The organism is Arthrobacter sp. TJ-270 (assembly GCF_058269075.1).
Genome location: NZ_JBZCNB010000004.1, coordinates 230687 through 343569, shown reverse-complemented (window position 1 = coordinate 343569; position 112883 = coordinate 230687). Strand labels below are relative to the sequence as shown.

The window sequence follows — 112883 nt, the reverse complement described above, 5'->3', positions numbered from 1 at the left end:
ACGTGCCTGGATGATGGCGGCGTCGTCTGGCTCCTCACCCCCAAGTCCGGGCGGGACGGTTACGTACCTCCGTCGGAGATCCAGGAGGCAGCGCCGACTGCCGGTCTTCATGCCACTTCCTCAGCTGGCGTCTCCCGGGACTGGGCTGCAACGCGCCTCGTGGCCCGCCGCAAGCAGTAAATGTCTGTTCTGCCTGCGCTCGGCGAGCCCGCTCCCGGGTTTGAGCTTCGCAACCAGCACGGGGAACCAATCAGCCTGGGCGCGCTTCGCACCGCCGTCGTGCTGGTGTTCTATCCGTTCGCGTTCTCGAGGGTCTGCACCGATGAACTGAACGAACTGCAGGAGAATCTTGACGAGTTCCGCCGGCGGGATGTGCAGGTTCTGGCAATTTCGGTCGACCACAAGTACGCCCTCCGCACGTACTCGGAGGAGCGAGGATACGACTTCGATCTCCTGGCCGATTTTTGGCCTCATGGGGAGGTTGCTGAACGGTACGGCGTCCTGGACACGACCGACGGCTATGCTCGGCGGGCCACGTTCTTCATCGATTCCACGGGCCTCCTGAGATCGCGTATCGATGCTCCGTTGGCGCGGGGCAGGTCGTTCGAGGATTACCGGGCGGCTCTGCGTGACCTCCCTGAACCGACAGTTGCACCTTCGCAATGACGTCCTCGCCGCTGCCGCATGCCTCCTCACTTCCTGGATTCGGAATGACCGGATTCGCCAGGGCTGAAGCAGCTGCGGCCGGTGCCCTGTCGGAGGACCAGATCGGCTACCTTCGTTCCGCCGTCAGTCTTCTCGCCGGTAAGCGCTTGGCGGTCCTGACCGGGGCTGGGTTGAGCACCGACTCGGGTATCCCGGACTATCGAGGACCGGACTCCGTTCCTCGAAACCCAATGACCTACCAGCAGTTCACAGGTGATGAGGCCTTGCGACGGCGCTACTGGGCCCGTAATCATGTGGGCTGGTACCACCTGCGGCGCGCGGACCCGAACGACGGACACCGGGCGCTGGCTCGGATGGAGCAGCGCGGTCTCCTCACCGGGCTGATCACCCAGAACGTGGACAGGCTGCATACAACTGCCGGCAGCACCAATGTGGTGGATCTGCACGGAACGTATGACCGCGTAGTGTGCCTCAGCTGCCGCACCTCGTTCGGTCGCCAGGAGATTGCGCGCCTGCTCGAACGGTTGAACCCCGGTTACCTTGAGCGCATGGGTGATGCAGGCGATGTGGCGCCGGATGCAGACGCCGATGTTGACGACACCTCAGACTTCACCATTGCGCCCTGCCCGGTATGCGGCGGGATGTTGAAACCGGACTTTGTCTATTTCGGAGAAAACGTGCCCAAGGACCGGGTGGAGCGTGCCTATTCGATGGTGGACGACGCCGGTGCACTGCTGATTGCCGGATCGTCGCTGACAGTGATGAGCGGGCTTCGCTTCGTTCGGCACGCAGCGAAGCATGAAAGGCCCGTCGTCATCATCAACAGGGGAGCAACACGCGGCGACGACTTCGCGTCACTGAAGCTCGAACTGGGTGTCTCGGAATCGTTGGCATACCTTGCAGAGGCGCTGCCCAGCCCTCAAACGGACTGGACAGGAACCTCGATACCCTGATTGGCATTGGAGCACGTCGATCCGGTACAGTAATTGATCGTGGCAAAGGGCGGTAACTTCCGGTCCAGCCGCGTAAGGGTCTTTAGCTCAGCTGGTAGAGCGCCACGTTTACACCGTGGATGTCATCGGTTCGATCCCGGTAGGACCCACCACAGAAAACCCCGCTGTTTCAGCCTTAACGGGCCGGAACAGCGGGGTTTTCATGTATGTCGGCCGTCCCATTGGCCCGACGTAGTTCCTCCTCGAGCCGCGGCGCGAGTGCTTCGGCCATCGGCGCCGAGAGGTGGTGTGCGTCCCGGTAGGTGAGGATGTCACCGATGATCACCGGGCAATCCACATCCGGTTGGAAGACGGCTGGGATTCGGGCCGCTCGATCGGTTGCTGGATGTTCTGGTGGGCGGCACATCCTACCGAACATATCAATTTGGTAACGAAGGTTGCACCTTTGCCCGCGGATCTTCGAATGGATTGTTGCGACGGATTACCTCAGAGCTGGAGGGCCGTCTGGCTTCAAACGTGACGCCGGTAATAGGGTGGGAGGGCCAAGGCGCACAGGGGCGTCGCTAAGTGATGTGCCCCTGACCACGGGGCAAACCTGCAGATGGAGACTTGATGAGTGCACAAATCGGCGTGACCGGCCTTGCCGTCATGGGAGCGAACCTGGCCCGGAACCTCGCTCGGAACGGTTACACGGTGGCCCTTCACAACCGGTCGGTCGAGAAGACCGACGCCCTGCTTGAGAAGTACAGCGACGAGGGCGAGTTCATCCGGACGGAGTCGCTCAAGGAACTCGTTGACTCGCTGGAAAAGCCACGCCGGGTCCTGATCATGGTCAAGGCGGGCGCGCCCGTCGACTCCGTGATCGAACAGCTCGAGCCGCTGCTGGAGCCGGGTGACATCGTCATCGACGCAGGCAACTCGCACTATGAAGATACTCGTCGCCGGGAAGCGGCGCTGGCCGAGAAGAACCTCCACTTCGTGGGCGTAGGCGTCTCAGGCGGTGAGGAGGGAGCACTTCTTGGCCCCTCCATCATGCCGGGCGGTTCACGGGAATCCTATGACTCGTTGGGTCCCATGCTCGAGAAGATCTCCGCGAAGTACAACGGAGAGCCGTGCTGCCGCTGGGTCGGCACCGACGGTGCCGGACACTTCGTCAAGATGGTCCACAACGGGATCGAGTACGCCGATATGCAGGTCATCGGCGAGGCTTACGATGTTCTTCGTACGGCTGCGGGAATCGAGCCTGAAGAGCAGGCCAAGATCTTCACGGACTGGAATAGCGGGACCCTCTCGTCCTTCCTGATTGAAATCACTGCTGAAGTGCTCGGTCATACTGATTCCCGCACCGGGAAGCCGTTCGTCGACGTTGTCGTCGATTCAGCCGGCCAGAAGGGTACGGGTCGCTGGACTGTTGTTTCGGCGCTCGAGCTCGGCAGCCCGACCTCCGGCATCGCCGAATCCGTATTCGCGCGCGGACTCTCTTCCCAGCGGGACCAGCGAGAGCTCGCGCAGGGCATCCTCGAGGGCCACGAGGGCGCCGTCGAGCTACCCGAGGGCTTCGTCGAGGACGTCCGCCTGGCACTGTACGCATCGAAGCTGGTCAGCTACGCGCAGGGCATTGATATGCTCACCGCGGCAGCCAAGGAATACGGCTGGGACCTCAAGCTCGACGAAATCGCCTCTCTCTGGCGCGCCGGCTGCATCATCCGTGCCGAGCTGCTCGATGACATCATGAAGGCATACGCGGCAGACGAAAAGCCTGCCAACCTGCTTCTGGCACCGGCGTTTGCCGAGTCCATTGCCGGGGCGGTTCCCGCCTGGCGTCGTGTTGTGTCGACTGCAGTGCAGTTGGGTATCCCGGTCCCGGTGTTCTCTTCGTCGCTGGCCTACTACGACGGACTGCGCCGTAAACGCCTCCCTGCTGCCCTGACGCAGGGCCTCCGTGATCTCTTCGGGGCCCACACCTACAACCGCGTGGACGCTGAGGGAACCTTCCACACGCTCTGGGGCGAAGACCGCTCGGAAGTCGAAGCAGTGGACACCCACTAGGATCCAGGACACGGAAAGGCCCCGGCGGAAGAATCCGCCGGGGCCTTTCCGTTCGCGATTACGGTTCAGATATACAGGGCCGGATCGATGTACTCGGCCGGGTCCACTGCCGGCAGCGTCTCGCGTGCCGAGTCACGGTGCCGGAACGTCGCGGGGATACCCGTGACGATCGAGTCCGGAGGCGTGTCCTTCACGACGACGGCGTTGGCACCGACCGCGCTCCCGGCGCCGATGGTGATTGGACCCAGCACCTTGGCACCGGCCCCGATTGTGACGCGGTCGCCGATGGTCGGATGACGCTTGACCTTCTCCAGGGAGCGCCCGCCGAGCGTGACGCCCTGATACATCATGACGTCGTCGCCGATTTCCGCGGTGCCGCCGATGACCACTCCCATGCCATGGTCAATGAAGAACCGCCGGCCGATGGTGGCTCCAGGGTGGATCTCGATCCCGGTGAGGAACCGTGCCATCTGGGCAAGGACACGCGCCGGGAACCGGAGCACCGGAACCTGCCACATGCGGTGCGTCAGGCGGTGTACCCAGATCGCGTGCAGGCCTGAGTAGACAATGCCGTTCTCGACGTCGCCCCGGGCCGCCGGATCGTGCACCCGGGCGGCTTCGAGGTCTTCTCGCAGTCTCGCTAGGAAGCTCACAGATCACTCTCTGTTGAAGGAATGACTAACCCCGGATATCGTCGAAAAGCACCGTGGAGATGTAGCGCTCACCGAAGTCACACACAACAGCCACGATGAGCTTACCGGCGTTCTCCGGGCGCTTAGCCAGTTCCAGGGCAGCCCAGACGATGGCTCCCGAGGAAATGCCGCCGAGGATGCCTTCCTGGGTGCCGAGCGCACGCGCGACACGTACGGAATCCTCCACGCTCGCATCAATGACTTCGTCATAGATGGAGGTGTCGAGGATCTCGGGGACAAAGTTGGCGCCCAGTCCCTGGATCTTGTGTGGGCCCGGGGCGCCACCGTTGAGAATCGCGGAGTCTGCCGGTTCCACGGCGACGATCTGGACGTCCGGCTTGCGTTCCTTTAGTACCTGTCCGACGCCGGTTACGGTGCCGCCGGTTCCGACGCCGGCGACAAAGATGTCCACCTTGCCGTCGGTGTCATTCCACACTTCTTCGGCAGTCGTTGCGCGGTGGATTGCAGGATTCGCTTCGTTTGCGAACTGGCGCGCCCAGACAGCGTTGTCGCTGGAGGCGACGATTTCCTTGGCACGGTCGACGGCGCCGCGCATACCTTCCGAGCCGGGTGTCAGAACGATCTCCGCACCGTAGGCCCGCAGCATGACCCGGCGTTCGGTGGACATGGTCTCGGGCATCGTGAGGACAACCTTGTAGCCGCGGGCAGCGCCCACCATGGCCAGCGCGATACCGGTGTTGCCCGAGGTCCCCTCGACAATGGTGCCGCCGGGCTTCAGTGCGCCGGCCTTCTCAGCTGCATCGATGATCGCTACGCCGATGCGGTCCTTGACGCTGTTGGCGGGGTTGTAGAACTCGAGTTTGACCGCGACCTCCGCATCCAGTCCCTCGGTCAGGCGGTTCAGGCGCACCAGGGGAGTGCGGCCTACCAGCTGGGTGACGTCGTCGTAAATCGGTGCCATGGGATTCCTGTCTGGGGTTTACGTACGGATTGCAGCAAAACTGTGCCCAGCCTAGTCAGCGACCAGATGCAGAACTATGCGATGAGCCATTCAGCGTAATATTTCCGCGCCTTGGCAAGCTTCGGATTGATAATCACCTGGCAGTACCCCTGCTCGGGGTGCTTGGCATAGAAGTTCTGGTGGTATTCCTCCGCTACGTGGAACTTCGGAAGGCGTACAACCTCGGTCACAATCGGGTTTGCCCAGTCTCCCTGGTGCCGCTCGATGGCGCGCTCGAACAGTTCCTTCTGCTCGACGTCCTGATAGAACATCGACGAGCGGTACTGCGTGCCGACGTCGTAACCCTGACGGTTGAGTGTGGTGGGGTCGTGTGAGGCGAAGAAGATACCGAGGATCACTTCAACCGGAACAACCGTCTCGTCGAAGGTAACGGCGACAACTTCGGCGTGGCCGGTGATTCCCGCGCACACTGATTCGTAGTGCGGATCCGGCTCGTGTCCACCGGTATAACCGGAAACCACATCGGTAACGCCTCGGGTCTTTTGGTAGACGGCATCGAGGCACCAAAAGCAGCCCCCACCCAGAACGAAAGTCATCATGCCTCTTAACAATGCTTCGGCGCGCGTGATGATTCCCGATCACCGATACCGGGCCCCCGCGGAAGGGTGCCGTTGAACCCGGAAACAACGTGGAAAGCTGGTAGAACTAGGGCTATGGAAGCTGACGAAGAACATGCCTCTGGTCTTGACGAGGCGAGTGTATCGAGGCCCACAGTCGGGGACGTGCTGCTCGCGATCGAGGAGCTGTGGCCCGAATCACTTGCTGAGGACTGGGATGCGGTTGGCCTTGTGGTGGGCCGTCCGGACCGGAAAGTGTCTACGATCGTCTTCGCCGTGGACCCGTCGGAGGCCGTCATTGAAGACGCCGTGGGGCGGGGTGCGGATCTGATAGTCGCCCATCATCCGCTCATGCTGAAACCCGTGAATTCGGTGGCGGCGACCCATGCCAAAGGTGCTGCGGTGCACCGGCTCATCGAGGCGGGCTGCGCGCTGGTTACCGTGCATACCAACGGAGACAGTGCCGTCGGAGGCGTGTCCGATGTGCTCGCCGACGCGTTCGGGCTGTCCAACGTCGAGCCCCTTGCCGGGTCGGCGGACGGGCTGCCGGAGGAAGGAATCGGCCGCGTGGGGGAGCTGCCGGATGTGACCTCGCTGGGGGACTTCGCGGAACTCGTCTTCGGCCTGCTACCGGCGGTGGCCGGTGGAATGCGCGTCGCGGGCGACCGCCATGGGTTTGTCCGGCGTGTGGCGGTATGCGGCGGAGCGGGGGACAACCTGTTTGACCGGGTGCGAGCGAGCCAGGCGGACGTCTATGTCACCGCGGACCTTCGGCATCACCCTGCGCTGGAAGCGCGGGAAGCGGCCGTGAACGGCCGGCCCTATCTCATTGATGTCTCGCACTTCGGCAGCGAATGGCTGTGGCTGACCCCCGCCGCCAACGCGTTGTCCAACGTCCTGTCCGATCAGGGCTTCATCATTGATGTGCGGGTAAGTACGGTCAATTCCGATCCCTGGGATTTCGTGCTCACCCCCGGTGGAGACTAGTTCTTCACCCGCCTTTCCAACGTGTCCGGCCCCTAGCTTCGTGCCATAAGGTAGGGAGAACGGAATATGGCGACGGCGGAGGACTATCGGTGGCAAAAGCACCTCAGGCGGAACAGCTGCGGCTTCTTGATCTGCAGGCTTATGATTCAAAGCTCAACCAACTGCAGCGGCAGGCAGCTACCGTCAGGGCGAACCCCGAACTGGCGGCCCTCGCCGCGCAGGTGGCCAGCGCAGAATCCGAACAGGTCACAGCGGCCACGAGTCTCAGCGACGCAGAGCGGGACCTCACCCGCGCGGAAGATGACGTGCAGGCAGTTGTCACCAGGCTTGAACGCGACGAGCAGCGGCTGAACAGCGGAACCGGGTCATCGAAAGACCTGACGGCGCTGCAGAGCGAAGTCGCTTCGCTGACCCGCCGTCGGTCTGATCTCGAGGATATTGAACTTGAGGTGATGGAGCGGGTCGAAGCCGCCCGGACAGCACGTGATGAGGCCCGGGAGCGTGCTGAGTCCGTTCAGGGCCAGCTCCGCAAACTTGAGATGGCCCGCGACGAGGAGCTGGCCCGCATCGAAGCAGAACGCGCGGACGTCCAGGCAGCGCGCGATGAACTGTCAGCTTCCTTCGAACCTGCTCTGCTTGCGCTCTACGACAGGACACTGGCCAAGCGCGGGGTCGGCGCGGCGCGGTTGTTCCACGGCCGTTCCGAAGGGTCAGGTCTGCAGCTCAGTCCCGGCGACCTCGCCGACATCTCCCGCGCCGCTGACGACGACGTTGTGATCTGCCCCGACTCCGGATGCATCCTTGTGCGTTCCGCAGAGTGGGGAAGCTGAAAGGGTGCACGGTTCCGCTGTGACCCTTTTCGACGACGCGTTCCCTTCCGCTGCTGACGAAGGCACCGGTCGCCCCATCCACGATCTCCTCATCGTCGAAGCCGACGGCGGCTCGCGCGGCAACCCGGGGCACGCGGGCTACGGCGCGCTGGTTCGCGACCCGGAGACCGGCGTCATTCTGGTGGAGAAGGCCGGCTACGTTGGGATCGCCTCCAACAACGTCGCAGAGTATTCCGGACTTCTTGCCGGCCTTGAACTGGTGAATGAGATCGATCCGCAATGCCGGATTCTCGTCAAGATGGATTCCAAGCTCGTTGTCGAGCAAATGAGTGGGCGTTGGAAGATCAAGCACGCGGACATGCAGAAGCTGGCAGGGCAGGCCCGCCGCATCGTAGACCCCCGTCGCGTGCGGTACGAGTGGATTCCCCGCGAACGCAACAAGGACGCCGACAGGCTGTCCAATGAAGCCATGGACGCCGGAATGGCGGGCGTCGAATGGAAGCCCAAAAACGCAGTGGCAGAGAAGCCGGCTGCCCAGACCGGCGAGAAGGCCGCCGCCGTCGATCCTCCCCGCGTGCCAACCGGAACGCTCCATCACGTTGAAATCTGGGTCAAGGATCTAGCCGCCGCGCGCAATAGCATGGGCTGGCTGTTCGAACGGCTGGGCTTCGTATTGAAGGAGACCTGGAACGACGGTTCGAGTTGGGAAGGGAACGGTGTGTACCTCGTGCTGGAGTCAGGTCCGGATGTCCTGCCCGGACCGCACGAACGCCGTCGACAGGGAGTCAACCATTTCGCCTTCAACGCGGGCACGCGGGCTGAAGTTGACCTCCTCGCGCGTCGGGCGGCCAGCCACGGGTGGACCCTGCTGTTCAGCGATAGGCATCCCTTCGCCGGCGGGCAGGACCATTACGCGGCGTACCTTGAGAACGCTGAAGGGTTCGAGGTCGAGTTGGTCGCGCGCTCAGACGCCTAGCACCCACGCTGGGGACGGCGCCGGTCAGCTGTTCGTGAGGACGATATTCAGCTGCCCGGCCTTCCTTGCAGTGGCAGGCACAAGCTCGCAGGTCCACCGCTCCGATGCCGCGCGAAGCAGCTGCTCTGCGGTAGCAGGCTGCTTTCCCCGGCGGGTCAGCAGATGGTGGGCCAATTCGCCGCGGGTGTGTTTCGCAAAATGCGAGACCACGGTTCGGCGCCCATTCCGTTCCTGAAACACATTGACTGCTACCGACCGCTCCGGTGCCCCCGCCCACACCGTCGCGTAAGTGCTTGAACGGCAGTCGACGATGAGCGAGTCACCGGCCCGCTCGTTCAGAACGGCCGCCAGGTGCTTGCGCCAGAAGGGGGCCAGCTTTCCGGTGCCGGGAAGCTCGACGGACATGGATAGCCGGTAGGCCGGTACGGCGTCGGCGAAGCCCAGAGCGCCCCAGAGCGCCGAAATGACAACGACGGCGGCGTCTGCCTTGCGCTTCTGGGCGGGAGTCATACTCCGGTACCCGAGAGCGTCGTACAGGACGCCTGAGTAAACGGTATGCGCCGGCGCCGCGGGAGCTTGGCGTAACTCGATGTTTCGGCGCACTTCCTCCGCCAACGAGGCTCCGACTCCGAGGACGGCATGAGCGTCATCGTGTGCGCTCACCTTCGCGAGCGCGGCGAGTACTTCGGAACGGGCAGCAGTCAGCTCCCGAAATGCCAGGGAGTCGAGATCGAGCGGGTGCCCCTTTCCTGCAGCCGTTTTTCCTTCGGAGGGCGGTAGCAGAATAAGCACCTCAATACTCTACCTGTGCCCCGTCAGGGGCAGCCGCAGGCGACCCGGCACTTGTCTCGGCGCACACCCTGTCGAGCGACACGTAGAATCGTGGTGGATGGGTTGGCCAGGCGGCCGCGTGGGAAGCCACTTTTGAGCTTCTCCCGAGGAACGTCCGGGCTCCGAAGGGCAGGGTGGTGGGTAACGCCCACTCGGGGTAACCCGCAGGCAAGTGCCACAGAAAAGAGACCGCCCCGATGGTTCGTCCAGACGGGTAAGGGTGAAACGGCGGTGTAAGAGACCACCAGCGCACCGGGCGACCGGAGCGGCTAGGTAAACCCCACCCGGAGCAAGGCCAGACAGGGCACGATTGAGGGCTGCCCGCCCGAGTGCCCGGGTAGGCCGCTGGAGGGCGTCGGCAACGGCGTCCGTAGATGGATGGCCGCCACTGCAGCTCCTTGAGAGCTGCGGGACAGAACCCGGCGTATCGGCCAACCCATCCATTTCTCCCGGATTGAGTCATCGTGCGACATGGTCCGACGGCTTTGCCGTTTAGTCAAGGGTGCTGAGCCCTTTCGCGGCCGGTCATCCACAACGGGCTGATCGCGGATTACATTCCATTACGCTGAGGGAATGGCCGAGACGACTGCACCCAGCGCGTCCCTGGTGCGTCGGAATACGAACTTCAGAGCTCTGTAATTATCCGCCACGGCTGGAGTGTTCGGCACAGCCGTTGCCGCCGCTGCTCTCCCCATCATCGCGGCGGTGGAACTCGACGCCAGTGATTTCGCCGTGGCTGCGCTTTCGGGGATGGCTTTCCTGCCCTGGCAACGTCCGTGGGCGGGGCAGTTGGCGGTTTGGACGCCAAACGGCTTACTGAGTTGCTCGGGTCCGGTCCTGTGTGGCGATGGTCGATGGCGCCCGGAGTGTGGGCTACGCATCACTACTCGTCATGACACCCGGGCCGGGAATGATTTTTGGGCTCATCGGAATGTTCGTCATCGGGATCTCGATTGCGCTGAGCATTGTGGTCGGCACGAGTTTCCGTCAGCGTGTCTGCCCGCCGGCGATGATGGGCAGGCTGGGAGCGGCGACGAGGATGGTCAGTTGGGGCATGCTGGGCATAGCCAGCATCCTTGGCGGGATCCTCGCCGAGACGCGGGGCATCACCACTGCAGTCCTTGCAGCTGTCTTGCTGGCGGCCACAGCACCGCTCATTGCGCTTCTCGGACCATTGCGGTCGGTTCACCGCCTGGAAGATCTTGACCGCGAGCCGATGCCGGCTGCTTAGTGGCCGAAGGGATCCGGATCCACACCCGGCATCCAGGTCAGTCCCGGCTCGCCCCAGCCGTTGACCTTGACGGCCTTTTTCGCTTTGCGTGCGAATCGAGGATTGAGGCGGTCTACGTACAGGGTCCCGTTCAGGTGGTCGAACTCGTGCTGCATGCAGCGGGCGAACCAACCTGTCGCCTCGAATTCGACCGCATTGCCGTCACCGTCGTAACCGTTCACCTTCACCCATTCCGCGCGTTTGAGCGGAAAGGCCTCGCCGGGGAAGGAGAGGCATCCTTCTGATTCTTCCTCGTCCGGCTCAGCACCGGAGACCTTCGAAGTGACCAGCGTGGGATTCACCAGAACCCCACGCGGCGGCACGTCGTCGTCGTTCACCATTCCGTAGACGAAGATACGCAGGCCGACGCCGATCTGCGGGGCCGCGAGGCCCACGCCATTGGCCTCGTCCATCGTCTCGTACATGTCCGAAATGAGGGACCGCAGCTCATCATCGAACAGTTCGACGTCGACGGCCCGCCGGTGAAGGACGGGCTCGCCGGCAATGGTGATGGGGCGAACAGGCATGGGGAACTCTTCCTTGCTCCGGGGCTTAGCGGGCGATGTTGCGGCCGATGGTCTCGCGCATGATTTCGCTGGTGCCCCCGAAGATGCTCAGGAGACGGACAGCAAGGAATGCCTGCGCTATGGGGTATTCCAGAATGTAGCCATATCCTCCGTGCAGCTGCAGGCAACGATCCGTGATCAATTTCACCCTTTCGCTCGCCCACAGTTTCACCCGAGCCGCGCTGACGGCATCGAGCGCACCGTCATTGAAGGCGAGGACGGCCCGATCGACATATGTCTCGGTGACCTCCACCTCGGTCAGGATGTCCGCGAGCTCGAACCGGGTGTTCTGGAAGTCGATGACACGCTCGCCGAAGGCGTTGCGCTCCTTCGTGTACCGAACCGTCGCCTCATACATCGTCCGCGCGACGGCCGAGGAGGCGACGGCGATGGCCAGACGTCCCTGCGGCAGCTGCTCCGTGACATACCTCAAACCCTGTCCAACCTCGCCCACGAGGTTCGCCGCGGGGACGCGCACGTTGTCAAAGAAAAGCTCAGCCGTGTCGGAAGCCTTCAGCCCCATTTTGTCGAGCTGCCTGCCGGTTTCGTAGCCTTGACCCTTTTCCACCATGAACATGGAGAAGGATTCGCTGCCGCCCCTCCCGGTGGAGCCGTCAGTGCGGGCGAGAACCAGCGAGGCATCACCGCTTATGCCGTTACCGATGAACGTTTTTTGTCCGCTTACGAGCCAGTCGCCGCCGTCGCGTACTGCCTTGGTGCGGACGCCGCGCAGGTCACTCCCGGCACCGGGCTCTGTCCAGGCCACAGACGTGACCTTCTCACCGGTGACCATGCCGGGAAGCCAGTTCTGCTTCAGCTCGTCTGATCCGTAGGCAAGCAAATGGGGAAGGACCAGGTCGTCGTGCAGGTGGAAAGCCAACCCTGTTGCCAGATGGTTGGCGCGGGCGAACTCTTCGTCGAGGACTACACGGAAGCGGTAATCCGGCATCCCGGCTCCACCGAACTCTTCGGGCACAGCCAGGCCCAGCAGCCCCTGTTCTCCCGCGGCGCTCCACATGGTGCGCGGCATCATATGCTCGCGGTCCCACTGGGCATAGTTCGGGGCGACTTCGCGTGAGTTGAACTCCTGCGCCACTTCGCGGAAGAGTTCATGGTCCTCCTCGAACAGAGTGCGTTTCATGCAGCTTTCCCTTCTGATGAGGCTTCGTCCCACACGCGGGAACAGACCGAAGAAATACCAATGGCCGCCCCGAGGATCCAGGGCGGCCACCGAAGCCTGCGGCTACTGCCGGCGGGCCAATGGGGTGAGTAACGGGGTTTGAACCCGCGACCTCCTGGACCACAACCAGGCGCTCTGCCAACTGAGCTATACCCACCATGCGCCTCGAATAACCGGCCCGTGTGTCACTCGCTAGGAAGCGGGCTTACCGGGGCTGAACGAGGCAGCGCAGACAATTCTACACACATTTCTGCGCACTTTTTCCGCCCCCCCGACACACGGCTCGGCGGCCCGTGCTGCAGCTCAGGTTCCGGCGAGCAGATCCCGCGCTGCTGCCCTGCTGGTCTCGGAATCCGGTCCGGGGCCTGGGACAAAGATGGTGCTCCGGTAGTACTGCAATTCGCGGATGGAATCTTTGATGTCTCCAAGCGCGCGGTGGTTCCCGCTCTTCTCCGGCGCCTGGAAATAGGCGCGCGGATACCAGCGACGAGCCAGCTCCTTGATTGTTGACACATCCACCACGCGGTAGTGCAGGTGCTCCACCACGGCGGGCATGTCCCGGACAAGGAAGACCCTGTCGGTACCCACCGAATTTCCGCCCAGTTGAGCACGCCGTGGTTCCGGGACGTGCGCAGTGATGTACTCGAGCACGCGGGTTTGCGCCTCCTGCATCGTCGCTCCGTGCGGGAGCTCTTCGAGCAGGCCGGAGACGGTGTGCATGTTGCGAACGAAATCACCCATGGATTCGACCGCGCCCGGCGGCGGTGCAATGACGACGTCGACACCCTCGCCCAGGATGTTGAGTTCTGAATCAGTGACGATGACCGCCACCTCAATCAGGGCATCTGCGACAGGATCCAAACCCGTCATTTCACAGTCGATCCAGACGATGGGTTCACTTGTTATCGGCACCCGACAAATGTACCGGGTTATTCACTGGGAGGAGCCGGATCAGCTCCGGAGTGGCTCCATTGGAGGAGACCGCTCTGCGCGGATGTTGGCATCGGTGGGCGCGCCGTGCCGCAACGTGCGGCACGGCAGCCTGCGGCCGCTCAAATGGTAAAATCGATCGACCTCGATCCCCATTACCGCCCGTGTCAGACCGACGATCGGATCCCCCTGAAATGACGGCCCCTGCGCCTGCTTCTGTTGCAACCGCGCACATCGGGCGTCCCCGGATAGCAATCATCCAGGGCTTCGTCGGGTCCATGCTCATGCTTGTTGGATCCTTCGGGGTGGGCTGGCTCTCGCTTGCGTCCCGCGAACTCCGTCAGGTGCCGGTGATCATCTGGTTGCGGTTCGAACCTGTTGGGGCTGTGCTCTCCGTCCTCCTACTGGCACTTGGTGGGATGCTCCTCGTTCGATCATGGCTGAGACTCGGTCAGCGTCTGCAGGGATGGGGTCCCGGGTCGAGACGTACAATCCTGACCGCCACCGTGGCGTGGGCCGCGCCAATGTGCTTTGCACTCCCATTGTTCAGCCGGGATGTTTTTGCCTACATCGCTCAAGGCCAGGTCATGGTCGGCGGACTGAACCCGTACAAGGACGGCTATTCGCAGATCTCCAACTACCTGCAGATCGGTGCGGATGATCTGTGGGCGCAGAGTCCCACACCGTACGGGCCCATCTTCCTTTGGCTGGAAGAGGGTGTCGTGCGCCTCACCGGTGGTCAGCCGGACCTGTCAATCCTGCTTTTCCGGCTGCTCGCAATCGTTGGCGTCGTACTGTGCGTGTACTACGTGCCGCGGCTAGCCGAACTGCACAACGTCAACCCCAACCGGGCCCTTTGGCTGACGGTGGCGAACCCGCTGTTCCTCACCAATTTCGTGGCCAGCATCCATAACGACTCCCTCATGGTGGGTCTTGCCCTGGCCGCGCTTTACCTCGCTGCCAAAGGGCGGTACGTTGTGGCGATCGTCCTCGTGACACTATCGATCGGCATCAAGCCAATAACCTTGATCTTCCTGCCGTTCATCGGTTTGATGTGGGCCGGTCGCGGTGCGAGCTGGCCCCGCAAGATCCTGTATTGGGCGATCACGGCGGGGCTCTCGCTTGGCATCCTGTGGGTCCTCGGGATTATGAACGGGTTCGGGTTCGGCTGGGTCGGTGCTCTCAGCACGCCCGGAAGCGTGTGGGTGTGGTACGCGCCCGTCGGCTTCCTCGGGATGGTTGTTGCCCTCACCGGGGACGCCCTCGGATTCGATGGCTGGTCCTGGGCAGATGTCGTGCATACCATCGGCACCCTGATATCCCTCGCCCTCATCGCATGGTTCATTTTCAAGGGCGATCACGTCTACCTCATGCGCCGGCTGGCGCTGGCCCTTTCCGCCGTCGTGCTCCTGGCCCCGATGATCCAGTCCTGGTACGTCGTGTGGCTGATTCCGCTGTTCGCGGTGACCGGTATTCGGGACGACTGGCAGGTCAAGATCCTGTACTTCGCCGTATCCTTCTTCATGATCTATGCGATCTCGGATCAGTTGGACATCTTCCCCTACATCGAGCTGAGTCTGGACACTGCACGGCAACTTGCCGCCGTGGTGGGGGTGGCATTCGCAACTTATCTCGTTGTGCTCGACCCGCGGACCAAGACACTTTTCCGAGGGCAGCGGTCAAAGGATCAGGTTCCTCTTAGCCGATAGACCGCAGTCGCGCGAACATGCGAAGGGCGCTCAATGGGGCAATACTGGTGGGATGAGCGAACTGCAGGAACAGGTCATACGGGCAGCATTCGACATCTCGCACTGGGCACCTGAGTCGTATTCGGTTGACGGCGTTGACAGCGAACTGACGCGAGTGAGTGCAACGAAAGAGTTCGTCGGCGACATTGAGGGATCCTCAGTGGCTGAGCTGCTCATGGCAGGCAACAACCGCGGGGCCGGTTATGTGGCGTCGGAGGTTTTCAGCGGGAGCGTCCTTGGCCGACGAGGGAGCATGATCGTACAGCACTGGGGGCTCGCGGAAGGGACCGCAGCGGCCAGTTCGGGACACATCATCCCCGGATCCGGGACAGGGGAGCTGGAGGGGATTGCCGGTCGCGTGGAGTACTCGCAGGACGTTTCCGGTCAGCACTATCTTGAACTGCGAGTGACATTCCCCGGGTGATCGTGTGCCCCCGGCGCGACTCGAACGCGCAACCTACGGATTAGAAGGCCGTTGCTCTATCCATTGAGCTACGGGGGCTTGTGTGGGCGGAGCGCCCACACAAGTTTAGCGGTTCTTAGTCTGCGTTATCTCCTCCACAGCGGACAAATTTCACTGCGGATGCCCACATAGCCGCGGGCACCGATCAGGCCAATAACGCCCTGTCAGAGACTGGAGCCAGTCGACGCGCCGCGTCGGCCCTTGAACCTCTGAAGGGAAGAATGATGAGCAACTATGTGACGATTCGTGGCTTCGTCGGTACCGATGTCAAGTGTTCCGTGGCAAGCAGCGGATTGCCGATCACCAAGTTCAGGCTGGGCAGCTCCGCCAGATACTTCGACAAGAAGGCGAATGCCTGGGTGGATGGGGACACCAACTGGTATTCCGTTTCGATGTTCCGCCAGTTGGCCACGAACGCCGGGGTCAGCTTGCAGAAGGGCGATCGCGTCATCGTGACCGGCCGGCTTCGAGTCAGGACCTGGGTCAATGATGAAGGAAAGAGCGGCACCACGGTCGAGATCGACGCCGACTCCGCCGGCCACGACCTGTTGTTCGGGACGGCGAGTTTCAGACGTTCCAGAGCGGACCGGAACGACCCCTCGGTGCAGACGGGGACGGATGACCGATTCTCGGGCGTGGACTACGACACCGGTGAACTATCGGCAGGTTTCGGTGCACCGGGAACAGCTGGCGAGCCACAGGAAAACCGGTCCGACCCCGATGCTGACGCCGAGTCCGGGATGGATGAGGAGCTGGCTTCGGCGCCCTTCTAAGCCGGCTCGTACCGGCGCGCCGTGTCAGAATTGGGTCATGCGGGGATATCGGACACGGCCGGATACCGAAACCAGAGGGAAACGAACGGTTGTGGCGTTGTGCCTCTTCGCTGCAGGGTTTTCTGTCCTGACCAGCGGGTGCGGAGCCGCCGCGGTCGGGATTCCTGCCCAGGCTCCAAGGGTGCCGCCGGCAGCGCCAAGCCCTGATCCTGCATCGACTCCGCCGTCGGATGCTTCGACGGCAGACGTCATCACGTCCCGCATCGCCGACGCCCTGAACTCGCTGGCAGCCGAGACCTCCAAACCGGACGCAGAAGCACTGCGGGCTGCCTTCGAGTCAGCGGGCGTCGATGCGGACTCCGTTGAGGTGTCCATAGACATAACTCCGACCGGCCTCGAAGTGGACGCAATGACCGCGGCCGTGCCTGTCGGGGAGACTTGCGTCTTCGGGCACATCCGCGACGGCGCCGCGATAGCGACGCAACTTCCGGTGCTGGCCGACGGACGGTGCTTCGTCGGAGACCAGAGGTAGCCGGACGGGCAGCGCCTGTCCAGCTACGCCCGAATATGTTCTGGAGGTCTCAACGCACTAGCCTTGTCCTATGGCGGAATTTATCTACACGATGACCAAGGCCCGCAAGGCTGTTGGCGACAAAGTAATTCTCGACGACGTGACCATGTCCTTTTACCCAGGCGCCAAGATTGGCGTGGTGGGGCCCAATGGTGCGGGTAAGTCCACCATCCTCAAGATCATGGCAGGCCTGGATACACCCTCGAACGGTGAGGCACGGCTCAGCCCCGGTTACACCGTGGGCATCCTCCTTCAGGAACCGCCCCTGAACGAGGAAAAGACGGTGCTCGGCAACGTCCAGGAAGGCGTGGGCGAGATCTACGGCAAGATCCAGCGTTTCAACGAGATCTCCGAGGAAATGGCTAACCCGGACGCCGACTACGACAAGTTGTTGGACGAAATGGGCAAGCTGCAGGAAGCCATCGACACTGCAGATGCGTGGGACCTTGACTCCCAGCTCGAGCAGGCGATGGACGCTCTGCGTTGTCCGCCTCCGGAAACTGATGTTTCCATCCTCTCCGGCGGTGAGCGACGCCGGGTCGCGCTCTGCAAGTTGTTGCTCCAGAAGCCCGATCTATTGCTGCTCGACGAACCCACCAACCACCTCGACGCCGAGAGCGTGCTTTGGCTGGAACAGCATCTGTCCGCGTACCCGGGTGCCGTACTCGCAGTCACCCACGACCGGTACTTCCTCGATCACGTAGCCGAGTGGATCGCTGAAGTAGACCGCGGACATCTGTACCCCTACGAGGGCAACTACTCCACCTACCTTGAGAAGAAGCGCGCCCGCCTCGAGATCCAGGGCAAGAAGGACCAGAAGCTCTCCAAGCGGCTCTCGGAAGAGCTCGAATGGGTGCGTTCCAATGCCAAGGGCCGGCAGACCAAATCCAAGGCGCGCCTTGCCCGCTACGAGGAAATGGCATCCGAAGCGGAGCGGACCAGGAAGCTGGACTTCGAGGAGATCCAGATCCCGCCGGGCCCGCGTCTCGGCAGCCAGGTCATCGAGGCACACGATCTCCAGAAGGGCTACGACGACCGCATCCTCATCGACGACCTGTCCTTCTCGTTGCCCCGAAACGGCATCGTTGGAGTCATCGGGCCGAACGGCGTCGGCAAGACCACACTCTTCAAAACCATCGTCGGACTTGAACCGCTCGACGACGGGGAGCTGCGGATCGGCGAATCGGTCAAAATCTCCTACGTGGACCAGTCGCGTGGCGGTATCGACCCGAACAAGTCACTGTGGGAAGTGGTATCCGACGGCCTGGATTACATCCAGGTCGGTCAGGTCGAAATGCCATCCCGTGCGTACGTCTCCGCGTTCGGTTTCAAGGGCCCCGATCAGCAGAAGAAAGCAGGAGTGCTTTCAGGCGGTGAGCGCAACCGTCTGAATCTCGCGCTGACCCTCAAGCAGGGCGGCAACCTGCTGCTCCTCGATGAGCCCACCAACGACCTGGACGTGGAGACACTCTCCAGCCTCGAGAACGCGCTGCTCGAGTTCCCGGGTTGTGCAGTGGTGGTTTCCCACGACCGCTGGTTCCTCGACCGGGTAGCCACCCACATCCTTTCCTATGAAGGCACTGAGGAAGAACCGGCAAGCTGGTACTGGTTTGAGGGCAACTTCGAAGCGTATGAGGAAAACAAGATCGAGCGTCTCGGCCCAGAAGCAGCCAAGCCGCACCGTGTGACCCATCGGCGTCTTACCCGCGACTGAGTCTTCGCGATCCGGTAAGCCACTGATAAAGGGAGCGTGCATCAGCACGCTCCCTTTATCAGTTGCCGGCGACTTGGTCAGTTCTTCCAGCGACGCATCTTCTGGTCCATCAGTTTTTTCTGTACTGCGCCCTTGAAGCGGCTCCCGGCGTCGTCGGGCACGCGGATCATTCCCTCCTGGGCCACGGTTGCAACAAGGTCCCCGACCCGGTTGTAGATCTTACCCAGCGCCAGCCCCCGTGCCCCCGAGGCGCTCGGCGATGCCTGAACGTACAGCAGCCACTCGTCGACACTGACCGGACGATGCCACCACATGGCGTGGTCGAGGCTTGCCACGCTCATTCCCGGTTGTATCCAGGTGAGCCCGTGCGGACGCAGGATCGATTCGAGCAGGGTGTAATCACTCGCGTACGCCAGGGCGGCCTGATGCATCGCCGGATCTGCGGGCATAGAGCCGAACGTCTTCATCCAGACCGCGTTGACCGGCTCCCTGGAACCGGAGTTCTCGACATAGAGGGGAGAGTCGATATGGCGGATGTCGAAAGGGCGGTCATAAGCCCACGCCTGCGCGACCGGATGATCGAACCGGCCCAGCAGATCCGCCGTGGAGGGCAGCGACTCCGGATCGGGAAGGTCTGCCGGCATGGCTTCCTGATGGGTGATCCCTTCGTCCGGCTGCTGGAAGGACGCGATCATGGACAGGATGGGGACGCCGTTCTGGTAAGCATGAACCCTCCGCGCCGAGAATGAGCGCCCGTCACGCAGCCGCTGCACGCCGAAAGTGATAGGAAGATCGGCATCACCGGCCCTGAGGAAGTAGCCGTGCATCGAGTGCACGGAACGCACCGGTTCCACGGTTCGACTTGCGGCAATCAACGCCTGCGCGAGTACCTGCCCTCCGAAAACCCGCTTGCCCGGCTGTTTCACCGGCGTCGCGACGTAGATCTCCTCATCCGTCTGGGCTCCGGCGGCACTGTCCAGGTCGAGGAGGCTGACGAGGGCGGCGGTGGGATCCTGCACAGGTTGCGCGGACATGGTGATGATTGGCTCCTTGTATTGCGGGGGCGGTGTCCCCTGGACGGCTCCGTGCTCATCCGGCGAAGCGCCGTCAGGGGAACCATGACCGACATTAGACTGCGCGGCTTGCGGCCTCAACCGGCCGGTGCCTGCGCCGCACTATCCGACAGCAACCGCTGTAATGCCCTGGACATTACGCAAATGGAAGCGGCGGGTGGGCAGGTGAGAGTATTGCACCATGTCCCAATCCTCCACGATGGCCCGAGAACTGACCGTTGCCGAACGACAGGTGATGCTGGACCTGCGCACCTATGTCGGTCGCGCCCGCGCCGCCCAGGACGGCGCTGTGCGGCTTCAGGCGGTCGGGGAGGTCCTTGCTGCGTACGTATGCATCCTCGCGCCGCGGGTCCTCGGGGAGGCCACGCCCACCGTGCTTGGGCTGCGGACCATGCCGCTGCGCGAACCTGCGCGGCTCGACACAACGGTGGCGCTTGCCTCGGTGTCGGACCGCCTGGCACACATGGGGGAGAACGACGTCGTCCTGCCGGTTCCGCCCACGACTGTCACCGAGATCTGGGCAGGGGTCCTGCCGCCGCGGTCAGGCTGGCAGCCGCAGGGCACAATTCCATCGAACCAATTGCTCGCCGCGGCATCGGACGGGATCAGGGAAGTTGCTGAGTCCGTGCCGCAGTCGCCGGGAGCTATCGTCGTCAACAATGCCCGCGGAATCATCTGGGCCCGGCCGATTGAAGGATCCCCGGCGGACCTGCCGGCTGGCGCCGCGTTCGGAGCTTTCGCTCTCGGGTTCCTGGTACCGGGCGAGCAGGCCGGTGTTTACACAAATGGCCGCTGGACGCGGCTCAGCACCGGGAGCGGGCATGTCCTGGTCCGTCAGGCTGCTGTTCTCTGAGCGTCAACAGCCGCGGAACTGGTCAGGCAGAGTTGACCATGGAGTGCGCAGCCCGTTCAAGGTAGTCCCACAGCGTTGACTCATGCAGGGGTGAGAGCTCAAGGGAATCGACCGCGTCCCGCATATGCACCAGCCAGCGGTCACGAGCCGCCGGCGTCACCCGGAACGGCTGGTGGCGCATCCGCAGGCGGGGATGGCCGCGTGTCTCGCCGTACGTTCTCGGGCCTCCCCAGTACTGCTCCAGGAAGAGCAGGAGGCGCTCCTTGGCGGGACCCAGGTCCTCCTCCGGGTACATGGGGCGCAGTAGTTCATCCGATGCCACACCGTCGTAAAAGGCATCGACCAGGCGGACGAATGTTTCGTGTCCGCCAACGGCTTCGTAGAAGTTGTCCGTGTAGGAAGGCTGGTCGAACCGCGGACCCACCGGCGTCAAACGCGCGATGGGTTCACCGAATCGGGACGGGATGGGGATGGGGCCGGGTGTTTCACTGCTCATTGGCTTTTTTCCATTTTTTCGTCGTCTGTCGCGGGAGGCACGTAATTCCCCTGGGATCTGTTGCCTACCTTCATGATGTCACCGTTACGGATGTACCAGATTGCTCCGTTCTCATCCACCATGCGGGTTATCCGTAGTCCGACCGACTGCACGACCCCCACGGTGTCGCCCACTTCGATGACATCCCCGATGCCGTACTGATCCTCGATGGTGATGAAGAATCCGAGGAAAGCATCCCGGATTACTTCCCGCGCGCCGAAGCCAATGGCTATACCGACGATCCCCACGCTTGCGAGGATAGGGCCGATATTGACTCCGAGCTGCTCAATCGCGGTCATGAATGCGACGAGCGCGATCGTTACCGCCGTAGCACTGCGCAGGAGCGCCCCAATGGTTTCAGCCCGCTGTATACGGCGCTTGTGATCCAGCGTCCGCAACACCGGCTGCGCCCACCGAAAATGCGGTTTCTTGAACATGTCATACCCGTTCTGCACGCGCTGAACCATACGGTTGATCAGCACACGCAGGATCAGCCATAGCACGAGGGCGGCCAGCAGGATCAGCGTGGCAGCGATGATGTTGCCGCCGTAACCGAGCTGGTCAAGGAACTGCATGGGGACACCTTTCATTGGAGCCGCTCGCGTGCCGGGGGGTTCACGGTACGTCGGGGCAGCTCAAGATTACCGTCGCAGGCTGGGCGCAGACGCATTCTTGCCCTGGGCGGTTGCCTCTCCCGGAACCTGGATCAGGCTGTGGTCATAGCATGAGGAGGCTCGGCAAGCGGCCCTGCGTTACCGCCGACCGTCACAACGGGCTCGTGCAGGACGGGAAAGTTGACCGACCGGCCGATGAAGCAGGCCGCAGCAGCCTCGCTGTGGATTGACTGCGCCGTGCGCTTGGACTTCTTGTCCGTGATCGTGACACGCGGCCGGAGCGTAACGCTGGTGAACTGGCCGCTGCCGTCAGGGTTGAGCCGCATCGTGCCTTCGGCGGCGTCCTCGTAGGCGGTCACGGTGATGTTGTTTTTCACGGCCATGTGCAGATAGGACATCATGTGGCACTGCGAGAGTGCGGCGAGGAGGAGCTGCTCCGGGTTCCAGCGGTCGGGATTGCCATGAAAAGTCGGGTCCGCCGACCCTAGGATTACCGGCACGCCGGGTGAGGACACCTCGTGGTCCCGGGAGTAGGAGCGGTACGTGGCTGTACCTTCGCCGCGGTTTCCGGTCCACACCACACTGACACGATAGTGATGCTCAGAGAGGTTCATAGGCACAAAGTACACCCGTTGGCCCGGAAGCGCAGGTGTGCAGCTTCCGGGCCTGCGGGTGGGCTGCTATTTGTCTGCTGCCTGAGCCCGGAGGGCCCTGGCTACGCCGTCGCGGTTCTCCAGGGTGAGCCGGCGGAGGGAAGCCATGTCCGAATCAAGCGTGGCCAGGAAGTCATCGGTCGCGTCCAGGGTGGCCCGCGTTGTCAGGCGGGAGGGATAGAGCCCAACGATGATCTGCTGGGCGATCTCATGTGTGCGGTCCGCCCAGATTTCCTTGGCCGCGGCGAAGTACTTCGCCGCGAAGGGCTCCAGAAGGGCCGTGTCGTGGACGCGCGTGAATCCGGCAATCGCTGAGCGCTGGGCAGCGTTCGGCATATCCGAGCGTTCGACGACGGCCGCCCACGCCTCTTGCTTGGCCTCGGCCGTGGGAATTGCGGCCTTGGCCTGCGCGGCAGCCAGGGCGCCCGTGGCGGTAGCATCCCGTTCGAGCTCGGCATCGATGTCCTGCTGAGTCTTCCGGCCGCCGACCACGAGACTGGTCAATAGCTCCCAACGCAGGTCAGCATCGACTGTGAGTCCTTCCGGTGCATCGGAACCATCAAAAATCTTCTCGACGATGTCCAGCTGGGGACCCGTCTGCGCATGGACAGCAAATGCCTTCACGAACTGCAGCTGCGAGTCGGAGCCGGCGTCAGCGCCTTCCACCAACTCCCAAAGGCTGTCCGCTGCAGCTATCTCCATAGCCTGGCGATCTTCGGGATCTACGTAGAACGTCAACGTGGTCGCGAGTTGCCGCAGGAGTACCAGGACCACGGAGGAGTCGGACTCCGAGGCGATGTTCTGCAGAATCAGCTCAACGTAGTTGCGTGCAGGCGTTTCACCATCCCTGGCGGCATCCCATGCGGAAGCCCACACCAGGGTGCGCGGCAGGGAAGCACTGAAGTCCTTCAGATGACGGGTAGCGGTGCGCAGCGACCGGTCATCGAGGCGAATCTTGGCGTAGGCGAGGTCATCGTCATTGAGGAGCACCAGGTCAGGCCGCTGCATGCCGACCAGTTCCTCGACATCCGTGCGTTCGCCCGCAACATCAAGCTCCACCCGGTGGGAGCGCTCAAGCTGCCCATCCTCTGTCAGGTCGTAGAAACCGATCGCCAAGCGGTGTGAACGGATCGTCGGATACTCGGCAACAGCGGATTGGAGGACGGCGAACGAGGTGATGGCGCCGTCGTCGTCCCATTCGATCTCCGGGCGGAGGGTGTTCACGCCGGCTGTCTCCAGCCACTGAGCCGACCACTCCGTGAGGTCGCGGCCGCTCGCTCTTTCCAGCTCGACGAGAAGGTCGGAGAGCTCGGTGTTGGACCAGGCATGCTTGCCGAAGTATTCGCGTACGCCCTCCATGAACTTGTCCTGGCCTACCCAGGCCACCAACTGCTTGAGGACGGAAGCGCCCTTCGCGTAGGTGATCCCGTCGAAGTTGACCTGCACATCCTCCAGATCATTGATCGGCGCCACGATGGGGTGCGTGGAGGGGAGCTGGTCCTGACGGTACGCCCAGGCCTTCTCGAGGGATGCGAACGTGGTCCACGACTGCGTGAACTTCGTCGCTTCTGCAGAGGCAAGGGTGGACATGAATTCTGCGAAGGATTCATTCAACCAGAGGTCGTTCCACCAGCGCATGGTGACCAGGTCTCCGAACCACATGTGCGCCAGTTCGTGCAGGATGGTGATCGCCCGGCGCTCGACGGTTGCCTCTGTGACCCGCGAGCGGAAGACGTAGCTCTCCAGGAAGGTCACTGCGCCGGCGTTTTCCATCGCTCCGGCGTTGAACTCGGGGACGAACAGCTGATCGTACTTCTCGAACGGGTAGGGCGTGCCGAATTGGGCTTCGAAGAACTCGAAGCCCTGCCGGGTCAATTCGAATACGTTCTCAGCGTCGAGGTGCTGCATGAGCGATCTGCGGGCGAACACGCCCAACGGGATGGTGCGTCCATCCGAGCTTGTCAGCTCGCTGCGCACGGACTGGTACGGCCCCGCGATCAGCGCAGTGACGTAGGAGGAGAGCACCGGCGTTGGTTCGAATGCCCAGGTGGAGCTGGTGCTGCCGTCGTCCGCTGAGCTCGCAGCGACGGGCTGGGGAGTGGGGGAGTTGGAGATGACATCCCAGTGCGACGGCGCTGTCACGGTGAAGCGGAATGTCGCCTTCAGGTCCGGCTGCTCAAAGACGGCGAAGACGCGGCGGGAGTCCGGGACCTCGAACTGGGTGTATAGGTAGACCTCGTTGTCGACGGGATCGACAAAGCGGTGCAGCCCCTCGCCGGTATTCATGTAAAGCATGTCCGCATCGACAACCAGCTCGTTGGAGGCCGCAAGATTATCCAGACGGATCCGGATGCCGTCGGCGACGGACCCGACGTCCAGGTCCACACCGTTGAGTGTCACACGGTGGACGGAGTCGGTGACGGCGTCAATGAAGGTGGAAGAACCCTGCTCGGCGTCGAAGGACACCACGGTTGTCGATCGGAACACCGAGTCGCCGCGGGTCAGATCGAGGTTGATGGCGTAGCTGTGGACGCTGACTGTGGCCGCGCGTTGGCGTGCTTCGTCCCGCGTCAGGTTCATTCCTGGCAAGGTAGTGCCTCCGGGAGTTGGGAGTGGACGTACCGCGGTTACACGGTGTGACCCACCATACGCAGAACTGCGCACCTTCGGGAAACGAGCTCAACCTGTTCCCAAGGTCCTTTCCTTACCGTTGCAGCAGCACGACAGCCGTGCAACGTCCCGCCACCTGCGGCGGCATGCCATGCGGCTGTCCGGACTGCATAGGAGAGTGAACATGTCCCCGAGATGGAGCAGTGCGAGGGCTACCGCAATTGCGTCAGCTCTTGCGATCGGTGGTAGCGCCGTCGTTGCGACGCCGGCGCTCGCCGCACCGGGTGACGCGGCCGCGTCAGCGGTGAATATGGAGCTCTCGCTGGAGCTCCTGGGCGCGAACCTTCTGGACGTTGACGCAATTGCGGCAGCGGACGGTCCGCCCGCAGAGACGGTGATTCCCGACCTCTCAGCCCATGTCGGTGCGCTGACAGGTGCGAGCGTGGCAGGTGCCGCGGAGCTGTCCACCACCTCCGGTGCAGCGGGAACAACCAGCTCCGCTTTGGTCGAGGACCTCTCTGTGTCGGTGCTCGGTGTTCAAGCGGTTGAGGCTAAGGAGGTGTCATCCTCAGCGGATTGTCTGCCCGGTGCCCTTCCTATAGCGGAAACGGATTCCCAGGACGTAGCCGTGCTCGGAACACCGGTCGATCTGGCCGAGATTCCGGCGGAAGGTCTGCAGGTGTCCACCCCCGCAACCGTTCCGGGGATGACCAGCGCCGAAATCCTCGCGAAGGTACGGCCCGGAATTACCACCCGGTATGCGTCATCAGCGAAAGCTACAGGGGTCACCGTCAACCTCACACTCAAGGGGACCGTTCCCGGCGTTGGGATGGTCGCGGCGATCTGGTTGGGCAACGTCACCATCGGTGACGTGAGCTGCGAGCACCTGGCCGCGCCGCCGGCACCAACGGCACAGGAACTGGTGCCCGCCAACGGTGTGAGCACCGGTGGGGACACCGTAACCCTTCGCGGCTCCGGCTTTACGGCGGATACAACCGTGACTGTCGGCGAGAACGCAGCTACCGACGTCGTCGTTCTCTCGGACAGTGAACTCACCTTCACAACTCCGGCCAATCCTGCCGGCACGGCGATGGTGACGGCGACAACCCTCTCCGGAACTACAGGCGGTCTTGAGTTCACCTACAACGAACCTGCGCCGGAGGAACCCGTGGTCGAGGAGATCGATCCGGATGAGACGGCAGCGACTGGCGGTGAGGAGATTTGGGTCTTCGGTTCAGGCTTCGCCAGGGACCGGACAAGCGTCACCGTGGGTCAGACGGTCATATCGGCCTCGGACGTCGACGTGTTGAACACGGGCACACTCATCGTCACGGCACCGGCGCACGCGGCCGGACCGGTACCGCTCAGCGTGACCACTCCTGTCGGCACCAGCGGCACAATCGACCTGAACTACGTTGCGGTAGCTGTGCCTCCGACTATCTCCTCCATCACCCCCGAGTCTGGTCCACTCACCGGGAACACGGTGGTGACGCTGAAGGGCACAGGCTTTGTGCCGGCGGCAACCATGGTGACCATGGATACCTCCTCGTTCCTGGACGACGACGTCACGGTCGTTTCCGATACGGAACTCTCCTTCACTGTTCCGGCAGGCACAGCAGGGCCGGTGAACATCGATGTCACAACAGCGGCGGGCACCTCCAACCAGGTGGTCTACACCTACACGGAGCCTGTGATCCCGTCGGCACCGACAGCGACAGCGCTGTCACCGACCTCGGGGCCGGCCGAAGGCGGAACGCTGGTGACCGTTGTCGGAGACGGCTTCATGACAGGGGAGACCTCCGTGACAGTGGGAGGAGTAAACGTCCCTGTGGAGAGCGTCAAGGTCGCCTCGGCCACGGAACTCTCGTTCACCACTCCCGCCCATGCGGCAGGCAGCGCCGACGTCGTGGTTTCGACCCCGAACGGAGGCTCGGGAACGCTGAGCTTCACCTATTTGGCCGCTCCTCCGCCGCCCGCCGGTATGGGAGGACATGACTTCTCGGGTGACGGGAAGGCTGATGTGCTGGCTCGTGATCGGGATGGGCGGTTGTGGCTCTATGAGGGCAACGGTTCCGGTGGTTGGCTGAAGCGGGTTCAGGTCGGTTCGGGTTGGAACACGATGACCGCCATCCTCGCTCCGGGTGACTTCTCGGGTGACGGGAAGGCTGATGTGCTGGCTCGTGATCGGGATGGGCGGTTGTGGCTCTATGAGGGCAACGGTTCCGGCGGTTGGCTGAAGCGGGTTCAGGCCGGATCCGGTTGGAACGGCATGACGAGCATCGTCGGTCCCGGTGACTTCTCGGGTGACGGGAAGGCTGATGTGCTGGCCCGTGATCGGGATGGGCGGCTGTGGCTCTATGAGGGCAACGGTTCCGGCGGTTGGCTGAAGCGGGTTCAGGCCGGATCCGGTTGGAACGGCATGACGAGCATCGTCGGTCCCGGTGACTTCTCCGGTGACGGGAAGGCTGATGTGCTGGCCCGTGATCGCGATGGGCGGCTGTGGCTCTATGAGGGCAACGGTTCCGGCGGTTGGCTGAAGCGGGTTCAGGCCGGATCCGGTTGGAACGGCATGACGAGCATCGTCGGTCCCGGTGACTTCTCCGGTGACGGAAAGGCTGATGTGCTGGCCCGTGATCGCGATGGGCGGCTGTGGCTCTATGAGGGCAACGGTTCCGGCGGTTGGCTGAAGAGAATCCAGGTCGGCTCCAGCTGGAACGGCATGACCAGCATTCTCTGAACGGACCCGCACTACCTCCGACGAGGAGGGCCTCCCGTGTCCTACACGACATGAGAGGCCCTCCTCAGTGCGCGGCGAGCGGCTTGAGCTGCGTCACCCGGCTCAAGGTATTCCTAGCCTCACCCCGCCACAGTGGTCCCGGGGCATGTTGCTATCCGCCCTACCTGGCAGCGGGTCTCGTTAGCTGGGGGACTCGGAACCATCAGGGAGACACAAACATGAAATCGGACGGTACACATACCGCTGCGGGCCCAACCCCGCGCACACGCAGGATATGGAGGGGGACCGGTGTTACTGCCTCGGCGGTTGTGCTCCTCTCCACATTTGGTCCGCCTCCGCTTGCGGGGGCTCTGCCCCAGCCCGCCGCTGTACTTCCCGCCGCTGTTGCAACCGGCCCGCAGGGAAGTGTGGGCCCGGTCAATCCGGATACCGGCTACCCCTACTGGTATGGGGACAACAATGGCCTTCGGCTGGAGCTGTGCATTGACGTAGCTTCGGTCTGCCCGGTGGTTGGGGAAGCCTACAATCCGGCACTGCCGTTGGAGATGCCTGGAAACTTCCCGGAGGAGTCCTTCTGGTGGTCCGGTGAAGCGTCACTGCTGTTGCCGAACGGTGAAGAGGCCCGCCTCATCATGGCCACGGAAGCAGCGTTCGGAGGTGCCGGCGACGTGGCGCAGGGTCAGCAAAACGCATTCGCACGCATGCGCATCCGCATGGAGGGCATGACACCGAACGCGACCTATACGGCGACGACGCCGTATGGCGTGTTCGAAGTCACAGCAGACGATCGTGGGCGGGTCCGTTTTACTGAGGACCTTGGATGCCTGCAGCAGCCGTGCGACTGGACTGAGCCGCTGAGCGGAAAGGTCGGTCCGTTCCTTCGGTGGGACTCCACCTTGCCCGCTGCACCGGCCGGGTCCATCGGCGACCCCAACATCGAGCACACCGTTACGGGGAGCCCGTTCGATACGAACTTCTTCCGTATTGAAGGACCGGGTATCGCGACCCCGGTGGAAACGAATCTCTTCGCGGTGCAGGGCAAAATCGCCACCGTACGTGCCGGCGTGGACAAGCCAGGCGGCACCTACAATCAGGCGCTGACAGTCAACATTCAGGCGTCGTTCCCGGACGAGGCGAAGATTGTCTACACGACCGACGGCACAGACCCTGTGGTCGCTGAGGACGGTACGGTAACCACCGGAACGGAATGGGAACCGACCGCGGGCGATAACGACGTGGCCCCGGTAGAGCTTGCCGCCCCAGGCACCACCGTACTGAAGTACTTGGCGGTCAGCTTGACGGACCCGGCCCAGCGAACTGGGATTCAGAGCGAGACCTACGAGCTGGACGCTACCAGCCCCTGGATTGACGCATCGCCGGACGCATCCTTGCCCTCTCACGCCGGTCCCCAGCAGGTAACCCTGACCGGGACTACGCAGTCGGGTGCCGCTGCGCGAATCTACTACACGCTCGATGGATCCGAACCGACGTATGACGAAGGCCCCACCGGATCGACGATGCAGTACGACGGAGATCCCATCCTGATCGGCAGCACCACTCTGATCCGTGCAGTCTCCGTTGACGAAACGGGGAAGGCAGGTGAGATCCGCGACTTCCGGTACGTCATTCACAACCTGAAGGCCATCGGTCCGGTTGTTCCGGGCGGCCACGGGTACCCGTCATGGGTCGAGGACAACGGATGGGCAGCACGGGAGGGCGTGGAAGCACAGGAACCAGTTCAGCTCGACCTGTGCCTGGACGATCCGCTGTGCCCCATCATCGAAGAGTTGCCTTTCCCGCTCGATCCGATGGAGTTCCCAAGGAACTTCCCCGGTGAATCATTCTGGTGGGCCGCAGAGGCATTCCTGCCGGTTGACGGAGAAGAGGTCCGGCTGACGCTCGCCCTTGAAGCGGCGTTCACCGGTGAGGGAGCCGCTGCGGGCGACGAAGTCGCTTTCGGTCGCATCCGGGTACGCGGCGACGAGGTGTTCGAGTTCGGTTCAACCTACGAGATCACGCATCCCTATGGAAAGTTCCTGGTCGAAGCCGATGACACAGGTAGCCTCCGCTACACGGAAGACCTCGGCAGCATGAACGGCAACGGAGACTTCACACCGTTGCTCGTAGCGAAGATCGGGCCTTTCCTGCGGTGGACTGAGGGAGCTCCAGAGGGCTACCTCGGTGACGGCAGCACGCCTCACGCCGTCATGGGCAGCCCTTACGACACCAACTTCTTTGAGATCCGGAAGGTTCGCGACACCTTGGGCGAACCGGTGAACATTTCCCTGGGAAAGACGACCGACTTTGTAGTCCAGGGCCGCACGGTCGGCGCTACGCCACCGGAAGCGCCGGTTGTCGAGGTAAGTACTCCGGGAGGAACATTCAACACGGCGCAGACCGTCACACTGACTGCTACTCCGGAAACAGCGCAGATCCTTTTCACCACCGACGGCACTGATCCCGAAGTTGATAACGGCACCCCGTACACCGTGCCGATCGAGATCGGCACGGAGGGAACCACCGTTCTCAGGTTCATCGCCGTGAACCAGGGCGTGCCTTCGGACATTGCCACCGAAACCTACACGCTCGACCTGACGGTCCCGGAGCTGACAACGACGACGCCGGGCGGCACCTTCACCGCGGCGACGACGGCAACCCTCGCCGCAAGCGAGGACGCAGTCATTCGGTTCACGACTGACGGAACCGAACCCACTGTGGCCAGCGCCCTGTACACCGGGCCGATTGCCATCCCTCAGACAACCACGCTTCGCGCGATTGCAGTCGACGCGGCCGGCAACGTCAGTGCGCTCGGACAGTGGGAGTTCGTGATCAAGGCCCCGGCGGGGGGCGGGGGCCACGACTTCTCCGGCGACGGGAAAGTGGACGTCCTCGCGCGCGACAGGGACGGCCGGCTCTGGCTATATGCCGGTAACGGTTCCGGCAGCTGGCAGCCGCGAACACAGGTCGGTTCGGGGTGGAACACCATGACGACCATCCTCACCCCGGGCGACTTCAACGGTGACAAGAAGGCAGACGTCTTGGCTCGTGACTCTTCGGGCAGGCTGTGGCTGTACCCGGGTGACGGTTCCGGCGGGTGGTTGAGCAGGACGCAGGCCGGTTCGGGTTGGAACACGATGACCAGCATCGTTGGTCCGGGTGACTTCAATGGTGACGGGAAGGTCGATGTTCTGGCTCGTGACTCTTCGGGCAGGCTGTGGCTGTACCCGGGTAACGGTTCCGGCGGGTGGTTGAGCAGGACGCAGGCCGGTTCGGGTTGGAACACGATGACCAGCATCGTTGGTCCGGGTGACTTCAATGGTGACGGGAAGGTCGATGTTCTGGTTCGTGACTCTTCGGGCAGGCTGTGGCTGTACCCGGGTGACGGTTCCGGCGGGTGGTTGAGCAGGACGCAGGCCGGTTCGGGTTGGAACACGATGACCAGCATCGTTGGTCCGGGTGACTTCAATGGTGACGGGAAGGTCGATGTTCTGGCTCGTGACTCTTCGGGCAGGCTGTGGCTGTACCCAGGCAACGGCACCGGCGGGTGGCTGACGAGGACTCTGATCGGCACCGGCTGGAACGGTATGACCAGCATCCTCTAATCAGGACGGGGTGACCGCTCCGGAGCAGACAGGAAAGCCTTCCGCACCTCACAGGGTGCGGGAGGCTTTTCCTTGTCTGCTCAGCGCGTTCCCGGCCGGTTCCAAGCGGTCTTGCACCCAGAGGCTCCAGTGAGCAAGCGTGGGGCGGCCTCTGAGCCGTCTCTTCGCCGCCGCCTTCACGCATCCGGAGCCCGTGCTCCTGCACGCAAAAGAGTCCAGGCAGCCTCCCCATCAATGGGAAGGTTGCCTGGACCTGCGGTGAGGACGTTCGGCCCTACGCGCCGTCCCAGAAGGCCGGTGCGGCCTTCATCGGATCATTGAGGTCTACGGTGCCGGGTTTCAGGCCGACGCTGAACTGGGTCATCATGTCGTGGTCCTCATGGGGCAGGTTGTGGCAGTGGATCATGTACTTGCCACGGTGTGGCCCAAATTTCATGAGCAGGCGAACGGTCTCGCCTTCGCCGACGTACACAACGTCCTTGGGACCCATTTCGTAGGAGAACGGGGCGCGACCGTTGCGGCTGAGGATCTGAAAATCGACGAGATGAATGTGTATGGGGTGGAACCAGCCACCCGAGCTGTTCTCGAACTCCCAGATCTCCGTTGCCCCCAGCTCAGGGTCGGCACACACTCGACGGTATCCGCTGGCGATGATGTCCGCCCAGGAATCCTCTCCGATGACCCAGACGCTGTCGTCGCGCTTCACCCTGAACCTGCGGACGCGGGTGTCGCGGGCAGGGCGGAGATCCATCACTTCATGACCAACCAGCGTCTGCGGGATGGTCTTCCAGGTACCGTCTGAGGTGTCCACGGGCTGGTCGGTCACATCGAAGGCCATGATGCGGTCCGTGAAGTCGTAGTCCACGTTGTTCTTGTTGGAGAGGTTCCGCAGTTCGACCCGCTGGCCCGGCTGGTATCCCGAGAAGTCGACCAGAATTTCGTAGCGTTCGGCGCCGGCGTGGCGCCAGGAGTCAACTGACTGCGTCTTCGGCATGAGCCCGCCGTCGGTCGCGACAATGTGGACAGCTTCTCCTGTACTCAGAGTCGGGCGGAACGACCGGGAGATGGACGCATTGAGAATGCGGAAGCGGTATACGCGGCGCTGCACCTTCATTACCGGCCAGGGTCTGCCATTAACCAGGATCACGTCGCCCCAGAGCCCCGAATGCGAGTTGTCGTCATAGGCGAGGCTTCCGTCGGCGGCGAACATGGCATCCGACAGGGTGAGCGGCACATCGAACTCGTTTTGCGGCAGTAACTCCCGCTCCGCGGGGTCATGCATGCAGAACTGGGCCGAGAGGCCTGAATACGCGTTTTCCGCAGTGGTGTGCACGTTGTGGTCGTGGTACCAGAGGGTTCGTGCCGACTGGAAGTTTGGGTACTCGTAATTCTTGGCGAACCCGGGAGGGATTACGTCACTGGCATAGCCATCGAACTGGGGAAGCGACGCTGAACCGTGTAGGTGAGTAGACGTGGACAGCGTGTGGCCGTGCTGGGGATGAGTCTGCGGCAGCTGGTTGCGGATCTTGAGCACTGCCCGCGTTCCCTGCAGCAGATCGATTGTGGGTCCGGGGAAGATGCCGTTATATCCCAGAATCGGAGTGTTGAGGCGGGGGAGAATCTTCGCAGTCCCGGCTTTTTGGGTCACGCTGTAGTAGTGGACCTTTGCGCCGTCAGGTGCGCGTCCGACTGCGTACGGATCGAGGATCGGTGGAACCGTGAGCGGTACGCGGTATGGCAACGGCATGTCGCTGTCTGCCAGCTTGCTCGCTGACTTGGCGCTGATGGAGCTGAAGGGGACGGACAGCGCCCCGGCTCCGATGACTCCTAGTCCCCCGAACGTGAGGACCTGACGCCGAGAAACAGACATCGGTGTTCCTTTCCTAGGATGTATGGAAAGGATGGACCCCGCTACTTGGAGAAAACTAGGACTCCCGTCCGGGCCCAGGGGTCCGGTGTCGCGGGATCCTGACACATACGAGCCGGTCCCGCAACAGGCACTAATCTTGAATCGGAACCTACCCGAACCTCCCCGAACGGACCCTACATGCGCGTTCATATCGCAACCGACCACGCCGGCATGGAGCTCAGTGCACACCTCGTCGCGCACCTTAGCGCCAAGGGATACGAGATGGTGGACCATGGTCCGTCGGTGTACGACCCCGAGGATGACTACCCGGCCTTCTGCATCAATGCGGCGCTTGCGGTGGCTGACGACCAGCTTTCGGGTCGTGAGGCCCTCGGGATCGTTTTGGGCGGTTCAGGCAATGGCGAGCAAATTGCAGCGAACAAGGTCCGTGGCGTACGTGCGGCGCTGGCGTGGAACCTCGACACGGCGCGGCTCGCCCGGCAGCATAACGACGCAAACGTTGTAGCGCTCGGCGGACGTCAGCATTCGCTGGAAGAGGCTACGGACATCGTAGAAGCCTTCCTTGCCGAACCTTTCAGCGGTGCCGAGCGTCACGTCCGGCGAATCCGCAAGATTGCCGCCTACGAGACCACCCGCGAAATCCTCGCGTAGTGCCTGAGGGTCACTCCATCCATCGGCTTGCCCGGCAGTTCACGTCGGTTTTTACCGGTGAGCGGTTGAGGGTGAGCAGCCCCCAGGGCCGCTTCCTGGCCGGCGCGGAGCGTCTTGACGGAGCTGTTCTCACCAGTGCCCGGGCGCACGGAAAGCAGCTTTTCCTGGAATTCGACAATGACCTGGTGATGCGCGTCCACCTCGGTCTGTACGGCGCGTGGAGCTTTGGGGGAGACAGTCAGTTCCGCGGAGCGTCCAGCATCGGCGCACCTCGAAGGGTGGGCGAACGGGAAACAACCGATGACGACGTCCCCTCCTCCTACACCGGCCCACCGCCTCCTGTGGGAGCGGTCCGTGCCCGGCTGGTTTCCGAACACGGATGGGCGGACCTTCGCGGCCCGACGGCGTGCGAACTCATCACCGGCGCGGAACGCGACGCGGTCATCGGGAAGCTTGGACCTGATCCCCTGGACGTCGACTCGGGTCCTGCCGAGTTCATCAAGCGCGTGCGGCGTACCCGGACTGCGGTGGGCCTGTCGCTGATGAATCAGGCCGTGATTGCCGGCGTCGGCAACGTCTATCGTGCGGAGGTGCTTTTCCGGCGTCGGGTGCATCCGTGGCTTCAGGGCGTGGCACTTGGTGACAGCGAAGCGCTGGCGCTATGGGAAGATCTCGTTGTCCTGATGAACGAGGGAGTACGAGTAGGTCGCATTATTACGACAACGCCGAACCACCGCTCAGCCGACGGTTCGAGGAGCGGCACTGTTCGGACGGAGGATGCCCACTACGTCTACAAACGGACTGGGTTGGAGTGCCGTATCTGCGCTACTCCGGTGGCTATGGCGGAGATGGGGGCCCGGAAGCTTTACTGGTGTCCCTACTGCCAGGCAGCGTGATCCGTGCCGTACTTGGCTGACTCGGCCGAGAGTGGACTGTGGCTGATCCAGCTTGAGAATGGAGGGGATGACGGGAATCGAACCCGCGTAATCAGTTTGGAAGACTGAGGCTTTACCATTAAGCTACATCCCCGGATCCGGCCACTTGAGGCTTGGCGCCAAGGGTGTTGGGCCACTTTGGTGGTCGGTTGGAACGCATATAACTACATCACAAGCCTATCGAAATCTCAAAATGTGCAACCGTGCGGTTTCTTTCGTAGACTTGCCTCTGCACTAACCGGGGTGTAGCTCAGCTTGGAAGAGCGCCTGCTTTGGGAGCAGGAAGTCGCAGGTTCAAATCCTGTCACCCCGACTCTGTGTTAAACGGTGCAGAAATCTGTATCAAGCGGTGCAGAACTGATCCTTTGCGGGATCTGATTACCCGGTGCAGAACCGATCCCTATCATTCAGGAGTACTAGGCTGTGAAGAGCGCTGTCGAAAACCTCACTCCCACGCGAGTGAAGCTCAACGTGGAGGTCCCTTTCGAGGAACTCAAGCCGAACATCGAAGCTGCCTACAAGACCATCGCCAGCCAGGTGCAGGTTCCGGGTTTCCGCAAGGGCAAAGTTCCCAACAAGCTCATTGACCAGCGCGTTGGACGCGGCTACGTCATAGAGACGGCGATCAACGATGGTTTGAACGGCTTCTACCAGAACGCGGTCCAGGAGACGAAGATCCGCCCCCTGAGCCGGCCCGAGGTGGAAATCACCGAGGTTCCCGATCCCTCAGCGCAGGATGGCCAGCTCCTCTTCACCGTGGAACTAGATGTCCGTCCCGAGATCGAGCTTCCCGAATACTCGGGCCTCGAGGTCACCGTTGAGGCCGCCAAAGCATCCGATGAGGACGTCGTGAAGGCTCTTGACGAGCTCCGCGGACGCTTCGGAACGCTCAAGGAAGTGGACCGTCCCTCGACTGACGGTGACTTCCTCACCCTTGATCTGACGGCAAAGATCGACGGTGAGGAAGTGGATTCCGCCGCTGACATCTCCTACCAGGTTGGCTCCGGCACCATGCTTGAAGGCATGGACGAAGCTGTAACGGGTCTCAGCGCCGGTGAGTCCTCTACCTTCGAGACCACCCTCGCCGGGGGCGAGCACACCGGCAAGACCGCTGAGGTTACGGTCGCCGTGAAGGCAGTCAAGGAGCGCGAGCTCCCTGACGCCAACGATGACTTTGCCCAGCTGGCATCTGAGTTCGATACCATCGATGAGCTGCGCGCCGATCTGGCCAAGCGCTCCGCAGAGGACAAGCTTGTCGAGCAGGGTGTGGAAGCCCGTGACAAGGTGCTCGAGAAGCTTCTGGAGCTCGTTGAGGTTCCGGTTCCGGAGTCGGTCATCGAAGAGCAGCTCGAGCAGCACTTCAACTCTGAGAGCAGCCATTCGGCAGGCGAGGACCACGACACCGAAGAGCACCGCGCAGAGGTTCGCAAGAACACCGAGCAGGCCTTCCGAAATGAGATCGTCCTGGATTCGGTCGCTGAAAAGGAAGAAATCGGCGTCAGCCAGAACGAGCTGATCGACTACATTGTCACCTCGGCCAGCCAGTATGGCATGGAGCCGAACCAGTTTGCGCAGATGCTCGACCAGAGCGGCCAGGTTCCGATGATCGTCGGGGAAGTGCGCCGGCGCAAGGCCTTGGCCAAGGTGTTGGAGCTCGCGGTCGTGACGGACACAAACGGTGAAACAGTGGACCTCTCCGACTTCGTGCGCCCGGCAGGGGACACCGAGCAGGCAGAGGACGAGTCGCCCGTGGAGGACGCTTCCGGTGAGGAAACCGATGCCGCAGTCGTCGAGTCCGACGCTCCGGATGCCGATGCCGCGGATGCGGACGCGGAGTCCACGAAAGCCTAGCTTTCAATCGTTTCAGTAGATGCCGTCAGCCGTGCGCTGGCGGCATCTGCCGTTAAGGGTCCTACTTCCTAACGCCGTCAGCGAACAGCTCAAGGCACGGGAGCAAAACAACAACCAAACAGGTTAGTGTCCAGTGAGAGAAAAACCTGAGTGAGAGGTCAATCAGCAATGGCATCCGAATCCACCACACCGACCATGGCAACTGTTGATCCTGCCAGCCGCGACGACTACATATACAACCGACTCCTCCGGGAGCGCATCATCTGGCTCGGCTCCGAGGTACGTGATGAGAACGCGAACGCCATCTGCTCACAGCTGCTTTTGCTGTCGGCCGAGGATCCCGACAAGGACATCTTCCTTTACATCAACTCACCGGGCGGTTCGGTTACCGCGGGCATGGCTATCTACGACACCATGCAGTTCATCCCGAATGACGTCGTGACGGTCGCCACGGGACTCGCCGCATCAATGGGCCAGTTCCTTCTGTCCTCCGGGACCAAGGGTAAGCGTTACGCCACCCCGCATGCCCGGATCCTTATGCACCAGCCTTCAGGCGGGATCGGCGGCACTGCCTCGGACATCAAGATCCAGGCAGAGCTGATTCTGCACATGAAGCGGGTCATGGCTGAGCTCACCGCAGAGCAGACGGGCCAGTCGGTTGAGACCATCCTCAAGGACAATGACCGCGACAAGTGGTTCACGGCGAAGCAGGCCCTCGAGTACGGGTTCTTCGACCACATCTCGGCCCACGCGGGATCCGTCTCCGGCGGCGGCGGAACCAACCGCGACTAATCCGCTACAAGCCCACTTCCACTGACCTGCCCACACAGGAGGCACCATGAACCACGATTTCCATGCCGCGGCCGGCGGCCGGGCTCCCGAGCTGCCGAACAACCGCTATGTCCTTCCGCAGTTCGAGGAGCGCACTCCCTACGGCTTCAAGCGCCAGGACCCTTACACCAAGCTGTTCGAGGACCGCATCATCTTCCTGGGCGTCCAGGTCGATGACGCTTCCGCGGACGACGTAATGGCTCAGCTGCTCGTCCTTGAGTCCACTGATCCCGAGCGGGACATCACGTTATACATCAACTCGCCGGGCGGATCCTTTACCGCCATGACGGCCATCTACGACACGATGCAGTTCATCCGTCCCGAAATCCAGACAGTGTGCCTCGGCCAGGCGGCCAGCGCTGCGGCCGTGCTGCTCGCGGCCGGCGCACCCGGCAAACGCCTTGCGCTTCCGAACGCACGCGTGCTTATCCACCAGCCGGCGCTGGGTGGCGGACAGGGCGGCCAGGCATCCGACCTGGAGATCCAGGCCAATGAAGTTATGCGTATGCGAGCCTGGCTCGAGGACACGCTGGCACTGCACAGCGGGAAGACCTCGGAGCAGGTCAACGTTGACATTGAACGGGACAAGATCCTGACTGCCGAAGACGCCAAGGCTTACGGCCTTGTCGATGAGGTACTTACATCACGGAAAATCAGCCCGCCCAAGATCAACAAGCCGTAGCTGCTGCGATGGCGCCCCGTGGTCCCTCCCAACAGGGAAAGACCACGGGCGCCATATAGCTGATTCAGGCCGCCAAGTGGCCTAGAGTGGAACTTAGTCGACGCATGGAGACCGTCCCATCACAGCAGTTGGTAGCGGCCGAAGACTTGGGCGGAACACTACAGGACCACGTTAGGGGACTGACACATGGCTCGCATTGGTGAGAGCACCGATCTACTCAAGTGCTCTTTCTGTGGCAAAAGCCAGAAGCAGGTCCGGAAGCTCATTGCGGGCCCGGGCGTCTACATCTGTGACGAATGCATCGAACTGTGCAACGAGATCATTGAGGAAGAGCTGTCCGAAGTTGCCGACCTCGGCACGTTCGAGTTGCCCAAGCCTCGTGAGATCTTCGACTTTCTGCAGGAATACGTAATTGGGCAAGAGCCCGCCAAGCGGTCGCTCGCTGTGGCTGTCTACAACCACTACAAGCGCATCCAGTCCGGACATACCCCCCGGGCGTCGGCGAACCTCTCGGACGCGTCTCCGGCGGAGGACGTCGAGATAGCGAAGTCCAACATCCTGTTGATCGGCCCGACCGGTTGCGGCAAGACCTACCTCGCGCAGACCCTCGCCCGGCGTCTCAACGTGCCCTTCGCGGTTGCAGACGCCACGGCGCTGACCGAGGCCGGCTACGTTGGCGAGGACGTTGAGAACATCCTCCTGAAGCTCATCCAAGCCGCTGACTATGACGTCAAGAAGGCCGAGCAGGGCATCATCTACATCGATGAAATAGACAAGATCTCGCGCAAGAGCGAAAACCCCTCGATTACCCGGGATGTCTCAGGCGAAGGCGTCCAGCAGGCGCTGCTGAAGATCCTCGAGGGGACCGTAGCTTCCGTGCCGCCGCAGGGCGGACGCAAGCACCCGCACCAGGAATTTATCCAGATCGATACCACGAACGTGCTGTTCATCGTTGCCGGCGCATTCGCCGGTCTCGAGGAGATCATCGGGTCACGGGCAGGGCGGAAGGGTATTGGATTCGGGGCTCCGCTGAGCTCCCTCAAGAACGAGGAAGCGAGCTACGGCGATGTCATGCCGGAGGATCTCCTCAAGTTCGGCTTGATCCCTGAGTTCATCGGACGGCTTCCGGTCATCACCACCGTGACGCACCTCGATCGCCCTGCCCTGATGCAGATCCTCACCGAGCCGAAGAACGCCCTGATGAAGCAGTATCAGAAGATGTTCGCGCTGGACGGCGTTGAGCTCGTATTCGAGCCGCAGGCGCTCGAGGCAATTGCCGATCAGGCTCTTGAGCGCGGAACAGGTGCCCGCGGCCTCCGGGCCATCATGGAGGAGGTACTCCTCCCGGTGATGTTTGACCTGCCGAGCCGCGAGGACATCGCCACAGTGGTGATCAGTGCCGCCGTCGTAGACAAGACCGCTGAGCCCACGCTCATATCTCACGACGTCGTAGCCAAGCGCCGCAACAAGTCAGCCTGACCCGGCTGGAACCACCCGCGGGAATACCCGCAGCCTGCATCAGGGTTGCACGAAGAAGAAGAGACTGCGATCGCAGCCTCTTTCCAAGTAGTTCCCGTGCAACCCAAGGAGTTTTCATGACTGCTGCCACCGAGACCACCAAGAAGGCCGGCTTCTGGTTTGATCCGGTCTGCCCGTTTGCCTGGATCACCTCCCGCTGGATGGGGGAGGTCGAACAGGTCCGTGATGTTTCAGTGGACTGGCGCGTGATGAGCCTGTCCGTCCTCAATGAAGGGCGCGATCTGCCCGAGGACTACCTGGACATGATGAACCGTGCCTGGGGACCTGTCCGGGTAATTATCGCCGCCTCAGAGCTGCACGGCCCCGAGAACATCAAGAAGCTCTATGACGCCATGGGCAGCCGGATCCATGGCGGTGGCAACGCGGACTACCAGGCGGTAATCCGGGAGGCACTTGAGGAGACCGGCCTTCCGGCATCGTTGGCTGAGTACGCCACGAGCAAGGAGTACGACGCGCAGCTTCGGGCATCGCACAAGGAAGGAATCGACCAGGTGGGCGATGAGGTAGGAACGCCGGTAGTCGCGTTCGAAGGTACTGCCTTCTTCGGCCCGGTGCTCACCCGCATCCCCCGCGGAGAAGAAGCCGGACGCATCTTCGATGGTGCGGTGATGATGGCGGAATTCCCAGAGTTCTTTGAGCTGAAGCGCTCCCGCACCTCAAGCCCGTCCTTCGAATAAGACGGTCGCTAAAGCTCGTCACGCCAAGAGGAAGCCCTTCCAGCGCATCGCTGGAAGGGCTTCCTCTTGCGTCCGGCCCGGATCAGGATGGGTTTGCGGCTTCTTCCGCCGGAGCCAGACGGACCTCGCTTACCGACAGATCACCGTCGTGAACGCGGAGTTCTATTTCGGTTGCATTGCCGGCCGCACTCAGGTCGGATAGCGCAGCCTCGAGCTGGCGAACCTGCGCGTCCGATCCGCTGATGACCGCTGAGAGCACCTCCGTGCGCTGCTTGACCTTGGCCTCTGACTTCGCCTTCCGCAGACCCCCCAGCGCGGCACCGACAGTGGCGAGCATGCCGGTATCCGCGTCCAATGCAGCAGAGGTAAGTGACCCGGCCGAGGGCCACGGTGCACGGTGAACCGATCCATGCCGCCACCAGCTCCATACCTCTTCGGTGGCGAAGGGGAGGACAGGGGCGAAGAGGCGGAGCAGCCGGTCGAGGGTTGTGGCCAGAGCGGCCAGTACTGACGCTTTCTGCGCATCTCCCGCGCTCCCATAGGCTCGGTCCTTGATGAGCTCGACATAGTCGTCGGTGAACGACCAGAAGAAGGTCTCAGTCAGCTGCAGTGCCCGCGCGTAGTCGTACTTCTCAAATGCAGCAGTGGCCTGCTGCACCACCTCGTCAAGCGAAGCCAGCAGGGAACGGTCGAGTGGATTGGTGACCGTCGCTGTATCCTCCGCGACGATGTCCGCTTCCGTCGCACCGAGACCAAGCACGAACTTGGAGGCGTTCAATAGCTTGATGGCAAGCCGGCGGCCGATCTTCATCTGTGCGATTTCGTAGGCGGTGTCTGCGCCGAGTTTCGCGGATGCTGCCCAGTAGCGAACGGCGTCGGAACCGAACTGGTCCAGGGCATCGGTGGGAACGACAACGTTGCCCTTGGACTTGGACATTTTCTTGCGGTCCGGGTCCAGGATCCAGCCGGAGATCGCGGCGTGCTTCCACGGTGCGGAATCCAGGATTGAATCTGCGCGCACCACAGAGGAGAACATCCAGGTGCGGATGATGTCGTGTCCCTGCGGGCGCAGGTCGAAGGGGTAGACCTTGGCGAACAGGTCCTCGTCCCGGGACCAGCCACCTATGATCTGAGGCGAAAGGGACGATGTTGCCCACGTATCCAGGACGTCCGGATCTCCCATGAACCCGCCCGGCTGATCCCGCTGGGCCTCATCAAAGCCTGGAGCAGGTTCTGCTGCCGGATCCACGGGGAGCATTTCGTCCGAAGGGAGGATCGGGTTCTCGTAATCCGGCGTCCCACTGTCATCGAGCGCATACCAGACAGGGAAAGGCACGCCGAAGAACCGCTGGCGGGAGATCAACCAATCGCCGTTGAGGCCCTCGATCCAGTTCTCGTAGCGGCTGCGCATGAACGAGGGATGGAAATCGATCTCATGGCCACGGGCGATCAGGCGTTCCCTGCGATCGGCGTCCCTTCCACCATTACGGATATACCACTGGCGGCTCGTGACGACCTCCAGGGGCTTGTCGCCCTTCTCGAAGAAGTTCACGGGATGGGAGATCTTCTTCGGCTCGCCGTCCAGAAGATTCGCCTCAGTGAGCATCTCTGCCACGGCTTCCTTCGCCGAGAACACGGTCTTGCCGGCGATGCGGGCGTAGTTGTCCCGGCCCGCCGCCGTTGTAATCCAGTCCGGTGTGTCGGCGATGATGCGGCCGTCGCGGCCGACGATCGCACGCGTGGGCAGTTCAAGCTCGCGCCACCAGGTGACGTCGGTGAGGTCACCGAAAGTACAGACCATGGCGATACCGGCGCCCTTGTCAGGCTTGGCGAGCGGATGCGCCTTAACCTCAACCTCCACGCCGAACACGGGAGAGGTCACGGTCTTGCCGAAGAGAGGCTGGTAGCGCTCGTCATCCGGGTGTGCCACGAGGGCCACGCAGGCAGCGAGGAGTTCGGGGCGGGTGGTCTCGATGTGGATCTGCGTGCCGTCCGCCGCCTCGAAGGGATAGCGGTAGTAGGCCCCGGGTACCTCACGGTCCTCAAGCTCAGCCTGCGCGACGGCAGTGCGGAAAGTGACGTCCCAGAGCGTGGGGGCTTCGGCGAGGTAGGCGTCGCCTTGCTTGAGGTTCGCCAGGAATGCCCTCTGAGACACGGCACGGGAGGTCGAGTCGATCGTGCGGTAGGTGAGGTTCCAGTCCACGGACAGCCCGAGGGACAGGAAGAGGTTTTCGAAGACTTTCTCGTCCTCGACGGCGAGTTCCTCACAGAGCTCAATGAAATTGCGCCGGGAGACGACGTCGAAATCGCGCTGGTTCTTCGCGGGCTGGGCCGGCGGGCGGTAGTCGGAGTTGTACGGCACGGACGGATCGCAGCGCACGCCGTAGTAGTTCTGCACACGCCGTTCGGTGGGGAGGCCGTTGTCATCCCAGCCCATCGGGTAGAAGACGTTCTTGCCGGTCATGCGCTGGTAACGCGCAATGACGTCAGTCTGCGTGTAGGAGAACACATGGCCCACGTGCAGGGAACCGGAGGCGGTGGGGGGCGGGGTGTCGATCGAGTAGACGTTCTCGCGCGACGTCTCGGTGTTGAAGGTGTACGTTCCCTCGGTGCGCCAGCGCTCGTTCAGGGCGGCTTCCAGGCCCTCAAGCGCGGGCTTGTCGGGAACGTTGATGGGGGCGGGTGTGGGCGTGTCTGTACCCTCGTTGATGTGTGCCATGGATCAATTGTTCCATGCTGGCTGTCCCGACCTGCGTCGGCGCCGCTTGTGGGCTAGTTTGAGTCCATGACAGGACAGGACAGGGCAGCGGTTGTAACCGGAGCGAGCTCCGGGATTGGTGAGGCCACCGTTCGCCGGCTGGCGGCGGACGGCTGGCGTGTGTGGGCGGTTGCCCGTCGTGCGGACAGGCTGGAACGGCTCGCCGAAGAGACCGGAGCAGTGGCGGTGGCTCTGGACATTACCGACGACGACGGCGTTGCCCGCCTGGTCGGGCGCGTCACCGAAGCAGGGGGCATCGACACCCTGATCAACATCGCCGGCGGCGCGCGCGGCACAGATTGGGTGGCAAATGCGCGCACCGAGGACTGGGAATGGATGTACGGCGCGAACGTCCTCGGAACCATGAAGCTGATTCGTGCCTTCCTGCCGATGCTTCGGAAACACGGGCAGGGCACCGTAGTGAACCTGACGTCGACGGCGGCACTGGTCGCCTACGAGGGCGGCGGCGGTTACAACGCCGCCAAGGCGGCCCAGCGGGCGATGACGCGGGCACTGCGGCTCGAGGAGGTCGAGCACAACGTGCGGGTGGTTGAGGTCCTCCCCGGCATGGTCCATACGGAAGAGTTCTCGCTCAATCGGCTGGGCGATGAATCGGCGGCGGAGAAGGTTTACGCCGGCGTCGAGAACCCGCTCACGGCGGCCGACGTGGCCGACGTCGTCGCCTATGCGGTCTCCGTCCCGCACCACGTCAACCTGGACGAGATTGTTGTCCGGCCGCTGGCGCAGGCGGCCGCGCACAAGGTGATCCGAAGGGGCTAACCCTGGGCGTGCCAAGGGCGAGTTGTATGGTTCGCTCAATACAACGCCGCCAGCTAGAATTGATGCAGCAGCAGTGACCCGGCCATCACCGGTGAGCTTCCGGAAGAACGCCCGTCGCCTGAGTTTGTAGGCATGGATTAGTAGAACCGGACGGGTAAGCCCGTGACAGCAGACATGAAGCGGCTTGCGCCGTTCCTCCCGGATACGGGAGGGGGCGCGGGCAAGCGAGGTGGTACCGCGGGTCCGCGGCCGGAGCTTCGGCGCCGGTGTGGGATTCGTCCTTGCAGAATGACCGCCCCTGCCCGCCGAATTTCTTGCCAGCTTCAGGACACACCACATGTCACAGATCTATCCCAAGGCCTCCGCCGCAGATCCGGCTGTCTCCGGCTCTGCCTCCCCGCGGTTCCCCGAGCTTGAGGAACGCGTCCTCACCTACTGGGAGAAGGACGGCACCTTCCAGGCGTCCATCGACCAGCGCGGCTCTGACTTGCCCGGTGGCCAGCACGGCTCAAACGAGTTCGTCTTCTACGACGGGCCTCCCTTTGCGAACGGACTGCCTCACTACGGGCACCTGCTGACCGGGTACGCCAAGGACCTCGTGGGGCGTTACCAGAGTCAGCGCGGCCGCCGGGTAGAGCGCCGCTTCGGCTGGGACACCCACGGACTTCCCGCGGAGCTCGAAGCGATGAAGCAGCTCGGAATGAGCGACAAGAAGCAGATCGAAGCCATGGGCATCGACAAGTTCAATGACGCGTGCCGCGCCTCGGTCATGAAGTACGCGGGGGAGTGGCGTGACTACGTCACCCGCCAGGCCCGTTGGGTGGACTTCGAAAATGACTACAAGACGCTGAATGTCGATTACATGGAGTCCGTGCTCTGGGCCTTCAAGACCCTGCACACCAAGGGCCTCACGTACAACGGTTACCGGGTGCTGCCGTACTGCTGGAAGGACGAGACGCCGCTCTCCAACCATGAGTTGCGTATGGACGACGACGTCTATCAGGACCGTCAGGACCAGACCGTCACCGTGACTTTCCCGATCATCGCCGGCGAGGCGGCCCTGTCCCGGGAGCTTGCCGGCGTCGAGGCGCTTGCCTGGACCACGACGCCCTGGACGCTGCCCACCAACGCGGCACTCGCCGTTGGGCCTGATATCCACTACGCGCTCGTGCCGGGAGCCGGGGATCTCGAAGGGCGCCGCTTCCTCATCGCCGAGGAACTGCTGTCCGGCTACGCGAAGGACTTCGGGTATGCCTCCGTCGAGGAGGCGCGCGCCGCCGTCGCCGGTACCCACCGCGGCACCGAACTCGGCGGCCTCGAGTATCAGCCGCTCTGGGACTACTACACGGATCCCGAGCGGGGCGGCTACCGCAATGCCTTCCGGTTCCTGGTGGCCGACTACGTTACGACGACGGACGGTACCGGCATTGTGCACCAGTCGCCGGCATACGGTGAAGAAGACCAGAAGATCTGTGAGGACGCCGGTATCCAGGTGATCCTCTCAGTCGACGAGGGCGCGCGCTTCCTCCGGACCTTTGAGGACGGACCGCTGGCGGACATTGTCGGGGTCCAGGTCTTCGAAGCGAACAAGACCATCACCCGGGTCCTGCGTGACAGCGGTAGGCTTGTCCGCCAGGCAAGCTACGTCCACAGCTACCCGCACTGCTGGCGCTGCCGCAACCCGCTCATCTACCGTGCGGTGTCGTCCTGGTTCGTTGAGGTCACGAAGATCAAGGACCGTATGGTCGAGCTGAACCAGCAGATCAACTGGATCCCGGACAACGTCAAGGACGGCCAGTTCGGCAAGTGGCTGGAGAACGCGCGCGACTGGTCAATCAGCCGCAACCGCTACTGGGGCAGCCCGATCCCCGTCTGGGTATCGGATGATCCGAACTATCCGCGCACCGACGTGTACGGCTCCCTCGCGGAAATCGAGCGGGACTTCGGGCGCCTGCCCCGCAACGCGGCCGGCGAGGTGGACCTTCACCGGCCATTCATCGACGAGCTGACCCGCCCCAACCCGGACGATCCCCGGAGCCCTGAGGAGGGCCGGTCGACCATGCGCCGGGTGGCCGATGTACTGGACGTGTGGTTCGACTCAGGATCCATGCCGTACGCGCAGGTCCACTACCCGATGCAGAATGAGGACTGGTTCGAGTCCCACAACCCTGCCGACTTCATCGTCGAGTACATCGGCCAGACGCGCGGCTGGTTTTACACGCTGCACATCCTGGCTACGGCGCTGTTCGACCGGCCGACGTTCAAGAACGTCATCAGCCACGGGATCGTTCTCGGCTCGGACGGTCAGAAGATGTCCAAGAGCCTGCAGAACTACCCCGATGTGTCCGAGGTTCTGGACCGCGACGGCTCGGACGCCATGCGCTGGTTCCTGATGGCCTCCCCGATCCTCCGTGGCGGAAACCTCGTCGTGACCGAGCAGGGCATCCGCGACGGCGTCCGGCAGGTCATCCTGCCACTGTGGAACGTATGGCACTTCTTCCGCCTCTACACGAATGCGGCAGCGGGGGGAACTGGGTACGAGGCGAAAACCGTTGACGCAGAGACCGCTGAAACACTGGTCGAGCCGCTGGACCGCTACATCCTCGCGTACACGGGGAATTTGGTGGAGGACATGACGGCCTCCCTCGACGCCTTCAACATCAGCGACGCGTGTGAAGCGCTGCGCCGCTACCTGGACACGCTCACCAACTGGTACGTCCGCCGTGGCCGGCAGCGGTTCTTCGACGAGGACACCGATGCTTTCGACGTCCTCTTCACCTGTCTCGAGGCAGTCAGCAGGGTCGCAGCGCCGCTGCTTCCGCTCGTTACCGAGGAAATCTGGCGAGGCCTTACCGGCGGCCGCTCGGTACATCTGACCGACTGGGCGTCGTCGTCGTCGTTCGCTGCTGCGCCGGAACTGGTGGAGCGGATGGAGCGGACCCGGCAGATCTGTTCCACGGGTTCGAGCCTGCGGAAGGCCGCGAACCTCCGCGTGCGCCTGCCGCTCTCCGAGCTCACCGTCGTCGCTCCGCACGCTGCCGATTTGGACGGACAGTACCGGGCAATCATCGCGGATGAACTGAACATCAAGGCCGTCCGCCTGATCGACTCCGCCGATGCGTCCCCAGAGGAATTCGGTATCTCGCAGAAGCTCGTGGTCAACGCCCGCGCCGCCGGTCCGCGGCTCGGCAAGAACGTCCAGACCGCCATCAAGGCAGCCAAGGCGGGGGACTGGGTCGTGGACGACGCCGGCGCGGTCACCGCGGGTGGGTTGGCGCTGGAGCCCAGCGAGTACACGCTGGAAACCGTAGTCGAGAGCGACGACGCCGCGGGTGGAAGCACCGCAGTGACGGTGCTGCCGGGCGGGGGCTTCCTCGTGCTCAACACCGAGGTCACCCCCGAACTGGCGGCGGAGGGCACAGCGCGCGACATCATCCGGTCCATCCAGCAGGCGCGCCGCGACGCTGACCTTCACATCAGCGATCGGGTGGTCACCACAGTCGAGGCCGATGCAGAGACGCTGTCCGCACTTGAGGCCCACGTTGAGCTGGTCAAGCAGGAAACATTGACGAATGCACTTGAGCTCGTCGTTGCGGCGTCACCGCAGGCAGACGGTGTTTCGGTGAGAGTGGAGCGGCAGGCATGAATCCCGAGATGAACCAGGACGGTAACCAGACCGAAAGCGGCCAGGGTGGAACCGGCTCAATTGACCAGTTCTCGGTCGAAAGCGTCTACGCCGAACTGCTGAGCCGGGCACCGGAAAACAAGATGGAGCCCCGCATGGCTCCACTGTTCCGGGCGATGGAGATCCTGGGCGAGCCGAACAAGGCCGTCCCGATCATCCACATCACCGGTACCAACGGCAAAACCTCAACGGCGCGGATGATCGAGGGGCTCCTGCGGGCGCATGATCTGCGTACCGGCCGGTACACCAGTCCTCACCTCTCGCGCGTGACGGAGCGGATCAGCATCGACGGCGATCCCGTCTCGGATGAGACGTTCGTGCGCGTCTGGGATGAGATCCGGCCCTACCTGCAGATCGTCGATTCCGAACTGGATGCATCGGGTGAACCGCGGTTGACCTACTTTGAATGCGTCACCATCCTCGCATTTGCCGTCTTCGCGGACGAGCCGGTGGACGTTGCCATCATCGAGGTGGGGCTAGGAGGCATCACTGATGCCACGAACGTCGGCGACGGCGTCGTGTCAGTCGTGACACCGATCTCCCTCGACCACACTGAGCTTCTGGGCGACACGCCCGGGGAGATCGCCATCGAGAAGGCCGGGATCATCAAGCCGGGCGGATTCCTCATCAGCGCTGCGCAGCCAGCCGACGCGGCTCAGGTGCTGCTGGAAAAGGCGCGTGAAACCGGCGTCGAGTTCCGGTTCGAGGGAGTTGAGTTCGGTGTGGAGGACCGGCGCATCGCCGTCGGTGGTCAACAGGTGACGTTGGCCGGAATCGCGGGCCGCTACGAGGACCTGCTCGTTCCGCTCCACGGCGAGCACCAGGCACAGAATGCGGCCGTCGCCGTGGCCGCCGTGGAGGCGTTCCTCGGCGGCGGGTCACGGGAGCTCGATACCGACGTTGTACGGGACGGGCTGGGCGCCGTCACCTCACCGGGCCGGCTGGAACTGGTGCGCACCGCCCCCAGCATCCTCGTGGACGCGGCCCACAACCCTTCCGGTGCCCGGGCGTCGGCCAAGGCGATCAGTGAGGCCTTCGAATTCAGCAAACTCGTTCTGGTGTTCGGTGCCCTCGGGGACAAGGACGCCGGAGCCATCCTCAGCGAACTGCATGATGAACTCGGCGGGGTGCTCGAGGACATCTGCCTGACCCAGTCGACCTCACCGCGCGCCATACCTGCCGAGGAGCTGCGGCGGGTGGCGCTCAGCGCAGGTTTCGCCGACAATCGCATCCACGTTGCCGAGCGTCTGGACGATGCCCTCGAGTGGGCCGTCATGGCCGTCGAGGAGGGCGGCGAGCTCGGTGGCGGCATCCTGGTGACGGGTTCAATCACAGTGGTGGGCGAGGCCCGCACACTCCTGGGCAAGTAGGGGAGGGTCCATGGCTCGCCAGACCAAAGCGCAGCGTGAGTGGCGCCCCGGAATGCCGAAGAAGCGGCGCTCCATCAAGGTGATGTTCGCGTCCACGGTGCTTCTGCTCGAAGCCTTCGTGGTCCTGTTCGCGACCCTGGTGGTCTTCGGTCTCCGTTCGGACACCATCCCGGTGGGCGTGATCCTGGGCGTCGGGCTCGCGCTCAGCGTTGCGCTTATCGCCGCCTGCGCACTGCTCACGAAGCCTTATGGAATATTGCTCGGCTGGGTGTTGCAGGTCCTGATCATCGCAACGGGCATTGTGGAACCGATGATGTTCATAGTCGGCGTCCTCTTCGCGCTCACCTGGCTGTACGGGATTCGCACCGGTGCGCGGTTGGACCGCGAGAACGCGGAGCGGGACCGGGCGCAGGCCGAGTGGGAGCGCGCGAACCGCGCCGACGACGACGGCGGTCCGCAGGCCGTTTAGTAGAGTCGACGTGGACCTGACCGGATCACCGGTCAAAGCAAGACATAATCGGAGGAGCAAAATTGAGTGCTGAGCGGACCCTGATACTGGTCAAGCCCGACGGCGTTGCCCGCGGGTTGTCCGGGACCATCCTTTCCCGGGTGGAGGCCAAGGGCTACAAACTTGTCGACCTGAAGCTGGTTAGCGCCACCCGCGACATCCTGGAAGCGCACTACGCCGAGCATGTGGGCAAGCCCTTCTATGAGCCACTCGTCGAGTTCATGCTGAGCGGCCCCGTGGTTGCTGCAGTCTTCGAGGGCGAACGCGTCATCGAAGGCTTCCGCTCGCTGGCCGGAACTACGGAACCGACGACGGCGGCGCCCGGGACCATCCGCGGTGACTTTGGCCGCGACTGGGGACTTAAGGTTCAGCAGAACCTCGTGCACGGGTCAGATTCGGCCGAATCGGCTGAGAAGGAAATCTCGATCTGGTTCAGCTGACTCCAGCGCGGCGTTTCTGGCTTCCGCCTGAGCCCCCGGACTGATTGGTAGCGTGGTGCCATGACTAAATACCGCAGACTTGGCACATCAGGCTTGAGTGTTTCGGTGGTCGGCCTGGGGTGCAACAACCTGGGCCGGACCGGGACCCCTTCTGAATCGCAGCGAGGCGCCGCCGCCGTCGTGACTGCCGCCCTGGAAGCAGGAATCACCCTGTTCGACGTCGCGGATTCCTACGGCCGGTCTCCCGGCGTCAGCGAGGAACTTCTCGGTCGTGCATTGGGCCGGAACCGTGACGACGTGGTCGTTGCCACCAAGTTCGGACTTGATCTCAAAGGCGCCAACGGTCCGGACTGGGGCGCGCGTGGCTCGCGGCGCTACATCCTGAAGGCTGTGGAAGCTTCACTGAAGCGGCTGAACACGGACTGGATCGACCTTTACCAGTACCACGCACCGGATCCGTCGACGCCGGTGGACGAGACCCTCGCTGCGCTGGACCAGCTCGTCCAGAGCGGAAAAGTGCGTTACATCGGGCACTCGAACTTCGCCGGCTGGCAGGTAGCGGAGGCCGAGTATGGCGCTCGCCAGCTCGGTACAACGCGATTCATCTCCGCACAGAACCACTACAACCTGCTGGAGCGCGCGGTCGAGCGCGAGGTTGTTCCGGCGGCGCAGTCCTACGGGCTGGGCCTTCTCCCATACTTCCCGCTGGCCAATGGGCTGCTGACCGGAAAGTACGCCGCGGGGGACGCACCCACGGGCAGCCGACTGACACACACCCGGACCAATCTGCTCGACCAGGCGAATTGGGAGCAGTTGGCCAACTTCAGCGCGTATGCCCGTGCACGCTCCCTGACCGAGCTGGAAGTCGCGTTCTCCTGGCTTGCCAGCCGACCCACCGTGTCCAGTGTGATCGCGGGAGCAACAAAACCCGAGCAGGTTCGGCAGAATGCCGAGGCAGCCCGATGGGTTCCCTCCGCGGCTGACCTCGACGAACTGGATTACATCTTTCCGTCGGGGGCGTAACGGGATCTGGCCTGCTCGGTGCGTTTGCAGCCCTCAGGTCAGTGAAAGGTCTTCCCATTGACGCGCGTCGACGCTCCCACCCTGTCGAGGTAGGGCGTGATGCCGCCGAGGTGCATGGGCCACCCCGCACCAAGGATCATGCAGAGATCGATGTCCTCCGGCGCCGTGGCGACACCCTCCGCGAGCATACGGCCGATCTCGTCGGCAAGGGCATCCTGCGTGCGCCGGAGCACCTCCACGCTCGACGACGGTGACGTGCCGAAAGTGAGCATTGCAAGCGTGGATTCGGGCACTACGTCGTTGCCGGCGTCGTCCTGTTCCCACAGTCCCTTCTTCCCGGCGTCGATCAGGATCTGTTGGTTGCGGGAGAGGTAGAAGCGGTCGCCGAAGGCGGTATGCAGTGACTCCTGCACATGCTGGCCCACCGGCAGGCCTACAAGCGCGAGCAGCTTGAAGGGCGTCATGGGTAGGCCCATGGAGCGCAGCGCATTGTCCGCGGTGGCCGCATCGGTGCCTTCATCGTACGCAGCGGTGATCTCTCCGAACATGCGCCCGAGTATCCGGTTCACCACGAAGGCCGGAGCATCCTTCACGAGCACCGCGTTCTTCTTGAGTTCCTTGCCGACGGCGAACGCAGTTGCGAGCACCTCATCAGCGGTGCGCGGCGCCTTCACAATCTCGAGCATGGGCATGGCGGCGACCGGGTTGAAGAAGTGGAAGCCGACGACCCTCTCCGGATGCTGGAGGTCTTCAGCCATGGCGGCGACAGAGAGCGACGAAGTGTTAGTCGCCAGGATGCACTCGGCGGAGACCACCTGCTCAACTTCAGCGAAGACTGCCTTCTTGACGCTCAGCTCCTCGAATACTGCCTCGATGACGAAGTCGGCGTCGGCGAAGACGTCCTTCGAGACCGACCCGGAGACGAGCGACTTGATGCGATTGGCCTTGTCGGGGGAGAGCCGCTTCTTTGCCACCATCTTGTCGGCTTCCGAGTGAACCCAGCCCACCCCCTTGTCCACCCGAGTCTGATCAATGTCGGTGAGGACAACAGGAACGCTCAGTTGACGGGCAAACAGCAGTGCGAGCTGGCTGGCCATCAGGCCGGCTCCCACCACACCGACCTTGGTTACGGGCCGGGCCAGCGATCGGTCCGGTGCGCCTGCCGGGCGCTTCGCCCGCTTCTGTACGAGGTCGAGGAAGGCATACACCGTGTCGTGGAACTGGGGCGTGAGCATCAGCTCAGTCAGGGCTTCGCATTCGGCCGCAGCGGACTCTGCCTGCGTCCGGTCCCTGGCCGCCTCGAAGAGGTCCAGAACCTTGCCGGGCGCAGGAGCGGCGTTCGAGGTCTTTGCCTCCACGAACGCGCGGCCGGCCGCGGCTGCCGCTTCCCACTCGCCGTCGTCGTACTGTGACAGTGCAGCGCGACGCTCCGCTATGTCGGAAGAGTCAGCCAGAGCGTCAGCCGCCCAGCGGACTGACTCCTCGAGGAAATCAGCCGGTTCGAACAGTGCGTCAGCGATACCGACCTCATAGGCTGAGCGCCCGTCGAGGGTGCGGTTGTTGCTCAGCGGATTCTCGATCATGATCTTCACTGCGGCGCGGGGGCCGGTCAGCCGGGGAAGCCGGTAGACCCCTCCCCATCCCGGAACCAGACCGATGAAGGCCTCGGGGAGCCCAATACCGTTCGCGCCGGTTGAGACGGTGCGGAAGTCCGCGGCCAGGGCGATCTCGAGTCCGCCGCCCAGAGCCACACCGTTGATGAAGGCGAAGCTCGGGACACCAAGGGAACCGAGGAGGTTGTACGCTGTATGGCCAAGTTCCGCCATAAGGCGACCGTGTTCGGCAACCTTCAGTGATTTGACCGTGGACAGGTCCGCTCCCGCTGCAAGGAAGTACGGCTTGCCGGTCAGCCCCACTGCCGCGATATCACCTGCCGCCGCACGGGCCCGCAGGCTCTCGAGCGTTCGGCCGAACTCAATGAGCGTGCTGGGTCCCAGTGTTGTGGGCCGGTTATGATCCAGCCCATTGTCGAGGGTGATGAGTGCCATTGTTCCGGCGCCGCCGGGAAGCGGGACATCCTCCACGAGCGAGTGCGTAATGACTTCGTCCGGGACCAGGGCAGCCAATTCCTCGAAGCGATCGAAACTCATGCTGCTTCCTCCGTCGTGTTTCCTGAGTAGTCTGCGTGGTGCGGGTTTTCCCAGATGACGGTTCCGCCCATGCCCAGTCCGACACACATGGTGGTGATGCCGTAGCGGACCTGCGGGTCTTCTTCGAACTGTCGCGCCAACTGAGTCATGAGGCGCACTCCCGAAGAGGCAAGTGGGTGCCCTACGGCGATAGCTCCGCCATAGCGGTTCACGCGGGGGTCATCGTCGGAAATGCCGAAGTGGTCGAGGAATGACAGGACCTGGACCGCGAACGCTTCGTTGATCTCGAACAGGCCGATGTCATCGATTGTCAGGCCGGCCTGGTTCAACGCCTTTTCGGTAGCCGGAACGGGGCCGATGCCCATGACCTCCGGTTCGACGCCGGCGAACGCGTAGGCGACCAGACGCATCTTCACGGGGAGCCCCAGTTCGGCTGCGGCATCAGCGGAAGCAAGCAGCGCCGCCGTGGCTCCGTCGTTCAACCCTGCCGCGTTGCCGGCAGTGACCCGCCCGTGAGGGCGGAACGGCGTGCGGAGCGTTGCGAGGTCCTCGACCGTTGTGCCCGGCCTCGGCGGCTCGTCATGCTGGCTCAAAGTCCAGCCGGAGCCCGGCTTTCTGCCGGCAACGGCAACGAGATCCGGCTGGATCTGGTTCCGTTCATATGCTGCCGCGAGCTTGTTCTGACTTGCTGCCGCATACGAGTCGGCGCGTTCCCTGGTGATTGCCGGAAACCGGTCGTGCAGGTTTTCGGCGGTGTTGCCCATGTTCAGTGCTGCGGGATCCACCAGGCGTTCGGAGAGGAACCGCGGGTTGGGATCTGTACCTGAACCCATGGGGTGGTTGCCCATATGTTCAACACCGCCTGCCACGACCACGTCATAGGCGCCGAATGCGATTCCCGAGGCCGTCGTTGTCACGGCGGTCATGGCGCCGGCGCACATGCGGTCGATGGCGAATCCAGGCACGGTTCGCGGCAGTCCCGACAGAAGGGCCGCGGTACGGCCGATGGTCAAACCCTGGTCGCCCGTCTGCGTGGTGGCCGCGATGGCGACGTCGTCGATCCGTTGGGGCGGCAGGGAAGGATTGCGCCTCAGGAGCTCCCGTATGCACTTGACCACCAGGTCATCCGCCCTGGTGCCGGCGTGAATCCCTTTTTCTCCGGCCTTCCCGAACGGGGTCCGGACGCCGTCAACGAAGACGACATCCCTGATCTGTTGCCGTGCTGCTGTCGCTGGTGTAGGCACAATCGCTCCTCATCGAGTTACCGGGACAGCCCTTATGTTACTCGCCGGTAACATCACGCTGCAACATGCGGTGCCTAGTGCGTCGGCGCCTTCTGTTGCTTCGATTGTTTCGATTGGAGGGGGTCCGGATCGAGGAACGCCACCGTGATCACCGCTGCCACCTGCTCAATCTGCCAGGCGCGGGCCCCGAGGTCAGCCAGCGCGACAGAAATCGAGTCGAGATCGATCGGCATCGGCGGACGCCATGCGAGCCGCCGCAAATAGTCAGGCGTCAACAGGTTCTCCACCGGCATGTTCAGTTTCTCGGCAACCGCTGTGATACGCGGTTTAGCAGTCTGAAGGCGTGCAGCAGCGGCCGGATCCTTCTCCGGCCACACCCGGGGCGGGGGCGGAGCATTTGTAGGGAGCTGGAGTTCGGGGAGATCACGGGTTGTACGCGCCGCCGAGATGCATCGTAGCCACCGCGGCGCTTCCCTTTGGGCTGCTCGTCCGTGGAAACCGTTGACGGCCAGCAGCTGAGGGACCGTTTGCGGCATTGCCTTCGCCGCGGCCACAATCGCGGCGTCAGGAATCAGGCGTCCGGGAGCGACGTCGCGCTTCTGCGCCAGCATCTCCCTCTCCTGCCACAGTTCGCGTACAGCGGCGAGCTGCCACCGGTCGCGGACCTGATGAACGCCGGACGTTCGCCGCCAGGGATCGGTTTTCGGCGCCGACGGCGGGCTGGAGCGGATGTACTCGAACTCTTCCTCGGCGATCTGTTGCTTGCCGCCCTCGACCAGCACCTCGGTAAGCCGGTCACGAAGCTCAACCAGCACCTCCACGTCCAGGGCTGCATAGCGGAGCCATGGTTCAGGCAATGGGCGCTGGGACCAATCTGCGGCGGAATGTTCCTTGGCGAGGGTGAAGCCGAGCAGATGCTCAATGACCGCGGCCAATCCGACGCGGGGAAAGCCTGCCAGCCGGGCTGCAAGCTCGGTGTCGAACAGTTTGTCCGGCCACATTCCGAGCTCGGAAAGACACGGCAGATCCTGCGACGCCGCATGCAGGATCCATTCCACGCCCGAGAGTGCTTCATTAAGAATGCGCAGGTCCGGGAATGGTTCCGGGTCAATCAGCCATGTTCCGGCGCCTTCCCTGCGAATCTGCACCAGGAAAGCACGCTGCCCGTAGCGGAAGCCAGACGCGCGTTCCGCGTCCACGCCTGCCGGGCCCGTCCCGGAAGCGAGCGCACGTGCCGCCCGTTCCAGACCTGCCTGGGTGTCGATGACGAAGGGAACGCCGTCCTGCGGTTCATCAAGAAGCGGCAGGACAGGGGTCGGATCGGGAGTGGATGCGCCGTCGCCTGGGATGCGGCTGTCAGGCTCGGAGTGCACGGTCATGATGATGCAAGTCTAACCGGGTGACCCGGAAGATCCGGGGAATCTCTGCGTGTGCGCGGTGACGGGGCTGTAGTAGCGATGGGGTTCTAGTTCCGGCGCCGGTTCGGTAGTGCCGCCACGCCCTCCGGCAGAGGAGGAAGACCAGCGAAGGTGCACACCATATCCGCCCACGCCTCCAGGTGTTTCTGGACGCTGCCCGATTCGGGAGTCCAGGATGCCCGCAGCTCAATGTCGATGGTGTCCGTGCGGTCGGCCAGGGACCCGTAACTCTCAGACAGTATGCGCGTCGCCGTGCCTCCGGCGGACCTGTAGGTGGCGTCATGGTTCTGCAGTGCCTCGACCAACCAGGTCCACGCTACCGATCCGAGCAGTGCGTCATTGCCCATATCCGGCTCCAGCTGAGCGCGGATGTAAGTGACGATGCGGAACGTTCCATCCCAGACTTCGGAGCCTTCGGGATCGTAGAGGAGGATGAATCGGCCGGTGGCGAGCTCTTCGGCATGGTCATGCTGGAAGGCGGCCCGAGCCGGCCCGTGGACGGGAAGCGGACCGGGCTGGGCATCCTGCAGTACTTCGGCTCCAAGCGCCACTGCGTAGGGCGCGAGGCGGGAGGGAGCCGGAATCTCGTCGAGGCGAAGCTCGTTGCGGCATCTCGCCTGCCGTAAATCGGCCAGGGCTTTAAGGAATTCAGGGGGAACCTGCGAGAGGTCACCAATTGCACTCACCTTCGCAGGTTAAACCCAAATCGGCTTCCCGTGCGGACAGCCACGCCGCACAGGCGGGCAAACAGGCGCTGTTCAGGCCGAATGGCAGAAATCAGGCGCTGCCGGCTTCGCGGCGGATGGCCTCCGCGAAAGCATCGACGTCCTCTGGAGTCGTGTCGAAGGTGCACATCCACCGAACCTCGCCGGTCGCCTGGTTCCAGTCGTAGAAGCGGAACTGTTCCCGAATCCGGTCTGCGGCTCCAGAGGGGAGGATGGCGAAGACTGCGTTCGCCGTCGTCGCCTGGGTGAGCTTTACGCCGTTGATTTCGGAGACGGCAGCGGTGAGGCGCGCCGCCATGGCGTTGGCATGTGCGGCTGAGCGCAACCACAGGCCATCTTCCAGCAGTGCGACCAACTGCGCGGACACGAACCGCATCTTGGAAGCGAGCTGCATATTCATCTTCCGGAGGTACTCCAGGCCGGTTGCTGCAACCGGGTTGAGCACGACCACGCATTCACCGAACATGAGTCCGTTCTTCGTCCCGCCGAACGACAGGATGTCCACTCCGGCGTCTCTGGTGAAGCTTCGCAGCGGCACGTCAAGCGCGGCAGCGGCGTTGGCGATGCGGGCTCCGTCCATGTGGAGGTGCATGCCCCTGGCATGCACGTGGTCGGCGATCGCACGGACCTCTTCGGGTGTGTACAGCGTGCCCAGTTCGGTGGTCTGGGTGATGGAGACTGCGAGTGGCTGTGCCCGATGTTCATCGCCCCAGCCCCAGGCTTCCTGATCAATCAGTTCCGGAGTCAGTTTTCCGTCGGGCGTGGGCACAGCCAGAAGCTTGATCCCGCCGATGCGCTCTGGGGCGCCGTTCTCGTCCACATTGATGTGCGCCGTCTTGGCGCAAATGACCGCACCCCAGCGCGGCAGGAGGGACTGAAGGCTGAGTACGTTCGCTCCGGTTCCGTTGAACACGGGGTAAGCGAGGGTGCCTTCTCCGAAGTGCTCCCGCATGAGTTCCTGCAGCCGGCTGGTGTAGGCGTCTTCCCCGTAGGCGACCTGGTGGCCCTCATTGGCAGCGGCCAGCGCGGCCAGGACCTCGGGGTGCACACCGGAATAGTTATCCGAAGCGAAGCCGCGCACGTTGGGATCATGGAGTCGGGCAGGAGCGGAAATGGTGTCAGTCACTAGTCCAGTATCTCGTATCAGGGAGCCGTGTAGGGGCATCAGCGGTCAGATCAAGCCGCTGGCCGTTGACGACTGCGGTCGGAAGTTCGAACAGGCCGGTCATCGCTACGGCCAGGTCTGTGACATGGGTGTAGCCAGGAAAACGGCGATCGGGGCTTTCGGCACGCATCCTGTCATCGACAAGTGCCTTGACCACCACGATGGATGCGGCACCGCGTGCTTCCCCGTTTGATCCGAACTCCTGGGCTACCGCACGCATCCACGTTTCGGCCGCGGCTTTGACCGCAGCGTACGAGGCGCTGCCGGCGGTAGGAGAATCCACGGCTGTGGCCGAAACAATCGCGAGCCTGCCGCGCGGGGACTTTGCAAGATCGCCGATGAACGCTCTTGAGGTGTTGCGGAGGGTGGTGAGCACGGAACGGTGGAGGAAGTCGTAGTCCTCGTCTGACTGCCCTGCAATCCCGGTGCCCCCGCGCCAGCCGCCCACCAAATGCATGAGCCCGTCCACAGTGGTCCCACCCGCGCGGAGGTCCTGAGCCAATGCCTGCACCGCAGAGAAGTCCGTAAGGTCGCAGGTCCGCAGGTCGACGGACTGAAGATGCCCAAGGGATCGGTCCAGGCGCCTGGAATCGGAGCCGACCGCGACGATGTGAGCACCGGCCGCGAGGAAGGCCTCCGCCGTGGCTATGCCTGCCTGGCTGGTTGCGCCCGCAATGAGTACGTTCAGCCCCGAAAGATCAGGGGACCCCGTCATGCAGTCGCTCCGGTGATGCCGGCAGTTGATTCGATGATGTCCTTCATCTTCCTGTCGAGCGCCTCGAAGAACATCGACAGCGGGAATTCGTCATCGAGGACCGCGTCGGTGAGTCCGCGTGGAGGGCCGTCCAGGGGCAGCGCGTCGGGGCCCTTCGCCCACACCGAAACCGGATGCGGTGTGACGGTCTCGGAGACCAGTTCGTAGGCCGCGAGCCAGTGCGCGATTTTCGGCCTGTCGATCGACCGCCAGTACAGCTGTTGAATCTTCTCACCCAGCGCAATGACGACGTCGGGGACTTCCTCCCAGTCAATGGTCAGGGTGGTGTCTGTCCAGTGCAGGACATGGTGCTGGTGCAGCCACGCGAAGAGTAACTGTCCGCCGAGGCCGTCGTAGTTCCGCACGCGGCTGCCGGTGATTGCGAAGCGGAAGATGCGGTCGAAAATGACCGCGTACTGGACCAGGCGGGCATGGCGGCGGGCCTCGTCGGAGGCGTCGTCGTCGGCTGCTATCTTCACGGACTCGCGGAAGGCCGTGAGGTCGCACCGCAGCTCCTCGAGCGAGTACAGGAAATACGGCATACGCTGCTTGATCATGAACGGATCGAACGGCAGATCACCGCGCATATGCGTGCGGTCGTGGATCAGATCCCACATGACGAAGGTCTCCTCCGCCAGTTGCTGGTCCTCGATGAGCTGTCGGGCTTCTTCGGGCAGCTCGAGGCGGGTGATACCTGCCGCTGCCGTGACCACGCGGCGGAACCGCGCCGCTTCCCGGTCGGCGAAGATAGCGCCCCAGGTGAACTGTGGTGTCTGCCGTACCGCAACGGTCTCGGGAAACAATACGGCCGAATTGGTGTCGTAGCCCGGCGTGAAATCAAGGAACCGGATCGGAACGAAGAGCTTGTTCGAGTACGCGCCCGACTCAAGCTCAGCAATGAAATCGGGCCACAGAACTTCGATGAGGACTGCTTCGACGAACCGGTTGGAGCTGCCGTTCTGCGTGTACATCGGGAAGACGACGAGGTGCCGGCGTCCATCGACCCGATCAAGCTGCGGTTGGAACTCCACCAGGGAGTCGAGGAAATCGGGCACGCCCATTCCGGAAGCCTTCCACTGCGCGAAGTCGCGCAGCAATGCCTCGTGGTATCGGGCATCGTGCGGGAAGAGGGAACTCAGCTCGCGGATTGATTCAATGATGGTGTCTACGTGGCCACCCGCAGCAGCGACATCGGTCGGCTCTGCGATCGATCCGTCCTTCGCCTGAAGCGTTTGCAGCGAGCCTGCCGCATGCTTGAGCTGCTTCCATGCCGGGAGGTTCTCCGGGCTGTTGGATGGCTGGCGGCGGACGTCGGAGTCGAGCGTCTGGGTCACGATTTCCCCTCAGATGTAGGTGAGCTGTTCTGTTGTCACGAGCGTAACAACAGAACAGCTCAGCTGATCCTTGAGAAGTACAAGAGTAAGTAAGTCTTATGTGTTACGACGGTCCATCGTGCAAGAGGCACAGCGGTCCTTGAGGTAGTCCGCGGGTGCCCCTGCCGTGGGCGCAGGAGAGCGTCAGTTCTGGGGGACAAGCCGCATCGAGATGGAATTGATGCAGTACCTCTGGTCAGTAGGCGTGCCGTATCCTTCGCCCTCGAAGACATGGCCGAGGTGTGAATCGCAGCGGGCGCAGCGAACCTCGATCCGCTCCATGCCGAGGGCACGATCCTTGATATACCGGACCCTGTCTTCGGCCAATGGCGCCCAGAACGAGGGCCATCCACAGTGTGAATCGAACTTCTCGTTACTGGTGAACAGCTCGTGGCCGCATGCCCGGCACTGATACACGCCTTTCGCGTGCGTGTCATGGTATTCGCCGGTGAACGGTCGCTCGGTGCCTGCCCGGCGGAGCACGTAGTACTCCTCAGGCGTCAGTTCCCGCCGCCATTCCTCGTCGCTCTTGTCGATGGGGGAGTTGTCAGTGCGTGGTGCGGATTCTGGTGTGCTCATGACTGGGTAAACGCCTAGGAGTCTCCGATAAATCCCGAGCCCGCATAAAGATGCAGGACGGGAACGCCAAGCTTGTCCTGCGCGCGGGTGGCCCAGTCCCTGTGGAGAGTGTCAGCCACCGCATGGGGCCGCGTGATTACCACGGCCTGGCGGGCTCCCCGTTCCCGAACCGTATTGACCACCATGTCGACGGCGCTTCCCCGGCCCGTCAGGCCATCGGCTTTCAGCCCGGCTGCCCTCAGGGCGTCGAGGGAGCTCTGCAGGGCATGATCGGCTGTGACACGAACCTCGTCGTCGCTGGGGCGGTGGGAAAGGCTCTGGAACGCCTCGCTGACTTCGAGCAGGCTCAGGTGGTGAAGGAACTCACCCAGCACGTTTGTGTGATGGTCCTCGGGCACCACCACCGTATAGGCAGTGTCACCGCCGTCGACCAGGGCGGAAAGATTAGCGGCGTCCGCCTCGGTCAGGGGGACTTCGGCGAGTACAACGATTGTTTCCTCCATATGCCAACCCTAGACCCCGGCACGGCCGCCTCCTAGGGTCAACGACACTCCGCGTGGGATTGTTCGCTTCCGCACCCTGCATTTGGGCAAGAATAGGGCTATGCCATTCACTTCTCCTCCGGCCGTTGCGGACCGTCAAGCGTGGCTTCGCTGGGCGGTACTCGGAATCGGCACCGGCGCCGCTGTCAGCTCCGTGATCGCGGGCGCCACTGCCGCGCTCGCCGCCCACTTCGCGAAAGAGGTGGTAAGCCCCCGCAAGCGTGACGAAAACCTCGCGATCCTTGCGGTTGTCCAAACCGGCGATGGCATGGAAGTGATTCTGCCCGCCAACGAGGACACCACGGTCGAAGGCACCTACAGCCTTTACTTCGACGAGGGCCGTGGGCACGCGCGGATTGGTGCCATACGGTCGTTCGTCCCGCGGGAGGGGACCGTGCAGCGTGAGGTGGAGGCCGTCTACTCCGGCGACATCCGGTCAGCAGTGCGCGGTTGGTGGAGCGGCGCTGTGTATCCAACGCCTTCCGCCCTCGGTTTCGCCGACGAACCCGTCGATGTGCCGGTCACAGGAGGAACTGCCCCGGCCTGGCTGGTGCGTGCAGAGACGCCGGCAGCCACCTGGGCGATCATGGTGCACGGTAGAGGAGTGCAGCGCTGCGAGGGGTTGCGGGCAGTGCGAACAGCACGGGAGCTGGGTATGACCAGCCTGCTGGTGTCCTACCGGAACGACGGCGAAGCGCCCCTCGCTGCCGACGGCAGGTACGGGCTCGGTATGACCGAGTGGCAGGATATCGAGTCGGCGATGGAGTACGCGTTCAACCACGGGGCCGAGGACGTTGTGTTGTTCGGCTGGTCGATGGGAGGTGCAATCTGCCTGCAGGCGGCCGATATATCGAAGTACCATACGCGGATCCGGGCCCTGGTGCTGGATGGGCCGGTGATCGACTGGATGGATGTGCTCACCCACCAGGCCGAGCTTAACCGTATCCCTGCACCGGCGGGCAGGCTCGGGCAGTGGCTCATCGCGAACAGCCTCGGCCGGGTCGTGACGGGACTGTCCACACCGGTGGACCTCAAGAGCATGGACTGGGTCTCCCGAGCCGACCAGGTGACTGTTCCGACCCTGATACTGCACAGCGAAGATGACGAATTCGTTCCCGTGGGGCCCTCCGCTGAGCTGGCTGAACGAAATCCCACGTTCGTCACTTTCGAGCGTTTCCACCGGGCGCGGCATACCAAGGAGTGGAACGTGGACTCCGAACGCTGGCACAACGTCACAGCCAACTGGCTGCGCCACCAGGTGTTCGGTCGTACTGAGCCGAAGCGGGCGCTAAGCCGCCCCTGACTCCCGGATCTTGCGCTTGATCCGGCCCAGCATCGCAGCCATGCCGCGCATGCGGAGCGGCGTTATTGCCCGCGTCAGACCAAGGCGTTCAGGGACGTCGTCGGGCACCGCGAGAATCTGGGCGGCCGGCAGCCCGTCCAGACCCTCCTGGAGGACACCGGCGAAACCACGCGTTGTAGGCGCCTCCGGAGGCGCTGAAAAGAACAGGGACACCGACCTCTCGGCGTCGTCAGCGATGTCGAGCGTGAGGAAGAGCGGGCTCTGACACTCAACGACCTGCTCCAGAAGCTCCGGGTGGTCCTTCAGGTGCTCGGGCAACGCGGGCAGTCCCCGGGAGAACTCAAGGAGCAACTGAAGCCGGTCCGGTTCGGACAGTGCCTGGAAATCGTCCACGATTTCGGCGAGCTGTAGGGGTAATGCGGTTGTCTCCACTGTGATCCTCACGACTGCCCCGGGCATGTGCCCGGGGCGACTTCAACTTGCTGGACGCGCTTACCGTCGCCCGGCGGGCACGGGCGCTACACCGGGTTCGGCGCCTTTCACGATCGGTACACGTACTACATTGCCCCACTCGGTCCAGGATCCGTCGTAGTTGCGCACATTCTCAAAACCAAGCAGGTGCTGGAGCACAAACCAGGTGTGGCTGGAACGCTCGCCGATACGGCAGTAGGCGACGACGTCGTCGCCCTCATTCAATCCTGCCTCACCGCGGTATATCACATCCAGTTCGTCGCGCGTACGGAAGGATCCGTCCTCCGCGGCAGCCCGGGCCCAGGGCACTGAAACCGCCGAAGGAATGTGTCCGCCGCGAAGCGCACCTTCCTCCGGATAAGCCGGCATGTGCGTACGGGCACCGGTGTACTCGTCAGTGGACCTTACGTCGATCAGCGGGTTACCGAAGTGATCCAGAACGTCTGAGAGGTACGCCCGGATAGGAGCGTCATTGCGTTCGACCACGGGGTAGTCCGTGAGCTCCGGCTGCGGCACGTCAGTGGTAAGGGGACGGCCCTCGGCGATCCACTTGTCGCGTCCACCGTCGAGCAGACGTACGTCTTCATGCCCGAACAGGGTGAAAACCCACAATGCGTAAGCGGCCCACCAGTTCGACTTGTCACCGTAGATCACAACGGTGCTGTCCCGGGAAATGCCCTTGGCCGACATCAGGCGGGCGAAACCTTCGCCGTCGACGTAATCACGGGTCACCTCGTCATTAAGGTCGGTGTGCCAGTCAATCTTGGCGGCGCCCTCAATATGGCCGGTCTCGTAAAGGAGTACATCCTCATCGGACTCAACAATGACGAGCCCGGGCGTATCAATATTGTCCGCGAGCCACTGGGTGGAGACGAGGCGCTCGGGGTGGGCATACTGGGCAAACTTCTCGTTGGGATCTGTTGCGACACTCATCCGTTGGGAGCCTTCCTGCATAGACGATTGCTCTTTCCCACCTAGCCTAACCACGCGTTCTGCCGATTGCTTCCGGTCAGGTCATAGGACGCCATATTGCCGGTGCCTGACCCGGAGGGTGCTCGGCAGCACCGGTGGGGTGCCCGCGAAGCGCGGATCCCGGTATATGGGGACATCGGTGATGCGGTTGCGTGGAAGGCTGCTGGCGTATCCTTGCCTAGCACGTCTTCCGACGGCGTGCTCCTTACGACCTCTGACGAAAGACGCACTCATCTGTGGCCACCATTGAGCACCTGACCCAACGATCGCCCCGGGTTTCGGTGGATGAACTGCTGGACGGTTTCTTCCCATCACAGCGATTCGGCGATGTGTCCTTCGAGTCCTACCGGCCCGATCCCCAGCAGCCGTCCCAGGCAGCGGCGGTCAAGGAGCTTCGACGCTTTGCCGCGACCGTGAATACGCCCAAGCCGAGCGGCCTGCGCAAGTTCTTCGGTGCAAAGCGGGACGAGAGCCGAGCCGGCATCTACATGGACGGCGGATTCGGAGTGGGCAAGACCCACCTCCTCGCGTCGCTCTGGCATGCCACTTCGGGCAAGAAGGCCTTCGGCACCTTCGTGGAATACACAAACCTCGTCGGTGCACTCTCCTTCAGGCACACCGTGGACGCCCTGAGCACCTACCAGCTGGTCTGCATCGATGAATTCGAGCTTGATGACCCGGGCGACACCGTGCTCATGTCCCGGTTGATGCGCGAGCTGGCCGACGCCGGTGTGAAGCTCGCAGCGACATCCAACACCCTGCCGGGATCGCTGGGGGAGGGCAGGTTCGCCGCCGTGGACTTCCAGCGGGAGATACAGGTCCTTGCGGACCAGTTCGACGTCATCAGAATTGACGGAGAGGACTACCGTCATCGGGGGCTTCCCGAAGCCCCCGCTCCGTTGACAGAACAGCAGGTGCGTCGTCGTGCACGAAACTTCCCGGACGATGTAACCGTCGCCGAAGACCATTTCGGGGACCTGATCAAGCACTTGGCGGGCGTTCATCCCAGCCGGTACCGGCAACTCATCGACGGTATCGACGCCGTTGCGTGGCATGAGGTGAAAACCATTACGGAACAGGCGGTCGCCCTGCGGTTCGTTGTGCTGGCTGACCGTCTCTACGACCGTGATGTGCCCATCCTCGCCAGCGGCGCCCCCTTGAGCGACCTCTTTACAACGGAGATGATGTCCGGCGGGCACATGAAGAAGTACTATCGCGCGGTTTCGCGTTTGACGGCGCTCGCTCGACAGGGCGGAGAGTCGGGCGCCTGAGTAACCGGTACTCCTGGGAAACCTCACCCGGTAAGACAAAGCGCCGACACTGCCTCTCGGCAGGGTCGGCGCCTTCTTGTCGTGCTAAAGGCTGTTATTGGGCGGAAGCGTCGGGGGAACCAGCCGGCCGCCGGCCGTCCCGACTGTCCACAGTGTCGACCATCGAGGAGGCCTTGGACTGAACAGAGGCGATCTTGTCGGAGTACTTGCCACCGGTTTTGCTGTCAATGAAACTGCCAGCGTGTCCGATGCTCTCCTTGATCTTCCCTGAATTCTTGCCCACGAGTCCGGCTGTCTTGTCCTTCAACTTTCCAGCCCTGCCTTTGAGCCCGTCAATTACAGACACAGACACCTCCTTTCTTTCCTGTGGAACCGGTTGTTCCACCGCATCAACCATCATAAGGAGCCGGTCACCCGCGGCCAAGGGATCTGACTTTCGCCCTGAGCGTGATCCGTCTTGCCGCGGGAGGGGCACTATGAGAGCCTAAGCGGGCCAAGCCGGCACCGGACGAGGTGCGTCGTACCCGGGGAGCGAAAAGACGGCGCTTGAGGAGCGGATCGACCATGGCATGGGTGGTACTGGTTGTGTCGGGAGTACTCGAGGCCGTGTGGGCTACTGCGCTCGGGAAGTCCGATGGTTTCAGCAAGATAGGTCCGACGGTTGTTTTTGCGGTCGCGCTGGTGTTGAGCATGGCCGGTCTTGCCTGGGCCATGCGCACCCTGCCGACTGGCACAGCCTATGCAGTGTGGGTTGGCATCGGAGCGGCGTTGACGGTCACCTACGCAATGCTCTTCGACGGGGAGGCTGCTTCCCTGCTGAAGGTCCTGTTGGTGCTTGGAATTGTCGGCTGCGTCATAGGGCTGAAGGTTATCCAGTGAGTTTCGCGCCCGGAAAACAAGCAGGCTCCATCCGGGAGGATGAAGCCTGCTTGTCGATTATCAGAGCGGACGACGGGATTCGAACCCGCGACATCCACCTTGGCAAGGTGGTGCTCTAGCCAGCTGAGCTACGTCCGCGAAAAGGCGCCTCTCATGGAGGCGCCCTGGGTGGGCGATACTGGGATCGAACCAGTTTACGTACACACAAGGCGACACTGAGTGGCAGTAGGTAAAAGCCGTTCTGACTAGCACCTTCGCTAAACAGTATCGCCTGACATTGCTGGACGCAAGTTGACACGAAATGACACTCTTATTGCACGTATGTTGCACGGACTAAGGGGAGTGTCATGGCACGTCGAAGCTTTGGAGCAATCAGGAAGTTGCCCTCTAAGCGCTTCCAAGCCAGCTACACCGGCCCCGATCTGCAACGGCACGTCGCACCGACCACCTTTGAAACGAAGATGGACGCAGAGGGCTGGCTAGTCGGTATCCGTCGCACCATCGAACGCGACGAATGGACCGGGGGCACTCCTGCCAAGAAAGCCGCCCGGACCTTCGGTGAATACTCGCGCACCTGGCTAGATCAGCGCACCCTTGCCGACCGCACCCGGCATCACTACTCCAAGCTGCTCGAAAATCAGTTGAACCCGACGTTCTCAACCGTCCCGCTGAAAGCCATCACCGCGCCTCTCGTGCGCGACTGGCACGCCGAGCTGGGCAGTGCCACACCGACGCTGCGGGCGCACGCCTACGGGCTATTGAGGACGATCCTCCAGACTGCCGTAGAGGATGAACTGATCCCGGTAAACCCCTGCCATATCCGTGGCGCTGGCAACTCCAAGCGCGTCCACAAGATCAAGCCGGCCACATTGCAGCAGATCGAAACCCTTGTCAGTTCAATGCCCGAAAAGTACCGAGCGCTGACCCTGCTCGCCGCCTGGTGTGGGCTGCGGTTTGGTGAACTAACCGAGCTGCGCCGTGACGACGTGGACCTAAAGCGCGGCGAACTGCACGTCCGCAGGGCTGTCTATCGCGTCAATGGCCGCGCCGAAGTGGGCAAGCCGAAGTCTGACGCCGGTATCCGTGACGTGTCGATCCCGCCGCACCTACTGCCACTTGTAGCCGAGCACATAGAGAAGTTTGCGGCACCCGGCAGGAAAGGGCTGGTATTCCCCACGGTGACCGGGGACCACCTAGCACCTAGCACGCTCTACAAGTCGTTCTACAAGGCCCGCAGTGCAGCAGGCCGGGAGGATCTGCGCTGGCACGATCTACGGCACACAGGGGCGGTCCTGGCAGCTTCCACGGGCGCCACACTGGCCGAGCTTATGGCCCGCTTGGGTCACTCCACATCATCGGCAGCGCTTCGCTATCAGCACGCCGCTGACGGAAGAGACGCGGCTATTGCTAAGCGACTCTCTGAACTTGTGAACGGTTGACGGCCCGGACAAGCTAACCAAAAACTGTGGACAGTTCCCGGATAACGGTGGATAAGTCTTGTGAATTGGCCCGAATTTTCTGTGGATGGGCCTCTAGTTGTGGCGGAATATCAACGGATCAGGCATGTTTTTCCGTCACCGCCACTTCACGCGACACATCTTGGGGTCGGCGAAGTGCGGTGTTCCCGTTCTATATAGATTGATAAGAGATGCGGACATGACCGGAAACAAGCATTCACGGTAGGACGAATCTCCAAAAGCAGAACCGCATGATCCGAAGTTTGGCGACAGGGGATCATGCGGTTCACCGAAACTCCTGTAAGGAAATTTCTGTGCCCCAGCATACAACCAAGAACCCGCAGACCTCGCCCAATTTCGGAAGACTTGCCGAAGGTGCCGATCGTGCCAAGTGCAGCGAGCGGACTATCCGCCGCTACATATCGCAAGGACTCCTGACCGGCTACCGAATCGGCCCCCGCCAGATCCGCATAGACCTCAACGAGCTGGACGCACTGTTCACCACCATTCCAACAGCGGGCGAATAGTGAACGCGGCGGAATACCAGACCTGGCTGTCCCAGTTCGTCCGCTCAACCGTCGCGGCCATGGAAGTCGAAAACTACCGACGCTCGCCGGGATCTTCCTACATCCCGCGCAAGGGTGACCGCAGATATGCGGCGGTGAGCGCATAAACATGCTGACCAAAAGTCACCCTGAAACGATGCCCGATCCACTCGACAGCGCGTTCGCGGCCAGTTGGCTTACAGATCAGATCCTCCCCGCGGTGGAGTACGTCGTTCCCGGCGTCATTCCCGAAGGCCTCACCCTCCTGGTAGCACCGCCGAAGATCGGCAAGTCATGGATGGTCCTCGGACTGGGAGTGGCTGCTGCTACCGGCGACCTCGCGTTTGGCTCCATCCCCGTCGATCACCGTCCCGTCCTCTACCTTGCACTGGAGGACGGGACACGGCGTCTTCAATCCCGTCTGCGCACCCTCGGAGTCACGACCGGCCCGCGCAACCTCCATTTCATGACCGAAGTACCTGCGGGGCCAGCAGTCACCATCGCCACGTTCCTAGAGCGCAACGCGGAACGCAAGCCGCTAGTCATCCTCGACACGCTCGGCAAGGTTCGAGGCACCTATGGCGGGAACGACGCCTACGGCAACGACTACAGCCAAATGTCCCAACTCAAGGACCTAGTGGACCGGCACCCTGGATCGTCCCTGATCGTCGTGCACCACACCAACAAGGGGGAGAAGTCCGACTTCCTCGACAGCGTTTCGGGTACGCAAGGATTGGCCGGCGCTGCTGACAGCATCCTCCTGATTCAGAGGGACCGGCAGACCGAAAGCTCCACCTTGCACGTCACATCCCGCGACGCCAAGGAAGGCCAGTACTCACTCAGTCTCACCGATGGAACTTGGAAGCTCGACGGCTCAAGCCTCAAAGAAGCCGCCGAAGCGCTACGCAATAGGGAAGTAACCGAAGGCGTGGGGGATCAGATGGCGGAGGTCATCGGACTGGTCAACAAATACCCGGAAGGGATGAAACCCAAGGATCTAGCTACCTTGCTGCACTTGGATGACGCTAAAGCCCGCCTGTACCTGCGCAGAGCCTATGAGTCTGGGCGCATCGCCAACCCTAAGCGGGGCCTCTATACGCCTGTAACTACTGAAACATCTGTAACTATCCCTCTCGAAACGACCGCCGAAAGTATCACAAGTAACAGTAGTTACACCCTCATACGGGAGGCATCATGACCGAGCAACCCCCGCAGCCGAGCCCATTGGACGGCCTAAGTCGTTCGGAGCTTAAGACCGCCGCACTCGCCTGGCTGGGTAAGGCGAAGGATTGCCACCAACGCGCACGCAAAGCAGAGGCCAAGCTGGCAGCCGCTGAAGTTGAGCTTGCCCTGTACCGCGCACGTGAGAGGCGGGAGTCATGAGCGCCAGCTTCGAGTACACACGCGGCGACGACTACGGGAACATCTTTCTCCCTCGCGTCTGGCCACCCATGGTCACCGATGAGCAGTACCGGTATCTCGGATACCTCCATGCCACGGCTGTAGAACGCGGAGACGCCGACATGGCAAGCCCGCACGGTGTAGCCGGTGGATGGAACCTCACCGCCTACCCGGAGACGTTCGAGAAGCTCGCCGGCATCGCAACAGCAATCCTCAACAAGGACTACAAGCCGTACCTGACATACAAGGGGGAAGAACAATGAGCAAGAAAATCAACCACCGTTTCGCACTGGCCATGACCAAACTCCAGTACACCGACCCAGAAGCCCACGCCGCCATACAGGAGAAGTTCGAGGACTTCAGGGCATACACCCGGTCGTTGCATCGGCGCACACTCGCCGCCGAGAACCGCAAGCGTGAAGGGGCCGACGAGTGAACCGGCCTTGCATTGAGTGTGGAGAACCTGGAGAGAACGCACGCTGCACCGATTGCTCCACCGAGAACAGGAAGCAGTACGGCAACAGTAAGAGGTCGAACGCTGCTGATAGGGGATACGACCGCAGGTGGCGCAAGCTCTCCGAACGGGCACGCCGTATTCAGCCATGGTGCACAGACTGCGGCACACCGGAAAGGCTCACCGCTGACCATAGTCCCGAAGCATGGGAAGCCTACGAAGCAGGTAAGCCGATCACGCTGGATCTGATCGACGTCGTATGCAACGCCTGCAACATCGACCGGGGATCCAGCAGACCTGGGGGGAGGAGGTCAACCGAGACGGGCGCGACCTCCGGTCGGCAGGCAAAGAGCGCAAGTATTGCGAGTGATTCTCATTAGGCCGGGGAAGAAAGCCTCTGTAAACGACGATCCGCTGATATTTGGCACCCGTGCAATCGGTGCTGAGGGGTTCGCCCGATTCACGGAGAAATTCATCTTTACACCGAAGGGGACCGGGGCGCGTAAGCCGATGAAACTGCGGCCATGGCAGGTGGATCTGGTGGGCTCTGTGCTTGATCCTGTGCAGCGTCCTAGGACTGCGGGCTGGATGATGCCGAGAGGTCAGGGAAAGTCCACACTGGTAGCCGCCCTGGGGCTCTATGACCTGATGCTCGGTGAAGAGGGCGCGTCCGTCGTCGTGGCTGCGGTGGATGAACGGCAGGCGGGGATCGTGTTCAAGACCGCCGCCCGCATGGTGGAGCTGTCGGAAGACCTCGAATCACGGGTACAGGTATATGCAGACCGCCTTGTGGTGCCTGGCCGTGGCGCATCATTCCAAGTGTTGCCAGCCTCGCCGGCCTCGCTTGAAGGACTCGATCCAACCCTGGCAATTGTGGACGAGATAGGCGTTGTCCGCCGTGACGTGTGGGAGGTCATCGCGCTGGCACAAGGCAAGCGTGAACAGTCAACCCTGATCGGTATTGGCACGCCCGGCCCTGATCCTCACAACAGCGTTCTAACCGATCTACGGGACTACAACCGGGCGCACCCTGAGGACAAGTCACTGGTGTGGCGGGAGTTCTCCGCTGCTGGCTTCGAGGACCATCCGGCTGATTGCGTTCACTGCCTGGAGCTGGCTAACCCGGCGCTCGATGACTTCCTCCACCGTGATGCTGTGCAGGCACTGCTACCGCCAAAAACTCGAGAATCGACATTTAGGCGGGCGCGGTTGTGCCAGTTCGTCAGTGAAACGTCGGGCGGCTTCCTGCCTGAGGGCAAGTGGGATGCACTGGCCACGGGTGAAGACGTACCGGACGGCTCCGATGTCGTCGTTTCCCTGGATGGTTCGTTCAACTCCGATGCCACGGCGGTGCTGGTGGCCACGGTTGGAATACAGCCTCATATCGACGTTGTGGGGATCTGGGAACCGCCAGTCGGTGACCCGTCCTACAGGGTGCCGGTGGAGGACGTGGAGGACGCGATCCGGGCAGCGTGCAAGCGGTGGAACGTGGTCGAGATTATCGCGGACCCGTTCCGGTGGACACGTACCTTGCAGGTGCTCGAAAAAGAGGGCCTGCCCATTGTCGAGTTTCCGTGGTCAACCTCGCGCATCACCCCGGCAACAACCGACTTCTACAACGCGTGCATCAACGGCGCACTAACCCATTCCGGGGATAAGGACATGGCCCGGCATATCGGAAATGCCGTGGTTGTGGAGTCGGTTCGCGGTGTCCGCCTGGACAAGTCACGGCGGGGATCGACACGGCACATAGACGCTGCTGCTGCTGCGCTGATGGCCCATTCAAGAGCCACATGGAGAGCTATGAGAAAACAGAAAAAACGACGTGTAGGGAGTTTCAAATGAGTGATGTTTTGACAGGTCTTATTCAGAGGATTGACGAGAACGCGGGAAGGTACGCCCGCCTGGACACGTACTACAAGGGCAGCTCTCCACTGACCTTCCTCTCACCGGAGGCGCGGGAAGCACTGGGGGAAAGGTTCGGTGTCATGGGCTCGAATCTGTGCCGGCTGGCTGTCACGTCCCTGACTGAACGGCTGAGGGTTACAGGCTTCACAGTGGACGGTTCCCCGGCTGAGGATCTGTGGGCTGACTGGATCCGTAACGACTTGGATCAGGTGGCATCCGTGGCGCACCGGGAGGCGCTGATCCTTGGCTCCGCTTTCGTGATCGTATGGGCCAATCCTGAGGGCAACCCGTCGATCAGTGTGGAGTCCGCCCGGCAGGTGGCAGTCGTCCGTGATCCTGGCAGCAGGAAGATTATTGCTGGCCTGAAGCGGTGGGAGACGAAAACCACCACGGAGGCAGTCCTGTATGAGGCGGACAAGATCGCCCGACTAAGGGCCAACCACCTAGGTGCTGTCGGTTCCGCCATGGGCGTGGTCGAGGTGCTGGACAACCCGCTGGGCGTCCCGCCGATTGTGGAGCTGAAGAACAACGACAGGCTACTCGACGGCGGAACTTCCGAGATGACTGACCTGATGCCGTTGCAGGACGCTCTGAACAAGCTGCTGGCGGACATGATGGTGGGCTCTGAGTATTACGCCCGCCCGCGCCGCTGGGCGTCCGGCGTGGAACTGATCGAGGAAGACGTACTGGACGACAGCGGAAACCCGACCGGCGAAGTCAAGACCGTGAACCCGTTCCCGGAAGGCAACCGCATGATGATTGCGGAAGACCCCGGCGCGAAGTTTGGCCAGCTACCCGCCGCCGACCTCGCCAGCTACAAGTCAGCTATCGAAGTAATCGTCTCTCAGATGCAGGCCGTTTCCGGGCTCCCTGCGCATTACGTCGGCGTGACCTCGAATCAACCGCCGTCCGCCGATGCTCTGAGGGCTGCTGAGGCGTCCCTGACGGCACGGGCGGAACAGCGGCAGCAGGTCTTCGGCAGAGCGTGGGAGGACGTTGCGAAGCTCGCGCATGCTGTCAGGACCGGGCTGGACCCGCAGCGGTCGAATGTCCGCGTTACCTGGGCGGACCCTGCCACCCGCTCGATTGCACAGGAAGCGGACGCTGTGGTGAAGCTCTACGGTGCCGGGTTGTTGCCGGCGTCGTATGCCCTGGCCCGGCTTGGTTACTCAGAGGACGAAGTGAAGGCCATCCGCACGGCACGCCGGGCTGAGGCGCTGGACAGCACCGGAACCGACCTTGCAGCGCTGGTGTCCTAATGAATACCGAAACGATGGCGAAGTTTGCCCAACAGGTGGAGGACAGCCTGAAGGCCGTCCACAACCGACTCGACGCCGGGCAGATCGGCATGGAGGAGTTCATCTTCCTGGCTACTGCGCTGCTGATAAGGGCGAAGGCTAAGGGCGTGAGTCTCGCGGACCTCGCGGTGGCCGCTGAACTGTCGGCGCTCCGTGGTATCGCGGTCCCTGCTGCTGGCTTGAGCGTGCCGGATGGCGTGGAGATGGCCGCTGCACGGGCTGTAGAGGACACGGTTAGCTCCGACCAGTACAAGGCCAACGCGGTGGCTGCTGTCGCCGTTCTGGGGCGCTCACAAGCACTAGAGGCAGTGCAGGACTCATACGGTGAAGCGCTGCGGCAGCAGGGCGTCCAAGGCTGGTCCCGCGTGCTCAATGCCGGGGCGTGCGAACTGTGCCAAGACCTCGCCGATGGTGTTCTGCCGTCCTCCACACCCATGTACCACCACAAGGGCTGCGGTTGCAGCCAGAAACCCGTAGAAATGGAGCAAAATAATGACTGACCTTACCGCCGCTGATGGAACGCCCGAAGAGGTATTGCCCGGCGCTCCAGCCGTAACCGCCCACGAAGATCCCGAGCCCGTACAGGAGGAAACCACGGAGGAAGAACCGGAAACTTTCCCCCGTGATTACGTGGAGAAACTGCGCAAGGAATCAGCCGGTTACCGTGACCGGGCCAAGCGCGCCGATGACCTCGCGCACCGGCTGCACACTGCGCTGGTGACCGCCACGGGCAAGCTGGCAGACCCTACTGACCTGCCGTTCGATGAGAGCCACCTGGAGGACTCAGAAAGCCTCACGCAGGCCATTGAGGGGCTGCTGGAGCGTAAACCGCACCTTGCCAACCGGAAGCCTCGCGGCGACGTAGGGCAGGGCGTGACGCCCGTCTCAGATACGGTGGACCTCGCCGGGCTACTTCGAGCCCGCGCTAGCTAAGGGGAGAGCAATGACACGTAGATACACCTTCGGAGCACTGGACAAGCGCAACACTGACGCAACCACAACAGTTGTTGAGGCAGACGATTACGAACTGAGCGAGGGCTTCGTTACCTTCACCCGAGGCGGCAGGAAGTTCCTGAGCCTGCCGTATTCCAAGGTTGGAGTTATTGCGGAACTGACGGACGACAATCAGTTGCCTATCAACCCTGCGAAATAGTACCCCCAGGGGGTATACTGAAGGGGATGGGCCTGGCGCTCATCCCCTTCGCTCGTCCCGGTGGCCAGCGTGAAAACCAGAAACCTTTCACGTTAGGAACACACCATGACGCTTGACACCACTACCGGCGCACCGCTCATCCGTGAGCAGGTCGCCAATATCCTTGTCCAGCCGCTTGAGGCCGCATCCGTCGTCCTTGCCGCTGGCCCGCAGATCTTCAACTCATCCGAGCCGCTGCGCCTGCCGACACTCACCGGCTCCACCGATCCGTCCTGGGTCGCTGAAAACGGACTCATCCCTGACAGCGACGTGACGTTCGGGGAGATCAACCTGATGCCCTCAGATCGGAAGTCGATCAAGGCGCTGACCAAGTTCTCCAATGAGATGGCCCGCCAGTCAGCTATCGGCCTCGACGCCGTACTGAAGGCCCGCATCGTCAACGACGTGGCCAACAAGCTCGACACGGCACTGCTCACCGGAGACGGCCTGAACAAGACCGTGACCGGCATTATCAATCAGACCGGCGTGCAGACCGGAGTCCTCGACACCGCGAACGCTGACGGCTTCCTCGATGCTCTCGCACTCGCTGCGGCTGCTGAGGTCACCCCGAACCGCTGGCTGATGTCCGGTGCTGACTTCTTCAGCATCCGCAAGCTGAAGGACACAAGCGGAAAGTACCTGCTGGAGTCCGATATCACCGCCGGCACAACCTATCGCCTGTTTGGTATCCCTGTCAGCGTCACCAACAAGCTCCCTGCGGGTAAGGCAGTCCTGGCCGATATGAAGCAGGTTGCAGTCGTCCGCGACATTGACCCTTCGGTGACGGTCCTCTCCGAGCGTTACGCCGAGTTCGATCAGCAGGCCATCCGCGTGGTCACCCGTTACGACCTGGGCCTGATTCACCCGGAGGGCGTCGTAGTCCTCACCGCTGCGCCGGCGGTCTAATCGTGTCCGTCCTCTACGGTGAACTGCCTTACCCGAACGGGCAAGACGTGGCCGACTTCATGGGTCAGGGCGACAACACTGAGCTTGTCGCCCTGGCAGGGAAGCATCTGCCGGTCATGAAGGCAATGGCGGGCGCTTATACCCGTGGTGGAGGCTTCACTGAGACTGGGATCAACAAGGAAATTGCTGCGGTCATCATGACGACCACAGTCCGGCTGCTGGCCAACCCGGAGCAGATCGACTATCAGGTCGGTGGCACCCGGTTAGGGCGTGGCTTCCAAGGCTGGTCACTCGCTGAGACGTTCGTCCTGAACCGATACCGGAAGAGGTCAGCATGATCTATCACGACCGGATCGAAACCATCGAGCGGGTCAACACAGGGGAGTACGACCGCTACGGGAACGAGATATTCACGGACGTTTCGTCGCAGCACCGGGCGGAAGTTCAACCCCTCAACAGTTCCGAGACTGTAGATGCCGGCGTGACCGTCCACACCCGTTACAGGGCGTTCCTGCCGCCTAGTGTCGAGCTGGGCTCATCCGGGGCGGTCTACTGGGACGGCAAGAAATACGAGGTGGAAGGCGACGTCGAGACACACAAGGTACTTGGTCGCCTCCATCACCGGGAAGTCGTGTTGCACCGCGTCACCGGATAACAAGGATTGCGTCAACGTCACCCCCGACTTCTTAGTCTCTTTCTAGGCCGGATACGGGAACGATGGACAGGAAAGATCCGGGGTGCCGGAATCTCTGCCAGCCCAGCGCAAAAAGGTCAGGCCCCCCAGCGTTGTCTGGAGGGCCTGACCTTTTAGTTCGTAAAAGTCGATTTATGAAGCGGAGCTGATGGTCTTCACTTCGTACCAGCGGGGTCCGTGTGTCCGCTCCAGATCCGCAAGGAGCTCGGAAGCCGCTACGCCGCGCTCATGGGCCATGTCGCCGAACTCGCGGACAGTGGCGGGAAGCTTGGTGATGGTGTTCATGATGAGACCTTTTCGTTTGATGGGAACTGCCACCGTAAACGAATTGCACATATGTTGCACGTTGCCTGTCAGATTCCCCTAAATTCGCCTCTGACTAGGCATTTTACTGGTGGGCGATACTGGGATCGAACCAGTGACCTCTTCCGTGTCAGGGAAGCGCGCTACCGCTGCGCCAATCGCCCAGGTCTTGCAATTCACCGTATGGAGGTGGGGACGGGATTCGAACCCGCGTATACGGCTTTGCAGGCCGCTGCCTCGCCTCTCGGCCACCCCACCGTGACCCACCGAAGCAGGATCACCGGCCGAAGCCAGCGAATACAGTGACTTGCGAGCGGACGACGGGATTCGAACCCGCGACATCCACCTTGGCAAGGTGGTGCTCTAGCCAGCTGAGCTACGTCCGCAGAGAAAATCGCCGAGCGTCAGGAGGTTTCCCTACTGCCTTCGGCGTCTTTCCAACGAGTAAAAACAATATCGGAGGAAGACAGGTTCGTCCAATTGGGAAGCGCACGGAGCGCCTCCCCCGGCTTCCGCCGTTATGCGGTATGGGCCGCAGAACATTCTCTCCGATGCAGAAGTGTCATACAGGGATGACACACTTGAAGCATGACCGAGCCGCTCCTCGCGCACGCCACAGAACGCGGGCGCATGTATTCCAGATCCGTTTCGGAGCCACCCCTGGTCCCTTCCATCACGACCGTCATCTCGCAGGCACAGAATTCATCGCTCGATGGCTGGTTCGGGTACATGGCCGCCAGTGCCCTTGCGCAGGATCCACGTCTCGCCTCATCGCTGGGAAATCCAAGTGAGATGCGCGCCGTCATCCAGGATGCATCGAAGGCCGCTGAACGCTACCGGAATGACGCAGCGCGGCGGGGGACAAGGGTCCACTACTACTGTGAGCAGGTGGCCTTGCGGGATCTCGGCCGACCGCATCGCGTCGAGGAAGCCCGCACTGATCTTGCCCAGCACGGGGAAGATGCCTTCGCTGCACGGTTCGACGAATGGTGGGACCTCTACCAAGTCAGGCCGATAGCTCCCGAGATCACGGTCTGGAACTCAGAACTGGGTTATGCAGGCACCCTTGACCTCGTGGCCAGCATCGCCGGTCGGTTGTGCATCCTCGACTTCAAGACCCGCGCCACCGACAGGGACGGAATGGTGAAACCGCTTGATGAGAAGGTGGTGATGCAGCTCGTTGCCGGTATGAAAGCGCAGGAGTCGCTGGTAAACCCACAAACCGGCACCTGGGAACCATGGAAATACGGCAACGACCCCATCCTGCTCGGCGTGGCAATCGGCCAGACCGAGGTGCGGGCGCACCGCGCCAACCCGGATGTGCTCAAGGAACACTGGTTCAAGTTCTGCGCTCTCCGGCGCGCATGGGAAGCCGGTGGCAACGCTGCCGGCGCCGGTCGGCCTCTCCTTGCAGTGCCGCCGCCGCCCCGATCGGCTGAGGTGGTTCCTGTGGAAGAACCTGCCCGTATGGAACACGAGCCGAAAGCTGCCAGTCCGGGCTACGGCGGCCACACAGGTGCCCCGGCCCATTCGATGGGCAGCTGAGGACCCCGCCTGGCCTAGAATTGACCAAGCGTTTTGGAAGTGGGCGCCGGCCCATCAGTGGACCTGGCCCTCCGACGCCGCTTCGAATCAATTTCCCATGACAACAGGTGAGGACGCACAACCGGATGGCGGTTCTGAGTATCAGGATGATCGGGGATCCCGTACTGCGGACGCCCGCGGCAGAGGTGACCGAGTACGGTCCTGACCTGGCCCGGTTGGTGCAGAACATGGTTGAGACCATGCACAGTGTCAACGGAGCAGGTCTCGCGGCCCCCCAGGTCGGAGTGGGGCTGCGTGTTTTCACGTATGCAATCGACGGGGAGGAGGGGCATGTCGTCAATCCTGTGTTGACCCTCTCCGATGGACTCCAGACCGATGATCAGGAAGGCTGCCTCTCAGTCCCCGGTATCGGTTTCGCACTTCCACGCGCCGATGAAGTCCAGCTTCGGGGGTTCGATGTCACCGGACGCCCCGTTTTCCTTGAAGCTACGGGCATGCTTGCACGGTGTTTCCAGCATGAGACGGATCATCTGAACGGCCGTCTCTACATCGACCGGTTGCAGGGAGAAGATCGCCGTACTGCGATGCGCGCCCTTCGGCACTCCCAGTACACTGCGGTCACTTCGGAGACCCTGAACAAGCGCTCCACAACAGTCGGATCGGTATTCGGTATCGGTGCGCACGCACAGGAACACAAGGAAACCGGCGCATGAGAATACTTTTCGCCGGAACGCCACAGGTCGCGGTGCCATCATTGAGCGAACTCCGACGGGCCGGTCACGAGGTGGCTGCCGTCCTCACCCGCGAAGACGCCCCTACAGGCCGGAAGAAAGTCCTCACGCCCAGTCCTGTTGCACGTGCAGCGTCCGATGCCGGCCTTGAAATCATCAAGGCCAACCGCATCGACCCGCCGGTCATCTCGCGTCTCGCCGCGCTGGACCTGGATGCGGCGGCGGTCGTCGCCTACGGCGGTCTTGTTCCACCAGGTGCCCTCGAAGTGCCTCGGCATGGTTGGATCAACCTGCATTTCTCCCTGCTACCCGCCTGGCGCGGCGCCGCACCCGTGCAGCACGCCCTGATCAACGGGGATGACATAACAGGTGCCTCCACGTTCCTCCTTGAGCAGGGTCTGGACACCGGGCCCGTCTTCGGTACGCTGACGGAGGCCGTCCGGCCTGAAGATACGAGCGGCGCCCTCCTTGAGCGCCTGTCGGAGACCGGTGCCGTCCTTCTCGCCCAAACCCTGTCCGCTTTGGAGCAGGGTCGCGCCGTTGCAGTGCCCCAGCAGGGGGAGGTGTCCCTCGCGCCGAAGCTCTCAAGCGCTGACGGGCGTATCCGGTGGAGTGATCCTGCGCTTGCCATCAAGCGCCGGATCAGCGGCGTGACACCCGAACCGGGAGCGTGGACGCTCCTGGGCGGTCAGCGCTTCAAACTTGGACCGGTGGTCCTCCGTCCCGAGGTCCAGGAGGTTCCTCCCGGCGTCGTTCTCGAACGGGACGGAGTGGTGCTTGTGGGAACGGGCTCACACGCCGTGGAACTCACGGAAGTCCAGCCCGCAGGACGTACCATGCAAGCCGCGCCCGACTGGTTCCGCGGAGCACGCCAAGAGGATCTGGAGTTCGCATGACACCCGAACATCGCCCGGGAGGGCCAAACCGGCGCAACGAGCGGGGAAGGGAGCGCAACCGGTCCGGTACCCGCCAATTTTCCGCGACGGCGCCGGCTGAACGTACCCGTAGAGCGGACCCTGCGCGTCTGGTTGCCTTCGAGGTCCTTCGTGCTGTTGCTGCTGAGGACGCGTACGCCAACCTGGTACTGCCGGCCAGCATCCGTAAGCACCGGCTAGGCCGCCAGGACGCAGGGTTCGCCACTGAGTTGGCGTACGGCGCGCTCAGGGGCCAGGGCACCTACGACGCCATCCTCGAGCTGTGCGTTGACCGTCCGCTCGTCCAGCTCGATCCGGCTATCCTTGACGCTCTGCGTCTGGGTGTCCACCAGTTGATGGCCATGCGGGTGCCGCCCCACGCTGCGCTCGATCAGACCGTGGGCCTCGCGAGAGCCGTGATCGGAGCCGGACCCTCCTCGCTGACGAACGCGGTGCTCCGGAAGGTTTCCCGCAAGTCTTTCGCAGAGTGGCTGGAGGTGCTGACCGAAGGCGTCGAGGATCCGATTCGAGTCAGCTCCCTCCGACACAGCCACCCGGAGTGGATCGTCCGCACCATGAGGCAGAGCCTCGTAGGGCACGGGCGTTCCGTTTCCGAGATCGATGACCTGCTTGAGGCAGACAACGCTGCGCCCATCGTCAATCTGGTCGCGCTGCCCGGAATCGGATCACTCGATGAGGCTATGGAAACCGGTGCCCGCGCCGGGGAATTCGTGGAAGGGTCGGCACTCTACGCCTCTGGTGATGTTGGGCGGCTCGAATCCGTCCGGTCAGGCAGGGTCAGGGTGCAGGACGCCGGGTCCCAGGTCGTTGCACGTGCACTGGCCGCCGTCGAGCTCGACCGTTCCGGACGCGACAGCGAGGACTGGTTGGATCTCTGCGCCGGTCCCGGCGGTAAATCGGCCCTGCTCGCCGCGATCGCTGCCCAGCGCGGGCACGCCCTGGTAGCGAACGAACCCGCCGAACATCGTGCGGCCCTCGTTCGGCAGGCGCTTGCAGCGGTGGATCCCGCCGTCTGGAGCGTACGGGTGGGCGACGGCCGTACCATCGGGGAGGCATACCCGAATGGCTTCGACCGCATTTTGGTCGATGCGCCGTGTACGGGGCTAGGCGCACTGCGCCGCAGGCCCGAGGCACGGTGGCGTCGTAAGCCGTCGGATCTGGCGGAATTGGGGCCGCTGCAGCGCGCCCTCCTGTCGGAGGCACTCGACATTGTGCGACCGGGCGGGGTGGTGGCGTATGTAACCTGCTCTCCGCATCCCGCCGAAACAACCGCCGTCGTTCAGGACGGTCTTCGCGGCAGGGACGGGTTCTCGCTGATCGATGCCGGTGACGTACTCGATGGTGTGAGCAAGAGCGGTTCCCTGCAGGCGGGCCACGACATGACGGCACAACTGTGGCCGCATGTTCACGGCACCGACGCCATGTTCCTTGCCCTCATCCGCCGGGCAGCGGTCTAGCTTCAGCACGAAGGACGCCACCCTCAACGAAAGGTCGAGTATGAAAGCCTGCTGTATCCACCCGAGCATTCTGTCGGCGGACTTCGTCAATCTACAGTCCGAGCTGGAACGCATCTCCACTGCGGACGCGGTGCATGTGGATGTGATGGACAACAGCTTCGTTCCGAATCTGACCCTGGGGCTTCCGGTGGTGAAGCGCATTCAGGCGGTGAGCCCCGTTCCGCTGGACGTTCACCTCATGATTGACGACGCCGACCGCTGGGCCACCGAGTACGCCGCCGCCGGGGCAGCATCGGTGACGTTCCACGCCGAAGCCGCGCAGGCCCCAATCCGGCTGGCTCGCGAATTGCGCTCAGCAGGCTCCCGCGCCGGTATGGCGCTGCGCCCGGCAACCCCGGTCGACCCCTATCTGGACATGCTCGGTGAGCTGGACATGCTGCTCATCATGACGGTGGAGCCCGGGTTCGGCGGGCAGTCCTTCCTTGACTCGACGCTCCCGAAGATCCGGCGCGCCGCCGACGCTATCCGCGGCGGGGACTTGCCCGTTGCCATCCAGGTCGACGGGGGTATCACCGAAGAAACCATAGTTCGCGCGGCAGAGGCCGGCGCCACGGTGTTCGTTGCGGGTTCATCCGTCTATGGTGCCGACAATCCGGCAGCTGCGATCGCCGGGCTTCGGCAGGCCGCCTCCTGACCGCGACCGGTCTAGCCTTGATCAGCTGAGCCACGGAGCTAGCTGTCGGGTATGCCCGTCAGGCTGATCCGGAGGCTGCGTGTGTCGGCGGCTGCCTGCCGGAGCACATCCTGGCGTGGGTCGGGAACCGGCAGGAGCGGCAGGCGGGGGAGAACGCGGTATGAGGCCAGCTTCGTGTGCGCCAGGCACTCGGAGAACAGCTTGGCGTCGCCGCCGGGCTGCAGACAGTCCGGCGGATCCTGGGCGAAGAGGGCTGCCGCACGCTCAGCTGCGGTATCGACCAGCGCATCGGCCTGGTTAGCCCTCCTCCGGGCGAACCGTTGCTGGGACCAGCCACCGGCCGCCGTACGGGACTGGACATAGCGCGTACCGTTTTTTGAGACGATGAGGACACCGGCCCTGGCAAGCCCGACGCCGTAACCGCCGCGGCGTATCAGAAGCAGCCCCACGGTCAGCGGAACGGACGCCTGCCGGATCAGCTCGTCCACCGCGCTCTCCGGATCGCAATGCACCGTCTCGGGAACCCCGTCCTGGCCCGAGCCTGCCAGGGGTGCGGCGATTTCGGCCGTGCAACCGTTGGCAGCGCGCAGGACTACAACGCCGGGTGTGCCGCCAGGACGCTCGGCGTGAAAGGGCCCGTTGCGTTCACCGAAGCGCCTCACCCAGCCGGCAAGGCGGTCGGGCGGGACCAGTACCGTCCGGTTGTCCTGCACTTCGCCTCCTTACGGAATCCTGGGCGTTCGGTGTCAGAGGATCACAGTAGCCTTGGCTCTGTGAATGACCTATTCAGCCTCGACTCCGACGCGTATGACGAGCCGGCCGCGTTCGCCGGGAATGAGCGGAACCGTCCCCGCAGTCCGCTGCCGGTACGCATGCGTCCGCGAACGGTCGACGAAGTCGTCGGGCAGCAGCACCTGCTCGGAGCCGGATCGCCGTTGCGAACGCTGGCGGGGGGTGAGCCTGCCGTGCGCACGGGCGCCCCGACGTCGGTCATCCTCTGGGGTCCGCCGGGAACAGGGAAGACCACCCTGGCGCACGTCATCGCAAGGGGTCCCGGTCGCAAGTTCGTGGAGCTCTCCGCCATCACCGCCGGCGTCAAGGATGTCCGTCGGGTAATGGACGAGGCGCTCTCCAACCGGGACTTGCACCGCATCACAACGGTCCTCTTCCTCGACGAGATCCACCGGTTCAACAAGGCACAGCAGGATGCACTCCTGCCGGGCGTCGAAAACGGCTGGGTAGTGCTTATAGCTGCCACTACGGAAAACCCGTCTTTCTCGGTGGTGTCCCCGCTGCTGTCGCGATCGCTCCTGCAGACGCTGAAGCCGCTCACCGAAGAGGACATAAGGTCACTGCTTCAACGTGCTGTGGATGACCCCCGCGGCCTCGCGGGGGAGGTCACAGTCGACGAGGACGCCCTGGACCATCTGGTGAGGCTGGCGGCCGGTGACGCGCGGCGGGGGCTGACAGCACTGGAGGCAGCTGCCGGCGTCGCGCAATCAGCGGAAGCGGCGGCTGAACAGCCGCGGGATTTGGAGGATGGCGATGATCATCCCGGCCCGGTCCGCATCACCCTGGACCACGCTGAGAAGGCTGTAGACGTCGCCGCTCTGCGTTATGACCGGGCGGGGGACCAGCACTATGACGTGGCCAGCGCGTTCATCAAGTCGCTGCGCGGCTCCGATGTCGACGCAGCCCTGCACTATCTTGCACGCATGCTCGAATCCGGCGAAGACCCCCGCTTCGTGGCTCGCCGATTGATGATCTCCGCTGCGGAAGACGTCGGCATGGCCGATCCCACCGCCCTGCAGACCGCTGTCGCAGCAGCGCAGGCGGTCCAGTTGGTCGGGATGCCGGAGGGGCGGATCATCCTTGCGGAAGCGGTGGTGCATATCGCAACCGCGCCGAAGTCGAACGCCGCCTATAACGGAATCAATCGCGCCATCGCAGACGTTCGGGCCGGTAAGGGACAGGGAATACCCGCACATCTCCGCGACGCCCACTACCCCGGCGCCAGCCAACTGGGCCATGGCAGGGGATACGTGTACTCCCATGATGAACCACACGGGATCGCCCGCCAGCAATACGCGCCTGACGATCTCGTCGGTACCGACTACTACCTTCCCACCGACCGGGGTACAGAACGCGCAGTTGCCACCCGGTTGGAGAAACTCCGCGCCATTATTCGGAACCGCTGAGCACTGCTAGGATTGTTCGTTGACTGGCAAGTCGCGGCTCATTCATGCCCCTTGTCCAATCCACATCAGGTGATTTCCATCTGGCCCAGTGGAAAGGTGCAGGCGAAGTGAGAACCCGCGAACTGTAGTACCGGAAAGCGGCCCCTTCCGGCTCTCCGAACGTGGAGGCCAGCGACACAAGAAAGAGTTCACACGGTGTTCGCCGTCGTGGACTGCTTCGCCGCAAACAGTGAAAGGTAAACGTGGCTAACAACACACGTGCCCGCCGTAAGGTGCGCATTTCGCGCGCCCTCGGCATTGCTCTGACCCCCAAGGCCGAGAAGTACCTGGAGCGTCGTCCGTACGCGCCGGGCCAGCACGGCCGTTCCCGCCGCAAGCAGGACAGCGACTACGCAGTACGTCTGCGCGAGAAGCAGCGTCTGCGCGCCCAGTACGGTATCCGCGAAGCGCAGATGACCCGCGTCTTCGAGGAAGCCCGCCGTACCTCCGGCCTGACCGGTGAGAACCTGATCGAACTGCTCGAAATGCGTCTCGACGCATTGGTGCTGCGCGCCGGTTTCGCGCGCACCATCGCCCAGGCACGCCAGCTCGTGGTTCACCGCCACATCATGGTTGACGGCGCACGCGTGGACCGCCCGTCCTTCCGTGTCAAGGAAGGCCAGCTCATCCACGTGCACAGCCGCAGCGAAACCATGGTTCCGCTGCAGGTTGCTGCTGCCGGTGCCCACCGCGACGTGCTTCCGGCTGTCCCCGGCTACCTCGACGTCCAGCTCGAGAAGCTTCAGGCACGCCTGGTTCGCCGCCCCAAGCGCTCCGAGGTCCCCGTGACCTGTGAAGAGCAGCTCGTGGTGGAATACTACGCACGCTGATCCAGCGCCGACTTCGGCGTTTCGGCAGTACAACTGAACATCAGTTACCGGGAGCCCGCGGCGCACGCCGCGGGCTCCTGAGTAGGTAAGGTACATAGGGAATTGCGGGCAGCCGTCCGCCATGCGCGAAGGCTAAGGAGTTGTTCACGAATGTCAGGTGGAGATATCGCCGGACTTATTGCCGCCGGAGTTTTTGCGGTCCTGGTCGCATTGCTTGCCATTCCGGTGTGGAAGCTCGGGAAGGTCTTCGATGAGCTCCGTCAGGCCATCCGTTCGGTGACTGAGGGCACCACGCCCCTCATCGACGAGGTCACCAGCACAGTGTCCACAACGCACCAGCAATTGAAGCACGTCGACGGGATCACCTCGAACGTGTCGGATGCCTCCGCCAACATCTCGGCCCTGTCTTCGCTGGTCGCGGCCACGGTCGGATCCCCGCTCATCAAGGTGGCAGCGTTTTCCTACGGCGTGCGCAATGCGCTGGCCTCCAGACGCAGGCCCACCTCCCGCCGTCGTAGTCGCTGATCACAAGCTGAAGCACAAGACGCACGCACAACAAAGGAATTCTTGATGATCAAGAGGGTTTTCTGGCTCGCAGCAGGCGCGGCCATCGGTGCCGTAGCGGTACGCAAAGTATCTGCGATGAAGTCGGCGGTGGGCCCGGAAGGGCTGAACCGCGCCGTAGCGCAACTCACGGACAGTGTCGCCGACTTCGCCGACGCGTTCCGGCAGGGAATGCAGGAGCGCGAGACCGATCTGCGCACCGCCCTCGGCATTGACTCAGAGCCCCGCCTCTGATTCCCGATCAGGCACCCGAACACCAGACATCGCCGCTGCGCACCACCCGCGCGCAACACCGAAGGATCCCCATGAAGTCGCAAGAGATTGCCCGTCGCTGGCTTGACTACTTCGAGCGCCAGGGGCACACGCGCGTGCCGTCCGCCTCCCTGGTATCCAGCGACCCGTCGCTGCTGTTCACCGTCGCAGGCATGGTCCCGTTCATTCCCTACCTGACAGCGCGGGAAGTAGCTCCGTACAACCGCGCAACGAGCATCCAGAAGTGCATTCGCACGGCCGACATCGAAGAAGTCGGCAAAACCGCCCGCCATGGCACGTTCTTCCAGATGTGCGGAAACTTTTCATTCGGCGACTACTTCAAGCAGAACGCCATCCGCATGGCGTGGGACCTGTTGACGAGCAGCGTGGAAGACGGCGGCTTCGGACTCCCTGCCGACCGCCTGTGGGTCACGGTGTACCAGGAAGACGAAGAAGCGCTAGCGATCTGGCGGGACGAAGTAGGATTCCCGGCCGAGCGCATCCAGAAATTCGGCAAGAAGGACAACTACTGGAACACGGGCCAGCCCGGCCCGGGCGGTCCCTGCTCGGAAATCTTCTACGACCGCGGCCCGGAGTACGGCCGCGATGGCGGACCGGAGGCTGACGAAGACCGTTACATCGAAATCTGGAACCTCGTGTTCATGCAGTACCGGCTCTCTGCTGTGCGCAGCAAAGAGGATTTCGACATTGCCGGGGAACTGCCGCAAAAAAACATTGACACCGGCCTTGGGCTCGAACGGCTGGCAATGGTGCTGCAGGGCGTCGAAAACATGTACGAGACCGACCAGGTGCGTCCGGTCCTGGACAAGGCAGCGGAACTGTCGGGTCGCGAATACACCAGTGCAGAGTCCGACGACGACCCTCACCACCAGGACGACGTGCGGATGCGGGTGGTCGCTGACCACATTCGCTCGGCCCTGATGCTCATCACCGACGGCGTCACGCCGTCCAATGAGGGCAGGGGCTACGTTCTGCGCCGGCTCATCCGCCGCGCAGTCCGCGCCATGCGCCTGCTGGGTGTCGAGAAGGCCTGCCTGCCAGACCTCCTGCCCGTCTCGCGTGACGCCATGAAGGGCGTTTACCCCGAGGTCGCGCGCGACTTCGAGCGCATCAGCAGGATCGCGTATGCAGAAGAGAAGGCGTTTCTGCGCACCATCGCCTCGGGAACAGCCCGGCTCGAAGAAGCTGTCCGCGAGTCCAGGGGCGCGGGCCGTGCACTGTCCGGCGAAGACGCCTTCAGCCTCCATGACACCTACGGGTTCCCTATTGACCTGACACTCGAAATGGCTGAAGAGGCCGGTGTGAAGGTCGATGCCGAAGGATTCCGCGCGCTCATGCTCGAGCAGCGGCAACGCGCCCAGGCTGACGCCCGCGGGAAAAAGGCCGGGCACGCCGACATGACGGTGTTCAACGAGTTGCTTGCAACCGGTGAAACCGTGTTCACAGGTTACGACGAGCTGACCAGCGAAGCGGTGGTGCGCGGCATCATCAGCAACGGCGCGTCAGTTCCGGTCGCTCGTGCGGGCGAAGAAATTGAACTGATCCTCGACCGTACTCCGTTCTATGCCGAAGCAGGCGGGCAGGCAGCCGACGTCGGGCTCATCACCGGAAACGGTTTCACCGTGGAAGTCACCGACGTCCAGAGGCCGATCAAGGGACTGAGCGTCCACCGTGCGCTGGTGCGCGAGGGAGAAATCACGCAGGACGCCCCGGTGACCGCGGCCGTCGACCGTCAGCGTCGTCATGCGGGGGAGCAGGCGCACTCCGGTACGCACCTCGTTCACGCTGCCCTTCATCAGGTCCTCGGCCCTGAGGCGCTGCAGCGCGGTTCCTTCAACAAGGCCGGATACCTGCGCTTCGACTTCTCGTGGGGCGAGGGCATCAGCTCCTCGGCGCGATCGGAGATCGAGGAAGTCTCGAACCTGGCCATCCGCAGTAACCACGCCGTCGAAACGAAGGTGATGGGCCTGGATGATGCCAAGGCACTCGGTGCGACGGCGCTGTTCGGAGAGGCATACGGGGACCGTGTGCGGGTCGTCGAAATCGATGGTGCATGGTCGCGTGAACTCTGCGGTGGCACCCACGTTGAATCGACGTCGCTGATCGGGACGCTGACGCTGCTCGGTGAGCAGTCGGTCGGATCCGGCAACCGCCGGGTTGAGGCGCTCGTCGGTATGGACGCCTTCAGGCATGCTGCTGCGGAACGCGCGCTCGTCACTGAGCTGTCCGAAATGCTCAAGGTACCCTCGCCGCAGCTGCCTGAACGCCTGAGCGCAACGCTGAACCGGCTCAAGGCTGCCGAGAAAGAGCTGGAACGGCTGCGGAAGGAACAGCTCTCGAGCGCTGCTGCCGGACTGGTCAATACGGCAGAGGACATCGATGGCGTGCGTCTAATCACTCACGACGCCGGTACGGTCGGCAGTGCGGATGACCTCCGGAATCTCGCGCTGGACCTGCGGGGACGGCTCGGCGCGGGTGCCTCTGTGGTCGCTGTGGCGGGTGTCAGCAAGGATCGCCCGGTGGTCCTTGTGGTCACCAATGACGAAGCGCGCGACGCAGGGATCAAGGCAGGAGCGCTTGTGCGTACCGCTGCAGGCATCCTCGGCGGCGGAGGCGGCGGCAAGGACGACATGGCACAGGGCGGTGGGTCCGACCCCGTAAAGGTCCCGGCGGCGTTGGAGTCCATCCGCGCAGCTGTCGCGGGCCGGTAGCAGGAACTGCTTACTGTGGCACCCGGAGAATATCCGTACGGCGTCAAGATCGGCGTCGACGTCGGCATGGTCCGTGTCGGGGTTGCGGCGAGCGACAGGGACGGTTCTATTGCGACCCCGGTTCGTACCATGCGACGCGATACCCGGAAGAACCACGACCTGCGCCTGCTGCTCGGGAACATCCAGGAGCTGGGGGCCGTTGAAGTCTTCGTCGGGTTGCCCCGTAACCTGAGCGGAACCGAATCCGCTTCCACGGCCATGGCCCGGGACTACGCCGCAGCGCTCGTGGAGATGCTGTTCGACGCGGGTCTGGACGTACCCGTCCGGCTGGTGGACGAACGGCTCACGTCGGTTTCGGCGCATAGATCGCTTCGGCAGGCTGGCTTGAACAGTCGTGAACACCGTAAGGTGGTAGATCAGGTGGCAGCCGTGGAGATACTCCAACACGCCATAGATATGCAACGAAACCTTGAGCGGGACGTGGGGGAGCCGGTCGTTCAGCATCGGCGGCGGAGTCATGACCATCCGACGCCGGCCTCATCCGAGGAGTTAGAAATTTCGCACACCAACAGTAGGAGGAAAGAGGAGCAGTGAGCCATCGTCATCCTCCTTCCCCAGCAGCCGATCACGGATCCGAGCAGCACCCGGACGAATATCTGGACGAGCACTACCCGGAGCATCCTGAGCCGGTGGAGCAGTTTTTCGAGGCAGACGTTCCGTCCCGCCGCAGACGCGGTCCTTCCAAGGCGCGTCAGCGCCGCCGCAGACGCCGGACAATCGTCATGCTGATCGTGGTGCTCGGTTTCGTCGGAGTGGTGGTCGCCGTCGCGATGTTTCTTAGGAGTCTGCTTGGAGTCGGTGAAGTCACCGACTACGCCGGGCCCGGCACAGGGTCAGTGACCTTCACCGTCGAGGAAGGCGCGGGTCCCTTGATTATTGGCAGCGGCCTTGAGCAGCAGGACATTGTCGCCAGTTCAGAGGAATTCCTGAAGGCCTTCGGTGCTGTCGCCGACGGGCGCGTGATTCAGCCCGGCGACTATGAGATGAAGTACCAGATGAGCTCGGAGGAGGCAGCCCGAGCGCTGCTCGCCGAGGGCGACTCGATGGTTCACTATGCCGCCGTTGCCAGGGACCTCAGGCAGAACGAGGTCTTCGATATCCTGGCGGAATCCACCGGGATACCCCGCGAAGAGTTCGAAGCACTGGCAAAGGATCCAACGCAGTTCGGCATTCCGGAGCGGTCGCCGAGCCTGGAGGGTTACCTGTATCCCGGCGAGTACCGATTCGACCTCGACATCACTGCAGCCGAGGTCATCCAGCAGATGGTGGACAATACTTACGCAGCGCTCGAAGAGGCCGGGGTCACCGATCCTGCAGAGCAGTACCGCATCCTGACCATCGCCAGCATCGTGCAGGCTGAGGCCGGCCAGGCCGATTACGGTCAGGTAGCCGGTTCGATCATGAACCGGTTGGGTCCGGACAATACCGAGACGAACGGACTGATCCAGTCTGACGCGACTGTGACCTACGGGCTTGACCGCAAGAGCTACAACCTGACCGACGAGGAAAAGGCCGACAAGTCCAACCCGTACAACACGTACGCGATTCCAGGCTTGCCGGTCGGACCAATCGGATCCCCGAGCGCGGAAGCGATCGAGGCCGCGGTCAACCCGGAGGACGTGCCCTACTACTACTGGGTCACGGTCAACCTCGACAGCGGTGAGACCAAGTTCTCCGAAACTCTTGCCGAGCATGCACAGTACGTTCAGGAGTACCAGGCATGGTGCGCTGATAACGCCGGAAGGTGTGAATAGGTGTTCCCCGACCGGACGCCGGCCCCATATCGGGCCGGTGTCATCGGTCACCCCATAGCGCACTCGAAGTCCCCTCAGCTTCACGGCGCTGCGTACGCCCTTCTGGATTTCGACTGCAGCTACACGGCGATTGATACTGCTCCTGAATCCCTGGGAACCATCTTGGGGGAGGTCCGGGATGACCCTGCGTGGCGCGGGCTGTCTGTCACAATGCCGCACAAGGGTGCGGCGCTGAGTTACCTGGATGAGGTGGCGCCGGACGCCGCCGCTCTGGGCGTGATCAATACCGTGCTTCCCGTGGAAGATGGCGAACTGCGACGGCTAATGGGCTACAACACGGACGTTGAGGGGATCGTCCGTGCGGTTCGCCATGCCGGCGCCGGACGCCCGGAGCAGGCGCTCGTCCTCGGTGGGGGCGGCACCGCTTCGGCGGCTGTCGCAGCCCTTGCCCAAATGGGTGTTCAGGGGGCCGATATTTGCGTCAGGTCACCGCGGAAAGCCGGCTCCCTGATTGACCTGGGTCACCGGCTCGGCATTGATGTGAACCTGAGAGATTTCGATGCGGCCGCAGGGTTGTGCGGTGCGTCTCCGCTGGTTATCTCGACGCTGCCGCCCCACGGGGCGGACGAACTGGCTGCTCAGCTGTTCGTCGCACCGTCTTCCGCCGATGAGCCCGAGCCACGGGAACCACGCGTGCTCCTTGATGTGGCATACGACCCGTGGCCCAGTGCGCTCGCTGAGGCATGGTCCGCCGGCGGTGGAGTCATCGTTCCCGGCCTGGAAATGTTGCTCTACCAGGCGGTGGCCCAGGTGAAGCTCTTCGCCGGTGATGCTTTCCGCGATGAGTCTGCTGTCATAAATGTGATGTGTGACGCGGTGGGGGCTCCCCGGCGCTAGTTGGGGTCGTGGCCCGTGGCAGGATGGATGTATGTTGCGTTGGTTGACGGCCGGGGAATCCCACGGCCCTGCTCTGGTCGGAATCATCGAGGGAATGCCCGCAGGCGTTGAAGTAGCCAGTGAGGCCATTCAGGCCGCTCTGGCACGTCGCCGGTTGGGTTATGGTCGCGGTGCCCGCATGAAGTTCGAACAGGACCAGGTTCGGATCATCGGAGGTGTCCGCCACGGCCTGACACAGGGCGGTCCGGTGGCCATCGAGGTGGGGAACACCGAATGGCCCAAGTGGGAACAGGTCATGTCCGCGGATCCGGTCGACGCCGGCATTCTCAGGGATTCCGCGCGTAACGCTCCCCTCACCAGGCCCCGCCCCGGCCACGCTGATTTCACCGGCATGCAGAAGTACGGTTTCGATGAGGCCCGGCCGGTGCTGGAACGGGCAAGTGCGCGGGAAACTGCTGCGCGGGTAGCCCTTGGTACCGTCGCGGCTCAATTTCTTTGCGCTCTGGGCATCGAACTAGTCAGCCACACTGTCGCTGTTGCTTCCGTTGCCGTTCCGGAAGGATCGCCGCTTCCCGCACCCCGCGATCTCCTCGCACTGGATGAGGACCCGCTGCGCTGTTTCGACCGCGAGACGTCCACCGCGATGGTCGCCGAGGTGGACGCCGCTCACAAGGAGGGCGAAACCCTCGGCGGTGTCGTCGAGGTCCTGGCCTACGGTCTCCCTCCCGGACTTGGAAGCTACGTGCACTGGGACCGTCGCCTGGATGCGCGTCTGGCCGGTGCACTCATGGGCATTCAGGCGATCAAGGGCGTTGAGGTCGGTGACGGTTTCGAGACCGCGCGACGTCGCGGATCGGCCGCTCATGACGAGATAGTCCGTGAGGAAACCGGGCGGATCGGCCGCTCAACCAACCGGGCCGGCGGTATCGAGGGCGGCATGAGCATTGGCGACGTCCTGCGAGTGCGCGCTGCGATGAAGCCCATCGCCACCGTCCCCCGTGCACTTCAGACAATCGACGTGAGTACCGGCGACGCCGCCAAGGCGCACCACCAGCGGTCCGACGTGTGCGCGGTCCCTGCGGCCGGAGTGGTTGCCGAAGCTATGGTCGCCCTTGTTCTTGCAGAAGCGGTAACGGAGAAGTTCGGCGGTGACTCGGTGGAGGAGACAAAGCGCAACCTCGACTCCTACCTCGAGAGCATCCCGGCGTCCCTGAATTCGGTCGCGCCCTGATGCTGCCGGCGGCTCATGGACCGCTGGTACTCATCGGCCTCATGGCCACCGGCAAATCGACCATCGGGCGGCGGATCGCCTCACGGCATGGCTGGCAATTCGTCGACACAGATGCCGTGATCGCCGCCCGGCATGGCCCCATACCGGCAATCTTCGCTGAACAGGGTGAGCCCGGTTTCCGGCGGATTGAGGCTGAGGTCGTTCGCGAAGTCCTTTCAGAAGCGGGTGCCGGCGCCGTTATCTCCCTCGGAGGAGGTTCGGTTCTCCACGACGACACGCGGCGCCTGCTGAAAGATGCCTTTGTGGTTTTCCTCGACGCCGATCTTGCAACGGTTCTGCCGCGGCTCGCCGGCAACACCGGCCGGCCTTTGTTGGCCGAAGACGCCGGCGGAACCTGGGCACGCCTTGACCGGGAACGTCGCCCGATCTACGAAGCACTGGCGGACGCGGTGATAGACACACGCGACGCTTCACCCGATACCGTGGTTGACCGTCTTGAGACGCAGCTGCACCGGACCATGTTTACTGAGGAAGGAACCTTCGGCAATGACCGCTGAATCTACTGCCATCCGCGTCACAGGCAGTACCCCGTCCGAGAACTACGACGTCGTGGTTGGACGTGGACTGCTGGACCGGTTGGCACCACTGCTGGGCGAGCGGGTCCGTCGCGTGCTGGTGATCCATCCCCGCGCCCTGCGATCGACAGGGGACACCGTGCGGGAGCAGCTGGCGGCGGAAGGATTCACCGCGGTCACGGCGGAGATCCCCGATGCCGAGGAAGGCAAGCACATTCAGGTGGCGGCGTTCTGCTGGCAGGTGCTCGGGCAGAATGATTTCACGCGGTCTGACGCAATTGTGGCCGTCGGGGGAGGTGCTGTCACCGACGTCGCCGGCTTTGTGGCAGCGACCTGGCTTCGCGGCGTCAAGGTGGTACATCTGCCCACCACGCTGCTTGGCATGGTCGATGCAGCTGTGGGCGGCAAAACCGGGATCAACACCGCAGAGGGGAAGAACCTCGTGGGTGCCTTCCACCCGCCGGCGGGTGTGCTCGCCGATCTGGACGCGCTGCAGACACTCCCCACCAACGAGCTGATCACCGGCATGGCCGAAGTTGTGAAGTGCGGGTTCATCGCCGATCCACGCATCCTCGAGTTGGTCGAATTCGACCCTGAGGCCGTCAAGGACCCGACCAGCGATGCCGTCCGAGAACTGGTCGAGCGTTCAATCGCGGTCAAAGCCGCGGTCGTGTCGGAGGACCTCAAGGAATCCGGGCGGCGGGAATTCCTGAACTATGGCCACACGCTGGCGCACGCGATCGAGCTGGCGGAACGGTACTCCTGGCGGCACGGCGCAGCCGTTTCGGTGGGCCTCGTCTTCGCGGCGGAGCTCTCCCGCATGGTCGGCCGGCTTGACGACAAGACCGCGGACAGGCACCGCGCCATCCTGGAAACACTCGGTCTTCCGGTGACCTACCGGCGGGACCGCTGGGCAGCGCTCCTGGACGGCATGCGGCGGGACAAGAAGGCACGCGGTGACCTGCTGCGTTTCGTAGTGCTCGACGGCGTCGCCCGCCCCGGAATCCTTGAGGTGCCGGACACATCACTCCTGTTCGCCGCGTACCAGGAGATCGCTTCCTGATCCGGTTCCATCCGGCAGGGTAGACTGGACTCTGGTCTTTTGGCGGGCGAATCCTGAGCAGTCGTGCACTGCGCCTGCTGCGACGTAAGCCAAACATCAGTCAATCGACGAAAGAGAATCCGTGGCCACCACGAACGACATCAAGAATGGCACCGTCCTCAAGCTCGAGGGCAACCTCTGGAATGTGCTTGAGTTCCAGCATGTGAAGCCCGGCAAGGGTGGCGCTTTTGTCCGCACCAAGCTCCGCAACATCCTCTCGGGCAAGGTTGTCGACAAGACCTTCAACGCCGGCCTCAAGATCGAGACCGCCACCGTGGACCGCCGCGACTACCAATACCTGTACAAGGACGGCGACGACTTCGTGTTCATGGACACGACGGACTACGACCAGATCACCGTCCCGGGTGCAACCGTGGGCAACGCCGAGAACTTTATGCTCGAGAGCCAGATGGCAACGATCGCCATGCACGAGGGTTCAGCGCTTTACCTTGAGCTGCCGCCGTCGGTTGTTCTTGAAATCACGTACACCGAACCGGGTCTTCAGGGCGACCGTTCGACCGGCGGCACCAAGCCTGCCACTGTCGAAACCGGATATGAGATCCAGGTGCCGCTCTTCCTGGAAACCGGTACCAAGGTCAAGGTAGACACCCGCTCCGGTGAGTACCTGGGACGCGTCAACGAGTGAGCGCACGCAGCAAAGCACGGCGTCGGGCGCTGGATATCCTGTTCGAGGCCGAGCAGCGGTCCGTGTCGCCTATCGAGGCACTGCAGGGCCGCCGCGAAAAGACGGACACCGTCATCAACGAGTACTCCGTGGAGATCATTGAAGGCGTGATGGCCCACGGCGCGCAGATCGACGAATTCCTGAGCACCTATTCGCAGGGCTGGACGCTCGACCGGATGCCTGCCGTGGACCGGATGATTCTGCGAGTCGGATCCTGGGAGTTGCTGTACAACGAGGACGTGCCGGACACTGTCGCTGTCAGCGAGGCCGTGCAGCTTGCAACCATGCTGTCGACAGACGAGTCACCCGCCTTCATCAACGGCCTGCTCGGCCGTCTTCAGCAGCTTAAGCCCACTCTGCTGGCGTAGTCCGCGGACTGACCAGCGTCGGACTTCGTGTCCGGACAAGCGCGCCGGCATGTCAGAATCGGCGCGCAGACGCCGCGGAGATGATTTGCCGGCGGGCCGCGTTGAGGTCGTGAAGCAGGTGTACTTCCAGGGCCGGATCCGAACCGCTGGCGTGGCCGGCTCGCAATCGTTGGCGCACGAAAGCCAGCCGCACCGCTGTGCTGATAAAGCTTTTCATGGCGGGAGCGGCTCCTACCCGTCGGGCCCAGGCGAGTGCCGATGAACGGCCACGCGGCGAAGCCACCATGTCTACCTCCTGCCCCGTGATCCAGCCGGAGTGGGCGTATTCGGCGAGCCGTTGGTGGGTCACGGCGCGTTCGGCGCGACGGAGAGCGAATACAACCGCGATCACAGCGATGAACAGCGGCACCTGAACCAGGAAGTAGAACGAGAAGAAGTCTGTGAAGAGGACCACCAGTCCGCCGTTCCACAGCATGTGACCGGCAACCGCGGGGATAAGGCCGATCACGAATGCAATGATCAGTCCACCCCTGGTGCGGCCTTTCGCGACCGCCATTCCCAGTACGAGACCCAGCGCGCCGGTAAACATCACGTGGGCAAAGGGTGAGAACAGCCCGCGCATCACAAACACCGTGATCAGTCCGCCGAGTCCGGCCGGGTCAGTGAGTGCTGACCCGAAGTACAACACGTTCTCGGTGAAGGCGAATCCCGCAGCAATGGTGCCGGCGTAGACAATGCCGTCGACTGGCCCGTCAAAGTGGCTGCGACGGGAGAGAGCGAGGATGAGGACGCCCAGGCCCTTCGCCAGTTCTTCGACGATCGGGGCCTGGAAGACCGGACCCACAATGTCGGGACCCGCTCCGCTGAAACCCGCACTGAGAAGCATGGTGGTGACGGTGGGGCCGAGCAGGAATGTGACGCCGACCGACATTCCGGCACCCCACAGGAAGGCGAAGGCCAGTGCTCCACGGGGCTCGGGGTCCCAGCGGTCCACCCACCGTATCCCGACCAGACAGATGGTGAGCGGTACCAGTGCCAGTGCGGCGCAGAGAGCAAGCGCGGCGGGCCCGAGCTGTGCAGTAACCATCGCGGCCACACCGGCAAGGACCAGCGCCGTGCAGATGAGCAACAGGGCATTGACGACGGCGTAGCGCGGCGGGTAGGCACGCTTCCTAACAGGCGGGTTCAGGCCCGCGTGGACCTCGGGGGAGGGCGGAACCGGCGGCCCGGGGTGTACCTGCTGCCACATTCCCAGAGGCGGCTGCTCTCCTGAAAGGACCTCGCCGCCCGGTTCCGTGTACGCACTCCCGGAGTTCATACTCATCCACACAGGATAGGTGCCCGGGATGCCTATGGTAGTTTTGAAGCCGCACCCAACCCCTTTAAAGGCCGTCCTGTGAGGCGGAGAAGGAGGACGCGTTCCATGAGTGTATCCAGCCCTGAATCCGGAGGGTCCGTGTTCCGTACGGTCCTCGGTGATGCTGATATTGACCGGGCCCTGACCCGGATCGCCCACGAGATCCTCGAAGCCAACAAGGGCTCCCGGGACCTTGTGCTACTGGGCATCCCCCGCCGGGGGTTCCCGCTCGCCCAGCGGTTGGCGCGCAAAATTGCGCGCACCGATCCTGCTGTGGATCCCGAGCGCATGGTGGGCCGCCTCGACGTCACGATGTTCCGTGATGACCTGCGCAAGCATCCAACCCGCCCGCCCGGCCCCACCAAGCTCCCTCCCGCCGGCATCGACAACAAGGTTGTGGTGCTGGTGGACGACGTGCTCTATTCCGGCCGCACCATCCGCGCCGCCCTGGACGCGATCGTCGACATCGGCCGGCCGCGGATCGTCCGCCTCGCCGTGCTGGTGGACCGTGGACACCGCGAACTGCCCATCCGCGCCGACCATGTCGGAAAGAATCTCCCCACCTCCTCCGCCGAGAAGGTCCGCGTGAGGATCAGCGAGGTCGACTCCGTCGACGAAGTAGTGATCGAGGGTCCGGCATGAAGCACCTCCTGTCCACAGAGAGTCTGACGGGCACCGACGCAATCCGTATTCTCGATACAGCCGAGGAAATGGCCGAGGTCGGTGAAAGGGAAGTCAAGAAGCTTCCAGCGCTGCGTGGACGCACCGTCGTCAACCTTTTCTTCGAGGACTCGACCCGGACCCGAATTTCGTTCGAAGCGGCAGCGAAGCGGCTGTCGGCGGACGTGATCAATTTCGCCGCCAAGGGTTCTTCGGTGTCCAAGGGTGAATCGCTCAAGGACACAGCGCAGACCCTCGAGGCTATGAGCGCCGATGCTGTGGTCATCAGGCACTGGGCATCCGGGGCTCCCGCGAGGCTTGCCGCTTCGGACTGGATCGACGCGGCTGTGATCAATGCCGGAGACGGTACTCACGAGCATCCAACCCAGGCCCTGTTGGATGCGTTCACGCTCCGTCGGCACTGGTCGAAGGTTGCCGGTCGTCCCTCCCTTGGTGAAGATCTACGGGGGTTGCGCATCGCAATCGTGGGGGACGTCCTGCACTCCCGGGTCGCCCGTTCCAACCTGTGGCTCCTTACGACGCTCGGTGCGGAGGTAACCCTCGTTGCGCCTCCCACGCTGGTCCCTGTCGGCATCGGCGACTGGCCGTGCAGGGTCAGCTTCGACCTCGATGAGGTCCTTGCAACCGGCCCCCACGCGATCATGATGCTCAGGGTGCAGGGCGAGCGGATGAACGCCGCGTTCTTCCCTTCCACCCGTGAGTACACCCGCACCTGGGGGTTCGACGACGAGCGGCTGGCTACGCTCGAGGCATCGGCGGGCAAGGACACGATCATCATGCATCCGGGTCCCATGAACCGCGGCCTTGAAATTTCGTCAGCTGCGGCCGACTCACCCCGCTCAACGGTCCTTGCACAGGTACGTAACGGCGTATCTGTCCGGATGGCCGTCCTCTATCTGCTGCTGTCGGGCGATGACTCCGCACAGCCAACCCCCGCCCAGGAGGCAACAGTATGAGCACCCGTTACCTGATCAGGGGCGCCACGACCGCAAGCGGTGAGACCGGCGTTGATGTACTGATTGCAGACGGTCGCATCGCCGAGCGGGGACGGTCATTGTCGGCAGGGGGCGCCGTCGTCGTGGACGCTGACGGGTTGGTCCTGCTGCCGGGCATGGTGGATATCCACACACACCTTCGCGAGCCCGGCCGCGAAGATTCCGAGACGGTGGAGACCGGCACACGTGCGGCTGCCATGGGCGGCTACACGGCGGTGCACGCCATGGCCAACAGCATGCCGGTTGCCGATACGGCCGGCGTGGTGGAGCAGGTCCACGCGCTGGGCCGGCGCGCCGGTTGGGTCGACGTCCGGCCCGTCGGAGCCGTCACGGTGGGCCTTGCGGGGGAGAGGCTCGCGGAACTCGGAGCCATGGCGCAATCCCGGGCGGGCGTTCGCGTCTTCTCGGATGACGGCATCTGCGTCTCCGATCCAGTGCTGATGCGCCGCGCGCTCGAGTACGTGAAAGCGTTCGACGGCGTTGTCGCCCAGCACGCGCAGGAACCGCGCCTCACCGAGGGTGCCCAAATGAATGAAGGTTCGGTGTCCGCTGTCCTGGGCCTGGCCGGCTGGCCCGCGGTTGCCGAGGAAAGCATCATCGCCCGGGACGTCCTGCTGGCCCAGCACGTCGGCTCGCGCCTGCACGTCTGCCATGTGTCGACGGCCGGCTCGGTCGAGATCATCCGATGGGCGAAGCAGCGCGGCGTCAACGTGACTGCCGAAGTCACGCCGCACCATCTCTTGCTCACCGATGAGCTCGTCCGCACGTGGAACCCGGTGTACAAGGTCAACCCGCCCCTGCGCACTGACAACGACGTCACGGCTCTCCGTGAGGCGCTGGCCGACGGGACCATCGACGTCATCGGTACGGACCACGCCCCGCATCCTTCCGAACACAAGGAGTGCGAATGGGCTCAGGCCGCCATGGGAATGACGGGTCTTGAGACCGCGCTGTCCGTGGTGCAGCACACCATGATCGAGACGGGGCTGATGGACTGGTCGCGCTTCGCAGAGGCAACGTCCATCCTTCCCGCAAGAATCGGCCGGGTGGCAACGCAGGGAACACCGCTGGAATCCGGGGAGATGGCGAATCTCACACTGGTGGATCCCTCCGCCCGGTGGACAGTCGATCCCCATAGGATGGCTACCAAGGGACGTAACAGTCCCTTCGCCGGCCTCGAGCTGCCAGGCGCAGTCATCGCAACCTTCTTCGCCGGGCATCCCACGGTGCTGGAGGGGCGGCTCAATACACCGCATCCCGATGTGCAAGGGGACTGAAGCGTGGACATAGCTACAACCGCCATTGTTTCCTCACTGGTTGCCATCGTGCTGCTGATTGGTCTCATGGCTCTTGGCTGGCGCAGCCGGCTGAGGCGCCAGCAAGCAGTGCAGGCGCCGCCCAATGCCCCGGAGGATCCCGGGGCGCCCCTCTACGCCGCTGAAGGCCAGTACGTGGTCACCACAACCGGGGGAGACTGGCTGGACCGCATCACCGCGCACGGTCTCGGGAACAAGGCAACGGCAACCGCTGCCGTCTACCCACATGGCCTCCTGTTCGACCGTTCCGGTGACACCGAGGTGTACATCGCCAGGAAGAACCTGACGGGCGTGCGACTGGAGCGGGGCATGGCCGGAAAGTTCGTCGAAAAGGACGGACTGGTGGTGGTGTCCTGGACGATGGATTCACAGACGTTCGATACCGGTTTCCGAACCAGGTACGCCGCGGACAAGACGCAGCTCCTGGCAGCGATCAGTGCACTGATCGAGGACACCGATCCCCTCAACAACCCCACAAGCAAGGAAGTACAGTGACAACACACGCGGGAGTAACAGGAGCCGGTGCCGCGGCGGTTTTGGTCCTTGAGGACGGTCGGACGTTCCGGGGACAAAGCTACGGCGCGCTCGGCACGGCGCTTGGCGAAGCGGTCTTCGCGACCGGCATGACCGGCTACCAGGAAACGATCACGGACCCGTCCTACGCGCGGCAACTCGTGGTCCAGACGGCGCCGCATATCGGTAATACCGGTGTGAACCGCGACGACGCCGAGTCCCGCCGGATCTGGGTAGCCGGCTACATCGTGCGCGACGCAGCACGACGTCCGTCCAACTGGCGCTCGGAGAAAAGCCTTGACGACGAGCTGGTCGAGCAGGGCGTCGTCGGGATCCAGGGCGTCGATACGCGTGCCATCACCCGCCACCTGCGCGAGCGCGGCGCCATGAAAGCCGGCATCTTTTCCGGAGCTGACGCGGACCGCAGGGACGTTGAGCTGCTTGCAGAGGTAAACGGCCAGCGCAGCATGGAGGGTTCACGGCTCGCGGAAGAAGTGAGCATCGACTCCCGCTACGTCGTCGAGCCTTCGGACCACGGCTGGGAAGGCGAGCCCCGGTTCACCGTCGCTGCGCTGGACCTCGGAATCAAAGCCATGACTCCCAAGCACTTCGCCGAGCGCGGCGTGCGCACAGTCGTGCTGCCCGCGGACGCAACATACGACGACGTCGCAGCGGTAGGTGCCGACGGCGTCTTTATGTCGAACGGTCCCGGAGACCCCTCCACCGCCGATGCCCAGGTTTCGCTGCTGCGCCAGGTCCTCGACGCGAAAAAGCCGTTCTTCGGTATCTGCTTCGGCAACCAGATCCTCGGCCGCGCTCTGGGCTTCGGCACCTACAAGCTGCGCTACGGACACCGTGGGATCAACCAGCCCGTGCTCGACCGGCGCACCGGCAAGGTCGAGATCACCAGCCAGAATCACGGCTTCGCCGTGGATGCGCCGCTCGACGGGCCGGTTATCGCCCCCGAGGAGCGCTTCGGACAGGTTGAGGTGAGCCACGTGAGCCTCAATGACGACGTCGTCGAAGGCCTGGCGTGCCTGGACCTGCCGGCGTTCTCCGTGCAGTACCACCCGGAAGCGGCGGCCGGTCCGCACGATTCCGCATACCTGTTCGACAGGTTCATCGACCTCATGGCCGAGGCTGCCCGCACGGGCGGCGGCTCTAACGAGCTTGATGCTTCAGAGGTCTCCAAAGCTCCCACCCCCGCGCAGGAAGAAAACTAGATGCCCCGCAGAACCGATCTCACCTCCGTCCTGGTCATCGGATCGGGACCCATCGTCATCGGGCAGGCCGCCGAGTTCGATTACTCAGGCACCCAGGCGCTGCGCGTGTTGAAGGAGGAGGGCCTCCGGGTCATCCTGGTCAACTCGAACCCGGCAACGATCATGACCGATCCGGAGTTCGCCGACGCAACCTACGTTGAGCCGATCACTCCGGAAGTAGTCGAGAAAATCATCGCCAAGGAACGCCCCGACGCGATCCTTCCCACCCTCGGTGGCCAGACGGCGCTCAACACCGCCATCGCCCTGGACAAGAACGGCGTCCTGGAGAAGTACGGCGTGGAACTCATCGGCGCCAACATCGCCGCTATCGAACTCGGCGAGGACCGCGAGAAGTTCAAGGGCGTCGTGGAACGCTGCGGGGCCGAGTCGGCCCGGTCGCGCATCATCAACACGCTTGCTGCGGCGCTGGACGCAGCAGAGGACCTGGGCTACCCGATGGTGGTGCGCCCATCCTTCACCATGGGCGGCCTGGGGTCCGGTCTCGCCTACAACGAGCAGGACCTGCGCCGCATCGTGGGCCAGGGCCTGCAGTACAGCCCCACCAGCGAGGTGCTGCTCGAGGAGAGCATCCTCGGGTGGAAGGAATACGAGCTGGAGATGATGCGCGACAGGAACGACAACGTCGTCGTCGTCTGTTCGATCGAGAACTTCGACCCGGTAGGGGTCCACACCGGTGACTCCATCACCGTGGCCCCCGCGCTGACCCTCACCGACCGCGAGTACCAGCGCATGCGGGACATCGCCATCGCCGTCATCCGGGAGGTGGGCGTGGACACGGGCGGCTGCAACATCCAGTTCGCGGTGGAGCCTGACACCGGCCGCGTGGTGGTCATCGAGATGAACCCCCGCGTGTCCCGTTCCTCAGCCCTGGCATCGAAAGCCACCGGCTTCGCCATCGCGAAGATCGCCACGAAACTCTCCCTCGGATACACGCTTGACGAGATCCCGAACGACATCACCCGTCAGACCCCTGCATCCTTCGAGCCGACCCTCGACTACGTCGTGGTCAAGGTCCCGAGGTTCGCATTCGAAAAGTTCCCCGCGGCGGACCCGACGCTCACCACCACCATGAAGTCCGTCGGTGAGGCCATGGCCATGGGCCGCAACTTCACCGAGGCGCTCCAGAAGGCGCTGCGTTCACTTGAGCAGAAGGGGTCACAGCTGACGTTCGACTCGGTCAGCGAGTTTGATGTCCCCGAACTCATCGAGGCCGCCAAGCGCCCGACGACGGAACGCCTCTCCCAGGTCCAGCGTGCGCTGCTGGGCGGTGCAAGCGTCGAAGATCTCTACGAGGCCACCGGCATTGATCCCTGGTTTCTGGACCAGCTTGTCCTCCTCAACGAGGTGGCGGCTACCGTCCGCAAGGAGGGAATCAAGCCTGACACGCTGCGGCTGGCGAAGCGGCACGGCTTCTCGGACGAGCAGATCGGCCTCCTGACGCACACTCCGGAGGCTGTGGTGCGTGGAGTGCGCCATGCACTCGATATCCGACCGGTCTTCAAGACCGTGGACACCTGCGCGGCCGAGTTCGCGGCGTACACCCCCTATCACTACTCCTCCTACGACGAGGAGGACGAGGTTGGCCTGCACGCCAAGCCGTCCATCATCATCCTCGGCTCCGGCCCGAACCGCATCGGACAGGGCATTGAGTTCGACTACTCGTGCGTTCACGCCACGATGGCGCTGCGCAAGGCCGGCTACGAGACCGTGATGATCAACTGCAACCCCGAGACCGTCTCCACCGACTATGACATCTCCACCCGGCTTTACTTCGAGCCCCTCACCCTTGAGGACGTGCTCGAAGTCATCGCGGCGGAGGAACGCACCGGCGGCGTCATGGGCGTTTTCGTACAGCTCGGCGGCCAGACTCCGCTGAAACTGTCCCAGGCTCTCGCCGACGCCGGTATACCGATCCTCGGTACCTCCCCTGAAGCCATCGACCTGGCTGAACACCGCGGTGAGTTCGCGCGGGTTCTGGCCGAAGCCGGACTGATTGCACCGAAGAACGGCACAGCTGTCTCCTTTGAGGACGCCCGCGCCATCGCCGACGAGATCGGCTACCCGGTCCTGGTCCGCCCGTCCTACGTGCTGGGCGGCCGCGGGATGGAGATCGTGTACGACGAGGCACACCTGTCCCGCTACATCTCCAACGCCACGGAGATCACCCCGGACCACCCGGTCCTGATCGACCGCTTCCTCGAAGATGCCGTGGAAATCGATGTGGATGCGCTGTACGACGGCAAGGACCTCTACCTTGGCGGAATCATGGAGCACATTGAGGAAGCCGGAATCCACTCCGGCGACTCCGCCTGCGTGCTGCCGCCGATCACGCTTGGAACCGATGTGCTCGAGCGGGTCCGCGTGGCAACCCATGCGATTGCCGAGGGCGTCGGCGTCCTGGGGCTCATCAACATTCAGTTCGCCCTCGCGTCCGATGTGCTCTACGTGCTTGAAGCAAACCCGCGCGCCTCACGTACGGTGCCGTTCGTATCGAAGGCAACAGGTGTGCAGATGGCGAAAGCCGCCGCCCTCATCGGCACCGGCGTCACCATCCACCAGCTCCGCACCGCGTACAAGATGCTGCCTGAGACCGGTGACGGCTCACGGCTGCCGCTGTCAGCTCCGGTGTCGGTGAAGGAAGCGGTGCTTCCATTCAGCCGATTCCGTACGCCGGAAGGCACCGTCGTGGACTCGCTCCTCGGTCCCGAAATGCGTTCCACGGGCGAGGTGATGGGAATCGACAAGCACTTCGATACCGCCTTCGCCAAGAGCCAGGCCGCAGCGAACAATGCCCTGCCGACACAGGGCAAGGTGTTTGTCTCCGTCGCCAACCGCGACAAGCGTTCGGTGATCATGGGCGTCAAGCGGCTCTCTGACCTGGGCTTCGAGATCGTTTCCACCGGCGGTACCGCCGACGTCCTGCGCCGCAACGGCATTCAGGCGACACCGGTCCGCAAGGTCGCCGAAGGCAGCAGCGCCGAAGGCGAGGGCACGATCGCGGATCTGGTGATTGGCGGTGAAATCGACATGGTGTTCAACACCCCGTCGGGCGGTGAGGCACGCAGCGATGGGTACCAGTTGCGCGCCGCAGCCACGTCGATCGGCATTCCGTGCATCACCACCGTCGCCGAGTTCAATGCGGCGGTCCAGGCGATCGAGGCATTGCGTACCTACCAGTGGTCCGTCACCAGCCTGCAGGACCACGCGCGCGCCATCCGCGGGGAAGCTGTTCCTGACCCGGTTGGAGCATAAGGTGACGTTCGGTCTGCGGCTGGATGCCGCCGTCGGGCATTTCGGGAACCTGTGTGTGGGAATTGATCCGCACCCGGCGCTGCTTGCGGCGTGGGGGCTTCCCGATACGCCTGCCGGCGTCGACCGGTTCTCCGCGACGGTGCTGGATGCCGTCGCGGGCAGGGTTGCGATCATCAAGCCGCAGGTCGCCCTGTTCGAGCGATTCGGTTCGCAGGGAATGGCTGCGCTCGAGCGTTTGCTGGCCCGCAGCGCCGAGAGCGGGGTCCTGACCATCGCCGACGCCAAGCGCGGAGACATCGGGTCGACCATGGCCGGTTATGCCGACGCCTGGCTGCGCGACGGGTCCGCCCTGGCAGCTGATGCTCTCACGTTGAGTCCCTACCTCGGTTTCGAGTCGTTGCGCCCGGCGCTGACTGCGGCGCGGGAGTCGGGCCGCGGGGTGTTCGTCCTGGCGTTGACCTCCAACCCTGAAGGCGCGTCGGTGCAGCACGTGGGCGGCGAGCATTCAGTTGCCCGCCGGATCGTCGAGGCGGCCTCAGCCGAGAACGACGGCGGCGTCCCCGGCTCGGTCGGCCTGGTGATCGGTGCCACCGCCGGGGAAGCGGTGCGGCGCCTCAGCCTTGATCTCACGGCGCTGAACGGCCCCATCCTTGCCCCCGGAGTAGGGGCGCAGGGTGCCGGGCGGCAGGAGCTTCGCGACACCTTCGCCGGTGCCTCAGGTATCGTCCTGCCCAATTCGAGCAGGGAGATTCTTAGTGCAGGGCCCACGGTCGAGGGACTGCGCGAGGCCATCACGGCGACTCAGCGTTCGGTGGACCTGTCCGGCGACGGCCGTTCTGGGACGGATTGATTTTCGGCCAGCCGAGCAGATAGGTTCAGTGCAAGCCCAAACTCCAGACCCGTGACTGCCGGTGCTTGGCCGACGGTTCAACTGCCTAGGGAGCCCGAGTGAGCCTGAAGCCTCTCACTGATAGCGAACGAGCACTGGCGCGGGAAAAAGCAACGGCGGCGAGGGCCGCCCGAGCGGAGCTGAAGTCCCGGCTGAAGTCCGGCGAGATCACCGTCGCTGACGTTATCAACGGCTCCAGCCAGGACGAAGCCATCGGAAGGCTTCGGGTCCTGGACCTGTTGAAGGCATTACCCGGCGTGGGGGAGAAGCGGGCCGCAGGGATTATGGACGCCGTCGGAATCGCTGCCACCCGGAGGGTTCGGGGTCTCGGCATCCACCAGCGCAAGGCTCTCGTTGAGCATCTGATGCATCATCCGGCGAACAATCGCCACTAGAGAAGGAAGTATTCGTGAATCAGCCGCGGCTGACCGTGCTTGCGGGCCCAACGGCTGTGGGCAAAGGGACCGTTTCAACCTACATCCGCGACAACTACCCCGAGGTGGAGTTGTCCGTCTCGGCCACCACCCGTCCGCCCCGACCGGGTGAGACGGACGGCGTCCACTACCACTTCGTCTCACCTGAGGAGTTCGACGTCCTCGTGGAAAGCGGCCAGATGCTGGAGTGGGCGGTGGTGCACGGGCGTAACCGTTACGGCACACTGAGGCGCACGGTGATTGCCGCCATGGAAGCTGGAAAGACCGTTCTCCTGGAGATTGATCTCCAGGGAGCGCGGCAGGTCAAAAAGAACATGCCGGATGCCAATTTTGTGTTCCTTGCGCCCCCCAGCTGGGAGGAAATGGTGCGTCGCCTCGTCGGTCGGGGCACCGAAACTCCCGAGGAACAGCAGCAGCGCCTTGAAACCGCTAAACTGGAACTTGCTGCCGAACCGGAATTTGACCACACCGTGATTAATGACGACGTTCAGCGTGCAGCAGATGAGCTTGTTTCATTGATGGGCCTGACCGCGCACTCGCACTAAAGCACGCGCAGTAGCTTTACGGCCCAGCGACTATTGGAGATTTTGTGTCTACTCACCCCGAAGGCATCATCAACCCGCCGATCGACTCCCTGCTGGAGGCATCGGACTCGAAGTACGCCCTCGTGATCTACGGAGCCAAGCGCGCCCGGCAGATCAACGCATACTACTCGCAGCTGCATGAGGGCCTGTTCGAGTACGTTGGTCCGCTTGTTGAGACGAAGCTGAACGAGAAGCCGCTGTCCATTGCCCTGCGCGAGATCAACGAGGGCATGCTCGTCGCGGCCCCCGCCGAAGCTTCGGAGTAAGCCCCGACGGGCAGCAAAAACACCGACGTGCGTATCGTCCTGGGAGTTGGAGGAGGGATCGCCGCCTACAAGGTGGCGTCCCTTCTGCGTTTGTTCACTGAAGCCGGTCACAGTGTGACGGTCATACCCACCGAGGCAGCACAGCGCTTCGTGGGAACAGCAACCTGGGAAGCGCTCTCGGGTAATCCGGTCAGCAACAGCGTCTTCGACGCCGTCGACCAGGTGCGCCACGTCCGCCTGGGTCAGGAAGCCGATCTGGTGGTGGTTGCTCCCGCGACCGCTGACCTGCTGGCCCGTGCAACCGCCGGCATGGCTGACGATCTGCTGACCGGTTCCCTCCTGGTGACCCGCGCTCCGGTTGTCTTTGCACCGGCGATGCACACGGAAATGTGGCAGCATCCGGCCACCGTCGCCAACGTCGCGACGCTGAGGCAACGCGGCGCCGTCGTACTGGAGCCGGCCACCGGCCGCCTTACGGGCACGGACAGCGGCCCCGGCCGGCTGCCGGAGCCCGAAGCTATCTTCGCCGCCGCGCTGCAGGCAGTGGCAGCACCTGGAGATCCCGCCGCCCGGCCCCTGGCCGGCCGCACCGTCACCATCACTGCCGGCGGCACCCGCGAGCCGCTCGACCCGGTCCGTTTCCTCGGCAACCGGTCCTCGGGAAAGCAGGGTGTGGCTCTGGCCCAAGCCGCTCTCGAGGCAGGCGCGACGGTCCAGTTCATCGCTGCGCATATGGAGGTGCCGCTGCCGGCGGGTGTGGAACTGACGATCGTCGAGACCGCCGAAGAGTTGCGGGAGGCCACGCTGAAGCTGGCCCAGCAATCGGACGCCCTCATCATGGCGGCGGCAGTTGCGGATTTCCGGCCTGAAACCGTCTCGGACACCAAGGTCAAAAAGCGCGACGACGGCGAAAACCCCGTCATCACGCTTATCCGGAACCCCGATATCCTCGTCGAGACCGTGCAGCAGCGGCGCGCGCTTGGCTCACCCACGGTGATCGTGGGGTTCGCAGCTGAAACCGGTGACGACGACGCCACACCGCTCGCGCACGGGATGCAGAAACTCGAACGCAAGGGCTGCGACCTGCTTATCCTGAACCGGGTGGGCAGGACCCTTGTCTTCGGCCAGGACTCCACCGAGATAACCATCCTGGATGCGGGAGGCGCTGAACCGGAGACCATCAGCGGCAGCAAGTCCAGCGTTGCCCAAGTGGTTGTCGCACGGGTCGCTGCAGCCCTCGATCCCGCGGGCCAGACCACCTGAGGGCTCCCGGCGCTCCCGCCGCCAGACCGCCGTCGTCGTAGTGCCCGGTCACACAAGCCGCTGGATACCTCACCCGACCAAGTAGAGTGATCACGTGAATTCACCCCATACGCCTAGCCCTTCCTTGCGATTGTTCACCTCGGAATCGGTGACGGAGGGCCATCCCGACAAGATCTGTGACCAGATCAGTGACGGCATCCTGGATGCGCTGCTGGAAGCGGATCCGCGCTCCCGTGTGGCGGTGGAAACCCTCGTGACCACGGGCCTTGTCCACGTCGCCGGTGAGGTCACCACTGACGCCTACGTCGAAATCCCCGAGATCGTCCGCAAGACCATCCTCGGGATCGGTTACGACTCCTCGGCGAACGGGTTCGACGGCGCGCGCTGCGGTGTATCGGTGTCCATAGGCCAGCAGTCGCCGGAGATCGCCTCCGGTGTGTTCACGTCACTCGAGACGCGCGAGGGTACCGGCACCGATGCCTACGATGCGCAGGGCGCAGGCGACCAGGGCATCATGTTCGGGTATGCCAGCGACGAGACGCCCGTCCTGATGCCCACCCCCATCTGGCTGGCCCACCGGCTGTCCGAGCAGCTCACCGACGTACGGAAGAACGGCACGCTGTCTTACCTCCGTCCGGACGGCAAGACCCAGGTCACGATCGGTTACGACGGCGACAAGCCGGTCAGTGTGGACTCGGTGGTGATTTCCTCCCAGCACGCGCAGGGTGTCGATCTTGAGACCCTGCGTTCCGATCTGGTGGAACACGTGATCGCGCCGGTTCTCTCGACCTCCCACCTGGATATCTCGAATGTCCGGCACATCCTCAATCCCGGCGGAGAGTTCGTGATCGGCGGGCCGGTGGGTGATGCCGGCCTGACCGGGCGCAAGATCATCGTTGACACCTACGGCGGGATGGCACGCCACGGCGGCGGTGCGTTCAGCGGCAAGGACCCGTCAAAGGTGGATCGCTCGGCGGCGTACGCCATGCGTTGGGTGGCCAAGAACGTGGTCGCCTCCGGGCTTGCCCGCCGCGCGGAGATCCAGATCGCCTATGCCATCGGCATGGCGCACCCGGTCGGCATCTATGTGGAGACATTCGGAACCGAGCAGGTCGATCCCGCCGCAATCGGTTCGGCCATCACAGAGATCTTCGACCTTCGTCCCCTGGCCATCATCAATTCGCTTGATCTGCTCCGGCCGATCTATCAGAAGACCGCCGCACACGGGCACTTCGGGCGCGAGGGTGAGGGCTTTAACTGGGAGCTCACCGACCGCACTGATGAACTGAAGAGCTACTTCAACGCCTAGGAACCGCCTCGAGCCGATGAGTTCCAACAATGGGCAGCAGCTGTCGCTGCTGCAGGGCTTCACTGCACCGGCAGCACCCCGCGGGAAGTCCCCCGTTGCCGCCGGGCTGCCCGTCGCCCGGGTCATCATCGATTCACCGTTGCCGCATCTGGACCGTCCGTTCGATTACCTCGTGCCCGCGGATTACGACGACGACGCCGTCCCCGGCGCACGGGTGAAAGTCCGGTTCGCGGGCCGCGAGCACGCGGCGTTCCTGGTGGAGCGTCGAGCTGTCTCCGACAGCCCCGCGCGTTTGCTGCCCCTGACGAAGGTGGTCTCCGGTCAGCCGGTTGCCAGCCCCGAGATCCTGGCCTTGGCTGCCGCGGTCGCTGCCCGGTACGCCGGGTCCACCAGCGACGTCCTTCGATCGGCGGTGCCACCGCGTGTGGCCCGCGTGGAGAAGGAATTCAGCGCCGACCAGGTCGCGGGCGCCGCCGCCGGTAGCCACAGTGAAGAGGGCGGGGACTCACTTTTCGCCCGGTATGCCAATGGCAACCCGTTCCTGTCCCGGGTTGCCGCCGGTGAGAGTCCACGTGCGGTGTTGACGACACTGGCCGGTTATGGGCCGGCCAGCTGGCCGGAGGAGCTGGCTGAAGCGGTCCACGCAGCCTGGACGGTGGGGCGCGGCGCCGTCGTCGTTGTTCCTGACCAGCGCGACCTCATGCGGGTGGAAGAGGCGCTGCAGGAGCGCATCGGTCCGGACAGCTTTGTCCGCCTTACCGCAGAAGACGGCCCCACTCCGCGCTACCGCAACTTCCTCAGGCTCCTGCACGGGCAGGTCCGGGTGGCAGTGGGGACGCGGTCGGCAGCCTATGCGCCGGTACAGGATCTGGGACTCGTATGCCTCTGGGATGACGGCGATGAATCCCACAGTGAACCACGTGCCCCGTACCAGCACGCCCGCGACGTGCTTCTGCTGCGCAGCGAACTGCAGGACTGTGCCCTGCTCTTTGCCTCGGCCTCGCGAAGCGTTGAATCCCAGAGGCTGGTCGACAGCGGGTGGGCACAGTCCATTGAGGCGGACAGGCCGACCGTCCGGCAATTGACACCGCGTGTCCTCCACTCAGCGGACACGTACCACGCAGACCGGGAACCCCTGACGCACCAGGTGCGCATTCCTCCGGTGGCCTGGCGCACAGCCCGCGACGGACTGCAGCGCGGGCCCGTCCTGATCCAGGTGGCGCGAACCGGTTTCTCGCCCGCGCTGGCCTGCGAGGACTGTCGGGAACCCGCACGGTGCAGACACTGCGCCGGTCCGCTGGCGCAGTCCGGCCGCGGGTCAACGGTCGCGTGCCGTTGGTGCGGACGTCCCGAACACGCGTGGCGCTGCCCGTACTGCTCCGGCGGCAGGCTTCGCTCCACAGTGAGCGGCGCCGCCCGGACCGCGGATGAGCTGGGACGGGCATTTCCCGGAGCCGTCGTCGTCTCCTCATCCGGTGACCACATTCTTGATGAGATTGACGATTCACCCCGGGTGGTCGTGGCAACGCCGGGTGCCGAGCCGGTCTGCGCTTCAGGCTACGCCGCGGTGCTCCTGCTGGACGGGAATGCCCTCCTCGGCAGGGAATCCCTTCGCTCCCTTGAGAGCACGCTGCAGCGCTGGTTCAACGCGGCTGTGCTTGCCCGGCCCGCATCGGCGGGCGGTGTTGTAGTGGTGACCGCAGACGACGACGCCGCCGCCGGGCACCTCGTTCGTTGGGACCCAACCGGGGCCGCAGCACGCGAACTTGCTCTGAGAACTGAGCTGGGGCTGCCGCCGGCGGTGCGGTACGCAGCGCTGACCGGCTCGATGGAAGCACTGGCTGCCTTCATTGACGGACTGAACGTGCCGCCGTCGTGCAGGATGGTGGGACCGACGGCAGTGCGTGCGGCGGCGGGGCCACCGGCCGCGCAGAAGCCGGGCCAGCAGTCAGCAGCCGGTTCACACCGGACCCTGCTGTTCTTCCGCTACCGGGACGCTGCCAGTGTGGTCGGCGCCCTGCGCGCCCGTCGGGCCTCCCTCTCGGCCAGACGAACCACCGAGCCGGTGCATGTGCGGGTGGACGGCATCGACGTGCTCTAGTGCCTCTGTGCCGGTGCGGTGCGGCCGCGTCGCCGGGCATGCAGATTGACGGCTTCTTCAAGGGCCGCGACGAGTGAGTCCGCTGAGGCCTCCCAGGAGAAGGTATTGGCCTGCGCACGGCCAGCTATGGACGCGCTTTTCCAGTGCAGCGGATCATCGAGCGCCTGCACGGCGCCGGTGAATTCTGCGGGGGAGTCAGGGTCGACATACAGCGCTGCTGTTCCCCCGACCTCACGGAAGATCGGTGTATCCGCCGCGACTACGGGTGTGCCGAGCGCCATCGCCTCTATGACGGGAAGTCCGTAACCCTCGGCACGGGAAAGGGTTACAAGGGCCGTTGCGGATCGCAGCAGCCCTTCGTATTCATCGTCGCTGACACCATTGTGGAAGACCACTGTGGCTCCGGCAGGAACAATAGCTTGCAGCTCACGCTCGCGCTCGGGCGTGATCCGGCTCAGGAGGTGAAGTGTGTAATCGGGCAGCCCCGCCATTCCCGCCAGCAGGGTCTCGACGTTTTTATAGGGCATGAACGAGCCCATGTACAGCAGGGACTTCTCGGGCGGAATGTCCGTCGACCGGGGCGTCGCTCCGGGCTGAGGCGCGTTGCCGACTATGCGGATCGGGCGCTGCGTCAGCCGGTGTCGCTGCATCAGGCTGCGCGTGGTCTCCGAAATGGTGGTGACGACGTCGGCACGGTTCAGCAGCAGCCGCTGCGGCCAGTAGGCCAGGTGGTACAGCCGCCAGAGAAGCCGGACAGGCAGCGGAAGGAACCCCGGGGGAGTGCGGTTCTGGTAGTAGATGAGGTCATGCAGCGTGAGGACCAGCGGGTAGTGCCGGCCGGCGGACCCCATTGTCTGCATGGGGCAGAACACTGCGTCGGCGTTGAGTCGGTTGATCCGTCGGGCCACGAACAGCTCAGCGGGGGAGAGGGGGCTGTTAATCAACACGTGCGGTACGTCCGGGAGCAGTGCCAACTGGCGGCGATCGTGGATGAGCATGGTCACGTCGGCGCGGTGCGAGAGCGCCTCTATCAGGCTGGCGCCGTAGCGGCTGATGCCGTCATGGTGATCAAAGCGGGTGAACCTGGCGTCGATCACAACTTTCATGGAGTCCTCGCATTCACGAAATCGGTGATATGCCCGGCGGCGGTATCCGGCGTTTCGTAGTGGATGAGGTGACCCACCCCCGGAAGGACCACGAGCGTGGAATCGGGAATCAACGCCGCAAGCTCCTGTTGCGTCTGCACCGTGCCGAGGTCGTCCTTTTCCGCAGCGATCAGGAGCACTGGCAGCCGCAACCGGGCTGCGCTGTCCCTCACGGTTGCGCTGATCGACGCTGTGAACGCTTGTAGCACTACATCGCGCGAGGCGAAGGCGCTGAAGTAGGCACGGTGCTGGGCATGGATCCACCGGCGCAACGGGCGGTCCCGTGTCTTCGCCATCAGCTCGCTCATTGCGCGCACTATGGCCCGATTGCGCAGCAGCGCCTGCCCAGCCTGCTCGGGCAGGGCCGCTCCAAGGCGGTAATACAGCTCGGCCAGTCGGGTGGCAATCCGGCTTGCGCCTTCGAGGGCCGGTGCGCTGATCGGGTTGATCAGCACGAGAGCAGCAAAAGCGTCCGGAGCTTCCGCCGCTGCCCTGCTTGCAATGATGGATCCGAAGGAATGCCCCACGAGGACCGTCTCCGGACCGAGGGCGAGCTTCTCGACGCTGTTCCGGACGAATGCTGCGTAAGCCGCCACATCGTGCGTTCGTCCCAGGGGCTCGGACTCACCGAAGCCCGGAAGGTCGGGTGCGATTACGCGGTGGGCAGGAAGCGCCTCGATGATGCGCAGCAGCCCGTGGTGGTCACCCCGGAACCCGTGCACCATGAAGATCGGAGGGGCGTCAGGGGTCTCACGAGCCGCGGGGAAATCCCAGAACCGTTGACACTTGCCGTCCAGGTACAGTGTTCGCACCGTCGCGGTGCGTGT

Annotated in this window: 109 protein-coding genes, 9 tRNA genes, 1 other RNA gene, 1 pseudogene and 1 riboswitch (2 of these 121 running past the window's edge); of the genes and pseudogenes, 81 read left to right on the top strand and 39 right to left on the bottom strand. The window is 63.4% G+C overall.

The features are described from left to right. From AC4D2M_RS10705 to AC4D2M_RS10690, 4 genes are all read left to right on the top strand, one after another. On the top strand, positions 1-180 hold the final stretch of the coding sequence (locus tag AC4D2M_RS10705) for a DUF3052 domain-containing protein (RefSeq protein ID WP_490891759.1). It extends 240 nt beyond the left edge of the window; the window shows 180 of its 420 coding nt (coding positions 241-420); its start codon lies beyond the left edge, outside the window; the stop codon is at positions 178-180. Next, entirely contained in the window at positions 181-666 is a 486-nt protein-coding gene (locus AC4D2M_RS10700) for a peroxiredoxin (RefSeq protein WP_490891758.1), read from the top strand. A gap of 44 nt (positions 667-710) precedes the next feature. Further along, positions 711-1619: an NAD-dependent protein deacetylase gene (locus AC4D2M_RS10695; protein ID WP_490891756.1), complete on the top strand. Its 909-nt coding sequence runs from the start codon at positions 711-713 to the stop codon at positions 1617-1619. Positions 1620-1695: 76 nt separating this feature from the next. Beyond that, positions 1696-1771 (top strand) — tRNA-Val (locus AC4D2M_RS10690). A 23-nt stretch (positions 1772-1794) separates the two neighbouring features. Here the strand turns inward: AC4D2M_RS10690 and AC4D2M_RS10685 are convergent. Beyond that, a complete protein-coding gene (locus AC4D2M_RS10685; RefSeq protein WP_490891755.1) occupies positions 1795-1944 on the bottom strand; it encodes a hypothetical protein in 150 nt (49 codons plus the stop codon). 287 nt (positions 1945-2231) lie between these two features. Between AC4D2M_RS10685 and gnd the strand changes: the two genes are divergently transcribed. Beyond that, entirely contained in the window at positions 2232-3668 is a 1437-nt protein-coding gene (gene gnd / locus AC4D2M_RS10680; protein ID WP_490891754.1) for an NADP-dependent phosphogluconate dehydrogenase, read from the top strand. Between the two features lie 65 nt (positions 3669-3733). Here the strand turns inward: gnd and epsC are convergent, their stop codons facing one another. The 3 genes from epsC to msrA all read right to left on the bottom strand — a co-directional run bounded on the left by epsC (position 3734) and on the right by msrA (position 5881). Further along, entirely contained in the window at positions 3734-4321 is a 588-nt protein-coding gene (gene epsC, locus AC4D2M_RS10675; protein ID WP_490891753.1) for a serine O-acetyltransferase EpsC, read from the bottom strand. Positions 4322-4346: 25 nt separating this feature from the next. Then, on the bottom strand, positions 4347-5282 hold the full coding sequence (gene cysK / locus AC4D2M_RS10670) for a cysteine synthase A (protein WP_490891752.1): 936 nt from the start codon (positions 5280-5282) through the stop codon (positions 4347-4349). Between the two features lie 74 nt (positions 5283-5356). Further along, complete coding sequence (msrA, locus tag AC4D2M_RS10665; protein ID WP_490891751.1) at positions 5357-5881, bottom strand: peptide-methionine (S)-S-oxide reductase MsrA; 525 nt, start codon at positions 5879-5881, stop codon at positions 5357-5359. Positions 5882-5995: 114 nt separating this feature from the next. On the opposite strand from msrA, the gene AC4D2M_RS10660 reads away from it, so the two are divergent. From AC4D2M_RS10660 to AC4D2M_RS10650, 3 genes are all read left to right on the top strand, one after another. After that, complete coding sequence (locus AC4D2M_RS10660) at positions 5996-6886, top strand: Nif3-like dinuclear metal center hexameric protein (RefSeq protein WP_490891750.1); 891 nt, start codon at positions 5996-5998, stop codon at positions 6884-6886. A gap of 89 nt (positions 6887-6975) precedes the next feature. Beyond that, positions 6976-7716 (top strand): zinc ribbon domain-containing protein, encoded by a 741-nt coding sequence (locus AC4D2M_RS10655; RefSeq protein WP_490891748.1) that lies wholly within the window; start codon positions 6976-6978, stop codon positions 7714-7716. 19 nt (positions 7717-7735) lie between these two features. After that, positions 7736-8692 carry a reverse transcriptase-like protein gene (locus AC4D2M_RS10650; protein ID WP_490891746.1) on the top strand — a complete coding sequence of 319 codons (957 nt, stop codon included), beginning with the start codon at positions 7736-7738 and terminating at the stop codon, positions 8690-8692. A gap of 24 nt (positions 8693-8716) precedes the next feature. Here AC4D2M_RS10650 and AC4D2M_RS10645 read toward each other — a convergent pair whose 3' ends face one another. Further along, positions 8717-9484 (bottom strand): YaaA family protein, encoded by a 768-nt coding sequence (locus tag AC4D2M_RS10645; RefSeq protein ID WP_490891745.1) that lies wholly within the window; start codon positions 9482-9484, stop codon positions 8717-8719. A gap of 98 nt (positions 9485-9582) precedes the next feature. Between AC4D2M_RS10645 and rnpB the strand changes: the two genes are divergently transcribed. Together rnpB and AC4D2M_RS10635 are read left to right on the top strand one after the other, a co-directional pair. Further along, an RNA gene (gene rnpB / locus AC4D2M_RS10640) (RNase P RNA component class A) lies at positions 9583-9966 on the top strand. Between the two features lie 449 nt (positions 9967-10415). Continuing rightward, the gene (locus AC4D2M_RS10635) at positions 10416-10754 is read left to right on the top strand and encodes a hypothetical protein (RefSeq protein ID WP_490891744.1); all 339 of its coding nucleotides are present in this window, start codon (positions 10416-10418) and stop codon (positions 10752-10754) included. On the opposite strand, the gene def (AC4D2M_RS10630) is transcribed toward AC4D2M_RS10635, so the two are convergent. From def (AC4D2M_RS10630) to orn, 4 genes are all read right to left on the bottom strand, one after another. Beyond that, positions 10751-11320, bottom strand: a complete 570-nt coding sequence (def, locus tag AC4D2M_RS10630) for a peptide deformylase (protein ID WP_490891742.1) — start codon at positions 11318-11320, stop codon at positions 10751-10753. The genes AC4D2M_RS10635 and def (AC4D2M_RS10630) overlap by 4 nt on opposite strands. Before the next feature lie 25 nt (positions 11321-11345). Further along, the gene (locus AC4D2M_RS10625) at positions 11346-12500 is read right to left on the bottom strand and encodes an acyl-CoA dehydrogenase family protein (RefSeq protein WP_490891741.1); all 1155 of its coding nucleotides are present in this window, start codon (positions 12498-12500) and stop codon (positions 11346-11348) included. A 120-nt stretch (positions 12501-12620) separates the two neighbouring features. Next, positions 12621-12696, bottom strand: a tRNA-His gene (locus tag AC4D2M_RS10620). A gap of 146 nt (positions 12697-12842) precedes the next feature. Further along, positions 12843-13451: an oligoribonuclease gene (orn, locus tag AC4D2M_RS10615; protein ID WP_490891740.1), complete on the bottom strand. Its 609-nt coding sequence runs from the start codon at positions 13449-13451 to the stop codon at positions 12843-12845. 212 nt (positions 13452-13663) lie between these two features. Between orn and mptB the strand changes: the two genes are divergently transcribed. Both mptB and AC4D2M_RS10605 read left to right on the top strand, forming a co-directional pair. Beyond that, complete coding sequence (mptB, locus tag AC4D2M_RS10610) at positions 13664-15178, top strand: polyprenol phosphomannose-dependent alpha 1,6 mannosyltransferase MptB (RefSeq protein ID WP_490891739.1); 1515 nt, start codon at positions 13664-13666, stop codon at positions 15176-15178. Between the two features lie 52 nt (positions 15179-15230). Further along, a complete protein-coding gene (locus AC4D2M_RS10605; RefSeq protein WP_490891737.1) occupies positions 15231-15641 on the top strand; it encodes a DUF3224 domain-containing protein in 411 nt (136 codons plus the stop codon). A 5-nt stretch (positions 15642-15646) separates the two neighbouring features. Here AC4D2M_RS10605 and AC4D2M_RS10600 read toward each other — a convergent pair. Then, a tRNA-Arg gene (locus tag AC4D2M_RS10600) sits at positions 15647-15719 on the bottom strand. A 182-nt stretch (positions 15720-15901) separates the two neighbouring features. Between AC4D2M_RS10600 and AC4D2M_RS10595 the strand changes: the two genes are divergently transcribed. The 3 genes from AC4D2M_RS10595 (at position 15902) to ettA (ending at position 18738) form a co-directional block, all read left to right on the top strand. Then, positions 15902-16453 (top strand): single-stranded DNA-binding protein, encoded by a 552-nt coding sequence (locus AC4D2M_RS10595; RefSeq protein ID WP_490891736.1) that lies wholly within the window; start codon positions 15902-15904, stop codon positions 16451-16453. 37 nt (positions 16454-16490) lie between these two features. Then, positions 16491-16985, top strand: coding sequence for a DUF6993 domain-containing protein (locus AC4D2M_RS10590; RefSeq protein ID WP_490891735.1), 495 nt, complete (start codon positions 16491-16493; stop codon positions 16983-16985). Between the two features lie 70 nt (positions 16986-17055). Continuing rightward, the gene (gene ettA, locus AC4D2M_RS10585) at positions 17056-18738 is read left to right on the top strand and encodes an energy-dependent translational throttle protein EttA (protein WP_490891733.1); all 1683 of its coding nucleotides are present in this window, start codon (positions 17056-17058) and stop codon (positions 18736-18738) included. 77 nt (positions 18739-18815) lie between these two features. Here ettA and AC4D2M_RS10580 read toward each other — a convergent pair whose 3' ends face one another. Next, a complete protein-coding gene (locus AC4D2M_RS10580; protein ID WP_490891732.1) occupies positions 18816-19772 on the bottom strand; it encodes an acyl-CoA thioesterase in 957 nt (318 codons plus the stop codon). A gap of 220 nt (positions 19773-19992) precedes the next feature. Here AC4D2M_RS10580 and AC4D2M_RS10575 point away from each other — a divergent pair, with 220 nt between their 5' ends. After that, entirely contained in the window at positions 19993-20664 is a 672-nt protein-coding gene (locus tag AC4D2M_RS10575; RefSeq protein ID WP_490891731.1) for a DUF8185 domain-containing protein, read from the top strand. A 22-nt stretch (positions 20665-20686) separates the two neighbouring features. On the opposite strand, the gene AC4D2M_RS10570 is transcribed toward AC4D2M_RS10575, so the two are convergent. From AC4D2M_RS10570 to pepN, 4 genes are all read right to left on the bottom strand, one after another. After that, positions 20687-21160 carry a globin gene (locus tag AC4D2M_RS10570; protein ID WP_490891730.1) on the bottom strand — a complete coding sequence of 158 codons (474 nt, stop codon included), beginning with the start codon at positions 21158-21160 and terminating at the stop codon, positions 20687-20689. Then, positions 21157-21774: a mechanosensitive ion channel family protein gene (locus tag AC4D2M_RS10565; protein WP_490891729.1), complete on the bottom strand. Its 618-nt coding sequence runs from the start codon at positions 21772-21774 to the stop codon at positions 21157-21159. Before AC4D2M_RS10565 ends, AC4D2M_RS10570 begins: the two co-directional genes overlap by 4 nt. 131 nt (positions 21775-21905) lie before the next feature. Next, positions 21906-22427, bottom strand: a complete 522-nt coding sequence (locus AC4D2M_RS10560; RefSeq protein ID WP_490891728.1) for an OsmC family protein — start codon at positions 22425-22427, stop codon at positions 21906-21908. 66 nt (positions 22428-22493) lie between these two features. Then, positions 22494-25046: an aminopeptidase N gene (pepN, locus tag AC4D2M_RS10555; RefSeq protein ID WP_490891727.1), complete on the bottom strand. Its 2553-nt coding sequence runs from the start codon at positions 25044-25046 to the stop codon at positions 22494-22496. 214 nt (positions 25047-25260) lie between these two features. Between pepN and AC4D2M_RS10550 the strand changes: the two genes are divergently transcribed. Beyond that, entirely contained in the window at positions 25261-27813 is a 2553-nt protein-coding gene (locus AC4D2M_RS10550; protein ID WP_490891726.1) for an IPT/TIG domain-containing protein, read from the top strand. A 218-nt stretch (positions 27814-28031) separates the two neighbouring features. Then, positions 28032-31415, top strand: coding sequence for a chitobiase/beta-hexosaminidase C-terminal domain-containing protein (locus tag AC4D2M_RS10545; protein ID WP_490891725.1), 3384 nt, complete (start codon positions 28032-28034; stop codon positions 31413-31415). A 274-nt stretch (positions 31416-31689) separates the two neighbouring features. Here the strand turns inward: AC4D2M_RS10545 and AC4D2M_RS10540 are convergent, their stop codons facing one another. Next, positions 31690-33285, bottom strand: coding sequence for a multicopper oxidase family protein (locus AC4D2M_RS10540; protein ID WP_490891723.1), 1596 nt, complete (start codon positions 33283-33285; stop codon positions 31690-31692). A gap of 177 nt (positions 33286-33462) precedes the next feature. On the opposite strand from AC4D2M_RS10540, the gene AC4D2M_RS10535 reads away from it, so the two are divergent. Together AC4D2M_RS10535 and AC4D2M_RS10530 are read left to right on the top strand one after the other, a co-directional pair. Continuing rightward, positions 33463-33936 carry a ribose-5-phosphate isomerase gene (locus AC4D2M_RS10535; protein ID WP_490891722.1) on the top strand — a complete coding sequence of 158 codons (474 nt, stop codon included), beginning with the start codon at positions 33463-33465 and terminating at the stop codon, positions 33934-33936. Further along, positions 33936-34832, top strand: a complete 897-nt coding sequence (locus AC4D2M_RS10530) for an Fpg/Nei family DNA glycosylase (RefSeq protein WP_490891721.1) — start codon at positions 33936-33938, stop codon at positions 34830-34832. Before AC4D2M_RS10535 ends, AC4D2M_RS10530 begins: the two co-directional genes overlap by 1 nt. A gap of 59 nt (positions 34833-34891) precedes the next feature. On the opposite strand, the gene AC4D2M_RS10525 is transcribed toward AC4D2M_RS10530, so the two are convergent. Further along, positions 34892-34965 (bottom strand) — tRNA-Gly (locus AC4D2M_RS10525). A gap of 145 nt (positions 34966-35110) precedes the next feature. Between AC4D2M_RS10525 and AC4D2M_RS10520 the strand changes: the two genes are divergently transcribed. The 6 genes from AC4D2M_RS10520 to AC4D2M_RS10495 all read left to right on the top strand — a co-directional run bounded on the left by AC4D2M_RS10520 (position 35111) and on the right by AC4D2M_RS10495 (position 40451). Next, positions 35111-35184: transfer RNA gene (locus AC4D2M_RS10520), tRNA-Pro, on the top strand. 110 nt (positions 35185-35294) lie between these two features. Then, on the top strand, positions 35295-36722 hold the full coding sequence (gene tig / locus AC4D2M_RS10515) for a trigger factor (RefSeq protein WP_490891720.1): 1428 nt from the start codon (positions 35295-35297) through the stop codon (positions 36720-36722). 195 nt (positions 36723-36917) lie between these two features. Beyond that, positions 36918-37514 carry an ATP-dependent Clp protease proteolytic subunit gene (locus AC4D2M_RS10510; protein WP_490891787.1) on the top strand — a complete coding sequence of 199 codons (597 nt, stop codon included), beginning with the start codon at positions 36918-36920 and terminating at the stop codon, positions 37512-37514. Positions 37515-37560: 46 nt separating this feature from the next. Next, on the top strand, positions 37561-38235 hold the full coding sequence (locus AC4D2M_RS10505; protein ID WP_490891719.1) for an ATP-dependent Clp protease proteolytic subunit: 675 nt from the start codon (positions 37561-37563) through the stop codon (positions 38233-38235). Between the two features lie 186 nt (positions 38236-38421). Next, entirely contained in the window at positions 38422-39714 is a 1293-nt protein-coding gene (clpX, locus tag AC4D2M_RS10500) for an ATP-dependent Clp protease ATP-binding subunit ClpX (RefSeq protein ID WP_490891718.1), read from the top strand. A gap of 116 nt (positions 39715-39830) precedes the next feature. Beyond that, a complete protein-coding gene (locus AC4D2M_RS10495) occupies positions 39831-40451 on the top strand; it encodes a mycothiol-dependent nitroreductase Rv2466c family protein (protein ID WP_490891717.1) in 621 nt (206 codons plus the stop codon). Between the two features lie 82 nt (positions 40452-40533). On the opposite strand, the gene valS is transcribed toward AC4D2M_RS10495, so the two are convergent. Continuing rightward, positions 40534-43170, bottom strand: coding sequence for a valine--tRNA ligase (gene valS, locus AC4D2M_RS10490; RefSeq protein WP_490891716.1), 2637 nt, complete (start codon positions 43168-43170; stop codon positions 40534-40536). A gap of 66 nt (positions 43171-43236) precedes the next feature. Here valS and AC4D2M_RS10485 point away from each other — a divergent pair, with 66 nt between their 5' ends. The 6 genes from AC4D2M_RS10485 to AC4D2M_RS10460 all read left to right on the top strand — a co-directional run bounded on the left by AC4D2M_RS10485 (position 43237) and on the right by AC4D2M_RS10460 (position 51015). After that, entirely contained in the window at positions 43237-43989 is a 753-nt protein-coding gene (locus AC4D2M_RS10485) for an SDR family oxidoreductase (RefSeq protein ID WP_490891715.1), read from the top strand. A gap of 337 nt (positions 43990-44326) precedes the next feature. Continuing rightward, on the top strand, positions 44327-47635 hold the full coding sequence (gene ileS / locus AC4D2M_RS10480) for an isoleucine--tRNA ligase (protein WP_490891713.1): 3309 nt from the start codon (positions 44327-44329) through the stop codon (positions 47633-47635). An 8-nt stretch (positions 47636-47643) separates the two neighbouring features. Further along, positions 47644-49044, top strand: coding sequence for a bifunctional folylpolyglutamate synthase/dihydrofolate synthase (locus tag AC4D2M_RS10475; protein WP_490891786.1), 1401 nt, complete (start codon positions 47644-47646; stop codon positions 49042-49044). Positions 49045-49054: 10 nt separating this feature from the next. Next, positions 49055-49513, top strand: a complete 459-nt coding sequence (locus AC4D2M_RS10470; RefSeq protein ID WP_490891712.1) for a DUF4233 domain-containing protein — start codon at positions 49055-49057, stop codon at positions 49511-49513. A 62-nt stretch (positions 49514-49575) separates the two neighbouring features. Next, positions 49576-49992, top strand: a complete 417-nt coding sequence (gene ndk / locus AC4D2M_RS10465; protein WP_490891711.1) for a nucleoside-diphosphate kinase — start codon at positions 49576-49578, stop codon at positions 49990-49992. Positions 49993-50052: 60 nt separating this feature from the next. Further along, positions 50053-51015, top strand: coding sequence for an aldo/keto reductase (locus tag AC4D2M_RS10460; RefSeq protein WP_490891710.1), 963 nt, complete (start codon positions 50053-50055; stop codon positions 51013-51015). A gap of 38 nt (positions 51016-51053) precedes the next feature. Here AC4D2M_RS10460 and AC4D2M_RS10455 read toward each other — a convergent pair whose 3' ends face one another. From AC4D2M_RS10455 to AC4D2M_RS10415, 9 genes are all read right to left on the bottom strand, one after another. Next, entirely contained in the window at positions 51054-53165 is a 2112-nt protein-coding gene (locus tag AC4D2M_RS10455; RefSeq protein ID WP_490891709.1) for a 3-hydroxyacyl-CoA dehydrogenase NAD-binding domain-containing protein, read from the bottom strand. Then, on the bottom strand, positions 53162-54409 hold the full coding sequence (locus AC4D2M_RS10450; RefSeq protein ID WP_490891708.1) for a thiolase family protein: 1248 nt from the start codon (positions 54407-54409) through the stop codon (positions 53162-53164). The genes AC4D2M_RS10455 and AC4D2M_RS10450 overlap by 4 nt, the downstream gene beginning before the upstream one ends. Before the next feature lie 74 nt (positions 54410-54483). Continuing rightward, the gene (locus AC4D2M_RS10445) at positions 54484-55788 is read right to left on the bottom strand and encodes an HRDC domain-containing protein (RefSeq protein ID WP_490891706.1); all 1305 of its coding nucleotides are present in this window, start codon (positions 55786-55788) and stop codon (positions 54484-54486) included. An 86-nt stretch (positions 55789-55874) separates the two neighbouring features. Beyond that, on the bottom strand, positions 55875-56504 hold the full coding sequence (locus AC4D2M_RS10440; protein WP_490891784.1) for a DUF3000 domain-containing protein: 630 nt from the start codon (positions 56502-56504) through the stop codon (positions 55875-55877). A gap of 100 nt (positions 56505-56604) precedes the next feature. Beyond that, positions 56605-57678 carry a threonine aldolase family protein gene (locus AC4D2M_RS10435; RefSeq protein WP_490891705.1) on the bottom strand — a complete coding sequence of 358 codons (1074 nt, stop codon included), beginning with the start codon at positions 57676-57678 and terminating at the stop codon, positions 56605-56607. After that, entirely contained in the window at positions 57671-58432 is a 762-nt protein-coding gene (locus AC4D2M_RS10430; protein ID WP_490891704.1) for an SDR family NAD(P)-dependent oxidoreductase, read from the bottom strand. The genes AC4D2M_RS10435 and AC4D2M_RS10430 overlap by 8 nt, the downstream gene beginning before the upstream one ends. Next, complete coding sequence (locus tag AC4D2M_RS10425) at positions 58429-59805, bottom strand: DUF6421 family protein (protein ID WP_490891703.1); 1377 nt, start codon at positions 59803-59805, stop codon at positions 58429-58431. The genes AC4D2M_RS10430 and AC4D2M_RS10425 overlap by 4 nt, the downstream gene beginning before the upstream one ends. A 183-nt stretch (positions 59806-59988) precedes the next feature. Continuing rightward, a complete protein-coding gene (gene msrB / locus AC4D2M_RS10420; RefSeq protein WP_490891702.1) occupies positions 59989-60423 on the bottom strand; it encodes a peptide-methionine (R)-S-oxide reductase MsrB in 435 nt (144 codons plus the stop codon). A gap of 14 nt (positions 60424-60437) precedes the next feature. Continuing rightward, on the bottom strand, positions 60438-60926 hold the full coding sequence (locus tag AC4D2M_RS10415) for a hypothetical protein (protein WP_490891701.1): 489 nt from the start codon (positions 60924-60926) through the stop codon (positions 60438-60440). A 100-nt stretch (positions 60927-61026) separates the two neighbouring features. On the opposite strand from AC4D2M_RS10415, the gene AC4D2M_RS10410 reads away from it, so the two are divergent. Further along, positions 61027-62268 carry an alpha/beta hydrolase family protein gene (locus tag AC4D2M_RS10410; RefSeq protein WP_490891700.1) on the top strand — a complete coding sequence of 414 codons (1242 nt, stop codon included), beginning with the start codon at positions 61027-61029 and terminating at the stop codon, positions 62266-62268. On the opposite strand, the gene AC4D2M_RS10405 is transcribed toward AC4D2M_RS10410, so the two are convergent. Both AC4D2M_RS10405 and AC4D2M_RS10400 read right to left on the bottom strand, forming a co-directional pair. Beyond that, a complete protein-coding gene (locus AC4D2M_RS10405) occupies positions 62254-62700 on the bottom strand; it encodes a SufE family protein (protein ID WP_490891699.1) in 447 nt (148 codons plus the stop codon). The two genes, AC4D2M_RS10410 and AC4D2M_RS10405, sit on opposite strands and share 15 nt — an antisense overlap. Before the next feature lie 60 nt (positions 62701-62760). Further along, the gene (locus AC4D2M_RS10400; protein WP_490891697.1) at positions 62761-63672 is read right to left on the bottom strand and encodes a sulfurtransferase; all 912 of its coding nucleotides are present in this window, start codon (positions 63670-63672) and stop codon (positions 62761-62763) included. 275 nt (positions 63673-63947) lie between these two features. Here AC4D2M_RS10400 and zapE point away from each other — a divergent pair, with 275 nt between their 5' ends. Further along, positions 63948-64982, top strand: coding sequence for a cell division protein ZapE (gene zapE / locus AC4D2M_RS10395; protein WP_490891695.1), 1035 nt, complete (start codon positions 63948-63950; stop codon positions 64980-64982). 94 nt (positions 64983-65076) lie between these two features. Here the strand turns inward: zapE and AC4D2M_RS10390 are convergent, their stop codons facing one another. Beyond that, complete coding sequence (locus tag AC4D2M_RS10390) at positions 65077-65328, bottom strand: antitoxin (RefSeq protein WP_490891694.1); 252 nt, start codon at positions 65326-65328, stop codon at positions 65077-65079. Positions 65329-65465: 137 nt separating this feature from the next. After that, a riboswitch (guanidine-III (ykkC-III) riboswitch) is annotated at positions 65466-65531 on the top strand. Between the two features lie 15 nt (positions 65532-65546). Here AC4D2M_RS10390 and AC4D2M_RS10385 point away from each other — a divergent pair. Next, complete coding sequence (locus AC4D2M_RS10385; RefSeq protein ID WP_490891693.1) at positions 65547-65861, top strand: DMT family transporter; 315 nt, start codon at positions 65547-65549, stop codon at positions 65859-65861. 64 nt (positions 65862-65925) lie between these two features. On the opposite strand, the gene AC4D2M_RS10380 is transcribed toward AC4D2M_RS10385, so the two are convergent. Continuing rightward, positions 65926-65999: transfer RNA gene (locus AC4D2M_RS10380), tRNA-Gly, on the bottom strand. Positions 66000-66208: 209 nt separating this feature from the next. Here AC4D2M_RS10380 and AC4D2M_RS10375 point away from each other — a divergent pair. The 15 genes from AC4D2M_RS10375 to AC4D2M_RS10305 all read left to right on the top strand — a co-directional run bounded on the left by AC4D2M_RS10375 (position 66209) and on the right by AC4D2M_RS10305 (position 75677). Further along, positions 66209-67300 (top strand): tyrosine-type recombinase/integrase, encoded by a 1092-nt coding sequence (locus tag AC4D2M_RS10375; protein ID WP_490891691.1) that lies wholly within the window; start codon positions 66209-66211, stop codon positions 67298-67300. 332 nt (positions 67301-67632) lie between these two features. Beyond that, a complete protein-coding gene (locus AC4D2M_RS10370; protein WP_490891689.1) occupies positions 67633-67845 on the top strand; it encodes a helix-turn-helix domain-containing protein in 213 nt (70 codons plus the stop codon). After that, a complete protein-coding gene (locus AC4D2M_RS10365; RefSeq protein ID WP_490891687.1) occupies positions 67845-67991 on the top strand; it encodes a hypothetical protein in 147 nt (48 codons plus the stop codon). Before AC4D2M_RS10370 ends, AC4D2M_RS10365 begins: the two co-directional genes overlap by 1 nt. A 29-nt stretch (positions 67992-68020) precedes the next feature. Then, a complete protein-coding gene (locus tag AC4D2M_RS10360; protein WP_490891686.1) occupies positions 68021-69061 on the top strand; it encodes an AAA family ATPase in 1041 nt (346 codons plus the stop codon). Further along, complete coding sequence (locus AC4D2M_RS10355; RefSeq protein ID WP_490891685.1) at positions 69058-69246, top strand: hypothetical protein; 189 nt, start codon at positions 69058-69060, stop codon at positions 69244-69246. Before AC4D2M_RS10360 ends, AC4D2M_RS10355 begins: the two co-directional genes overlap by 4 nt. Continuing rightward, entirely contained in the window at positions 69243-69527 is a 285-nt protein-coding gene (locus AC4D2M_RS10350; protein ID WP_490891684.1) for a hypothetical protein, read from the top strand. The genes AC4D2M_RS10355 and AC4D2M_RS10350 overlap by 4 nt, the downstream gene beginning before the upstream one ends. After that, entirely contained in the window at positions 69524-69700 is a 177-nt protein-coding gene (locus AC4D2M_RS10345) for a hypothetical protein (protein ID WP_490891683.1), read from the top strand. The genes AC4D2M_RS10350 and AC4D2M_RS10345 overlap by 4 nt, the downstream gene beginning before the upstream one ends. Before the next feature lie 528 nt (positions 69701-70228). Further along, positions 70229-71563 (top strand): terminase large subunit domain-containing protein, encoded by a 1335-nt coding sequence (locus AC4D2M_RS10340; protein WP_490891682.1) that lies wholly within the window; start codon positions 70229-70231, stop codon positions 71561-71563. Then, positions 71560-72885: a phage portal protein gene (locus AC4D2M_RS10335; protein ID WP_490891681.1), complete on the top strand. Its 1326-nt coding sequence runs from the start codon at positions 71560-71562 to the stop codon at positions 72883-72885. The genes AC4D2M_RS10340 and AC4D2M_RS10335 overlap by 4 nt, the downstream gene beginning before the upstream one ends. Beyond that, entirely contained in the window at positions 72885-73424 is a 540-nt protein-coding gene (locus tag AC4D2M_RS10330) for a hypothetical protein (protein WP_490891679.1), read from the top strand. The genes AC4D2M_RS10335 and AC4D2M_RS10330 overlap by 1 nt, the downstream gene beginning before the upstream one ends. Then, positions 73417-73857, top strand: a complete 441-nt coding sequence (locus AC4D2M_RS10325) for a hypothetical protein (RefSeq protein ID WP_490891678.1) — start codon at positions 73417-73419, stop codon at positions 73855-73857. The genes AC4D2M_RS10330 and AC4D2M_RS10325 overlap by 8 nt, the downstream gene beginning before the upstream one ends. A 10-nt stretch (positions 73858-73867) precedes the next feature. After that, positions 73868-74077 carry a hypothetical protein gene (locus AC4D2M_RS10320; protein ID WP_490891676.1) on the top strand — a complete coding sequence of 70 codons (210 nt, stop codon included), beginning with the start codon at positions 73868-73870 and terminating at the stop codon, positions 74075-74077. A 105-nt stretch (positions 74078-74182) separates the two neighbouring features. Further along, positions 74183-75022 (top strand): phage major capsid protein, encoded by an 840-nt coding sequence (locus AC4D2M_RS10315; protein WP_490891674.1) that lies wholly within the window; start codon positions 74183-74185, stop codon positions 75020-75022. Between the two features lie 2 nt (positions 75023-75024). Further along, the gene (locus AC4D2M_RS10310) at positions 75025-75360 is read left to right on the top strand and encodes a hypothetical protein (RefSeq protein WP_490891673.1); all 336 of its coding nucleotides are present in this window, start codon (positions 75025-75027) and stop codon (positions 75358-75360) included. Beyond that, positions 75357-75677 (top strand): hypothetical protein, encoded by a 321-nt coding sequence (locus AC4D2M_RS10305; protein WP_490891672.1) that lies wholly within the window; start codon positions 75357-75359, stop codon positions 75675-75677. The genes AC4D2M_RS10310 and AC4D2M_RS10305 overlap by 4 nt, the downstream gene beginning before the upstream one ends. Positions 75678-75848: 171 nt before the next feature. Here the strand turns inward: AC4D2M_RS10305 and AC4D2M_RS10300 are convergent, their stop codons facing one another. The 4 genes from AC4D2M_RS10300 to AC4D2M_RS10285 form a co-directional block, all read right to left on the bottom strand. Beyond that, positions 75849-76001 (bottom strand): hypothetical protein, encoded by a 153-nt coding sequence (locus AC4D2M_RS10300; RefSeq protein ID WP_490891670.1) that lies wholly within the window; start codon positions 75999-76001, stop codon positions 75849-75851. A gap of 107 nt (positions 76002-76108) precedes the next feature. Continuing rightward, a tRNA-Val gene (locus AC4D2M_RS10295) sits at positions 76109-76183 on the bottom strand. 20 nt (positions 76184-76203) lie between these two features. Beyond that, positions 76204-76277 (bottom strand) — tRNA-Cys (locus AC4D2M_RS10290). A gap of 54 nt (positions 76278-76331) precedes the next feature. Next, positions 76332-76405 (bottom strand) — tRNA-Gly (locus AC4D2M_RS10285). 202 nt (positions 76406-76607) lie between these two features. Here AC4D2M_RS10285 and AC4D2M_RS10280 point away from each other — a divergent pair. The 5 genes from AC4D2M_RS10280 (at position 76608) to rpe (ending at position 81381) form a co-directional block, all read left to right on the top strand. Further along, the gene (locus AC4D2M_RS10280; protein ID WP_490891669.1) at positions 76608-77564 is read left to right on the top strand and encodes a cytochrome; all 957 of its coding nucleotides are present in this window, start codon (positions 76608-76610) and stop codon (positions 77562-77564) included. A 125-nt stretch (positions 77565-77689) separates the two neighbouring features. After that, the gene (gene def / locus AC4D2M_RS10275; protein WP_490891668.1) at positions 77690-78277 is read left to right on the top strand and encodes a peptide deformylase; all 588 of its coding nucleotides are present in this window, start codon (positions 77690-77692) and stop codon (positions 78275-78277) included. Next, positions 78274-79191 carry a methionyl-tRNA formyltransferase gene (fmt, locus tag AC4D2M_RS10270; RefSeq protein ID WP_490891666.1) on the top strand — a complete coding sequence of 306 codons (918 nt, stop codon included), beginning with the start codon at positions 78274-78276 and terminating at the stop codon, positions 79189-79191. The genes def (AC4D2M_RS10275) and fmt overlap by 4 nt, the downstream gene beginning before the upstream one ends. Continuing rightward, positions 79188-80687 (top strand): RsmB/NOP family class I SAM-dependent RNA methyltransferase, encoded by a 1500-nt coding sequence (locus AC4D2M_RS10265; RefSeq protein ID WP_490891665.1) that lies wholly within the window; start codon positions 79188-79190, stop codon positions 80685-80687. Before fmt ends, AC4D2M_RS10265 begins: the two co-directional genes overlap by 4 nt. A 40-nt stretch (positions 80688-80727) precedes the next feature. After that, a complete protein-coding gene (gene rpe / locus AC4D2M_RS10260; RefSeq protein ID WP_490891664.1) occupies positions 80728-81381 on the top strand; it encodes a ribulose-phosphate 3-epimerase in 654 nt (217 codons plus the stop codon). Positions 81382-81419: 38 nt separating this feature from the next. Here rpe and AC4D2M_RS10255 read toward each other — a convergent pair whose 3' ends face one another. Further along, positions 81420-82094, bottom strand: coding sequence for an acVLRF1 family peptidyl-tRNA hydrolase (locus tag AC4D2M_RS10255; protein WP_490891662.1), 675 nt, complete (start codon positions 82092-82094; stop codon positions 81420-81422). A gap of 60 nt (positions 82095-82154) precedes the next feature. On the opposite strand from AC4D2M_RS10255, the gene AC4D2M_RS10250 reads away from it, so the two are divergent. The 13 genes from AC4D2M_RS10250 (at position 82155) to nusB (ending at position 94668) form a co-directional block, all read left to right on the top strand. Next, positions 82155-83579 (top strand): replication-associated recombination protein A, encoded by a 1425-nt coding sequence (locus AC4D2M_RS10250; RefSeq protein WP_490891660.1) that lies wholly within the window; start codon positions 82155-82157, stop codon positions 83577-83579. A gap of 242 nt (positions 83580-83821) precedes the next feature. Further along, on the top strand, positions 83822-84448 hold the full coding sequence (rpsD, locus tag AC4D2M_RS10245; RefSeq protein WP_490891658.1) for a 30S ribosomal protein S4: 627 nt from the start codon (positions 83822-83824) through the stop codon (positions 84446-84448). Positions 84449-84598: 150 nt separating this feature from the next. Then, positions 84599-84973 (top strand): DUF948 domain-containing protein, encoded by a 375-nt coding sequence (locus AC4D2M_RS10240; protein WP_490891656.1) that lies wholly within the window; start codon positions 84599-84601, stop codon positions 84971-84973. 45 nt (positions 84974-85018) lie between these two features. Then, a complete protein-coding gene (locus AC4D2M_RS10235) occupies positions 85019-85246 on the top strand; it encodes a hypothetical protein (protein ID WP_490891654.1) in 228 nt (75 codons plus the stop codon). A 71-nt stretch (positions 85247-85317) separates the two neighbouring features. Next, positions 85318-87996: an alanine--tRNA ligase gene (gene alaS, locus AC4D2M_RS10230; RefSeq protein WP_490891653.1), complete on the top strand. Its 2679-nt coding sequence runs from the start codon at positions 85318-85320 to the stop codon at positions 87994-87996. A 15-nt stretch (positions 87997-88011) separates the two neighbouring features. Beyond that, positions 88012-88590: a Holliday junction resolvase RuvX gene (gene ruvX, locus AC4D2M_RS10225; protein WP_490891652.1), complete on the top strand. Its 579-nt coding sequence runs from the start codon at positions 88012-88014 to the stop codon at positions 88588-88590. Next, positions 88587-89810 carry an endolytic transglycosylase MltG gene (gene mltG, locus AC4D2M_RS10220; RefSeq protein WP_490891651.1) on the top strand — a complete coding sequence of 408 codons (1224 nt, stop codon included), beginning with the start codon at positions 88587-88589 and terminating at the stop codon, positions 89808-89810. Before ruvX ends, mltG begins: the two co-directional genes overlap by 4 nt. Next, on the top strand, positions 89811-90707 hold the full coding sequence (locus AC4D2M_RS10215; RefSeq protein WP_490891650.1) for a shikimate dehydrogenase: 897 nt from the start codon (positions 89811-89813) through the stop codon (positions 90705-90707). 31 nt (positions 90708-90738) lie between these two features. Then, positions 90739-91938, top strand: coding sequence for a chorismate synthase (gene aroC, locus AC4D2M_RS10210; protein ID WP_490891649.1), 1200 nt, complete (start codon positions 90739-90741; stop codon positions 91936-91938). Continuing rightward, positions 91938-92495: a shikimate kinase gene (locus AC4D2M_RS10205; RefSeq protein ID WP_490891648.1), complete on the top strand. Its 558-nt coding sequence runs from the start codon at positions 91938-91940 to the stop codon at positions 92493-92495. Before aroC ends, AC4D2M_RS10205 begins: the two co-directional genes overlap by 1 nt. Then, the gene (gene aroB / locus AC4D2M_RS10200) at positions 92485-93576 is read left to right on the top strand and encodes a 3-dehydroquinate synthase (protein WP_490891647.1); all 1092 of its coding nucleotides are present in this window, start codon (positions 92485-92487) and stop codon (positions 93574-93576) included. Before AC4D2M_RS10205 ends, aroB begins: the two co-directional genes overlap by 11 nt. Before the next feature lie 121 nt (positions 93577-93697). Beyond that, positions 93698-94261 carry an elongation factor P gene (gene efp, locus AC4D2M_RS10195; protein ID WP_490891646.1) on the top strand — a complete coding sequence of 188 codons (564 nt, stop codon included), beginning with the start codon at positions 93698-93700 and terminating at the stop codon, positions 94259-94261. Continuing rightward, positions 94258-94668: a transcription antitermination factor NusB gene (gene nusB / locus AC4D2M_RS10190; RefSeq protein WP_490891645.1), complete on the top strand. Its 411-nt coding sequence runs from the start codon at positions 94258-94260 to the stop codon at positions 94666-94668. The genes efp and nusB overlap by 4 nt, the downstream gene beginning before the upstream one ends. 52 nt (positions 94669-94720) lie before the next feature. On the opposite strand, the gene AC4D2M_RS10185 is transcribed toward nusB, so the two are convergent. Continuing rightward, positions 94721-95992 (bottom strand): PrsW family intramembrane metalloprotease, encoded by a 1272-nt coding sequence (locus tag AC4D2M_RS10185; RefSeq protein ID WP_490891644.1) that lies wholly within the window; start codon positions 95990-95992, stop codon positions 94721-94723. Between the two features lie 99 nt (positions 95993-96091). Here AC4D2M_RS10185 and pyrR point away from each other — a divergent pair, with 99 nt between their 5' ends. From pyrR to AC4D2M_RS10120, 13 genes and pseudogenes are all read left to right on the top strand, one after another. Further along, on the top strand, positions 96092-96667 hold the full coding sequence (gene pyrR, locus AC4D2M_RS10180) for a bifunctional pyr operon transcriptional regulator/uracil phosphoribosyltransferase PyrR (RefSeq protein ID WP_490891642.1): 576 nt from the start codon (positions 96092-96094) through the stop codon (positions 96665-96667). Then, positions 96664-97662 (top strand): aspartate carbamoyltransferase catalytic subunit, encoded by a 999-nt coding sequence (locus AC4D2M_RS10175; RefSeq protein ID WP_490891641.1) that lies wholly within the window; start codon positions 96664-96666, stop codon positions 97660-97662. The genes pyrR and AC4D2M_RS10175 overlap by 4 nt, the downstream gene beginning before the upstream one ends. Continuing rightward, on the top strand, positions 97659-98978 hold the full coding sequence (locus tag AC4D2M_RS10170; RefSeq protein WP_490891640.1) for a dihydroorotase: 1320 nt from the start codon (positions 97659-97661) through the stop codon (positions 98976-98978). The genes AC4D2M_RS10175 and AC4D2M_RS10170 overlap by 4 nt, the downstream gene beginning before the upstream one ends. 3 nt (positions 98979-98981) lie before the next feature. After that, the gene (locus AC4D2M_RS10165) at positions 98982-99512 is read left to right on the top strand and encodes a PH-like domain-containing protein (protein ID WP_490891639.1); all 531 of its coding nucleotides are present in this window, start codon (positions 98982-98984) and stop codon (positions 99510-99512) included. After that, a complete protein-coding gene (gene carA / locus AC4D2M_RS10160; RefSeq protein WP_490891638.1) occupies positions 99509-100753 on the top strand; it encodes a glutamine-hydrolyzing carbamoyl-phosphate synthase small subunit in 1245 nt (414 codons plus the stop codon). Before AC4D2M_RS10165 ends, carA begins: the two co-directional genes overlap by 4 nt. Next, positions 100754-104065 carry a carbamoyl-phosphate synthase large subunit gene (gene carB, locus AC4D2M_RS10155; RefSeq protein ID WP_490891637.1) on the top strand — a complete coding sequence of 1104 codons (3312 nt, stop codon included), beginning with the start codon at positions 100754-100756 and terminating at the stop codon, positions 104063-104065. A gap of 1 nt (position 104066) precedes the next feature. Further along, positions 104067-104915: an orotidine-5'-phosphate decarboxylase gene (pyrF, locus tag AC4D2M_RS10150; protein ID WP_490891636.1), complete on the top strand. Its 849-nt coding sequence runs from the start codon at positions 104067-104069 to the stop codon at positions 104913-104915. Positions 104916-105013: 98 nt separating this feature from the next. Beyond that, positions 105014-105349, top strand: a complete 336-nt coding sequence (mihF, locus tag AC4D2M_RS10145; protein WP_490891635.1) for an integration host factor, actinobacterial type — start codon at positions 105014-105016, stop codon at positions 105347-105349. Between the two features lie 14 nt (positions 105350-105363). Continuing rightward, entirely contained in the window at positions 105364-105933 is a 570-nt protein-coding gene (gene gmk, locus AC4D2M_RS10140; RefSeq protein ID WP_490891634.1) for a guanylate kinase, read from the top strand. A 44-nt stretch (positions 105934-105977) separates the two neighbouring features. Then, a complete protein-coding gene (gene rpoZ, locus AC4D2M_RS10135; protein ID WP_309070006.1) occupies positions 105978-106238 on the top strand; it encodes a DNA-directed RNA polymerase subunit omega in 261 nt (86 codons plus the stop codon). 24 nt (positions 106239-106262) lie between these two features. Continuing rightward, positions 106263-107501: pseudogene (coaBC, locus tag AC4D2M_RS10130) on the top strand (bifunctional phosphopantothenoylcysteine decarboxylase/phosphopantothenate--cysteine ligase CoaBC); the annotation flags it as partial. A 94-nt stretch (positions 107502-107595) separates the two neighbouring features. Beyond that, on the top strand, positions 107596-108810 hold the full coding sequence (metK, locus tag AC4D2M_RS10125) for a methionine adenosyltransferase (protein ID WP_490891632.1): 1215 nt from the start codon (positions 107596-107598) through the stop codon (positions 108808-108810). Positions 108811-108826: 16 nt separating this feature from the next. Beyond that, complete coding sequence (locus AC4D2M_RS10120) at positions 108827-110911, top strand: primosomal protein N' (RefSeq protein ID WP_490891631.1); 2085 nt, start codon at positions 108827-108829, stop codon at positions 110909-110911. On the opposite strand, the gene AC4D2M_RS10115 is transcribed toward AC4D2M_RS10120, so the two are convergent. Beyond that, positions 110908-112017: a glycosyltransferase family 4 protein gene (locus AC4D2M_RS10115; protein ID WP_490891630.1), complete on the bottom strand. Its 1110-nt coding sequence runs from the start codon at positions 112015-112017 to the stop codon at positions 110908-110910. The genes AC4D2M_RS10120 and AC4D2M_RS10115 overlap by 4 nt on opposite strands. Next, positions 112014-112883: the 3' portion of an alpha/beta fold hydrolase gene (locus tag AC4D2M_RS10110; RefSeq protein WP_490891629.1), read on the bottom strand. It continues 12 nt past the right edge of the window; the window shows 870 of its 882 coding nt (coding positions 13-882); its start codon lies off the right edge, out of view; the stop codon is at positions 112014-112016. The genes AC4D2M_RS10115 and AC4D2M_RS10110 overlap by 4 nt, the downstream gene beginning before the upstream one ends.

What these genes read in the sequence shown, in the direction of transcription:
- AC4D2M_RS10240 (WP_490891656.1), top strand. Translation starts at nt 84,599, where the DNA reads ATGTCAGGTGGAGATATCGCCGGACTTATTGCCGCCGGAGTTTTTGCG.
- ileS (WP_490891713.1), top strand. Translation starts at nt 44,327, where the DNA reads ATGTCACAGATCTATCCCAAGGCCTCCGCCGCAGATCCGGCTGTCTCC.
- cysK (WP_490891752.1), bottom strand. Translation starts at nt 5,282, where the DNA reads ATGGCACCGATTTACGACGACGTCACCCAGCTGGTAGGCCGCACTCCC.
- AC4D2M_RS10375 (WP_490891691.1), top strand. Translation starts at nt 66,209, where the DNA reads ATGGCACGTCGAAGCTTTGGAGCAATCAGGAAGTTGCCCTCTAAGCGC.
- AC4D2M_RS10475 (WP_490891786.1), top strand. Translation starts at nt 47,644, where the DNA reads ATGAACCAGGACGGTAACCAGACCGAAAGCGGCCAGGGTGGAACCGGC.
- AC4D2M_RS10575 (WP_490891731.1), top strand. Translation starts at nt 19,993, where the DNA reads ATGTCCCAATCCTCCACGATGGCCCGAGAACTGACCGTTGCCGAACGA.
- AC4D2M_RS10470 (WP_490891712.1), top strand. Translation starts at nt 49,055, where the DNA reads ATGGCTCGCCAGACCAAAGCGCAGCGTGAGTGGCGCCCCGGAATGCCG.
- AC4D2M_RS10485 (WP_490891715.1), top strand. Translation starts at nt 43,237, where the DNA reads ATGACAGGACAGGACAGGGCAGCGGTTGTAACCGGAGCGAGCTCCGGG.
- AC4D2M_RS10625 (WP_490891741.1), bottom strand. Translation starts at nt 12,500, where the DNA reads ATGAAACGCACTCTGTTCGAGGAGGACCATGAACTCTTCCGCGAAGTG.
- AC4D2M_RS10320 (WP_490891676.1), top strand. Translation starts at nt 73,868, where the DNA reads ATGACACGTAGATACACCTTCGGAGCACTGGACAAGCGCAACACTGAC.
- AC4D2M_RS10560 (WP_490891728.1), bottom strand. Translation starts at nt 22,427, where the DNA reads ATGAACCTCTCTGAGCATCACTATCGTGTCAGTGTGGTGTGGACCGGA.
- AC4D2M_RS10205 (WP_490891648.1), top strand. Translation starts at nt 91,938, where the DNA reads ATGCTGCCGGCGGCTCATGGACCGCTGGTACTCATCGGCCTCATGGCC.
- AC4D2M_RS10305 (WP_490891672.1), top strand. Translation starts at nt 75,357, where the DNA reads ATGATCTATCACGACCGGATCGAAACCATCGAGCGGGTCAACACAGGG.
- AC4D2M_RS10355 (WP_490891685.1), top strand. Translation starts at nt 69,058, where the DNA reads ATGACCGAGCAACCCCCGCAGCCGAGCCCATTGGACGGCCTAAGTCGT.
- rpe (WP_490891664.1), top strand. Translation starts at nt 80,728, where the DNA reads ATGAAAGCCTGCTGTATCCACCCGAGCATTCTGTCGGCGGACTTCGTC.
- AC4D2M_RS10175 (WP_490891641.1), top strand. Translation starts at nt 96,664, where the DNA reads ATGAAGCACCTCCTGTCCACAGAGAGTCTGACGGGCACCGACGCAATC.
- AC4D2M_RS10550 (WP_490891726.1), top strand. Translation starts at nt 25,261, where the DNA reads ATGTCCCCGAGATGGAGCAGTGCGAGGGCTACCGCAATTGCGTCAGCT.
- AC4D2M_RS10445 (WP_490891706.1), bottom strand. Translation starts at nt 55,788, where the DNA reads ATGACCGTGCACTCCGAGCCTGACAGCCGCATCCCAGGCGACGGCGCA.
- AC4D2M_RS10185 (WP_490891644.1), bottom strand. Translation starts at nt 95,992, where the DNA reads ATGAGTATGAACTCCGGGAGTGCGTACACGGAACCGGGCGGCGAGGTC.
- AC4D2M_RS10660 (WP_490891750.1), top strand. Translation starts at nt 5,996, where the DNA reads ATGGAAGCTGACGAAGAACATGCCTCTGGTCTTGACGAGGCGAGTGTA.
- AC4D2M_RS10635 (WP_490891744.1), top strand. Translation starts at nt 10,416, where the DNA reads ATGACACCCGGGCCGGGAATGATTTTTGGGCTCATCGGAATGTTCGTC.
- AC4D2M_RS10540 (WP_490891723.1), bottom strand. Translation starts at nt 33,285, where the DNA reads ATGTCTGTTTCTCGGCGTCAGGTCCTCACGTTCGGGGGACTAGGAGTC.
- AC4D2M_RS10510 (WP_490891787.1), top strand. Translation starts at nt 36,918, where the DNA reads ATGGCAACTGTTGATCCTGCCAGCCGCGACGACTACATATACAACCGA.
- msrB (WP_490891702.1), bottom strand. Translation starts at nt 60,423, where the DNA reads ATGAGCACACCAGAATCCGCACCACGCACTGACAACTCCCCCATCGAC.
- AC4D2M_RS10330 (WP_490891679.1), top strand. Translation starts at nt 72,885, where the DNA reads ATGAATACCGAAACGATGGCGAAGTTTGCCCAACAGGTGGAGGACAGC.
- AC4D2M_RS10570 (WP_490891730.1), bottom strand. Translation starts at nt 21,160, where the DNA reads ATGAGCAGTGAAACACCCGGCCCCATCCCCATCCCGTCCCGATTCGGT.
- AC4D2M_RS10545 (WP_490891725.1), top strand. Translation starts at nt 28,032, where the DNA reads ATGAAATCGGACGGTACACATACCGCTGCGGGCCCAACCCCGCGCACA.
- AC4D2M_RS10340 (WP_490891682.1), top strand. Translation starts at nt 70,229, where the DNA reads ATGAAACTGCGGCCATGGCAGGTGGATCTGGTGGGCTCTGTGCTTGAT.
- AC4D2M_RS10115 (WP_490891630.1), bottom strand. Translation starts at nt 112,017, where the DNA reads ATGAAAGTTGTGATCGACGCCAGGTTCACCCGCTTTGATCACCATGAC.
- AC4D2M_RS10410 (WP_490891700.1), top strand. Translation starts at nt 61,027, where the DNA reads ATGCCATTCACTTCTCCTCCGGCCGTTGCGGACCGTCAAGCGTGGCTT.
- ettA (WP_490891733.1), top strand. Translation starts at nt 17,056, where the DNA reads ATGGCGGAATTTATCTACACGATGACCAAGGCCCGCAAGGCTGTTGGC.
- AC4D2M_RS10605 (WP_490891737.1), top strand. Translation starts at nt 15,231, where the DNA reads ATGAGCGAACTGCAGGAACAGGTCATACGGGCAGCATTCGACATCTCG.
- aroB (WP_490891647.1), top strand. Translation starts at nt 92,485, where the DNA reads ATGACCGCTGAATCTACTGCCATCCGCGTCACAGGCAGTACCCCGTCC.
- AC4D2M_RS10700 (WP_490891758.1), top strand. Translation starts at nt 181, where the DNA reads ATGTCTGTTCTGCCTGCGCTCGGCGAGCCCGCTCCCGGGTTTGAGCTT.
- AC4D2M_RS10400 (WP_490891697.1), bottom strand. Translation starts at nt 63,672, where the DNA reads ATGAGTGTCGCAACAGATCCCAACGAGAAGTTTGCCCAGTATGCCCAC.
- pyrR (WP_490891642.1), top strand. Translation starts at nt 96,092, where the DNA reads ATGAGTGTATCCAGCCCTGAATCCGGAGGGTCCGTGTTCCGTACGGTC.
- fmt (WP_490891666.1), top strand. Translation starts at nt 78,274, where the DNA reads ATGAGAATACTTTTCGCCGGAACGCCACAGGTCGCGGTGCCATCATTG.
- aroC (WP_490891649.1), top strand. Translation starts at nt 90,739, where the DNA reads ATGTTGCGTTGGTTGACGGCCGGGGAATCCCACGGCCCTGCTCTGGTC.
- pepN (WP_490891727.1), bottom strand. Translation starts at nt 25,046, where the DNA reads ATGAACCTGACGCGGGACGAAGCACGCCAACGCGCGGCCACAGTCAGC.
- AC4D2M_RS10430 (WP_490891704.1), bottom strand. Translation starts at nt 58,432, where the DNA reads ATGACGGGGTCCCCTGATCTTTCGGGGCTGAACGTACTCATTGCGGGC.
- AC4D2M_RS10495 (WP_490891717.1), top strand. Translation starts at nt 39,831, where the DNA reads ATGACTGCTGCCACCGAGACCACCAAGAAGGCCGGCTTCTGGTTTGAT.
- AC4D2M_RS10265 (WP_490891665.1), top strand. Translation starts at nt 79,188, where the DNA reads ATGACACCCGAACATCGCCCGGGAGGGCCAAACCGGCGCAACGAGCGG.
- AC4D2M_RS10590 (WP_490891735.1), top strand. Translation starts at nt 16,491, where the DNA reads ATGCGGGGATATCGGACACGGCCGGATACCGAAACCAGAGGGAAACGA.
- mptB (WP_490891739.1), top strand. Translation starts at nt 13,664, where the DNA reads ATGACGGCCCCTGCGCCTGCTTCTGTTGCAACCGCGCACATCGGGCGT.
- carB (WP_490891637.1), top strand. Translation starts at nt 100,754, where the DNA reads ATGCCCCGCAGAACCGATCTCACCTCCGTCCTGGTCATCGGATCGGGA.
- clpX (WP_490891718.1), top strand. Translation starts at nt 38,422, where the DNA reads ATGGCTCGCATTGGTGAGAGCACCGATCTACTCAAGTGCTCTTTCTGT.
- AC4D2M_RS10315 (WP_490891674.1), top strand. Translation starts at nt 74,183, where the DNA reads ATGACGCTTGACACCACTACCGGCGCACCGCTCATCCGTGAGCAGGTC.
- AC4D2M_RS10170 (WP_490891640.1), top strand. Translation starts at nt 97,659, where the DNA reads ATGAGCACCCGTTACCTGATCAGGGGCGCCACGACCGCAAGCGGTGAG.
- def (WP_490891742.1), bottom strand. Translation starts at nt 11,320, where the DNA reads ATGCCTGTTCGCCCCATCACCATTGCCGGCGAGCCCGTCCTTCACCGG.
- AC4D2M_RS10460 (WP_490891710.1), top strand. Translation starts at nt 50,053, where the DNA reads ATGACTAAATACCGCAGACTTGGCACATCAGGCTTGAGTGTTTCGGTG.
- AC4D2M_RS10325 (WP_490891678.1), top strand. Translation starts at nt 73,417, where the DNA reads ATGACTGACCTTACCGCCGCTGATGGAACGCCCGAAGAGGTATTGCCC.
- AC4D2M_RS10415 (WP_490891701.1), bottom strand. Translation starts at nt 60,926, where the DNA reads ATGGAGGAAACAATCGTTGTACTCGCCGAAGTCCCCCTGACCGAGGCG.
- AC4D2M_RS10580 (WP_490891732.1), bottom strand. Translation starts at nt 19,772, where the DNA reads ATGTCCGCGCAACCTGTGCAGGATCCCACCGCCGCCCTCGTCAGCCTC.
- AC4D2M_RS10360 (WP_490891686.1), top strand. Translation starts at nt 68,021, where the DNA reads ATGCCCGATCCACTCGACAGCGCGTTCGCGGCCAGTTGGCTTACAGAT.
- gnd (WP_490891754.1), top strand. Translation starts at nt 2,232, where the DNA reads ATGAGTGCACAAATCGGCGTGACCGGCCTTGCCGTCATGGGAGCGAAC.
- AC4D2M_RS10535 (WP_490891722.1), top strand. Translation starts at nt 33,463, where the DNA reads ATGCGCGTTCATATCGCAACCGACCACGCCGGCATGGAGCTCAGTGCA.
- AC4D2M_RS10120 (WP_490891631.1), top strand. Translation starts at nt 108,827, where the DNA reads ATGAGTTCCAACAATGGGCAGCAGCTGTCGCTGCTGCAGGGCTTCACT.
- AC4D2M_RS10385 (WP_490891693.1), top strand. Translation starts at nt 65,547, where the DNA reads ATGGCATGGGTGGTACTGGTTGTGTCGGGAGTACTCGAGGCCGTGTGG.
- AC4D2M_RS10235 (WP_490891654.1), top strand. Translation starts at nt 85,019, where the DNA reads ATGATCAAGAGGGTTTTCTGGCTCGCAGCAGGCGCGGCCATCGGTGCC.
- msrA (WP_490891751.1), bottom strand. Translation starts at nt 5,881, where the DNA reads ATGATGACTTTCGTTCTGGGTGGGGGCTGCTTTTGGTGCCTCGATGCC.
- AC4D2M_RS10280 (WP_490891669.1), top strand. Translation starts at nt 76,608, where the DNA reads ATGACCGAGCCGCTCCTCGCGCACGCCACAGAACGCGGGCGCATGTAT.
- AC4D2M_RS10565 (WP_490891729.1), bottom strand. Translation starts at nt 21,774, where the DNA reads ATGCAGTTCCTTGACCAGCTCGGTTACGGCGGCAACATCATCGCTGCC.
- def (WP_490891668.1), top strand. Translation starts at nt 77,690, where the DNA reads ATGGCGGTTCTGAGTATCAGGATGATCGGGGATCCCGTACTGCGGACG.
- AC4D2M_RS10300 (WP_490891670.1), bottom strand. Translation starts at nt 76,001, where the DNA reads ATGAACACCATCACCAAGCTTCCCGCCACTGTCCGCGAGTTCGGCGAC.
- AC4D2M_RS10595 (WP_490891736.1), top strand. Translation starts at nt 15,902, where the DNA reads ATGATGAGCAACTATGTGACGATTCGTGGCTTCGTCGGTACCGATGTC.
- alaS (WP_490891653.1), top strand. Translation starts at nt 85,318, where the DNA reads ATGAAGTCGCAAGAGATTGCCCGTCGCTGGCTTGACTACTTCGAGCGC.
- valS (WP_490891716.1), bottom strand. Translation starts at nt 43,170, where the DNA reads ATGGCACACATCAACGAGGGTACAGACACGCCCACACCCGCCCCCATC.
- AC4D2M_RS10455 (WP_490891709.1), bottom strand. Translation starts at nt 53,165, where the DNA reads ATGAGTTTCGATCGCTTCGAGGAATTGGCTGCCCTGGTCCCGGACGAA.
- AC4D2M_RS10335 (WP_490891681.1), top strand. Translation starts at nt 71,560, where the DNA reads ATGAGTGATGTTTTGACAGGTCTTATTCAGAGGATTGACGAGAACGCG.
- AC4D2M_RS10695 (WP_490891756.1), top strand. Translation starts at nt 711, where the DNA reads ATGACCGGATTCGCCAGGGCTGAAGCAGCTGCGGCCGGTGCCCTGTCG.
- AC4D2M_RS10350 (WP_490891684.1), top strand. Translation starts at nt 69,243, where the DNA reads ATGAGCGCCAGCTTCGAGTACACACGCGGCGACGACTACGGGAACATC.
- AC4D2M_RS10345 (WP_490891683.1), top strand. Translation starts at nt 69,524, where the DNA reads ATGAGCAAGAAAATCAACCACCGTTTCGCACTGGCCATGACCAAACTC.
- AC4D2M_RS10505 (WP_490891719.1), top strand. Translation starts at nt 37,561, where the DNA reads ATGAACCACGATTTCCATGCCGCGGCCGGCGGCCGGGCTCCCGAGCTG.